The organism is Pseudogemmobacter sonorensis (assembly GCF_042762395.1).
Taxonomy (GTDB): domain Bacteria; phylum Pseudomonadota; class Alphaproteobacteria; order Rhodobacterales; family Rhodobacteraceae; genus Pseudogemmobacter; species Pseudogemmobacter sonorensis.
The window spans coordinates 1-113,141 of sequence record NZ_JBEFZE010000002.1 but is presented as its reverse complement, the minus strand read 5'-3'; the positions used below and the strand labels follow the sequence as shown (position 1 = coordinate 113,141).

Annotated in this window: 104 protein-coding genes, 1 tRNA gene and 1 pseudogene (1 of these 106 running past the window's edge); 44 read left to right on the top strand and 62 right to left on the bottom strand. The window is 67.1% G+C overall.

Features of this window, described 5'->3' with window-relative positions; all coding sequences use genetic code 11:
• The 8 genes in view from ABNX41_RS02120 to ABNX41_RS02085 are tightly spaced (at most 3 nt apart) and all read left to right on the top strand, a layout consistent with a single transcriptional unit that may run on beyond the window.
• Window positions 1-124, top strand: the final stretch of a protein-coding gene (locus ABNX41_RS02120) for an FAD-dependent oxidoreductase (RefSeq protein WP_438668066.1). It extends 854 nt beyond the left edge of the window; the window shows 124 of its 978 coding nt (coding positions 855-978); its start codon lies beyond the left edge, outside the window; it ends in the stop codon at window positions 122-124.
• Window positions 124-318, top strand: coding sequence for a sulfur carrier protein ThiS (thiS, locus tag ABNX41_RS02115; protein WP_438668065.1), 195 nt, complete (start codon window positions 124-126; stop codon window positions 316-318). Before ABNX41_RS02120 ends, thiS begins: the two co-directional genes overlap by 1 nt.
• A 3-nt stretch (window positions 319-321) precedes the next feature.
• Complete coding sequence (locus tag ABNX41_RS02110) at window positions 322-1,110, top strand: thiazole synthase (protein WP_438668064.1); 789 nt, start codon at window positions 322-324, stop codon at window positions 1,108-1,110.
• Window positions 1,107-1,703: a thiamine phosphate synthase gene (locus ABNX41_RS02105; protein ID WP_438668063.1), complete on the top strand. Its 597-nt coding sequence runs from the start codon at window positions 1,107-1,109 to the stop codon at window positions 1,701-1,703. Before ABNX41_RS02110 ends, ABNX41_RS02105 begins: the two co-directional genes overlap by 4 nt.
• A complete protein-coding gene (locus ABNX41_RS02100; protein ID WP_438668062.1) occupies window positions 1,682-2,689 on the top strand; it encodes a ThiF family adenylyltransferase in 1,008 nt (335 codons plus the stop codon). The genes ABNX41_RS02105 and ABNX41_RS02100 overlap by 22 nt, the downstream gene beginning before the upstream one ends.
• Window positions 2,686-3,636: an ABC transporter substrate-binding protein gene (locus tag ABNX41_RS02095; RefSeq protein ID WP_438668061.1), complete on the top strand. Its 951-nt coding sequence runs from the start codon at window positions 2,686-2,688 to the stop codon at window positions 3,634-3,636. Before ABNX41_RS02100 ends, ABNX41_RS02095 begins: the two co-directional genes overlap by 4 nt.
• Before the next feature lie 2 nt (window positions 3,637-3,638).
• On the top strand, window positions 3,639-4,346 hold the full coding sequence (locus ABNX41_RS02090; RefSeq protein ID WP_438668060.1) for an ABC transporter ATP-binding protein: 708 nt from the start codon (window positions 3,639-3,641) through the stop codon (window positions 4,344-4,346).
• A complete protein-coding gene (locus ABNX41_RS02085; protein WP_438668059.1) occupies window positions 4,343-5,092 on the top strand; it encodes an ABC transporter permease in 750 nt (249 codons plus the stop codon). The genes ABNX41_RS02090 and ABNX41_RS02085 overlap by 4 nt, the downstream gene beginning before the upstream one ends.
• 15 nt (window positions 5,093-5,107) lie before the next feature.
• Here the strand turns inward: ABNX41_RS02085 and ABNX41_RS02080 are convergent, their stop codons facing one another.
• The 4 genes from ABNX41_RS02080 to secA form a co-directional block, all read right to left on the bottom strand.
• Window positions 5,108-5,605 (bottom strand): L,D-transpeptidase family protein, encoded by a 498-nt coding sequence (locus ABNX41_RS02080; RefSeq protein ID WP_438668058.1) that lies wholly within the window; start codon window positions 5,603-5,605, stop codon window positions 5,108-5,110.
• Window positions 5,606-5,736: 131 nt separating this feature from the next.
• Entirely contained in the window at window positions 5,737-7,281 is a 1,545-nt protein-coding gene (locus tag ABNX41_RS02075; RefSeq protein ID WP_438668057.1) for an OmpA family protein, read from the bottom strand.
• A gap of 81 nt (window positions 7,282-7,362) precedes the next feature.
• Window positions 7,363-8,454 carry a hypothetical protein gene (locus ABNX41_RS02070; protein WP_438668056.1) on the bottom strand — a complete coding sequence of 364 codons (1,092 nt, stop codon included), beginning with the start codon at window positions 8,452-8,454 and terminating at the stop codon, window positions 7,363-7,365.
• A gap of 148 nt (window positions 8,455-8,602) precedes the next feature.
• Window positions 8,603-11,323: a preprotein translocase subunit SecA gene (gene secA / locus ABNX41_RS02065; RefSeq protein WP_438668055.1), complete on the bottom strand. Its 2,721-nt coding sequence runs from the start codon at window positions 11,321-11,323 to the stop codon at window positions 8,603-8,605.
• A 188-nt stretch (window positions 11,324-11,511) separates the two neighbouring features.
• Here secA and ABNX41_RS02060 point away from each other — a divergent pair, with 188 nt between their 5' ends.
• The 4 genes from ABNX41_RS02060 (at window position 11,512) to ABNX41_RS02045 (ending at window position 14,519) form a co-directional block, all read left to right on the top strand.
• Entirely contained in the window at window positions 11,512-12,375 is an 864-nt protein-coding gene (locus ABNX41_RS02060) for a peptidylprolyl isomerase (protein WP_438668054.1), read from the top strand.
• Window positions 12,376-12,384: 9 nt separating this feature from the next.
• A complete protein-coding gene (gene argJ / locus ABNX41_RS02055) occupies window positions 12,385-13,782 on the top strand; it encodes a bifunctional glutamate N-acetyltransferase/amino-acid acetyltransferase ArgJ (RefSeq protein ID WP_438668053.1) in 1,398 nt (465 codons plus the stop codon).
• 94 nt (window positions 13,783-13,876) lie between these two features.
• Window positions 13,877-14,275 carry a (deoxy)nucleoside triphosphate pyrophosphohydrolase gene (locus ABNX41_RS02050; protein WP_438668052.1) on the top strand — a complete coding sequence of 133 codons (399 nt, stop codon included), beginning with the start codon at window positions 13,877-13,879 and terminating at the stop codon, window positions 14,273-14,275.
• A gap of 103 nt (window positions 14,276-14,378) precedes the next feature.
• Window positions 14,379-14,519: a hypothetical protein gene (locus tag ABNX41_RS02045; protein ID WP_438668051.1), complete on the top strand. Its 141-nt coding sequence runs from the start codon at window positions 14,379-14,381 to the stop codon at window positions 14,517-14,519.
• Between the two features lie 145 nt (window positions 14,520-14,664).
• On the opposite strand, the gene infB is transcribed toward ABNX41_RS02045, so the two are convergent.
• Genes infB through rimP form a run of 4 tightly spaced genes read right to left on the bottom strand, consistent with a single transcriptional unit; the run spans window position 14,665 to window position 20,177 of the window.
• Window positions 14,665-17,259: a translation initiation factor IF-2 gene (gene infB / locus ABNX41_RS02040; protein ID WP_438668050.1), complete on the bottom strand. Its 2,595-nt coding sequence runs from the start codon at window positions 17,257-17,259 to the stop codon at window positions 14,665-14,667.
• Between the two features lie 5 nt (window positions 17,260-17,264).
• A complete protein-coding gene (locus ABNX41_RS02035; protein WP_438668049.1) occupies window positions 17,265-17,903 on the bottom strand; it encodes an RNA-binding protein in 639 nt (212 codons plus the stop codon).
• A gap of 24 nt (window positions 17,904-17,927) precedes the next feature.
• A complete protein-coding gene (gene nusA, locus ABNX41_RS02030; RefSeq protein ID WP_438668048.1) occupies window positions 17,928-19,544 on the bottom strand; it encodes a transcription termination factor NusA in 1,617 nt (538 codons plus the stop codon).
• A 15-nt stretch (window positions 19,545-19,559) separates the two neighbouring features.
• Complete coding sequence (gene rimP / locus ABNX41_RS02025; RefSeq protein ID WP_438668047.1) at window positions 19,560-20,177, bottom strand: ribosome maturation factor RimP; 618 nt, start codon at window positions 20,175-20,177, stop codon at window positions 19,560-19,562.
• A 412-nt stretch (window positions 20,178-20,589) separates the two neighbouring features.
• Between rimP and ABNX41_RS02020 the strand changes: the two genes are divergently transcribed.
• Both ABNX41_RS02020 and ABNX41_RS02015 read left to right on the top strand, forming a co-directional pair.
• On the top strand, window positions 20,590-22,383 hold the full coding sequence (locus ABNX41_RS02020) for an autotransporter assembly complex protein TamA (RefSeq protein WP_438668046.1): 1,794 nt from the start codon (window positions 20,590-20,592) through the stop codon (window positions 22,381-22,383).
• Entirely contained in the window at window positions 22,383-25,928 is a 3,546-nt protein-coding gene (locus ABNX41_RS02015; protein ID WP_438668045.1) for a translocation/assembly module TamB domain-containing protein, read from the top strand. Before ABNX41_RS02020 ends, ABNX41_RS02015 begins: the two co-directional genes overlap by 1 nt.
• A gap of 112 nt (window positions 25,929-26,040) precedes the next feature.
• Here ABNX41_RS02015 and ABNX41_RS02010 read toward each other — a convergent pair whose 3' ends face one another.
• From ABNX41_RS02010 to ABNX41_RS01985, 6 genes are all read right to left on the bottom strand, one after another.
• A complete protein-coding gene (locus ABNX41_RS02010) occupies window positions 26,041-26,292 on the bottom strand; it encodes a hypothetical protein (protein WP_438668044.1) in 252 nt (83 codons plus the stop codon).
• A 174-nt stretch (window positions 26,293-26,466) separates the two neighbouring features.
• Window positions 26,467-27,102, bottom strand: coding sequence for a YjbF family lipoprotein (locus tag ABNX41_RS02005; RefSeq protein WP_438668043.1), 636 nt, complete (start codon window positions 27,100-27,102; stop codon window positions 26,467-26,469).
• On the bottom strand, window positions 27,093-29,222 hold the full coding sequence (locus ABNX41_RS02000; RefSeq protein WP_438668042.1) for a YjbH domain-containing protein: 2,130 nt from the start codon (window positions 29,220-29,222) through the stop codon (window positions 27,093-27,095). The genes ABNX41_RS02005 and ABNX41_RS02000 overlap by 10 nt, the downstream gene beginning before the upstream one ends.
• Before the next feature lie 131 nt (window positions 29,223-29,353).
• On the bottom strand, window positions 29,354-31,279 hold the full coding sequence (locus ABNX41_RS01995) for a polysaccharide biosynthesis protein (protein WP_438668041.1): 1,926 nt from the start codon (window positions 31,277-31,279) through the stop codon (window positions 29,354-29,356).
• Window positions 31,280-31,382: 103 nt separating this feature from the next.
• Window positions 31,383-31,994, bottom strand: a complete 612-nt coding sequence (locus ABNX41_RS01990; protein ID WP_438668040.1) for a sugar transferase — start codon at window positions 31,992-31,994, stop codon at window positions 31,383-31,385.
• Entirely contained in the window at window positions 31,991-32,818 is an 828-nt protein-coding gene (locus tag ABNX41_RS01985) for an NAD-dependent epimerase/dehydratase family protein (protein ID WP_438668039.1), read from the bottom strand. Before ABNX41_RS01985 ends, ABNX41_RS01990 begins: the two co-directional genes overlap by 4 nt.
• Before the next feature lie 171 nt (window positions 32,819-32,989).
• Here ABNX41_RS01985 and ABNX41_RS01980 point away from each other — a divergent pair, with 171 nt between their 5' ends.
• The gene (locus ABNX41_RS01980) at window positions 32,990-34,099 is read left to right on the top strand and encodes a polysaccharide biosynthesis/export family protein (RefSeq protein WP_438668038.1); all 1,110 of its coding nucleotides are present in this window, start codon (window positions 32,990-32,992) and stop codon (window positions 34,097-34,099) included.
• 45 nt (window positions 34,100-34,144) lie between these two features.
• Here the strand turns inward: ABNX41_RS01980 and ABNX41_RS01975 are convergent, their stop codons facing one another.
• Window positions 34,145-36,400, bottom strand: coding sequence for an NADP-dependent malic enzyme (locus ABNX41_RS01975; RefSeq protein ID WP_438668037.1), 2,256 nt, complete (start codon window positions 36,398-36,400; stop codon window positions 34,145-34,147).
• A 131-nt stretch (window positions 36,401-36,531) separates the two neighbouring features.
• Between ABNX41_RS01975 and mutS the strand changes: the two genes are divergently transcribed.
• On the top strand, window positions 36,532-39,162 hold the full coding sequence (mutS, locus tag ABNX41_RS01970; RefSeq protein WP_438668036.1) for a DNA mismatch repair protein MutS: 2,631 nt from the start codon (window positions 36,532-36,534) through the stop codon (window positions 39,160-39,162).
• A 15-nt stretch (window positions 39,163-39,177) separates the two neighbouring features.
• Here mutS and ABNX41_RS01965 read toward each other — a convergent pair whose 3' ends face one another.
• Window positions 39,178-40,320, bottom strand: a complete 1,143-nt coding sequence (locus ABNX41_RS01965; RefSeq protein WP_438668035.1) for an alpha-D-ribose 1-methylphosphonate 5-triphosphate diphosphatase — start codon at window positions 40,318-40,320, stop codon at window positions 39,178-39,180.
• Between the two features lie 92 nt (window positions 40,321-40,412).
• Here ABNX41_RS01965 and ABNX41_RS01960 point away from each other — a divergent pair, with 92 nt between their 5' ends.
• Window positions 40,413-41,105, top strand: coding sequence for a DUF1045 domain-containing protein (locus ABNX41_RS01960; RefSeq protein WP_438668034.1), 693 nt, complete (start codon window positions 40,413-40,415; stop codon window positions 41,103-41,105).
• On the opposite strand, the gene ABNX41_RS01955 is transcribed toward ABNX41_RS01960, so the two are convergent.
• The 7 genes from ABNX41_RS01955 to phnG all read right to left on the bottom strand — a co-directional run bounded on the left by ABNX41_RS01955 (window position 41,096) and on the right by phnG (window position 46,161).
• Window positions 41,096-41,620 carry a ribose 1,5-bisphosphate phosphokinase PhnN gene (locus tag ABNX41_RS01955; protein ID WP_438668033.1) on the bottom strand — a complete coding sequence of 175 codons (525 nt, stop codon included), beginning with the start codon at window positions 41,618-41,620 and terminating at the stop codon, window positions 41,096-41,098. The two genes, ABNX41_RS01960 and ABNX41_RS01955, sit on opposite strands and share 10 nt — an antisense overlap.
• Window positions 41,617-42,312 carry a phosphonate C-P lyase system protein PhnL gene (gene phnL, locus ABNX41_RS01950; protein ID WP_438668239.1) on the bottom strand — a complete coding sequence of 232 codons (696 nt, stop codon included), beginning with the start codon at window positions 42,310-42,312 and terminating at the stop codon, window positions 41,617-41,619. Before phnL ends, ABNX41_RS01955 begins: the two co-directional genes overlap by 4 nt.
• Window positions 42,313-42,316: 4 nt before the next feature.
• Window positions 42,317-43,078, bottom strand: coding sequence for a phosphonate C-P lyase system protein PhnK (gene phnK / locus ABNX41_RS01945; protein WP_438668238.1), 762 nt, complete (start codon window positions 43,076-43,078; stop codon window positions 42,317-42,319).
• A 32-nt stretch (window positions 43,079-43,110) separates the two neighbouring features.
• The gene (locus ABNX41_RS01940; RefSeq protein ID WP_438668032.1) at window positions 43,111-43,980 is read right to left on the bottom strand and encodes an alpha-D-ribose 1-methylphosphonate 5-phosphate C-P-lyase PhnJ; all 870 of its coding nucleotides are present in this window, start codon (window positions 43,978-43,980) and stop codon (window positions 43,111-43,113) included.
• A 67-nt stretch (window positions 43,981-44,047) separates the two neighbouring features.
• Window positions 44,048-45,130, bottom strand: a complete 1,083-nt coding sequence (locus tag ABNX41_RS01935) for a carbon-phosphorus lyase complex subunit (protein ID WP_438668031.1) — start codon at window positions 45,128-45,130, stop codon at window positions 44,048-44,050.
• Complete coding sequence (gene phnH / locus ABNX41_RS01930; RefSeq protein WP_438668030.1) at window positions 45,131-45,697, bottom strand: phosphonate C-P lyase system protein PhnH; 567 nt, start codon at window positions 45,695-45,697, stop codon at window positions 45,131-45,133.
• Window positions 45,694-46,161: a phosphonate C-P lyase system protein PhnG gene (phnG, locus tag ABNX41_RS01925; protein WP_438668029.1), complete on the bottom strand. Its 468-nt coding sequence runs from the start codon at window positions 46,159-46,161 to the stop codon at window positions 45,694-45,696. Before phnG ends, phnH begins: the two co-directional genes overlap by 4 nt.
• A gap of 128 nt (window positions 46,162-46,289) precedes the next feature.
• On the opposite strand from phnG, the gene phnF reads away from it, so the two are divergent.
• Window positions 46,290-47,045: a phosphonate metabolism transcriptional regulator PhnF gene (phnF, locus tag ABNX41_RS01920; protein WP_438668028.1), complete on the top strand. Its 756-nt coding sequence runs from the start codon at window positions 46,290-46,292 to the stop codon at window positions 47,043-47,045.
• 3 nt (window positions 47,046-47,048) lie between these two features.
• Here phnF and ABNX41_RS01915 read toward each other — a convergent pair whose 3' ends face one another.
• From ABNX41_RS01915 to hrcA, 7 genes are all read right to left on the bottom strand, one after another.
• Entirely contained in the window at window positions 47,049-47,645 is a 597-nt protein-coding gene (locus ABNX41_RS01915; protein WP_438668237.1) for an LbetaH domain-containing protein, read from the bottom strand.
• A complete protein-coding gene (gene phnE, locus ABNX41_RS01910) occupies window positions 47,645-48,973 on the bottom strand; it encodes a phosphonate ABC transporter, permease protein PhnE (protein WP_438668027.1) in 1,329 nt (442 codons plus the stop codon). Before phnE (ABNX41_RS01910) ends, ABNX41_RS01915 begins: the two co-directional genes overlap by 1 nt.
• 4 nt (window positions 48,974-48,977) lie before the next feature.
• Window positions 48,978-49,853 carry a phosphonate ABC transporter, permease protein PhnE gene (gene phnE / locus ABNX41_RS01905; RefSeq protein WP_438668026.1) on the bottom strand — a complete coding sequence of 292 codons (876 nt, stop codon included), beginning with the start codon at window positions 49,851-49,853 and terminating at the stop codon, window positions 48,978-48,980.
• A gap of 84 nt (window positions 49,854-49,937) precedes the next feature.
• Window positions 49,938-50,837 carry a phosphonate ABC transporter substrate-binding protein gene (gene phnD / locus ABNX41_RS01900; RefSeq protein WP_438668025.1) on the bottom strand — a complete coding sequence of 300 codons (900 nt, stop codon included), beginning with the start codon at window positions 50,835-50,837 and terminating at the stop codon, window positions 49,938-49,940.
• An 81-nt stretch (window positions 50,838-50,918) separates the two neighbouring features.
• A complete protein-coding gene (gene phnC, locus ABNX41_RS01895; RefSeq protein ID WP_438668024.1) occupies window positions 50,919-51,737 on the bottom strand; it encodes a phosphonate ABC transporter ATP-binding protein in 819 nt (272 codons plus the stop codon).
• A 276-nt stretch (window positions 51,738-52,013) separates the two neighbouring features.
• Entirely contained in the window at window positions 52,014-52,556 is a 543-nt protein-coding gene (locus tag ABNX41_RS01890; RefSeq protein ID WP_438668023.1) for a nucleotide exchange factor GrpE, read from the bottom strand.
• Between the two features lie 23 nt (window positions 52,557-52,579).
• Complete coding sequence (gene hrcA, locus ABNX41_RS01885; RefSeq protein WP_438668022.1) at window positions 52,580-53,650, bottom strand: heat-inducible transcriptional repressor HrcA; 1,071 nt, start codon at window positions 53,648-53,650, stop codon at window positions 52,580-52,582.
• Between the two features lie 113 nt (window positions 53,651-53,763).
• Between hrcA and rph the strand changes: the two genes are divergently transcribed.
• From rph to hemW, 3 genes are read left to right on the top strand one after another with little or no spacing between them, the layout of a single operon-like run.
• Entirely contained in the window at window positions 53,764-54,480 is a 717-nt protein-coding gene (rph, locus tag ABNX41_RS01880) for a ribonuclease PH (protein WP_438668021.1), read from the top strand.
• Complete coding sequence (rdgB, locus tag ABNX41_RS01875; RefSeq protein WP_438668020.1) at window positions 54,477-55,088, top strand: RdgB/HAM1 family non-canonical purine NTP pyrophosphatase; 612 nt, start codon at window positions 54,477-54,479, stop codon at window positions 55,086-55,088. Before rph ends, rdgB begins: the two co-directional genes overlap by 4 nt.
• Window positions 55,076-56,254 (top strand): radical SAM family heme chaperone HemW, encoded by a 1,179-nt coding sequence (hemW, locus tag ABNX41_RS01870; protein WP_438668019.1) that lies wholly within the window; start codon window positions 55,076-55,078, stop codon window positions 56,252-56,254. The genes rdgB and hemW overlap by 13 nt, the downstream gene beginning before the upstream one ends.
• Here hemW and ABNX41_RS01865 read toward each other — a convergent pair.
• From ABNX41_RS01865 to ABNX41_RS01835, 7 genes are all read right to left on the bottom strand, one after another.
• Window positions 56,251-57,129, bottom strand: coding sequence for a ParB/RepB/Spo0J family partition protein (locus tag ABNX41_RS01865; RefSeq protein ID WP_438668018.1), 879 nt, complete (start codon window positions 57,127-57,129; stop codon window positions 56,251-56,253). The genes hemW and ABNX41_RS01865 overlap by 4 nt on opposite strands.
• An 18-nt stretch (window positions 57,130-57,147) precedes the next feature.
• Window positions 57,148-57,969: a ParA family protein gene (locus ABNX41_RS01860; protein ID WP_438668236.1), complete on the bottom strand. Its 822-nt coding sequence runs from the start codon at window positions 57,967-57,969 to the stop codon at window positions 57,148-57,150.
• Window positions 57,956-58,591, bottom strand: a complete 636-nt coding sequence (locus ABNX41_RS01855; protein WP_438668017.1) for a 16S rRNA (guanine(527)-N(7))-methyltransferase RsmG — start codon at window positions 58,589-58,591, stop codon at window positions 57,956-57,958. Before ABNX41_RS01855 ends, ABNX41_RS01860 begins: the two co-directional genes overlap by 14 nt.
• Before the next feature lie 2 nt (window positions 58,592-58,593).
• Entirely contained in the window at window positions 58,594-60,459 is a 1,866-nt protein-coding gene (gene mnmG / locus ABNX41_RS01850) for a tRNA uridine-5-carboxymethylaminomethyl(34) synthesis enzyme MnmG (protein WP_438668016.1), read from the bottom strand.
• Window positions 60,460-60,470: 11 nt separating this feature from the next.
• On the bottom strand, window positions 60,471-61,748 hold the full coding sequence (gene mnmE / locus ABNX41_RS01845) for a tRNA uridine-5-carboxymethylaminomethyl(34) synthesis GTPase MnmE (RefSeq protein ID WP_438668015.1): 1,278 nt from the start codon (window positions 61,746-61,748) through the stop codon (window positions 60,471-60,473).
• Window positions 61,749-61,767: 19 nt separating this feature from the next.
• A complete protein-coding gene (gene rho, locus ABNX41_RS01840) occupies window positions 61,768-63,036 on the bottom strand; it encodes a transcription termination factor Rho (RefSeq protein ID WP_438668014.1) in 1,269 nt (422 codons plus the stop codon).
• A gap of 121 nt (window positions 63,037-63,157) precedes the next feature.
• Complete coding sequence (locus ABNX41_RS01835) at window positions 63,158-63,385, bottom strand: hypothetical protein (RefSeq protein WP_438668013.1); 228 nt, start codon at window positions 63,383-63,385, stop codon at window positions 63,158-63,160.
• A 192-nt stretch (window positions 63,386-63,577) separates the two neighbouring features.
• Between ABNX41_RS01835 and ABNX41_RS01830 the strand changes: the two genes are divergently transcribed.
• The 5 genes from ABNX41_RS01830 (at window position 63,578) to ABNX41_RS01810 (ending at window position 67,257) form a co-directional block, all read left to right on the top strand.
• Window positions 63,578-64,180 carry a Maf family protein gene (locus ABNX41_RS01830; protein WP_438668012.1) on the top strand — a complete coding sequence of 201 codons (603 nt, stop codon included), beginning with the start codon at window positions 63,578-63,580 and terminating at the stop codon, window positions 64,178-64,180.
• Window positions 64,177-65,013 (top strand): shikimate dehydrogenase, encoded by an 837-nt coding sequence (locus tag ABNX41_RS01825; RefSeq protein WP_438668011.1) that lies wholly within the window; start codon window positions 64,177-64,179, stop codon window positions 65,011-65,013. Before ABNX41_RS01830 ends, ABNX41_RS01825 begins: the two co-directional genes overlap by 4 nt.
• Window positions 65,010-65,621 (top strand): dephospho-CoA kinase, encoded by a 612-nt coding sequence (gene coaE / locus ABNX41_RS01820; RefSeq protein WP_438668010.1) that lies wholly within the window; start codon window positions 65,010-65,012, stop codon window positions 65,619-65,621. The genes ABNX41_RS01825 and coaE overlap by 4 nt, the downstream gene beginning before the upstream one ends.
• A complete protein-coding gene (gene dnaQ / locus ABNX41_RS01815) occupies window positions 65,614-66,309 on the top strand; it encodes a DNA polymerase III subunit epsilon (RefSeq protein WP_438668009.1) in 696 nt (231 codons plus the stop codon). The genes coaE and dnaQ overlap by 8 nt, the downstream gene beginning before the upstream one ends.
• Before the next feature lie 207 nt (window positions 66,310-66,516).
• The gene (locus ABNX41_RS01810; RefSeq protein ID WP_438668008.1) at window positions 66,517-67,257 is read left to right on the top strand and encodes a flagellar motor protein MotB; all 741 of its coding nucleotides are present in this window, start codon (window positions 66,517-66,519) and stop codon (window positions 67,255-67,257) included.
• Window positions 67,258-67,524: 267 nt separating this feature from the next.
• On the opposite strand, the gene ABNX41_RS01805 is transcribed toward ABNX41_RS01810, so the two are convergent.
• Window positions 67,525-67,980, bottom strand: a complete 456-nt coding sequence (locus ABNX41_RS01805) for a DUF3788 domain-containing protein (RefSeq protein WP_438668007.1) — start codon at window positions 67,978-67,980, stop codon at window positions 67,525-67,527.
• Window positions 67,981-68,190: 210 nt separating this feature from the next.
• A tRNA-Arg gene (locus ABNX41_RS01800) sits at window positions 68,191-68,267 on the bottom strand.
• 300 nt (window positions 68,268-68,567) lie between these two features.
• Here ABNX41_RS01800 and ABNX41_RS01795 point away from each other — a divergent pair.
• On the top strand, window positions 68,568-69,539 hold the full coding sequence (locus tag ABNX41_RS01795) for a LacI family DNA-binding transcriptional regulator (protein WP_438668235.1): 972 nt from the start codon (window positions 68,568-68,570) through the stop codon (window positions 69,537-69,539).
• Between the two features lie 51 nt (window positions 69,540-69,590).
• On the opposite strand, the gene trxA is transcribed toward ABNX41_RS01795, so the two are convergent.
• The 11 genes and pseudogenes from trxA to ubiG form a co-directional block, all read right to left on the bottom strand.
• Window positions 69,591-69,917: a thioredoxin gene (trxA, locus tag ABNX41_RS01790; RefSeq protein ID WP_438668006.1), complete on the bottom strand. Its 327-nt coding sequence runs from the start codon at window positions 69,915-69,917 to the stop codon at window positions 69,591-69,593.
• Between the two features lie 94 nt (window positions 69,918-70,011).
• On the bottom strand, window positions 70,012-73,350 hold the full coding sequence (addA, locus tag ABNX41_RS01785; RefSeq protein WP_438668005.1) for a double-strand break repair helicase AddA: 3,339 nt from the start codon (window positions 73,348-73,350) through the stop codon (window positions 70,012-70,014).
• Complete coding sequence (addB, locus tag ABNX41_RS01780) at window positions 73,347-76,307, bottom strand: double-strand break repair protein AddB (protein WP_438668004.1); 2,961 nt, start codon at window positions 76,305-76,307, stop codon at window positions 73,347-73,349. The genes addA and addB overlap by 4 nt, the downstream gene beginning before the upstream one ends.
• Entirely contained in the window at window positions 76,300-76,983 is a 684-nt protein-coding gene (locus tag ABNX41_RS01775; RefSeq protein ID WP_438668234.1) for a nucleotidyltransferase family protein, read from the bottom strand. The genes addB and ABNX41_RS01775 overlap by 8 nt, the downstream gene beginning before the upstream one ends.
• Before the next feature lie 33 nt (window positions 76,984-77,016).
• A pseudogene (locus ABNX41_RS01770) lies at window positions 77,017-78,000 on the bottom strand (aminoglycoside phosphotransferase family protein); the annotation flags it as partial.
• Window positions 77,997-78,470, bottom strand: a complete 474-nt coding sequence (gene tsaE / locus ABNX41_RS01765) for a tRNA (adenosine(37)-N6)-threonylcarbamoyltransferase complex ATPase subunit type 1 TsaE (RefSeq protein ID WP_438668003.1) — start codon at window positions 78,468-78,470, stop codon at window positions 77,997-77,999. The pseudogene ABNX41_RS01770 and the gene tsaE, both read right to left, overlap by 4 nt.
• A gap of 170 nt (window positions 78,471-78,640) precedes the next feature.
• Entirely contained in the window at window positions 78,641-80,263 is a 1,623-nt protein-coding gene (locus ABNX41_RS01760) for a PAS-domain containing protein (protein WP_438668002.1), read from the bottom strand.
• 141 nt (window positions 80,264-80,404) lie between these two features.
• The gene (gene regB, locus ABNX41_RS01755; RefSeq protein WP_438668001.1) at window positions 80,405-81,847 is read right to left on the bottom strand and encodes a sensor histidine kinase RegB; all 1,443 of its coding nucleotides are present in this window, start codon (window positions 81,845-81,847) and stop codon (window positions 80,405-80,407) included.
• A gap of 50 nt (window positions 81,848-81,897) precedes the next feature.
• Complete coding sequence (locus tag ABNX41_RS01750; protein ID WP_438668000.1) at window positions 81,898-82,758, bottom strand: YihY/virulence factor BrkB family protein; 861 nt, start codon at window positions 82,756-82,758, stop codon at window positions 81,898-81,900.
• A gap of 62 nt (window positions 82,759-82,820) precedes the next feature.
• On the bottom strand, window positions 82,821-83,777 hold the full coding sequence (locus tag ABNX41_RS01745; protein ID WP_438667999.1) for an Lnb N-terminal periplasmic domain-containing protein: 957 nt from the start codon (window positions 83,775-83,777) through the stop codon (window positions 82,821-82,823).
• A gap of 5 nt (window positions 83,778-83,782) precedes the next feature.
• Complete coding sequence (gene ubiG / locus ABNX41_RS01740) at window positions 83,783-84,523, bottom strand: bifunctional 2-polyprenyl-6-hydroxyphenol methylase/3-demethylubiquinol 3-O-methyltransferase UbiG (protein WP_438667998.1); 741 nt, start codon at window positions 84,521-84,523, stop codon at window positions 83,783-83,785.
• Between the two features lie 51 nt (window positions 84,524-84,574).
• Here ubiG and pip point away from each other — a divergent pair, with 51 nt between their 5' ends.
• Together pip and ABNX41_RS01730 are read left to right on the top strand one after the other, a co-directional pair.
• Window positions 84,575-85,543 (top strand): prolyl aminopeptidase, encoded by a 969-nt coding sequence (gene pip / locus ABNX41_RS01735; RefSeq protein ID WP_438667997.1) that lies wholly within the window; start codon window positions 84,575-84,577, stop codon window positions 85,541-85,543.
• 534 nt (window positions 85,544-86,077) lie between these two features.
• On the top strand, window positions 86,078-86,896 hold the full coding sequence (locus ABNX41_RS01730) for an LLM class flavin-dependent oxidoreductase (RefSeq protein WP_438668233.1): 819 nt from the start codon (window positions 86,078-86,080) through the stop codon (window positions 86,894-86,896).
• 572 nt (window positions 86,897-87,468) lie between these two features.
• Here the strand turns inward: ABNX41_RS01730 and ABNX41_RS01725 are convergent.
• Genes ABNX41_RS01725 through ABNX41_RS01715 form a run of 3 tightly spaced genes read right to left on the bottom strand, consistent with a single transcriptional unit; the run spans window position 87,469 to window position 89,804 of the window.
• Entirely contained in the window at window positions 87,469-88,620 is a 1,152-nt protein-coding gene (locus tag ABNX41_RS01725; RefSeq protein WP_438667996.1) for a CaiB/BaiF CoA transferase family protein, read from the bottom strand.
• Window position 88,621: 1 nt separating this feature from the next.
• Entirely contained in the window at window positions 88,622-89,263 is a 642-nt protein-coding gene (locus ABNX41_RS01720; RefSeq protein WP_438667995.1) for a DsbA family protein, read from the bottom strand.
• Between the two features lie 10 nt (window positions 89,264-89,273).
• The gene (locus tag ABNX41_RS01715) at window positions 89,274-89,804 is read right to left on the bottom strand and encodes a DUF721 domain-containing protein (protein ID WP_438667994.1); all 531 of its coding nucleotides are present in this window, start codon (window positions 89,802-89,804) and stop codon (window positions 89,274-89,276) included.
• A gap of 122 nt (window positions 89,805-89,926) precedes the next feature.
• Here ABNX41_RS01715 and ABNX41_RS01710 point away from each other — a divergent pair, with 122 nt between their 5' ends.
• Both ABNX41_RS01710 and ABNX41_RS01705 read left to right on the top strand, forming a co-directional pair.
• On the top strand, window positions 89,927-90,982 hold the full coding sequence (locus tag ABNX41_RS01710; RefSeq protein WP_438667993.1) for an A/G-specific adenine glycosylase: 1,056 nt from the start codon (window positions 89,927-89,929) through the stop codon (window positions 90,980-90,982).
• Between the two features lie 47 nt (window positions 90,983-91,029).
• Window positions 91,030-92,175 carry an alkane 1-monooxygenase gene (locus ABNX41_RS01705; protein WP_438667992.1) on the top strand — a complete coding sequence of 382 codons (1,146 nt, stop codon included), beginning with the start codon at window positions 91,030-91,032 and terminating at the stop codon, window positions 92,173-92,175.
• Window positions 92,176-92,321: 146 nt separating this feature from the next.
• Here the strand turns inward: ABNX41_RS01705 and ABNX41_RS01700 are convergent, their stop codons facing one another.
• On the bottom strand, window positions 92,322-93,443 hold the full coding sequence (locus tag ABNX41_RS01700; protein ID WP_438667991.1) for a site-specific DNA-methyltransferase: 1,122 nt from the start codon (window positions 93,441-93,443) through the stop codon (window positions 92,322-92,324).
• Between the two features lie 87 nt (window positions 93,444-93,530).
• Complete coding sequence (rnhB, locus tag ABNX41_RS01695) at window positions 93,531-94,166, bottom strand: ribonuclease HII (RefSeq protein WP_438667990.1); 636 nt, start codon at window positions 94,164-94,166, stop codon at window positions 93,531-93,533.
• 159 nt (window positions 94,167-94,325) lie between these two features.
• Here rnhB and rpe point away from each other — a divergent pair, with 159 nt between their 5' ends.
• The 4 genes from rpe (at window position 94,326) to ABNX41_RS01675 (ending at window position 96,727) form a co-directional block, all read left to right on the top strand.
• The gene (rpe, locus tag ABNX41_RS01690; protein ID WP_438667989.1) at window positions 94,326-95,012 is read left to right on the top strand and encodes a ribulose-phosphate 3-epimerase; all 687 of its coding nucleotides are present in this window, start codon (window positions 94,326-94,328) and stop codon (window positions 95,010-95,012) included.
• On the top strand, window positions 95,009-95,662 hold the full coding sequence (gene gph, locus ABNX41_RS01685) for a phosphoglycolate phosphatase (protein ID WP_438667988.1): 654 nt from the start codon (window positions 95,009-95,011) through the stop codon (window positions 95,660-95,662). The genes rpe and gph overlap by 4 nt, the downstream gene beginning before the upstream one ends.
• Window positions 95,663-95,766: 104 nt before the next feature.
• A complete protein-coding gene (locus tag ABNX41_RS01680) occupies window positions 95,767-96,051 on the top strand; it encodes a hypothetical protein (RefSeq protein WP_438667987.1) in 285 nt (94 codons plus the stop codon).
• Window positions 96,023-96,727 (top strand): winged helix-turn-helix domain-containing protein, encoded by a 705-nt coding sequence (locus tag ABNX41_RS01675; protein ID WP_438667986.1) that lies wholly within the window; start codon window positions 96,023-96,025, stop codon window positions 96,725-96,727. The genes ABNX41_RS01680 and ABNX41_RS01675 overlap by 29 nt, the downstream gene beginning before the upstream one ends.
• Here the strand turns inward: ABNX41_RS01675 and ABNX41_RS01670 are convergent.
• Window positions 96,724-97,959, bottom strand: a complete 1,236-nt coding sequence (locus tag ABNX41_RS01670; RefSeq protein WP_438667985.1) for a flavin-containing monooxygenase — start codon at window positions 97,957-97,959, stop codon at window positions 96,724-96,726. The genes ABNX41_RS01675 and ABNX41_RS01670 overlap by 4 nt on opposite strands.
• Window positions 97,960-98,210: 251 nt before the next feature.
• Here ABNX41_RS01670 and ABNX41_RS01665 point away from each other — a divergent pair, with 251 nt between their 5' ends.
• On the top strand, window positions 98,211-99,305 hold the full coding sequence (locus ABNX41_RS01665) for a carboxynorspermidine decarboxylase (RefSeq protein WP_438667984.1): 1,095 nt from the start codon (window positions 98,211-98,213) through the stop codon (window positions 99,303-99,305).
• 42 nt (window positions 99,306-99,347) lie between these two features.
• Entirely contained in the window at window positions 99,348-100,592 is a 1,245-nt protein-coding gene (locus ABNX41_RS01660; RefSeq protein ID WP_438667983.1) for a saccharopine dehydrogenase family protein, read from the top strand.
• Between the two features lie 93 nt (window positions 100,593-100,685).
• Here ABNX41_RS01660 and ABNX41_RS01655 read toward each other — a convergent pair whose 3' ends face one another.
• The 4 genes from ABNX41_RS01655 to ABNX41_RS01640 are packed head-to-tail and all read right to left on the bottom strand — an operon-like array spanning window position 100,686 to window position 105,560.
• Complete coding sequence (locus tag ABNX41_RS01655) at window positions 100,686-101,792, bottom strand: flagellar basal body P-ring protein FlgI (RefSeq protein ID WP_438667982.1); 1,107 nt, start codon at window positions 101,790-101,792, stop codon at window positions 100,686-100,688.
• Window positions 101,789-102,787, bottom strand: a complete 999-nt coding sequence (locus ABNX41_RS01650) for a flagellin (RefSeq protein WP_438667981.1) — start codon at window positions 102,785-102,787, stop codon at window positions 101,789-101,791. Before ABNX41_RS01650 ends, ABNX41_RS01655 begins: the two co-directional genes overlap by 4 nt.
• A 1-nt stretch (window position 102,788) precedes the next feature.
• Complete coding sequence (flgK, locus tag ABNX41_RS01645) at window positions 102,789-104,246, bottom strand: flagellar hook-associated protein FlgK (protein ID WP_438667980.1); 1,458 nt, start codon at window positions 104,244-104,246, stop codon at window positions 102,789-102,791.
• 12 nt (window positions 104,247-104,258) lie between these two features.
• Window positions 104,259-105,560, bottom strand: coding sequence for a flagellar hook protein FlgE (locus ABNX41_RS01640; RefSeq protein ID WP_438667979.1), 1,302 nt, complete (start codon window positions 105,558-105,560; stop codon window positions 104,259-104,261).
• Window positions 105,561-105,887: 327 nt separating this feature from the next.
• Here ABNX41_RS01640 and ABNX41_RS01635 point away from each other — a divergent pair, with 327 nt between their 5' ends.
• From ABNX41_RS01635 to ABNX41_RS01620, 4 genes are all read left to right on the top strand, one after another.
• Entirely contained in the window at window positions 105,888-107,414 is a 1,527-nt protein-coding gene (locus tag ABNX41_RS01635) for a flagellin N-terminal helical domain-containing protein (RefSeq protein ID WP_438667978.1), read from the top strand.
• A gap of 71 nt (window positions 107,415-107,485) precedes the next feature.
• A complete protein-coding gene (flaF, locus tag ABNX41_RS01630) occupies window positions 107,486-107,854 on the top strand; it encodes a flagellar biosynthesis regulator FlaF (RefSeq protein ID WP_438667977.1) in 369 nt (122 codons plus the stop codon).
• Entirely contained in the window at window positions 107,851-108,255 is a 405-nt protein-coding gene (gene flbT, locus ABNX41_RS01625) for a flagellar biosynthesis repressor FlbT (RefSeq protein WP_438667976.1), read from the top strand. The genes flaF and flbT overlap by 4 nt, the downstream gene beginning before the upstream one ends.
• Window positions 108,252-109,043 (top strand): DUF1217 domain-containing protein, encoded by a 792-nt coding sequence (locus tag ABNX41_RS01620; protein WP_438667975.1) that lies wholly within the window; start codon window positions 108,252-108,254, stop codon window positions 109,041-109,043. The genes flbT and ABNX41_RS01620 overlap by 4 nt, the downstream gene beginning before the upstream one ends.
• 21 nt (window positions 109,044-109,064) lie before the next feature.
• On the opposite strand, the gene ABNX41_RS01615 is transcribed toward ABNX41_RS01620, so the two are convergent.
• Window positions 109,065-109,823 (bottom strand): SDR family NAD(P)-dependent oxidoreductase, encoded by a 759-nt coding sequence (locus ABNX41_RS01615; RefSeq protein ID WP_438667974.1) that lies wholly within the window; start codon window positions 109,821-109,823, stop codon window positions 109,065-109,067.
• A 205-nt stretch (window positions 109,824-110,028) separates the two neighbouring features.
• Between ABNX41_RS01615 and ABNX41_RS01610 the strand changes: the two genes are divergently transcribed.
• The 3 genes from ABNX41_RS01610 (at window position 110,029) to msrQ (ending at window position 112,812) form a co-directional block, all read left to right on the top strand.
• A complete protein-coding gene (locus tag ABNX41_RS01610) occupies window positions 110,029-111,156 on the top strand; it encodes an alpha/beta hydrolase (RefSeq protein ID WP_438667973.1) in 1,128 nt (375 codons plus the stop codon).
• 85 nt (window positions 111,157-111,241) lie between these two features.
• Window positions 111,242-112,204 carry a protein-methionine-sulfoxide reductase catalytic subunit MsrP gene (gene msrP, locus ABNX41_RS01605; RefSeq protein WP_438667972.1) on the top strand — a complete coding sequence of 321 codons (963 nt, stop codon included), beginning with the start codon at window positions 111,242-111,244 and terminating at the stop codon, window positions 112,202-112,204.
• A gap of 38 nt (window positions 112,205-112,242) precedes the next feature.
• Entirely contained in the window at window positions 112,243-112,812 is a 570-nt protein-coding gene (gene msrQ, locus ABNX41_RS01600; protein ID WP_438667971.1) for a protein-methionine-sulfoxide reductase heme-binding subunit MsrQ, read from the top strand.
• Between the two features lie 116 nt (window positions 112,813-112,928).
• Here the strand turns inward: msrQ and ABNX41_RS01595 are convergent.
• Window positions 112,929-113,141, bottom strand: a 213-nt coding sequence (locus tag ABNX41_RS01595) for a hypothetical protein (protein WP_438667970.1), incomplete at its 5' end; no start/stop codon positions are given.

The window sequence follows — 113,141 nt, the reverse complement described above, 5'->3', positions numbered from 1 at the left end:
CGGGCGGCTTCATGCCAACGGGCTTTACCGCCACGGCTTTCTGCTGTCGCCCGCCGTCGCACGCATGGCCGCCGACCATCTGGAATGCGGCACCATCCCCGAATTCATGGACGAGGTCACCTGATGGACATCACGCTGAACGGCGAAGCCTGCCGGACCCATGCCGCCACCCTGGCCGATCTTCTGGCCGAGCAGGGCTTCGGCGCCAAGGTCGCCACCGCCCGCAACGGCGCCTTCGTTCCCGCCGCGCGGCGCGCCGCGACCCCTGTCGCCCAGGGCGACCGGATCGAGGTCGTCGCGCCGATGCAGGGGGGCTGAGCCATGCCGCAACCACAAGAATCTCACGGGCCGGTCTTCTACGGCGTCGCGCTGGACAGCGCGCTGATGCTGGGCACGGCGCAATATCCCTCGCCCGATGTGCTGGCGGCGGCCTTCCGCGCCGCGACCCCCGCAGTCGCCACCGTCTCGCTTCGGCGCGAACAGGGCGGCGGGCAGGATTTCTGGCGGCTGGTGCAGGGGCTCGGCACCCGCATCCTGCCCAATACCGCCGGCTGCCACAGCGTCAAGGAGGCCGTCACCACCGCCCATATGGCGCGAGAGCTGTTCGACACCCGATGGATCAAGCTTGAGGTGATCGGCCATGCCGACACGCTGCAACCCGATGTGCTGGCGCTGGTCGAGGCGGCGCGGATCCTGTGCGAGGACGGGTTCGAGGTCTTTCCCTATTGCACCGAGGACCTGACCATCTGCGCGAGGCTTATCGAGGCCGGATGCCGCGTCCTTATGCCATGGGGTGCGCCGATCGGATCGGGGCTGGGGCTGAACAACGCCTATGGCCTGCGCACCTTGCGGGCGCATTTCCCCGATCTGCCGCTGGTGGTCGATGCCGGGATCGGCCTGCCCTCGCATGCCGCCCAGGCGATGGAGATGGGCTATGACGCCGTCTTGCTGAACACCGCCGTCGCGAAGGCTGGCGATCCCGCAGGGATGGCGCGCGCCATGGCGCTGGCGGTCCGGGCGGGCCGCGCCGCCTTCCTGGCCGATCCAATGGGGCCGCGCGACATGGCCGCCCCCTCGACCCCCGTGATCGGAAAGGCTTTCCTCGCATGAACCTGCCGCGCTTCTACCCGATCTTCGACCATTCCGACTGGCTGGCGCGGATGCTGCCCCTGGGCGTGAAACTGGTGCAACTGCGCGTGAAGGACCGCCCCGGGGCCGAGACCCGCGACCAGATCCGCCGCGCCCGCGCGCTTTGCACCGCCCATGGCGCCACGCTTGTCGTGAACGACCACTGGCGGATCGCGCTGGAAGAGGGCTGCGACTGGATCCACCTGGGGCAAGAGGATCTGGACACCGCCGATCTGGCGGCGATCCGGGCCGGGGGGCTGCGGCTCGGCCTTTCGACCCATGACGAAGGCGAGTTGGCGCGGGCCATGGCGCTCGGGCCAGATTACATCGCGCTCGGGCCGATCTGGCCGACGATCCTCAAGAAGATGAAATGGCACCGCCAGGGGGCCGGGAAGCTGACCGAATGGAAGGCGCGGATCGGCGCCACGCCGCTTGTCGCCATCGGCGGGCTGAGCACCGCCCGCGCGCCCGAGGCCTTCGCGGCAGGCGCGGATGTGGTTTCGATGGTGACCGACATCACCCTGAACACCGACCCCGAGGCGCGAGTGCGCGAATGGCTGCGGGTGACGGCATGAGCCGCTATGCCCGCCAGATCGTCCTTCCGCAGATCGGGCCCGGGGGCCAGGCGCGGATCCGCGCCGCCCATGCGCTGGTGGTGGGCGCGGGGGGGCTGGGCGTGCCGGTGGTGCAATATCTGGCCGGGGCGGGCCTTGGCCGCATCACCCTGGTCGATCCCGACCGGGTCGAGGAGACCAACCTGCACCGCCAGCCGATCTATGGCGCCGCGATCGGCCAGCCCAAGGCGCTGGCCGCCGCGGCCTTCGCAACCACGCTGAACCCCGAAGTGCGGGTCGATCCGGTGGTGGGTTGGCTGACGCCGGAAAACGCGCCCGGGCTGATCGCGGCGGCGGATCTGGTTCTGGACTGCGCCGACAGTTTCGCCGCCAGCTATACCCTGTCGGACCTGTGCCTTGCGGCGCGAAAGCCGCTGATCTCGGCCTCGGTCCTGGGGCTTTCGGGCCATGTCGGCGGGTTCTGCGGCGGCGCGCCCTCGCTGCGCGCGGTGTTTCCCGACCTGCCCGGGGATCTGGCGACCTGCGCCAGCGCGGGCGTCCTGGGCCCGGTGGTGGGGATGTTCGGCACGCTTCAGGCGCAGATGGCGCTGGCGGTGGTGACGGGGCAGCAGCCCTCGCCCCTGGGGCTTTTGCTTCGTCACGACATGGCCGGGTTCCGCAGCGCGGGCTTTCGCTTCGACGATGCGCCAGAGCCCGAGGCGCCACCGCATCGCTTCATCGCCAGATCCGCGCTGCGGGCCGGGGATTTCCTGGTCGATCTGCGCGATACGGCCGAGGCCCCCCGCCCCGCCGCCCCCCATGCCCAAAGGCTGCGGGTCGAGGATTTCGGCCCCGCGGGCCCCCGTCCCGCGCCGGGCCAGCGCGCCGTCCTCGCCTGCCGGTCGGGCCTGCGCGCCTGGCGCGCGGCGGACCGGCTGCGCCCGCACTGGCCGGGCGAAATCGTGCTTCTGGCCGATACCGACACCCCTCAAGGAGAGACCCGATGAAACCCACCCTCGCCGCGCTGGCAACCCTGCTGGCCCTGAGTTCGCCCCTGCGGGCCGAGCAGCCCGACAGGCTGACCCTGATCCTCGACTGGTATGTGAACCCCGATCACGCACCGATCATCCTCGCGCAGGAGCGCGGCTTCTTTGCCGATCAGGGCCTTGAGGTCGAGGTGATCGCCCCCGCCGATCCGACCGAGCCGCCGAAGCTGGTCGCGGCGGGCCGCGCCGATCTGGCGGTCAGCTACCAGCCGCAATTGCACCTCCAGGTGCATGAGGGGCTGCCGCTTCTGCGCGTCGGCACCCTGGTCGCCACGCCGCTGACCTGCCTGATGGTCGATGCCGACGGCCCGGTGCAAAGCATCGCCGATCTGCGCGGGCGCAAGGTGGGCTATTCCGTCTCGGGCATCCAGGAGGCGATGATGGCCGCCATGCTGCGCCCGGCCGGGCTGACCACGGCGGATGTCGAGATGATCAACGTCAACTGGTCGCTGACGCCCGCAGTGCTGACCGGCCAGGTCGATGCGGTGATCGGGGCGTTTCGCAATTTCGAACTGACCCAGATGCGGCTGGCGGGCGGTAACGGGCGCTGTTTCTACCCCGAAGAGGAAGGCATGCCGTCCTATGACGAACTGATCTTCGTCGCCCATGCCGAAACGCTGGACCCCGACCGCATCGCCCGCTTCTTGGCCGCCATCGAGCGCGGGACGGAATTCATGCTCAACCACCCCGACGAGGCGTTCGAGATCTTCGCCGCCACCTCGCCCGACCTGTCGGACGAATTGAACACCCGGGCCTGGGCCGAGACGCTGCCGCGCTTCGCGCTCAGCCCGGCGGCGCTGGACCATGGCCGCTATGCGCGGTTCGAGGCCTTCCTGCTCGAATCCGGGATGATCGAGAGCGTGCTGCCGGTCTCGTCGCTCGCGCTCGACCCCGGCGCGGAACGCTGAGCGTGACGCCGGGGCTTGAGGGACAGGTCCTGATGGGCGGCAAGGCGCTGTTCCCGCCCTTGCGGCTGGAACTGGCGCCAGGCGGCTGGACCTCGCTTCTCGGGCCCTCGGGCGTGGGGAAATCGACGCTCCTGCGCCTTTTGGCGGGCCTGCCGATCGGCGGCAGCTTCAGCGGCCGGATCCTGAACCCCGCGCCGGTGGCGCTGATGGCGCAGGATCCGTGCCTTCTGCCCTGGCTGACCGTGCGCCAGAACGCGGCGCTTGGCGCCCGGCTGCGGGGCGAAAGGACGGATCCCGGGCGGCTTGACACCATCCTGACGCGGGCGGGGCTGGCCGATCACGCCGCGAAATATCCGGCCGCGCTGTCGGGCGGCCAGCGCCAGCGGGTGGCGCTGGCGCGCACGCTGATGGAGGATCGCGCGCTGGTCCTGCTGGACGAGCCCTTCTCGGCGCTGGATGCCGGGATGCGGCTGGCGATGCAGGACCTGGCCTGCGCGCTGCTGACGGGCCGCACCGTGCTGATGGTGACCCATGATCCGGCCGAGGCCGCCCGCCTTTCCGACCGCATCCTGCTGCTGCAGGGCCCCGGCAAGGGGCTGAGCCGGATCGACGCGCCCGGAACGCCCGCGCCGCGCGCGCCCTCGGACCCCGGGGTGCTGGCCTGCCAGGCCCGGCTGCTGACCCTTCTGGTCGAGGGGGCCGGGCCATGACCGCAAGGCGGATCCTTTCGGCACTGGCGATTTTCGGCGGTTTCCTTCTGTTCTGGCAGGGGATCGTCTGGCTTACCGGCCTGCCGCCCTTCCTGCTGCCCGGGCCGCGCGCGGTGGCCGAGGCGCTGGTCACCCACCGCCTGCCGCTGTTCCGCGCGGGCCTGCGCACGCTGGCCGAGATCCTTGCCGGTTTCACCCTTGGCGCCGTGGCGGGCAGCGCGCTTGCCATCGCCATGGCGGCTTTCCCGGGGCTTGCCCGCGCGCTGCGCCCGGCGCTTCTGCTGTCGCAGGTGATCCCGATCTTCGCGCTGGCGCCGATCCTGACGCTGTGGCTGGGCTATGGCATGGCGCCGAAGATCGTGGTCGCGGCGCTGATCTGCTTCTTTCCCGTCGCCTCGGCCTTTCTCGACGGGCTGGAGCGGACGCCGCCCGCCTGCCTCGACCTGGCGCGGACCATGGGCGCGCCCGCCTGGCGGCAGATGGCGCGGATCCGCATCCCGATGGCGCTGCCGATGCTGGGCAGCGGGCTGCGGCTGGCCGCCGTCTATGCGCCCATCGGCGCGGTGATCGGCGAATGGGTCGGCGGATCGGAGGGGCTTGGCGCGGTGATGATCCATGCCAACGGGCGGATGCGGATCGACCTGACCTTCGCCGCGCTCGCGCTGGTCACCGCGATCGCGCTTGGCTTCCATGCCCTCGTGTCGTCGGTGCTGAGCCGCCTGCTGCGGCGCTGGAACCAGGGCTGACCCCGGAAACCGGGATCAGGGGAAAATGTGGATCGGGGTTCCGACATTCACCATGGAATAGATCTCTTCCATCTCCTTGTCGGTCACCGCGATGCAGCCCGCCGTCCAGTCGCGCCGGTAAACCTTCTTGTTCGGCGCGCCATGGATGAAGATGTCGCCCCCGGGCGACTTGCCCTTGGAGCTGGCATAGGCCCGGTCGGCATTGTTCGGATAGCTGACCATCAGCGACAGGTGATATTCGGAATTCGGATTCTTGTAATTCATGAAATAGGTGCCCTCGGGCGTCTTGCCGTCGCCCTCGAATTCCTTGTGGCCGACCGGAGCGAAGCCGAGCGCGACATCGTATTGCCGCAGCACCCGGCCGTCGCCGATCAGATACATCTTGCGATCGCCCTTGTGGATCTGGATCTCGGTGACCTTGGGGCCATGATATTTCTTGAATTTGGATTTCGGCCCGCAAGCCGCCAGCCCGAAAAGCAGGGCCAGGAAAAGAAGGATTCGAAATGCCCGCATGGTGATGTCCGCTCGTTTTCGCCCGTTTTCGCCGGTTCGTTTTTTTCAATCCGATAGCGGAAATACCCGCTTGAGGCCAGCACGGGCTTTGGCCGCTCACCTCACGGATGCGTTATCCCGGCGGACCTCATTCAGCGCGGCAGGACCGGCGCCTCGGAAACGGGCACGGGATTGAAATCGGGCACCACCCACAATTCCACCCGGCGGTTCAGGCGGCGGCCGGTGGCGGTTTCGTCGCAGGCCATGGGAAGCGCCTCGCCGAACGCCTCGACGCGGGGCAACTGGTCGGGGCGCAGATCGGGGGCGAGCGCGGCCAGATCCTGCCGCACCCGCTCGGCCCGGCCCTCGGACAGCGCCAGATTGGCCGCCGCATCGCCGGTGCCGTCCGAGAAACCGGCAAGGATCAGCGCCTCGGCCGGGAAATGCCCCGCCGCGATCAGCCGCGCAAGCTGCGCCAGGTTTTCCTGCGATCCGGCATCCAGCACCGCGCTGCCATCCTCGAAGCGGAAGGTCAGGGACAGCCGGTCCGCCCCGTCCATCACCGCCGCCAGCCGCTTGAGATCGAAAAGCGAGACATCCTCGCCCGCGCCCCGGATCGCGTTCAAAAGCCGCAGCCCGTCCTGCGTCATCGGCGCGCGCTCGACCGAGCGGTCGATGAACCCCGCCCCGGCCACGATCCGGTCGGCGGCGGGGGTGGCCAGGAACTCCAGGAATTCGCGCGCCAGAAGCGGCAGGCGGCGCGGCGGCACCAGCAGGTAAAGCGGCAGCGCCAGGGGGTAATCCTCGGCCTTGACCGAGATCGGGCGCGGCAGCAGCGGAAAGCCACAACTGTCGGCCAGGGGCAATTCGGCGGCGGGCGCGACCTCGGCCCGGCCGGTGATCGCCAGCGCCCAGGGGTCGCGCGCCACCGCAAGCGCCAGCGCGGCCATGTCGGGATGGGTCACATCGGCGCGGACCGGCGCGCCAAGCCGCGCCGCCAGCGCCCGGCCCATGTCGCTTTCGGGATCCAGCGCATGCAGCACCAGGGGCATGTCCGGCCCGCCCAGATCGGCCCAGTTCCGCGCCTCGCCCGCCAGCGCGCGCGCCAGATCCACGGTCGAGATCCGGGGCGTGGGATTTCCGGGCGCCATCACCGGCACCAGCGCATCCAGCGCCAGCGCCCGCGCGCCAGGGCCGTCGCGGAAGGACAGTTCAAGTTCCGCCGCGCCCGAGGCGCGCAACGCCCCGGCCTCGTCCGGGGGGACGGGGGTGAAGGAAAGCTCGGCCAGTATCTTGCGATCCTCGGGCTCCATCACCCGGGCGGCCCAGACCTGCGGCGCCTCGGGCGGGATTTCCTCGTAGATCAGGCCCCGCCCCTCGGCAAAGGCGCGGAACAGGCCGGGCAGCAGCCGCGTCCCGGCGTCCTCGGCCCCGGTCAGCCGGATCTCGGCCCGGGGGACGGTCAGGTCGGGGCAGGCCGGGCCCTCGCAGATCACGCCATGACCATCCACGGTCAGCGCGCCATAGGCGGTGTCGATACGGTAGAATTCACCGTCATAGCCCAGAAGCGTGCCGGGGATCACGATATTCCCCTCGCGCGAGATCAGGGTGACATCCTGCGCCCGGGCCGCCGATCCCCAGACCGCTTGTGCAAAGAGCAGCGCGGCGAGAACCGCCGCGCGCAAGGCCGTTACCATTGTTACCCGCCAACCCTGTCCGCTTCCCGCACCCGCTTTCGTGGCGCCTCACGTCTGGGGCGCCACGATCCGGGGCGCGCCTCAATTCGCGGCGGCGAGTGTCGTCCCGGAGGCGAGATTATTCAACACCAGAATATCGCCCACGGCACCGCAATCGGGCATGGCCAGCGTCAGGTCGGTCCGGGTGACGGCGCCCTTTTCCGACAGAAGCGTCTCGCCCAGAAGCTCGCGCCCGCAGGTGAGATCGGTCACCGCCGCCTCGACCACCGGCTCGGCGGTGACGCCCGCGGGCCAGGTATAGACCGCCGCCATCATCGGCAACGCCGACGAGGGGCTGCCCAGCGAAACGATATAGCCGCCATTGGCCGAGACCGGGTTTTCGGCCCAGACATGGCCGGGCTGGCCGTAATCCGCACCGGCCTCCATGGCATGGAGCTGGAAGGCATCGTCCGCCATCCATTGCACGGCGAAGCGGCGAAGCGTTTCCACGCCCGGGATCCCGACCGCATCGCGCAGGACGCTGGCATCGGCCAGAAGCGCCGAGACCTCGCCCGTCGCCTCCAGCGCGGGAAGGTCGATGACGACACGCCCGTCGGCGCCGATCTCTTCGGCAATGGCAAGGCCCGCATGGCGCAGCACCACCCGCTCGCCGATATTGCAGGGCGCGGTGATGGTGACCGACAGCATGGCCTGCGGCTGTGCGACCAGCGCCATCCGGGGCGTGCATTCCTGTTGTGCGGCAGGCACGACCGGCGGCGTCACGGGGGCCGGGGGCAGAGCCGGGGCATCGGTCAGCGCGGCAAGCTCAAGCACCCCGGCCGCGGGCGGAGCCGTCTCGACCACGGCAAGGCCGCCCGTCAAGTCCGCCTCGGGCAGAGCCGTGCCGGAAAGATCCGCCAGAGCGAGCGGCTCGGGATCCTGTTCCGCCATCGGAAGCGATTCGGCCACGCCGTCGGGCAGGGCCTCCGGGGTGGCGGCAAGAAGCGCGCCCTCGGGCAGCAGCGGGTCGGCGGCGGGAACGGCCCCGGAGGCGACCGTTTCGATATTCTGCGGCTTTTCGACCGCCTCGGCGATCTGGTCGCGGTCGCCATAGAGGGTCTGGACCAGATGACCCGCCGCAAGCGCGACCCCGATCACCGCCCCGGCACGCAGAAGGCTGCGCTTCCTGTTCATTTCACCACCCCAAAAGCCAATGCCCTTTGGCGCTTTCTGCCCGGCAAAGCGGGCGATCGCATGGCGATTCCGGGGAATGTTTACAGCCCGCGCGGCACCACTGCCGCGATCCCGCCGCAATCGGCGGGATCTCAGGCCGCAAGCCGCGTCAGACGATGCGGCCGTGGCAGTGCTTGAACTTCTCGCCCGAGCCGCAGGGGCAGGGATCGTTCCGGCCCGGATTGCCCCAGGTCGCGGGATCGGCCTCGTCGAAGCCCTCAAGCCGGGCCTGCACGCCGGGCGAATCCCCGGGCCGACGCTGCTCGGCCTCGGCGGTGACGCGGGCCCCCGCCGCCGCCTGCTGGGCGGCCAGCATCTGCGCCATCATCTGTTCCTGCTCTTCCTTCGACAGCGGGCGGATGCGCGACAATTGCTGCGTCACCTGCTGGCGCAGGCTGTTGAGCATGGATTCGAAAAGCTGGAAGGCCTCGGTCTTGTATTCGTTCAGGGGATCGCGCTGCGCGTAGGAGCGGAAACCCACGACCGAGCGCAGATGCTCCAGCCGCAGCAGATGTTCGCGCCATTTGCCGTCGATGGCCTGCAGCAGGACCTGCTTTTCGATCTGCTTCAGGGTATCGGGTCCGAAGGCCTCGGCCTTTTCGGCCATCATCCGGTCGGCATTCTGGATGATCCGCTCGGCCATGGCGGCCTGGTCCACGCCCTCTTCGGCGGCCCAGTCGGCGACCGGCATGTCCATCGACAGCCGCTCGCGCCCGGCCTCTTTCAGCCCCTCCAGATCCCAGGCGTCGGGATAGGTCTTCGGCGGCATGAATTCGTCGACCATTTCGTCGATGACCTGATGGCGCATGTCCTCGGCCACTTCCGAGACATGTTCGGCCTGCAAGATCTCAAGCCGCTGGCTGAAGATCACCTTGCGCTGGTCGTTCATCACGTCGTCGAACTTCAGCAACTGCTTGCGGATGTCGAAGTTGCGGCCCTCGACCTTGGCCTGGGCCTTTTCCAGCGACTTGTTCACCCAGGGGTGGACGATGGCCTCGCCCTCTTTCAGTCCCAGCGTGGTCAGCACCTTGTCGAGCCGTTCGGACCCGAAGATCCGCATCAGGTCGTCTTCCAGGCTGAGGAAGAACGACGAGCGCCCCGGATCGCCCTGCCGACCCGAGCGGCCGCGAAGCTGGTTGTCGATGCGGCGGCTTTCGTGACGCTCGGTCGCCAGGACGAACAGGCCCCCGGCCTCAAGCACCCTGGCCTTTTCCTCGGCATGTTCGGCCTCGATCCGCGCGCGCAGCGCCACCGGATCGGCATCGGGATTGGCGTCGAGCTCCTCGATCACCTTCATCTCGACATTGCCGCCAAGCTGGATGTCGGTGCCCCGGCCCGCCATGTTGGTGGCGATGGTGACGGCGCCCAGACGGCCCGCATCGGCGACGATCTTGGCCTCTTGCTCATGCTGGCGGGCGTTCAGCACGTTATGGGCGATGCCCTCGCGCTTGAGCAGGTCCGAGAGCATTTCGGATTTCTCGATCGAGGTGGTGCCGACAAGGATCGGCTGGCCCTTGGCATGGGCCTCGCGGATCTCGGCCACGATGCCTTCGAATTTCTCGCGCGCGGTGCGGTAGACCTGATCGTGTTCGTCCTTGCGCGCCACGGGGCGGTTCGTCGGAATCTCGACCACGCCCAGGCCGTAGATCGTCATGAATTCCTCGGCCTCGGTGGCGGCGGTGCCGGTCATGCCCGCCAGCTTGTCGTAAAGCCGGAAGTAGTTCTGGAAGGTCACGCTGGCCAGCGTCACGTTCTCGGGCTGGATCTTGACGCCCTCCTTGGCCTCGATGGCCTGGTGCAGACCGTCCGACAGGCGGCGGCCCTTCATCATCCGGCCGGTGAATTCGTCGATCAGCACGACCTCGTCGTCGCGCACGATGTAATTCTGGTCGCGGTGGAACAGCTTGTGCGCGCGCAGGCCCTGGTTGACGTGATGGACGATGGTGGTGCTTTCGGGATCGTAGAGGCTCTGGCCCTCGGGCAGGATGCCGTGCTCTTGCAAAAGCGCCTCGATCTGGTCGTTGCCTTCCTCGGTGAAGGTGACGCTGCGCTGCTTTTCGTCGATCACATAGCCGTCCTCGGCCAGGAGCGGGATCAGCTTGTCGATCTGGATGTAGAGATCCGAGCGGTCCTGCGACGGGCCCGAGATGATCAGGGGCGTCCGCGCCTCGTCGATCAGGATCGAATCCACCTCGTCGACGATGGCGAAGTTGTGCCCGCGCTGCATCATCTCCTCGACCGAGCCCTTCATGTTGTCGCGAAGGTAGTCGAAGCCCAGTTCGTTGTTGGTGGCATAGGTCACGTCGGCCAGATAGGCCGCGCGCTTCTCGGCATCGGGCTGGTAGGGATAGACGACGCCCGTCGTCAGCCCCAGCTTCTTGTGCACCTTGCCGATGGTGTCGGCGTCGCGCTTGGCAAGGTAGTCGTTCACCGTGACGACATGCACGCCCTTGCCGGTCAGCGCGTTCAGATAGGCCGGAAAGGCCGCGACAAGGGTCTTGCCCTCGCCCGTCCGCATCTCGGCGATATTGCCCTGGTGCAGGAAGATCCCGCCCTTGAGCTGCACGTCGAAGGCCCGCAGGCCAAGCGCGCGCTTCGCGGCCTCGCGGCAATTGGCGAAGGCCTCGGGCAGGATGGCGTCCAGCTTTTCGCCGCCCTCCTGCACGCGCTTCTGGAATTCGCGGGTCTTCTCGACCAGCCCCTCGTCGGAGAGCGCGGCGAATTCCGGCTCCAGCGCATTGATCTTGGCGACCAGCGGTCGGACCGCCTTGACCTTTCGGTCATTGGCATTGCCGAAGACCTTCTTAGCAAGCGTTCCAAGACCCAGCATGATATCTCCGTGCGGCGCTTCTTGCGATATCGTGTGAGGCTGTGACTTGCCCGCCCCCACCGCCTTCCATAGAAAAGCCTGAAGAAGGACCCGAACAGCCCCGTCCCACGCGACTGTCGCGATGTAAGGGCTTGACGGCGCATAGTCAACGTGGCGCAACCCCGCGCCGCAGATCAGGAGTGGGCCAAATGTCGAAACCGATGCGCCGCGGCGCTGCATTCGCGGCGGTTCTCGCCCTGGCGGCGCCCGCCTTCGCGCCCGCCGCGCTGGCGCAGGATGGTGGCGCGACGGGCGCCACCGTCATCGCCACCGTCAACGGGACCGAGATCACGCTGGCCCAGGTCATCGCGCTGCGCGAGAGCCTGCCGAGCGAGCTTCTCCTGCTGGAAGACGACATGCTTTTCAACGCCATCGTCGAGCAGTTGATCCAGCAGCAGGTGCTGGCCCAGACCCGCGAGACGCTTTCGCCGCGCGACGAGGCCAACCTGGCCATCACCCGGATGGATTACCTTTCCGGCGTCGCCATGGAGGCGATCATCGCCGAAGGCGTGAACGAGGCGGCCATCGAGGCCACCTATGAGGAATTGATGGCAGGCGTGCCCCCGGTCACCGAATACAGCGCCGCCCATATCCTTGTCGAAACCGAGGCCGAGGCGATCGAGATCAAGCAATCCATCGACGAAGGCGCCGATTTCGGCGAGGTGGCGCGGGGGGCCTCGCTCGATCCCGGCTCGGCCGCCGCCGGGGGCGAGATGGGCTTTTTCGACCCCGCCCGCATGGTCAAGCCATTTCAGGATGCGGTGATCGCCGCCGAAAAGGGCGTGGTCACCGATCCGGTGCAATCCGAATACGGCTGGCATGTGATCCTGGTCCATGAACAGCGCGAGATCCGCCGCCCGACCCTGGACGAGGCCCGCGCCGAAGTCGCCTCCGAGGTCGAGCGCCGCCTGATCGCCGCCGAGATCGAGCGGCTGTCGGCCGAGGCCGAGATCACCCGCCCCGGCGCGGATCTGGATCCCGCGCTGATGAAGAACACCGCTCTCATCGACTGAGAAAGCATCATGGCAAAGACCGATTGGAAGACCGAGGCGAAAGCCCTGAAGAAGAAGCTCAAGGCGCTGAAGGCCTCGCTGGGCGAGACACTCGGCCCGGTGGCCGAAAAGCTGCAAGACCGCGTGGCCGAGGCGGTTGAAGAGGTCGTCGCGGTGACCCGCAAGGCCTCCAAGCAGGTCTCGCCGCTGGCGCCCGCCGAATTTCCCGTCCTGCCGCTGATCAAGGGGGCGGAATTCGCCGCCATCGGCGCCGGGATCAAATACCAGGGCCGCAAGGATGTGATGCTGGTGCGGCTTGCGCCGGGCACCGCCATCGCCGGGGCCTTCACCCGCTCGACCACCCGCTCGGGCTGCGTGCGCGACTGCGAGGCGAAGCTGGCCACCAAGGTGCCCGCGGGTGCCGGTGCCGCCATCGTGGTGAACTCCGGCAATTCCAACGCCTTCACCGGCAAGGTCGGCGACAAGGCGGTGGCGGCAGTGACCGGGGCGGTGGCCTCGGCGCTCGGCCTGCCCGCAAGCCGGGTGTTCTCCTCCTCGACCGGCGTGATCGGCGAACCGCTGCCGCATGAGAAGATCACCGCCGTCGTTCCGGCGCTGGCCGCCGAACTGTCGGAAACCGGCATCGAGACCGCCGCCCAGGCGATCATGACCACCGACACTTTCCCCAAGGGCGCCAGCGCCGTGATCGAGGGCGAGGGCGGCCCGATCCATATCGCCGGGATCGCCAAGGGCTCGGGCATGATCGCGCCGGATATGGCGACGATGCTGGTCTATATCTTCACCGACGCCAGGATCGGCCCGGCGAACCTTCAGAAGATGGTCGGCCGGAACCTGGGCGCGACCTTCAACTCGATCACCGTGGACAGCGACACCTCGACCTCGGACACGCTGCTGGTGGCCGCAACCGGGCTTTCCCCCGCCGCGCCCCTGCGCGCGACGGGCCCCGTCGCCAAGGCCTTCGAGTCCGCGCTGGCCCGCGTCATGCACGACCTTGCGCTACAGGTGGTGCGCGACGGCGAGGGCGCGACGAAGCTGGTCGAGATCCGCGTCACCGGCGCCGCCAGCGACGAAGACGCCGCCAAAGTGGCCTTCGCCATCGCCAATTCGCCGCTGGTCAAGACCGCCGTGGCCGGAGAGGATCCCAACTGGGGCCGCATCGTCATGGCCGTCGGCAAATCCGGCGCCGAGGCCGAGCGCGACCGCCTGACCATCCGCTTCGGCGAGATCCTCGTCGCCGAAAAGGGCTGGAAGTCGCCCTCCTACCGCGAGGAGGACGCCGCCGCCTATATGAAGGGGCAGGAACTGACGATCTCGGTCGATCTGGGCCTTGGCCGGGCGAAGCGCACGGTCTGGACCTGCGACCTGACCGACCGCTATATCGAGATCAACGCCGATTACCGCTCCTGATCTTTCCTTGCCACGCGAGGCCGGGGCGTGAAATTCGCCCGGCCCCCGCCCCCGTCCCTGCCAGCGCCGGAACCCCCGCCATGAAACTTCTGCCATGAAACTTCTGCTTGTCGCCGCCGTGGCCCTGATCGACGCCGACGGCCGCGTGCTGCTTGCCCAACGCCCGGAGGGCAAGTCTCTGGCCGGATTGTGGGAATTCCCCGGCGGTAAGGTGGAGCCGGGCGAGTCGCCCGAAACCTGCCTGATCCGCGAATTGCGCGAAGAGCTTGGCATCGACACCTGGGCAAGCTGCCTGGCGCCGCTGACCTTCGCCAGCCACGGCTATGAGGATTTCCACCTGCTGATGCCGCTTTTCGCCTGCCGCCGCTGGGAAGGCATCCCCGCCTCGATGGAGGGCCAGGCGCTGGCCTGGGTCGCGCCCGACCGCTTGCGCGACTATCCGATGCCGCCAGCGGATTTGCCGCTGATCCCGATCCTGCGGGATTGGTTGTAGATTATTCGTGCATAATTCACCTTATTTGCACAATTAATACTGTTTCAAAAAATTACCACAATGCTATCTTGGGCGAATTGGCGGATCCGGGGGGACGAATCACATGCTCAGAACGATTTCGATCGGCAGTTGTATCTCGGTGCAGGGTATCCTTGTCGGCATGGCGAGCGACGGCAAGATGATGGTCAAGGTCGACGACAAGACCTTCGTCGGCCATCCCGTGGCCTCGACCCGTTCGAACTGAAGGCCTTCGGGGCCGCATTTCTCCGGGAAGGCCCGTTTCTTCCGAAAGCGGGGGAGGGCCCGGAGGAAACCCGGTCGGGACGGAAATGAAAAGGGCCGCAGCGGATGCTGCGGCCCTTTCGTTCATCCGTCGACCCGAAAGCGACTCAGTCCAGCGTGCGCTGGACCTCCTCGCGCTCGAAGATCTCGATCACGTCATTGGCGCGCACATCCTCGTAACGCTCGAAGGCCATGCCGCATTCCTGGCCGGACTGCACTTCCTTGACCTCGTCCTTGAAGCGCTTGAGCGTCTTGAGCGTGCCTTCGTGGATCACCACGTTGTCGCGTAGCAGACGCACGCCCGCCGAACGCCGTGCCACGCCCTCGGTGACAAGGCAGCCAGCGACATTGCCGATCCCGGTGATGCGGAAGACTTCAAGGATTTTGGCATAGCCGATGAAGTTCTCGCGCACTTCGGCCTTCAGCAGACCCGAGGCCGCCTTCTTGATGTCGTCGAGCAGATCGTAGATGATCGAGTAGTAACGCAGCTCCACGCCCTTTTGCTGCGCCGCGCCGCGCGCGGTCGCATTGGCGCGGACGTTGAAGCCGATGATCGGCGCGCCCGAAGCCTCGGCCAGGCCAACATCGGAATCGGTGATGGCGCCGACGCCGGAATGCAGGACCCGCACCCGGACCTCGTCGTTGCCCACCTTCTCCAGCGCCTGGATGATCGCCTCGGCCGAACCCTGAACGTCGGCCTTCACCAGAACCGGCAGTTCCGCCACATCCTGGTCGGCCTTGGCCTTGGCCATGAGCTGTTCCAGCGTGGTCGCGGCCCCGGCGGCGGCGCGCTTGTCCTTGGCGGCCTGTTCGCGGTAATCCGCGATCTCGCGCGCCTGCGCCTCCGAGGAAACCACGTCGAGCACGTCGCCCGCCTCGGGCGTGCCGTTCAGGCCCAGAACCTCGACCGGGACCGAGGGTCCGGCTTCGGTCACGGTCTCGCCCCGGTCGTTGACCAGCGCGCGGACCTTGCCCCATTTCTCGCCCACGACGAAGATGTCGCCCTTCTTCAGCGTGCCGTTCTGCACCAGAACCGTCGCGACCGGGCCGCGGCCCACGTCGAGCTTGGCCTCGATCACCGCACCGCGCGCGGCGCGGCCGGGATTGGCGGTCAGTTCCAGAACCTCGGCCTGGATGGCAATGGCCTCCAGAAGCTCGTCGATGCCCTGGCCGGTCTGGGCCGAGACCTCGATGTCCTGCACCTCGCCCGACATCGCCTCGACCACGACCTCGTGCTGAAGCAGGTCGGTGCGGACCTTCTGCGGATTGGCCGCAGGCTTGTCGATCTTGTTGATCGCGACGATCATCGGGACGCCCGCCGCCTTGGCATGGCTGATCGCCTCGACCGTCTGCGGCATCACCGCGTCGTCGGCGGCAACCACCAGGACGACGATGTCGGTGACCTGCGCGCCGCGCGCCCGCATCGAGGTGAAGGCGGCGTGGCCGGGCGTGTCGAGGAAGCTGATCAACTGCCCGTTCGGCGCCCGCACCTGATAGGCGCCGATATGCTGGGTGATGCCCCCAGCCTCGCCCGCGACGACATTGGCCTTGCGGATCCGGTCGAGAAGCGAGGTCTTGCCGTGGTCGACATGGCCCATGATCGTGACGACCGGCGGGCGGCCCACCAGATCCTCGGCCCGGTCCTCGACCGTGTCGATGGCCTGCTCCACATCGGCATCGGTGACGCGCACCGCCTTGTGGCCGAATTCCTCGATCACCAGCTCGGCGGTATCGGCGTCGATGGTCTGGTTCATCGTGACCATCATGCCCATCTTCATCAGCGACTTGACCACATCGGCGGCGCGTTCGGCCATCCGGTTCGCCAGTTCGCTGATCACGATGGTTTCGGGCAGTTGCACGTCGCGCACCTGCTTTTCGGCCTTCTGGCCGAAGCCCATGGCCTTCTGGCGCGCCTTTTCCTGCTTGCGCTTCATCGCGGCAAGGCTGCGCTGGCGCCCGCCCTCTTCGCCGGTGGCGGCGGAAAGGGTCAGCTTGCCCGCGCGGCGACCTTCGTCGCCACGGCGCGCGGCGCCGCGGTCGGTCTCGCGGTTCTCACGCTCGCGGTCGGTCTTGCGCGGGGCAAGGCCGGGCTTGGCATCGGTCGCGCCGGGAGCGGTGCCGGGACGCGGGCGGCTTTGGCCCGCGCCGCGATCCCCGGGAACGGCGGCCGCATCGGCGGGCGCCGCGGCGGCGGGCTCGGCCGGCTGGCGACGCTGGGTGCCAAGGATCTCGGCCTTGCGCGCGGCGGCCTTGGCGGCCGCTTCGGCCTCGGCCTCGCGCTTCTGGCGCTCTTCCTCTTCGGCACGGGCACGCAGGGCGGCCTCGCGCTGGCGATCCTCGCGCTCCTTGGCCTCGATCTCTTCGCGGCGGCGCTGGCGTTCCAGCTCGCGCTCTTTTTCCTCGGCGGCGCGGCGGGCGGCTTCCTCCTGCTCGCGCGCCTTGGCCTGACGCAGGGCGTCCAGCCTGCGCTGCATCTCGGCATCCGAAATGCCTGCGGGCCGCTTGGACGGATCGCCCAGATGGGCATTGCCCGCACCACCCGCCGGTGCGCCAGGCTTGGCCTGCGCAGGCACGACCACGCGCTTGCGCTTGGTCTCGACGACCACCGCATGGGTGCGGCCATGGGAGAAGCTTTGCTTCACCTGACCCGGGCGGTTGCCGCCCCCAAGCCCGAGGGGTTTCTTGCCGTCAGTATCGCTCATCCGTCCTACAGTCCTTCCCGGCGGTCCGTGCCGCCGACCTGCTTGCCCGCTTCGCGCCTGCGAAGCCCGGCAAGCCTTGCCGCTTCCTCTACAACACGGGCCGTGAGTCCACCAGCGCCAAGCGCGGCGTGTATCGCACGTTCCCGGCCAAATGCCAAACCGATTTCCCCCGCGTCCAGGCAGGAAATCAGGCTGTCTTCGCCATCCGGAGGGCGCAGCTTGGCCTTGCCGCGTTCCGATCCGTCCTCGGCCTGGACCAGCACCGCCGCGCGGCCCGAAACCAGCCAGTCCCTGACCTTTTCATAGCCGGTCACCGCCTCGCCCGCCTTGCGCGCCATGGCCAGAAGCTCGACCACCCGCCGCGCCAGAAGATCCTCGACCAGATCGGCAAGACCCTCGGGCGCCTGCACCGGCATCCGCGCCGCGCGCGAGAACAGACCCTTGGAGGCCGCCCGCCCGATCAGCGCCCGGTCCGCCGAGACATGGATCCCACGCCCCGGCAGGCGGCCCAGTATATCCGGCACCACCCGGCCATCGGGGCCGACGACAAAGCGCACCAGCCCCGATTTCGGCCCGCGATCCCCCGAGACGATGCATCTCCGCTCGGGCGCGTCATTCAGTTTTTCCCGGCCGCCGCGCGTCATCGCGGAATGCTCCGAGGCCTGGGATCAGGCCTCGGCCTCCTCGGTTTCGGCTTCGTCGCCTTCGGTCTCATTCGCGGCCATCTCGGTCGGATCGACCCAGCCCAGCATGACCCGCGCGGTCATGATCAGGGTCTGCGCCTCTTCAAGGCCCAGATCGAACTTCTCAAGCAGGCCCTCGTCCTTCTTGCGCTGACCGTTTTCGGTGGTCCATCCGCCGGCCAGCTCCCAATCGGCGCAGGTGGCGAAATCTTCCAGCGTCTTGATGCCGTCGGCGCCAAGCGCCTCAAGCATCTGGGGCGTCAGCCCCTCGAATTCAATGAGGCTTTCCTCCACACCCATGGCACGGGCGGCCTCAAGCGCCTTTTTCGCCTGTTCCTCCAGATAGTCGCGGGCGCGGGCCTGAAGCTCGTCCGCCGTGCCTTCGTCGAAACCGTCGATGGAGAGAAGCTCGTCCTGATCGACGTAGGCCACTTCCTCCAGATTGGTGAAGCCCTCGGCCACAAGAAGCTGCGCCATCATCTCGTCGACGTCGAGCGTATCCATGAACAGCTTGGTGCGCTCGGCGAATTCGGCCTGACGGCGGGCGGATTCCTCGGCCTCGGTCAGGATGTCGATGTCCAGCGCGGTAAGCTGGCTGGCCAGACGCACGTTCTGGCCACGGCGACCGATGGCGAGCGAGAGCTGCTCGTCGGGCACCACGACCTCGATCTTGCCCGCATCCTCATCCACCACGACCTTCGAGACCTGCGCCGGCTGCAGCGCGTTCACAAGGAAGGTGGCCTGGTCCTGGTTCCACGGGATGATGTCGATCTTCTCGCCCTGAAGCTCGTTCACCACCGCCTGCACGCGCGAGCCGCGCATGCCGACGCAGGCGCCGACCGGGTCGATCGAATTGTCATAGGAAATGACGGCGATCTTGGCACGCGAGCCGGGATCGCGGGCCACGGCCTTGATCTCGATGATGCCATCGTAGATTTCCGGCACTTCCATCTTGAAAAGCTCGGCCATGAATTGCGGATCGGTCCTGGACAGGAAGACCTGCGGGCCGCGGACCTCGCGGCGGACGTCCTTTATATAGCAGCGGATGCGGTCGCCGATGCGGTAGGGCTCGCGGCCGATCTTCTCGTTGCGGCGCAGGATGCCCTCGCCCCGGCCGATGTCGACGATGACGTTGCCGTATTCCTCGCGCTTGACCACGCCGTTGATGATCGAGCCCTTGCGGTCCTTGAATTCGTCGAACTGGCGGTCGCGCTCGGCCTCGCGGACCTTCTGCAAGATCACCTGCTTGGCCGATTGCGCGGCGATCCGGCCCAGATCGACCGGGGGCACATCGTCGACGATCTCGTCGCCCACTGCCGGATCGGCAAGGTATTGCTTGGCCTGCTTGACGGTCAGTTGGGCGTGGTAATTCTCGACCAGGTCGTCCTCGACCACGGTGCGCACGCGGGTAAAGCTGGCGCGGCCGGTCTTGCGGTCGATCTTGACGCGGATGTCCATATCGGCGCCGTAGCGGCTTTTGGCCGCCCGGGCGAGACTGTCCTCCATCGCCTGGATCACCAGATCCGGGTCGATCATCTTCTCGCGCGCGACCGCCTCGGCGGTCTGGAGAAGCTCAAGCTGGTTGGCCGAAGTAATCGCCATGGGTCTTTCTCCCGCTCAGTGCCTGGTTTCGGGGCTGTCGTCGTCCCCGTCCGTCTCGTCGTCGGTTTCCTCGATCTCGTCGAAGCCGCCATCCTCGGGCAGCGCCACCTTCTTCTGGCGCAGCATCTCGGCGATCAGCTCGTCGGTCAGGACCAGCTTGGCATCCGACAGCCAGTCGAATTTCAGCCCGATGGTGACATCCTGGCCCTGGTCCTCGATCTCGACCAGCACCTCGTCGCCCTCGACCCCCATCAGCCCGCCCTTGAAGCGGCGGCGGCCGTCGATCAGTTCGGTGGTCTCGACCCTCGCCTCCCAGCCCTTCCAGATCTCGAAATCCTTCAGCCGGGTCAGCGGGCGGTCGATGCCGGGGCTGGAGACCTCAAGGATGTAATTGTCCTCGATCGGGTCCTCGACGTCGAGCACCGCCGAGACGGCGGTCGAGATCTGCGAGCAATCCTCGACCCCGATGCCGCCTTCGGGGCGGTCGGCCATGATCTGAAGCGTCTTTTCGACCCTGCCCGCCGCCCCCATCAGGCGCAGCCGGATCAGCTCGAATCCAAGGCCCTCGATCACCGGGCCGACGATCTCGGCAAGGCGGCGGTCGATGGCGGTTTTCGCGATCAGATCGGACATTCGGCTTCCAGACGGCTTTCATGCAAGGCAGGTGGCAAAACGAAAAAGCGGACCCAGCGGCCCGCTTGCGCTTTCCGGTAGCTTCAGGTTTGGACCCTGAAACCGCTGTTGCAGGCCATATAGGCCGGAAAAACCGAATCTGCAAGCCCCGAAGCCCGCGAATGCCCCGTCGCAAGCAGCGGGTCCCGAACGGCTGGCTTCGGCAATCCGTCGCGAAGTCCTTCGGGAACCCTTTCGCGCCTTGTGCGTTCAGGGGAAACAATCCGCTGGAAGGCTTGAGGATCGATACCATGGGCTGTTGCTCTCGGACGGGTGCCTGCCATAAGTTGTAGGCGTCAGAGGAGTGACCGATTTGCTTGCGCGACGTGCCGACAGAACCGCCTCCTTCAGGAAAACGGCCCTTCGCGCGGGAATGATCGCCGTTCTGACGCTCGGGCTCTCGCTGCAACCGGCGCCTGCGCTCGACCGGCTGGATTTCACCGTGGCGGGTGGGGACGAACGGCTGGAGCGCGTGGTGCGCGCTGCCTCCTTGCTGCTTCAGCAGCAGGCCGACGGCCAGACCGATGCCGAGGATCTCTTCGCCGCCGCGCGTTCGGATTACGGCCGCATTCTGGGCGCGCTTTACGCCTCGGGGCATTATTCGGCGGTGATCCGCATCACCCTGGACGGGCGCGAGGCATCGGCCATCGCGCCCCTGGACGCGCCCGCCCGGGTGGGCACGATCCGGGTGCAGGTCGATCCCGGCCCGGTCTTCACCTTCTCGCGCACCAGCGTTTCGCCACTGGCCCCCGGCACCGATCCCGCGACCGACCTGCCCTCGGGCTTCCGCCCGGGCGAGACGGCGGCGGCCGGGCTGATCAAGGATGCGGCCGACGCCGCCGTCCTGGGCTGGCGCGAGGCCGGACACGCCAAGGCCCGCATCAGCCGCGAGGACATCCTGGCCGATCACCGCGCCCGCACCCTTTCCGCCGACCTCCGCCTTGCCCCCGGCCCCGCCCTGCGCTTCGGCCCCGTCAGCGTGACCGGCGCCGAGCGGATGGAGGTGCGCCGGATCCTCAAGATCGCGGGCCTGCGCGAGGGAGAGGCCTTCAGCCAGTCCGAGCTTGACCGCGCATTGACGCGCCTGCGCCGGACCGGGGTATTCTCGACCGTCACCCTGACCGAATCCGACCGGATCCTGCCCGGCGACCTGCTGCCCATCGAGATCGCCGTCGCCGAACAGCGCCCTCGCCGCTATTCGGTGGGTGCGGAGCTGGCCTCGGTTGACGGGCTTTCGCTTACGGGTTCGTGGATGCACCGCAACCTGAGGGGCGGGGCCGAGCGGCTGCGCGTCGATGGCGCGATCACCAATATCGGATCGGGTAACAGCGGCATCGACTACGAGCTGGGCATCACCATCGACCGCCCCGCCACACTGACCCCGGACACGACCGCGGGCTTCAACTTCACCATCGGCCATCTCGACGAGGTGGATTACAGCGCCAATTACGCCTCGACCGGGCTGAACCTGACGCATTACTTCTCGGATCAGCTTACCGGGCGGGCCGGGTTCGCCTATTCCTTCGTCGATGGCTCCGACCCCGATGGCGATTTCCGCTATCGCAGCCTTTCTCTGCCCCTGGGGGCGACATGGGACCGGCGCGATTCCACCACCGACGCCCGGCGCGGCTTCTATATCGACGCCGACGCCAAACCCTTCCTCGGCTTCGGTTCCACCGGGTCGGGCCTGCGGCTGACCTTCGACACAAGGGGCTACCGCAGCTTCGGCGAGGCGGACCGGCTGACCATCGCGGCCCGGATCCAGGGCGGCGCCATCCTTGGCAGCGACCTGTTCGAGACGCCCCGCGACGACCTGTTCTATTCCGGCGGCGGCGGCACGGTGCGCGGCCAGCCCTATCGCTCGCTGGGGGTGCAGATGTCGCGCGGCGGCAGCGATTTCCTGATCGGCGGCACCCATATGCTGGCGGCCTCGGTCGAATTGCGCGGCCGGATCACCGAATCCATCGGCTTCGTCGGCTTCGTCGACGCGGGCAGCATCGGCGCCGAGGGGTTCTTCGACGACCTGGGCGACTGGCACGCGGGCGCGGGCCTGGGCCTGCGCTATGAGACCGGCTTCGGCCCGATCCGCTTCGATGTCGCCGCCCCGGTCGGGGGCGATACCGGCGACGGGGTGCAGATCTACATCGGCCTCGGGCAGGCGTTCTGATGCGCGCGCCCCTGCCTCTGCGCCCCTTCGTCCTGGCCGCCGCCCTCACTCTGCCCGCGCCGGTCCTGGCGCAGGAGGACGACCGCAGTTGGCTGACCGCCTTCCTTGAGGACAACCTCTCGGGCGCGGGCCGCCAGGTCACCATCTCGGGTTTCACCGGCGCGCTGTCATCGCGCGCGACGATGACGCGGCTGACCATCGCCGACGACGACGGGATCTGGATCACGCTTGACGATGTCGTGCTGGACTGGAGCCGCAGCGCGCTCCTGTCGGGCGAGGTCATCATCAACGAACTCAGCGCCGCGCAGATCACGCTGGAGCGGATCCCCGCGGGCGAGGAAACCGCTGTCACGCCCGAGGCCACGCCCGTCGAGATCACCCTGCCGGAACTGCCGGTCTCGATCGACATCGGCGAGATCCGCGCCGACCGCATCGTGCTGGGCGAACCCGTCCTGGGCCAGCCGCTTGAGGGCACGCTGCTGGCCAAGCTGCATCTTTCCGGCGGCGATGGCCTGGCCTCTTTCCTGATCGAGCGCACCGATGACGGACCCGAGGGCCAGATCGCGCTTGAGGCGAGCTATTCCAACACCAGCCGCCAGCTCGTCCTCGATCTTGAGGCGCGTGAGGCCGAGGGCGGGATCGTCGCCTCGCTGATCGACCTGCCCGGCACCCCGGCGGCGGCGCTTTCCCTGAAGGGCAAGGGCCAGCTTGACGATTTCGCCGCCGAATTCCGGCTGGAGAGCGAGGGCGAAGAGCGTCTGGCCGGGCCGATCTCCACCTCGGTCGACGCCAATGGCACCCGCGCCTTCGAGGCCCGGTTCGCCGGCAATCCCGCGCCGCTGTTCCTGCCCGAATATGCCGAATTCCTGGGCGAGGATCTGCGCCTCGACGTGGCCGGGCAGATCTGGCCCAGTGGACGGCTGCGGCTGGACGAATTGCGGCTCGACGCCCGCGCGCTCGGGCTTGAGGGCAGCGTCGAGATCGCGGGCGACGGCCTGCCCGAGAAGCTGAACCTGACCGCCACCCTGGTCGCGCCGGACGGAACCCCGGTCCTGCTGCCGATCGCGGGCCCGGCCGAGACGCGGGTGGAACGCGCCGATCTCAGCCTGCGCTTCGATGCCACCCAGGACAGCGGCTGGTCCCTGCGCCTGATCGCACAGGGGCTCGACCGCCCGGATGTGAGCGCCGAACGGCTGGCCCTGACCGGATCGGGCCGGATCGACCGCATCGGCCAGCGGCGCGGCGTCGGCGGCACGCTGAACTTCGACCTGGACGGGCTGGGCGGGCTGGATCCCGCGATCCTGGCCGCCGCGGGCCGCGACCTGGGTGGTCGGCTGCTGTTCACCTGGCGCGAGGGCAACAGCGCGCTGAACCTGCCGCAGATCACCCTGACCGGCGCCGATTACGGGCTGCGCGGCGGATTGCAGATCCAGGGCCTGGGCGAGGCCCTGCGCACCTCGGGCCGGATCGAGGTCGAGGCCACGGATCTCTCCCGCTTCTCGGCCCTGGCCGGGCGGCCCCTGGGCGGAGCGGCGGAATTCCGGGTCTCGGGCGAGGCCAGCGCGCTGACCGGCGGCTTCGACCTCTCGCTCGACCTGCGCGGGCGCGGCATCAGCGCCGATATTCCCGAGGCGGACCGAATGCTTGCCGGGGAATCCGTCATTCTCGCCCATGTCCGGCGCGACGAGACCGGGACCGTTCTGGAAAGCCTGGACGCCAGCGCCGCCAGCCTGCGGCTGAGCGCCGAGGGGCGGCTTTCCTCTTCGCGCGGGAACAGCCTGACCGGCACGCTCGACTGGGCCAGCCTTGCCGATCTGGGCGGCAGCTATGCCGGCGCATTGACGGCGCGCGCAGGCTTCGAGGGCACGCCCGAAAACGCCCGCATCACGCTTGACGGCGATGCCACCGACCTGCGGGTCGGCCAGGCCGAGGCGGACCGGCTGCTGGCAGGCCGCTCGGAGGTCAGCGCCGAACTCGCGCTGGAAGAGGGCGTGGCGCGGCTGGTCCGGCTGGTGCTCGACGGCCGCCACCTGACCGCCGAGGTGATCGGCGAGGGCACCGACGGCAGCCTGCGCGTGGCGGGGCGCCTGGCGGATCTGGCGCTTCTGGTGCCGGAATTTCCCGGCGCGGTCAGCCTGAGCGGGCGGCTCTCGCCCCGGGGCGCGGCGGGCTATGACGCCGATCTGCGCGTGCAGGGCCCGGCCGCCATCGACATGAGCCTGCGCGGCCTGCTTGCCGCCCAGCCCGACCTGCGGATCCAGGGCAGCAGCAATGCCGCCATCATCAACCCGCTGACAGATCCGGTCACCCTGGCGGGCCAGATCGGCTATGACCTGGCCATTGCGGGCGGCTGGACCCCGGCCAATGCCAGCGGGCGGGTGACGCTGTCCTCGGGCCGCATCGGCGTTCCGGCGCGCGGGCTTTCGCTGGAGCAGGTGGCGGTCGCCGCCGATCTTTCCGGCGGCGCGATGCGGATCGCGGCCAGCGCCGAGCGGACGGGGGGCGGGCGGCTGCGGCTGGACGGGCCCTTGTCGCTGAACGCGCCCTACAGCGCCGATCTGACCCTTTCGGTGCAGGAATTGCGCCTGCGCGACCCCGAGCTTTACGAGACCGTCACCTCGGGCGAATTGCGCCTTGTCGGCCCGCTTCTGGGCAATGCGCGGCTTTCGGGACGCTTCTCGCTTGGCGATACCGAATTGCGCGTGCCCTCGACCGGGTTTTCCAGCTTTGCCGAGATGGAGAACATCCGCCACATCGGCGACAGCGCCGAGGTGCGGGCGACGCGGGGACGGGCGGGCGTCAACGCCTCGGCCACGGGCGGCGCCGGGTCAGGCGGATCCAGCCTGCCCGACTGGGCGCTGGATCTTGAGATCGTGGCACAATCGCGGGTCTTCGTCCGCGGGCGCGGGCTTGACGCCGAACTCGGCGGCGCGATCCGGGTCGGCGGCACGCTGCGCAACATCGTGCCCTCGGGCGGGCTGGATCTGGTGCGGGGGCGGCTGGACATCCTTGGCCGACGGTTGGTGCTTTCCACCGCGAGCCTGGTGCTGGAGGGCGATTTCATCCCCTATCTGACGGTTCTGGCCACCAATACCACCGATGACGTGACCACGACGGTCGCGATCGAGGGCCCGGCGAATGCGCCCGAGGTGACCTTCTCGGCCAATCCCGAAATGCCGCAGGAAGAGGTGCTGGCCTGGCTTTTGTTCGGGCGCGGGCTCGACACGATCTCGGCCTTCCAGGCGGCGCAGCTCGCCAATGCGGTGGCAACCTTGGCCGGGCGCGGCGGCGAGGGGATCATGGCGCGGCTGCGGCGCGGCTTCGGGTTCGACGATCTCGACCTTTCCACCTCGGACGAGGGCTCGACCTCGGTCACGGCGGGGAAATACATCTCGCGCAATGTCTATACCGAGATCGGCGTCGACCAGGACGGCAACAGCCGCGTCAATCTCAACCTTGACCTGCGCCCTGGCGTCACCGTCAAGGGCCGCGTCGATTCCAGCGGCGAAAGCGGGATCGGCATCTTCCTCGAACGCGATTACTGAACCCGGCGGCCCGCCCGGTTCCCGGGAGAGGCCGGGGTCGGAGAAAATCAAAAGGCCGATCCTGAAGGATCGGCCTTTTGTCTTTTTCAGATTTCGCCCGCAGGCGAAACGATCAGTTGGTGCCGCTGCCGCTGCCGCTGCCGCCGCTGGCGGCAACGCCGATGGCGAGCAGAGCCAGACCGGCCACGATGGCGCCGCTGTTGCCAACGCTCGAAGCCGGGCCCGAGCTGCTGGACGTTTCGGTGATGACGATCGGCGTCGGCTCTTCGACAACGATGACCGGGCCGCCGGCAAGGGCAGCGGTGCCAACGCTCGACAGAGCGAACGCGGCGAGAACAACCTTCTTCATTTCATAGACCTCCAAGAAAATCTCCTCCTACGGATAACACCGACGGGGCCGCAAAGAAAGTCCAACCCACAAAACAGCGGGTATTGTGTCCAAGAAACCACTAAGGATTTGAAGTTTTAGGCGGTTCCTGTGCCGAAACCGCCAACCGAAACGGCGGATCGCCGCCGATCTGCCCGTCGGCGCGCCGTTTCAATCGACGATCCGCTCGAACTCCAGATAGCCGAGCAGCGGGCTGCCCCATTCGCGGGATTTTCGAATCGTCTGGCCCTCGAACCAGTATTCGTTCGCGATATTCCCGCTCGCACCCTCGCATTCTTCGACGATGTGGCGGGTCAGGTGACGCTTGCCCTGCACGGTGATCTCGACCGTGCCGCGCGCCTGCGCCCGACAAGAGAAGTCATATCGAAGCATGCGGTCCTCCTCTCCGAAGGAGAAATAGCTGCGGCCATGGCTGCCGCCGCCCAGGATCTGGCCGGGAGAGGGTGCCGACGACGACATCAGATCGGCGCCAAGGCCCCGCGTCTCGATCAGGATCCCGTTGCGGAAAGTGTAGAGCGAGCCATCCCCCGCCGCCCAGGCTTTGACCGCGCCCTTGTCGTCGCGCACAACGATGAAACCGTCCCCGCCCCAGCCGGGCAGGAAGACCCGCATCACCGCGACGCCGAATTTCTCGATCTCGGCGCGTGGCACATGCACGGCGGTCGGGCTGGCCTGACCGCCATGCGAAAGCAGGCCCGAGAGCGCCGCCCCGACCGAGGTATCCCTGACCGCCGCGCAACCCGAAAGGCACATGGCAAGCGCCAGAAAAGCCGACCTTACCGCCATACCCTGCTCCATTGATCGTCCAGACGCTCGACATGCTGGTCGCGGATCACGTCGTAAAGCCGGTTCTCGACATCCAGCCGCGCGCCGCCGTCGCGCTGAAGCGGTCGGATCAGCGTCGAGAATTCCTGCCGTGTCGGCTGGCCCAGGAACCAGTTGAAAGGCACCGTGACGCGGATGCCCTTGTCAAAGGACCCTTCGCCGAACACATCCGCGCTGACATCGGTCAGCGTGGCGAAGGCCCCCACGCGCCAGCCATTGCCGAATTCGCGATCGATCGACACCGTGGCGCCAAGATCGCCCGCCAGATAGCGCCCAACATCGATCTGGCCCAGGAAGCCGTTGCCCAGATCGTAATAGGCCGAGACATGGCCCGTCGCGATGGCATAATCGTAGTCGTTGAAGCTGAACCCGCCGTCCCGGTCGCGCTGCTTGGTGTAGTTCAGCTCGGCGCCGAAGGCCAGGCGGCTGTCCACCGGCTTCCAAAGGACTTCGCCCGAGACGCCGGCATGCATCCGCTCGATATAGCCGAGGGTCAGGCGGGTATAGATATTCTCGACGGGATGGGCATACCAGGCCATGTTCAGCCGCTCGAAGGTCAGCCCGCTTTCAACGGTGTATTTCTCGACATCGCTGCGCACCGGCGGCAGGCCGGTGTAATGGGTCAGGTGGTCCAGCTTGTCGAAATTGTCCCCCAGCCGCTTGTAGACCGAACCCGAGAACACCAGCCCCGGGCGCATCTCGTAGGAGGCGGCCAGCCGCAGGCCGATATCGCCGCGCAGCGGATCGACGGTGCGGGCCGTGGGCAGCAGGCTCCAGGAGAATTTCGGATAAAGCCCCTCCTGCGGGCCACGCCCGATCGTGCCGGGCTCGGCCGCGGTGACCGTGACGCGGCCGCGCAGGGCGGAATCGCTGCCCGCCACATGTTCGAGCGCCTCAAGATCCGAGCGTCGCAGCGTCACTTTCGACGCGGCCATGCCGCTTTCGACCGGCACGATCTCGAACACCTCGACCGAGGCGGGCATCACATGCGACAGCGCGCGGGCGGTGCGGCCCACCGCCTGCGCCGCGGCGTCGAAAGTCGTGTTGCGGATGCGGATCTGCACCCGACCGGCGCTATAGGCGAAATCCTCGATGAAGATGCCGTCGCGCTCAAGATAACCGGCCAGGTTGCGCCGCAGGATGGCATCGGCATCGGCCTGCGCGACCCATCCGCCGTCCCAGGCCTCGGGGTCGGCACCGCGCGACGGCCGCTGGCCCACACCCACCGGCGCGGGCCCCATCACCCCCACCGTGACGCGGTTCTTCGGGTTCACCACCGCATGGAAGGAGATCCCGACCTCGGAGCCGTAAAGCGAGTAGAGCCCGAGCCGCGCGTAGCGGCCCAGTTGATATTCGACACCGAAGTTGAAAGGGCTCGCCCGATCGAAGGTCTGGCGCAGGGCCGCCTCGGTCTCATAGGCGTCCGAGGAATATTCTGCCTTGAAGGTCCATTTGTCGGAAGCCTTCCACTCCACCCCGCCGAACAGCGCCGCCGGGCCTTTGAACCAGGTGTCCGGGTTGGGCCGCCCACCCCGACCCACCTCTGGCGCGGGCCGCGCGCCGAAAGGGGAACCAATGGAATTGTAGCTGCCAAGCCGCCCCCAGCCCAGGCCCGCCGTCAGCTTCAGCCGGTCGTCGAATGTCTTGGTCGCGGCCAGATATTCGCCCGAGACAACCCCCGTGCCCGCGATGTCCTGAAGCCCCACCGTCACCGAGGGCTGCCATTCGCTTTCGCGCAGCAGGTGGAACCGCAGGTCGAAACTGCGGTCGTTGTAGGAAGAATGGATGTTCGACGGATCCGACGGGTCGTTGTAGACCGCATTCCAGTTGCGGGTGTTCTGAAGCCGGAAGCTGCCCGACATCCAGGGGGTGATCTGGAAGGTGAGCGTCGAGCGCGCGACCGGGCCGAAGGCCGCGCCGGAGAACGAGAAGGTGCCATCGGGCATCGCCTCGCCCGAGGGCATGTCGATCAGGCCGGAATTGCCCCAGAGCCCGGGCGTTGGCAGCATCTCGGCGCGCGCGGGCCCGACGCAAAGCGCCGCGACCGCGACCGCTGGCATATGACGGATGAAGCTTGGCAAGACCGACCCTCCACTTTGCCATCTATCGGTCGCGGGCCGGAAAGGGGCAAGGAGAATTCGGCGCCCAGCGGAAAAGGCCGAGCCGAGGATCCGCGCCATCGAACGATCCCCCGCCATCAGAACACGCGCCATCACAGCACCCGGGCCGAGCCCATGGCGACGGCGGGCGCGGTTCGGCACTCGCCAAGTGCGACCGAAAGCGCAAGCGCGCGGGCGGAGCCCGCATCGCCGATGGCGATGAGCCGACCGAGTTCCTGCACCGCGACCGATACCGAAAGATCGCCGGTCGCCTCTTCGGCGGCGCGCAGGATCTTGGGATGGGGGGTCTTTTCCATGCCGCCGCCGATCAGCAATTCCTCATGCAGCTTCTCGCCCGGGCGCAGGCCAGTGACCTTGATCTCGATATCGCCCGTGGGGTTCAGCGCGTCGCGCACCGTATAGCCCGCGGCATGGATCAACTGCTCGGCCAGTTGCCGGATCCGCACCGGCTTGCCCATGTCCAGCACGAAGACATCCGCCCGCCCGGGCCGGTCCTCATCGCGGAAGGAGCCCGCGAGCAGCACCAGCCGCGCCGCCTCGGAAATGGTCATGAAATAGCGCGTCACATCGTCATGGGTCAGCGTGACCGGCCCGCCGCGCGCGATCTGCTCCTTGAACAGTGGCACCACCGACCCCGACGAGCCCAGCACATTGCCGAAGCGCACGATCGAGAACTGGGTGCGGGCCGCGCGGGCCGCCAGATCCTGCACCACCATCTCGGCCAGCCGCTTCGAGGCGCCCATGACATTCACCGGCCGCACCGCCTTGTCGGTGGAAATCATGATGAAGCGCCGCACGCCCTGCTTCAGGCAGGCATCGGCCAGGGTGCGGGTGCCCAACACGTTGTTGGCCAGCCCGGCGATGGGGTTGTTCTCGACCAGCGGCACATGTTTGTAGGCGGCGGCATGCAGGACGACATCCACGGCATTGTCGTCCAGCGCCTGGCGTGTCAGCCGCGCATCCGCGACCGAGCCCAGAACCGGCACGATCTCGGTCAGGCCATCGGAACAAAGTTCGCGCAACTCCTTGTCGATGGTGTAGAGCGCATGTTCGCTGACTTCGAACAGCACCAGCCGACGCGGATGACAGGCCAGGATCTGGCGGCTCAGCTCGGATCCGACCGAGCCCCCCGCCCCGCTGACCATGACCGAACGGCCGCGATATTCCCCCCCGCCCGAGGGGATGCTCTTGTCCAGACGGTCACGGCCAAGGAAATAGCCCGCCGACAGCGGGGTCAGCTTGTCCACCAGCACCTCGGTCCCGACGAGCTGTGCGAAAGAGGGCAGCACCTGCACCTCAAGCCCGAGCGCCTGCAACTGCCGACCAAGCCGCGCCTGTTTCGGCGCCGAAAGCGAAGGCATGGCAAGGATCACCCGCGAAATCTCGTAATTGGCGACGACCTCCTCGATCCGGCCGCCCGGATGGATGCGCAGCCCGGCCAGCCGCTCGCGCCGAAGGGTCGGATCGTCGTCGACGAAGGCCACCACCGAGATCGTCTCATGCGAGCGCAAGGCCGAGGCCAGTTGCAGCCCGGTCGTGCCCGCGCCGTAGATCAGCACCCGCACCATCGGCTTGCGGAACCTGAGCGCCCAGAGGAACAGTTGCAACAGCGTGATCCGCAGCCCGAAGGCGGCCAGGAACAGGATCAGCGTGAAGGCCAGCGTCCCGACCACCGGAAAGTTCAGCGCCGGAAGCATGGTCGCCATGAGCACCGCGCCGCCGACCATGGCGGCATAGGGGATCAGCCCGCCGGGGCCGAAGCTTTCGTATGATTTCAGCTTGATCCAGGGCAGGCCCAGCCCGAGCGAGGCCATCCCCCCCGCCAGCGCAACGGTCGGAAACAGCGGCAAGAGGCGGAAGAGCTGCTCGGTCGGCCAGATCTGGCCATAGGTGAACAGACAGGCCAGCAGGAAGGCCGGCGGCGCGATGATCACATCGGCCAGCCAGATGACCATCTGCTTGTGGCGGCGGGTCAGAACCTGCGAGATCCGAAAAAAATGCTTTCTGATCAGATCCATTCCCAACGTTCCCTGCCCCTTTCACCATTCACACCGCGGACAGGACCCCATCCGGGCAAATCATTCCGTCGGCGACCCGTCCGACACGCCCGGATCCCCCGGATCAGCGGCGTCGGCAGACCCGCCTCGCAGTCTCAAGCAAGATCACGAAATCACCACATATATTGCGATTCCGTTGATAGATGCCATCTAGCTGTGCTTTGCGCGGCACACAACGGCTGGAATAGACCCGATCGGTCTCCTCGGCGGTCCGGCAGGCGGAAAGCAGCCGCTCTTCGTGGCGGTGATAGCGAAGGGTCGCCAGTCCGGTCAGCCCGGGGCGGCTTTGCAGCACCTGCGCATAGGTCTCGGGAAAACGCTCGACGTAAAGCCGCAGCGGCGGACGGGGGCCCACGAAGCTCATGTCGCCGCGCAGGATGTTCCACAATTGCGGGATCTCGTCCAGACGGAAGCGGCGCAGGATGCGGCCCTCGGGGGTGATGCGGGCGGCCTTGTCGCCGCCCGACACGCCGCTGTCGGCGGCCGAGACGGTCATGGTGCGGAATTTCCACAGATCGAACGGGACCTGGGCCGTCTTCATCCGCTCGGAGCGATAAAGCACGGGTCGGCCGCTTTTCACCAGGATCCACAGCGCCAGCGCCAGCCCCGGCAGCAAGAGCACCCCGCCCAGAACCAGCGCCAGCACCAGATCCATCAGCCGCTTGGCGGGCGTCATCCGCCGTCCTCCGCCAGTTCGGCCAGCAGCGCCCCGGGATCGGTCGGCGGCATCGGGCAAAGCGCGCGCAGCCTGCGCGTGGACATCACCGCGACCGGGACCGCCGCCGGGGTCGCGCTCCAGGACCAGTCCCGCCCCGCGGCCTCCAGCAGATCGGCCATGCCCAGGGGCGGATCGCAGGCAATGTTCAGGGCCGGGGGCAGCGCCGCACCGCGCCCCGCCAGGCGGGCGAGGCAACCGAAGGCGCGCGCCAGCCCGCGCGGCCCGATCCAGGACCGGAGCGGGCCCGCCGCGCTGCCCGGAACCGGATCGAGCCGGATCGGCTGCGCCGACGGACGCGGGCCGAACAGCGCATCGGCGCCAAGGACATTGCCGATCCGCAGCGCCGTCACCGGCAGCCCGCCCGCCGCTCGGGCCATCCGGCGCTCGGCCTCGGCCTTGGAGCGGCCATAGTCGTTCTGCGGATCAAGCGGCATGTCCTCATCAAAGGGCGTTCCCCGACCGGGGCCATAAACCGCGATGGTCGAGGCCGCAAGCAAGGCCCGCGCGCCGTTGCGGCGGCAGGCCTCGGCCAGTCTTTCCGCCATCTCGGGATTGCGCGCGAAGGCGTCGGCCGGCCCGCGCACCACCGCCGCCAGATGCAGGACCACCGCGCCCCGGGGCCAGTCCGGCACCGGGCCCGAAAGGATGTCCCAACCGATGTCCCAGCCCGGTCCCCGCCCGCACCACAGCACGCGCACTCCCTCGGGCGGCGCGGCCCGCCACGCCCGGGCGATCATGCCCCCCAGCCGTCCGCCCACGCCCGTCACCACAAGCTCGACCATGCGCGATCCTCCGCCGCCAATCAACTACCCCCAGAGTTACCCCCAGCTTTCTACGCCGGATCGGCGGGCGCCGATTGACCCCGACCCCCCGGCGATTATGGTCCGGCGGACCCCGTTGTCCACTGCCATGGCGACAGGGGCGGGGAGTATGCGATGCGATCGAGTTGTCTGGTGAGCCTTCTGACCGCGGCGTCGATGACGCTTGCAGGCTGCAACGCCCCGCGCGGCGCAGGCCAGGTCGGGCAGATCATCAAGGGCGCCGAGGCGGACGATTCCCATTTCGAAGTGCATCGCATCGACCGCGAGACCGTCGGACGGATCGCGAAATGGCCGACCCCGGCCGCGACGACACCGACCCATGGCTGGATTTCCCGCAAGCGCGGCCCGGCATCGACGATGATCCAGGCCGGGGACCAGCTCAGCGTGAGCATCTGGGAAAACGACGACACCTCGCTGCTGTCCAGCCCCGGAGAGAAGCATGTCGCCCTGAATGGCCTGACGGTCGGGCCCGATGGCAGCATCTTCCTGCCCTATGCCGAGAAGGTACTGGTCAGCAACATGACCCCGGACGAGGCGCGCCGGGCGATCCAGACCAAGATCGAAGGCATCATGCCCTCGGCCCAGGTGCTGGTCTCGCACGAGCCCGGGCGCAGGTCCGCCGTCGATCTGGTCAGCGGCGTCGCGAGCCCCGGCAGCTATCCCTTGCCCGACCGCGACTTTTCGATCCTCAGCCTGATCGCGCTTGGCGGCGGCATCCCCACCTCGATCAAGAATCCCAATGTGCGGCTGATCCGCGACGGCAAGCTTTACGGCATCTCGGCCGAAAGGCTGATGAAGGATCCCTCGCTCGACACCACCTTGCGCGGGGGCGACAAGGTCTATGTCGAATCCGACGACCGCTATTTCATCGCGCTCGGCGCCAGTTCGCGCGAGAACCAGGTGCCCTTCACCCAGGAAAAGATCACCGCGCTTGAGGCGCTTTCCCTGCTGGGCGGCCTGAACGACGGGCGCGCCAATGCCAAGGGCATCCTGATCCTGCGCGACTATCCGGCAAGCGCGCTGCGCGGCGACGGTTCGGGGCCGGGCAAGGAGCGGGTGGTCTTCGCCATCGACCTGACCACGGCGGACGGGCTGTTCAGCGCGGGCGAGCTGCTGATCCAGAACCGCGACGTGGTGGTGGTGACCGAAAGCGCCATCGGGACCACGGCCTCGATCCTGGGGCTGTTCAGCGGTTTCGTCGGCCTTGGACGCAACACCCAGGCCCTGGCCAACAACGACTGAGCCCCCGCCCCCGCGCCGTCGAAAGGCGGCGCGGGGGCGGCCGCCTCAGCCCATCTTGCAGGCCGCCATCACCGCCATGTTCAGCACGTCGTTCGCGGTCGCGGTGGTCGAGCAGATCTGGATCGGCTTCTTCACCCCGGTCAGGATCGGCCCGATCACGGTGGCGCCCGCCATTTCCTGCATCAGCTTGACCGAGATCGAGGCCGAATGCCGCGCGGGCACCACAAGGATATTGGCCGGTCCGGTCAGGCGACAGAACGGATAGGCCGCGCGCTGCGCCATGTTCAGCGCCACATCCACCGTCATCTCGCCATCATATTCGAAATCGGCGCCGCTGTGGTCCAGCACCTCGACCGCCCGGTGCATCTTGGTCGCGCGCTCCGACACCGGATAGCCGAAGGTCGAGAACGAGACGAAGGCCACGCGCGGCTCAAGCCCCAGATTGCGAGCGACCCCGGCGGCACGGGTGGCGATGGTGGCCAGATCCTCTTCCTCGGGCCATTCATGGACCAGGGTGTCGGCGATCAGCAGGATGCGGCCCTTGTGCAGAAGCGCGGTCACGCCGACGGCGCCGTCGGTGGCCTTGGCATCGAAGACATTGTTGATCAGGCTGAGAACATGGGCGGATTTGCGCGTGGCCCCGGTGACCAGCCCGTCGCCATGGCCATGCGCCAGCATCAGCGAGGCGAAGACATGGCGGTCGCGGGCGGCCAGGCGGTGAATGTCCTGCCGGTCATGGCCCTGGCGCTGAAGGCGGCGGTAAAGGAAGTCCTTGTAGGCGTCGAGATGCCGGGTATTGGCGGCATTCACCACCTCAAGCTCGCGCACCGCATCGCCGAGGCCTGCGGCCTCAAGCTTGTCCTTCACGTCGTTCTCGCGCCCGACCACCAGCGCGCGGCCAAGGCCGGAGCGCTGATAGGCCACCGCGGCGCGCAGGACGCGCGGATCGTCGCCCTCGGCGAAGATCATCCGGGCCTGGGCCTGGCGGGCACGGGCGTGGATCCCCTGCAGGATCGAGGCGGTCGGGTCCATCCGCGCCTTCAGCCCGTCCTCATAGGCCTTCATGTCGATGATCGGACGGCGCGCCACGCCGGTATCCATGCCCGCGCGCGCCACGGCGGGCGGCACGACATGGATCAGGCGCGGATCGAAGGGCGTCGGAATGATATAGTCACGCCCGAAACTGAGCTTGCGCCCATAGGCCATGGCGACCTCGTCCGGCACATCCTGCCGCGCGAGTTCGGCCAAAGCGCGCGCGCAGGCGATCTTCATCTCGTCGTTGATCGCCCGGGCATGGATGTCCAGCGCGCCGCGGAACAGATAGGGGAAGCCCAGGACGTTGTTGACCTGGTTGGGGTAATCCGACCGCCCCGTCGCCACGATGGCATCGGCGCGCACCGCATGGGCCTCTTCCGGGGTGATCTCGGGATCGGGATTCGCCATGGCGAAGATCACCGGATTGTCGGCCATCGAGGCCACCATCCCGGGCGTCACCGCGCCCTTGGCGGAAACGCCCAGGAACACATCGGCGCCCACCATCGCCTCTTCCAGCGTGCGGGCGGGGGTCACCACCGCATGGGCGGATTTCCACTGGTTCATGCCCTCGGTCCGGCCCTGCCAGATCACGCCCTTGGTGTCGCACATGATGCAGTTCTGATGCTGCGCGCCCATCGACTTCAGAAGCTCCAGACAGGCGATCCCGGCCGCGCCCGCGCCGTTCAGGACGATCTTCACATCCTCGATCTTCTTGCCCGAGATCTCCAGCGCGTTGATCAGGCCCGCGGCGCAGATCACCGCCGTGCCGTGCTGGTCGTCGTGGAAGACCGGAATGTCGCAGATTTCCTTCAACCTGCTCTCGATGATGAAGCATTCCGGCGCCTTGATGTCCTCAAGGTTGATGCCGCCGAAGGTCGGGCTCATCAGCTTGACCGCCTTGATGATCTCGTCGGCGTCCTCGGTGTCCAGCTCGATGTCGATCGCGTTCACATCGGCGAACCGCTTGAAGAGGACCGCCTTGCCCTCCATCACCGGCTTCGAAGCCAGCGCGCCCAGGTTCCCCATGCCCAGGATCGCCGTCCCGTTCGAGATCACGGCGACCATGTTTCCCTTGACGGTATAGTCATAGGCCGTCCCCGGCGCATCGGCGATGGCCTGGACCGGCACCGCCACGCCCGGGCTGTAGGCCAGGCTCAGGTCGCGCTGCGTCGCCATCGGCTTCGAGGCGGTGATTTCGTATTTCCCCGGGCGGGGTTCGAAATGATAGGCGAGCGCCTCTTCGGGCGTGGTCTTGGCGCGGGACATGGGAACTTCCTCCTCCGGGGCGCGGCCTTCGGCCGGTGGCCGGGGTCTTAGACCCGGGCCGCGCCGCTGAAAAGCCTGTTTGCGGCGATGCGCGGGCTTTTGTAGGGTCGGGCCCAGCCATTGGGGGACAGATGACCGACGACGCCGTGACGCCGATGATGGCGCAGTATCTGGAGATCCGCGACCGCAATCCGGGCGCGCTGCTGTTCTACCGGATGGGCGATTTCTACGAGATGTTCTTCGAGGATGCGCTGGCCGCCTCGGAGGCGCTGGACATCGCCCTGACCAAACGCGGCACCCACAAGGGCGAGCCGATCCCGATGTGCGGCGTCCCCGTCCATTCGGCCGAGGGCTACCTGCTGACCCTGATCCGCAAGGGGTTCCGCGTCGCCATCGCCGAACAGCTCGAAGACCCGGCCGAGGCGAAGAAGCGCGGCGCGAAATCGGTGGTGAAGCGCGATGTGGTGCGGCTCGTCACCCCCGGCACGCTGACCGAGGACAGCCTGCTCGAGGCGCGGCGCCACAATTACCTCGCCGCCTTCGCCGAGGTCAGGGACGAGGCCGCGCTGGCCTGGGCCGACATTTCCACCGGGGAATTGCGCGTCATGCCCTGCCCGCTTCCGCGCCTGGGGCCGGAGCTGGCCCGGCTGACCCCGCGCGAGCTTCTGGTCAGCGAGACGCGCGACCGCGACCTGGCCGGGATCGCGCGCGACGCGGGGGCGGCGGTCACCCCCCTCGCCCGCGCCAGTTTCGATTCCGCGGGCGCCGAAAAGCGGCTGTGCGACCTGTTCGGCACCGGCTCGCTGGAGGGTTTCGGCAGTTTCACCCGGGCCGAGCTTTCGGCCATGGGCGGGCTGGTCGACTATCTCGACCTGACCCAGCGCGGCCAATTGCCCCTCTTGCGCCCCCCGGTCAGGGAGGCGCCCGGCGGCGCGGTGCAGATCGACGCCTCGACCCGCCGCAACCTTGAGATCACCCAGGCGCTTTCCGGCGGGCGCGAGGGCTCGCTCCTGGCGGCGGTGGACCGCACGGTCACCGCCGGCGGCGCGCGGCTTCTGGAGCGGCGGCTGTCCTCGCCCTCGCGCAGCCTTGAGGTGATCCATGCGAGGCTGGCTGCGCTGCGCCATCTGCTCGACCACACCGCCCTGCGCGACGGGCTGCGCGATGCGCTTCGCCGGGTGCCGGACATGGACCGCGCCCTGTCGCGGCTGGCGCTGGACCGGGGCGGGCCGCGCGATCTGGCGGCGATCCGGGCCGGGCTGACCCAGGCGCTGGCGCTGTCGGACCGGCTGAACGCGGCGCCGCCCCTGCTTGCGCGCGCGGCGCAGGCGCTGACCGGGCATGACGACCTCGTCGATCTTCTGGACCGGGCGCTGGTGGCCGAGCCGCCGCTGCTGGCGCGCGACGGCGGCTTCATCGCGCCGGGTTTCGACGCCGCTCTGGACGAAACCCGACAGTTGCGCGACGAGGGCCGCGGCATCATCGGCCGGATGCAGGCGCAATATGCCGAAAGCGCGGGCGTGCCGGGGCTGAAGATCAAGCACAACAACGTGCTGGGCTATTTCATCGAGGTGACCCCCACCCATGAGGAAAAGCTGCGCGCCCGGCCCGATCTGTTCATCCATCGCCAGACCACGGCGGGCCAGGTGCGTTTCACCACGGTCGCGCTGTCGGATCTGGAGACCCGGATCCTGAACGCCGCCAATCTGGCGCTTGAGACCGAAAGGCGCCATTTCGACGCCTTGCGCGCGGCGGTCGTGCAACAGGCCGGGCCGATCGGCACGGCGGCGCGGGCGCTGGCGGAGATCGACCTGGGCGCCGCCTTCGCCGATCTGGCCGCCGAGCAGGACTGGGCCGAGCCGGTCGTGGACACCTCGCGCGCCTTCGTGGTGCGGGCCGGGCGCCATCCGGTGGTGGAGCGGGCGCTGCGCCGCCAGACCGGCGCCGGTTTCGTCGCCAACGACTGCGATCTGACCACCGGGGATTCGCCCGCGATCTGGCTCTTGACCGGGCCGAACATGGCGGGGAAATCGACATTCCTGCGCCAGAACGCGCTGATCGCGCTTCTGGCCCAGGCTGGCGGTTTCGTGCCCGCCGCCTCGGCCCATATCGGCCTGGTCAGCCAGTTGTTCAGCCGCGTCGGCGCCTCGGATGATCTGGCGCGCGGGCGCTCGACCTTCATGGTCGAGATGGTCGAGACGGCGGCGATCCTGAACCAGGCCGACGACCGCGCGCTGGTGATCCTGGACGAGATCGGGCGCGGCACGGCGACCTGGGACGGGCTTTCCATCGCCTGGGCCACCCTGGAACATCTGCATGAGACGAACCGCTGCCGCGCGCTTTTCGCCACCCATTACCATGAGATGACCCAGCTTGCGGGCAAACTCGAAGGGGTCGAGAACGCCACCGTCACCGTGAAGGAATGGGAAGGCGAGGTGATCTTCCTGCATGAGGTGCGGCGCGGCGCCGCCGACCGCAGCTATGGCGTGCAGGTGGCGCGGCTGGCGGGGCTGCCCGCCTCGGTGGTCGAACGCGCCCGCATCGTGCTGGAGGCGCTGGAGCAGGGCGACCGCCAGGGCGGCAAGCAGGCCGCGCTGATCGACGACCTGCCGCTGTTCCGCGCCGCGCCGCCCGCCCGTCCGGCAGCGGCGGCCCCGGCGCGCGAAAGCGCGGTCGAGGCGCGGCTGAAGACCGCCCATCCCGACGAGATGACGCCGAAAGAGGCGCTGTCGCTGATCTATGAGCTGCGCGGGCTGCTTTAGCCCACGCGGCGGCCCTCAGCCGACGCGGCGGCCCTGGACCCAGACGCCCCGGATCGCGCCCGCATTGCCGATCCGGGTGACGCGGATCACATCGGCCCGCCCGCCCTCGGCCAGATGGCCGCGGTCGGTAAGCCCGGTCGCCTCGGCCGGGGCGGCGGTCACGGTGGCAAGGCCGCGCGCCATGTCGCCCCACAGATCCCCCAGCATCAGCGCCGCCGAAAGCAGCGAGGAGGGGACGTAATCCGAAGACAGGATGTCCAGCAGATCCAGCTCCGCCAGCGCGCTGGCCGCGACATTGCCGGAATGCGAGCCCCCCCGGATCAGGTTCGGCGCCCCCATCATCACCTTGATGCCATGAACATGGCAGGCCCGCGCCGCCTCGACCGTGGTGGGAAACTCGGCAAAATGCACGCCGTGACCGGCCGAGACCGCCACCTGCGGCGCGGTGGTGTCGTCATGGCTGGCCAGCGTCGCGCCGTAGCGCCGGGCCTCGGCCACGGCGGTCGCCTCGTGCAGGGCGCCGAAGCGCTCGCGCAGGGTCTGCTGGTTCGCGACATGGGCGTCGAATTCGGCCTCGGACATGCCGCGCTTGCCCATGACGTAATCGCGCAGCTTGCCGATGTCGCGGAACTGGCGCTGGCCCGGGGTATGGTCCATCAGGCTGACGATGCCGATCCGGTCCTCGGGGCCGAATTTCGCCATTTCCTCGACCAGGGTTTCCGAACAGATCTCGGCGCGCAGATGCAGGAAATGGCTGATCCGCAGGGCATTGGCCGCCCGCAGGCCCAGGATCTCATGCGCCAGCGCGCGGGCATATTCGCCATATCCCGCATTGCTTGAGGTGAAGACCGACCCCACCCGCAGCGCGTCGAAGACCGTGGTGATCCCGACGCTGGCCAGTTCGGCGTCATGGGCGATGATCGCGGCCTGGTGCGGCCAGTCCACCTTGGGGCGGGGCTGAAGGTGGCGCTCGATATTGTCGGTGTGCAATTCGATCAGCCCGGGCATCACCAGATCGCCGCCGCAGTCCACCGCGCCGGGGGTCAGGCCGGTCCCGTGGTCGATCGCGGCGATCCGGCCGTCGCGCAGCACGACAGAGCCCCGGATCACCTCGCCGGGCAGGACAAGCGCGGCATTGGAAAGAATGGTCTCGGTCATGGTCGGTCCTGTATTGCGATCCCCTCGCCGGGGCGGTCCAATGACAGCGCACCGTCACAGCCATGTGACAATCGCCTGTCAGTCAGCCCGGCATGGATCAGATGAAACGTTTCGCCGTCTATTACGCGCCCGAAAAGGGCGCATTCGAAGCCCGCGCCAGCGCCTGGCTTGGCTGGGATACCGGGGCAGGCCGCCCTCTCGCGCAGCCCGATCTGGGCCTGCCCGGCGGGACGGGCGCCGCCGAGATCACCCGCGATCCCGGTCGCTACGGCTTTCACGGCACGATCCGCGCGCCCTTCCGCCTGGCCGAGGGTAGCACCCCCGCCGCGCTGAAGGCCGCGCTGGAGGATCTGGCCCGGCGCTTGCCCCCGGTCACCCTGCCGGGGCTGCGCCTGGTCGCGCTCGACGGGTTCCTCGCGCTGATCCCCGAGGGCGACCCCGCGGCGCTGCAAGCCCTCGCCGCCAGGGTGGTGGAGGAGACGAACCCGTTTCGCGCCGCCCTGACCGCCGATGAAACCGCCCGCCGCCGACCCGAGCGGCTGACGCCGCGCCAGCGCGCGCTGCTCGACCTCTGGGGCTATCCCTTCGTGATGGAGGAATTCCGCTTCCATCTGACGCTGACCGACCGGCTCGATCCCGCGCAAGCGGACGAAGTGGCAAGGATCCTTGCCGCCCATTTCGCGCCGGTGCTGCCGCGCCCCTTCACGATCGACTCGCTGTGCCTTTTCGGCGAGGCGGAGGACGGGCGCTTCCATCTTCTGCACCGCTTTTCCCTTCACGGCTGAAGCGCGGCCATGAACCGCGCGAGCCCCGCCTCGGGCGTGGCGTCGTTCATGACGGTCCGGGCCGCGATCCCCTCGGGCAGGGGATAATCCGCGCGGGCCAGGCGAAGCGCGCGGTCCTCGGCCCCCTCACGGCCCCGCCCGGCCAGCCGCACCGCCAGAACCTCGGGCGGCGCGGTGACCAGAAGAACCCGCAGGCCCGGCAGAAGCCGCGCCGCCTCGGGCAAGGCCGTGCGCGAGGCGTTGAAGAGCAGCACCCCCTCGCCCGCCATGGCAGCAGCCGGAATGCCATAGGCCAGGCCATGGGCGCGCCAATGCAAGAGGAACTCCCCCGCCGCCTGCCGCCGGGCGAATTCCGCCTCGGTCACGCCCTCGAAATCCTCGCCCCCGGCCTGCGAGGGCCGGGTGATCACCCGCCGCGCGGCGCGGATACCGGCGTCGCTGGCACAGGCCATCGCCATCAGCGTGTCCTTGCCCGCGCCCGAAGGCCCGACGACCGCGACCGGGACCGGGATCATGCCGCCGTCCCCCCGGCCAGGGCGGGCGTGAAGCCGGTCACATCGACCAGCCGGTTGCAGACGCGATCCCGCGCGGGCGCGTCATGGAAGATCCCCAGAACCGCCGCACCGCGTGCCTTGGCCTCTTCGATCAGCGTCAGCACCACCTCGCGGTTCAGCGCATCCAGGCTGGCCGTCGGCTCGTCCAGCAACAACGCCGGATAATCATGGGCGAAACCGCGCGCGATATTCACCCTTTGCTGCTCGCCGCCCGAGAATGTGGTGGGCGACAGCGACCACAGCGGCTGCGGAACATTCAGCCGTGCCAGCAGATCGGCCGCCCGCGCCCGCGCCGCCGCCCGCGCCACCCCCAGGGCCAGCAGCGGCTCGGCCACCACGTCCAGCGTGGGCACCCGCGGCACCACCCGCAGGAACTGGCTGACATAGCCAAGGGTCGCGCGGCGCAGCGCAAGGATGCGGCGGGGGGGCGCGCCGGTGACCTCGACGCCGCCCACGCGGATCTCGCCCCCGGCGGCCAGGTAATTGCCGTAGATCATCCGCATCAGCGTCGATTTCCCCGCGCCCGACCGGCCCACCAGCCCGACGCATTCGCCCGGCGCCACGGACAGCCCCGCCCCCGCCATCACCTCGATCACCGCCCCGCCCTGATTGTGCAGGGTGAATGCCTTCGACAGATTGGAAACCTCGATCATCATCCTAGACCTGCAATACCGAAGAGACGAGAAGCTGGGTATAGCCATGCTGCGGATCGTCCAGAACCTGGTCGGTCAGGCCGGTTTCCACCACGCGGCCCGATTTCATCACCATCAGCCGGTCGGCCAGAAGCCGCACCACCGCCAGGTCATGGGTCACGATCACCACCGAAAGCCCCATGTCCCGGACCAGCCCGCGCAAAAGATCCAGAAGCCGCGCCTGGACCGAGACATCAAGCCCCCCGGTCGGCTCGTCCATGAAGACCAGCCGCGGCCCGGTCACCAGATTGCGCGCGATCTGCAACCTTTGCTGCATCCCGCCCGAAAAGGCCGAGGGCCGGTCGTCGATCCGCTCCGCCGCGATCTCGACCCGGCCCAGCCAGTCGGTGGCGGTCTCGCGGATGGCGCCGTAATGGCGCGCGCCGACCGCCATCAGCCGCTCGCCCACATTGCCCCCCGCGCTGACCCCCATGCGCAGGCCGTCGCGCGGATTCTGGTGGACATAAGCCCAATCCCCGCGCAAAAGCCGCCGCCGCCCCGCTTCCGGCATCGCCAGCACATCGGCGCCTTCGTAGCGGATGGCGCCGCGATCTGGGCGCTGATGCCCGGCAAGGCAGGACAGCAGCGTCGATTTCCCCGATCCACTTTCGCCGACGATGCCCAGAACCTCGCCCGGATAAAGATCGAACGAGACATCGGTGCAGCCGATCCGTGCGCCGTAAAGCTTCTCAAGCCCCTGGACCGAAAGCAGGGGCTGCTCATTCATCTTGGCATAAATATCCAATTCCACGGCCGCCATCAGAACACCTCCTCCGGCGATGGCGCGGCACCATGGCCCGCCGCCTGGCGCGCGGCACAGAAATCGCTGTCCGAACAGACGAACATCCGCGCGCCGCGGTCGTCGGTGATCACCTCGTCGAGATAGCTGTCCCGCGCCCCGCACAGATCGCAGGCGTGATCGGCTTTCGAGGCCACGAAGGGATGGTCCTCGAAATCCAGGCTGACCACCTGCGTATAGGGCGGCAGCGCATAGATCCGCGCCTCGCGCCCCGCGCCGAAAAGCTGGATCGCGGCATTCCCCGAAAGCTTTGGATTGTCGAATTTCGGGATCGGCGAGGGATCCATCACATAGCGCCCCTCGACCCGGACCGGATAGGCATAGGCAGTGGCGATCTCGCCATGGCGGGCAATGTCTTCGTAAAGCTTCACATGCATCAGCCCGTATTCCTCATGCTCGTGCATCTTGCGCGTCTCGGTCTCGCGCGGCTCCAGAAAGCGCAGGGGCTCGGGGATCGGCACCTGATAGACTAGGATCTGGCCCTCGGTCAGCGGCGTCTCGGGGATGCGGTGGCGGGTCTGGATCACGCTTGCGGCGGCGGTCTCGCGGGTCACTTCCACCCCGGCGGTGCGCTGGAATAAGCGCCGGATCGAGACCGCATTGGTGGTGTCGTCGGCGCCTTGGTCGATCACCTTCAGCCGGTCCTCGGGAACAAGGCAGGCCGCGGTCACCTGCACGCCGCCGGTGCCCCAGCCATAGGGCATCGGCATCTCGCGGCTGGCGAAGGGCACCTGATAGCCCGGCACCGCCAGCGCCTTGAGCAGGGCGCGCCGGATCATCCTTTTGGTCTGTTCGTCCAGATAGGCGTAATTATAGGCCTCGGCGGTCATCTGGCCCTCTCCCTGCGGGGTCTTTCCCGCGCCATGGACAAAAGCGCCGATGCGGCGAAAAGCGGGATCATTCTGCGGCCTCCTTCAGGGCTTCCGCCTCGGCCCGAAGGCGGCGGATCAGTTCCAGCTCGGCCTGGAAATCGACGTAATGCGGCAGTTTGATATGTTCCAGAAAGCCCGAGGCCTGGATGTTGTCGCAATGCGAGATGACGAATTCCTCGTCCTGCGCCGGGGCCCCGGTGAAATCCTCGCCCAATTCGTTCCAGCGCAGGGCGCGGTCGACAAGGTTCATCGACAGCGCCTTGCGCTCGGACTGGCCGAAGACGAGGCCGTAGCCCCGGGTGAATTGCGGCGGCTTGGTTCTTGAGCCCTTGAACTGGTTCACCGTCTCGCATTCGGTCAGCTCGATCTCGCCGACCGCGACGGCGAAGCCCAGCTCGGGGATTTCGACCTCGACCTCGACGCGACCGATGCGCAATTCGCCCACGAAGGCATGGGTGCGCCCGTAGCCGCGCTGGGTGGAATAGGCCAGCGACAGAAGGAACCCCTCATCCCCCCGCGCCAGCGCCTGAAGCCGCAGCGCGCGCGAGGCGGGCAGTTCCAGCGGCTCGCGCGTCAGGTCCGGGGGTGTGCTGTCGTCGCAGGGCTCGGGTTCGATCAACCCGCCCGCGCCCAGAAGCGCGCAGACATGCGGCATGGCCTCGTCCCGGGAGGGCGCGGTGGGGGCGGGCGGCACCTCGCCCTCGGCGGCCAGCGCGAAATCCAAGAGCCGGTGGGTATAGTCGAAGGTCGGGCCCAGCACCTGCCCCCCCGGCAGGTCCTTGAACGTGGCCGAGATCCGCCGGTCCACCACCATGGCCGAGGTATCGACCGGATGCGACGCACCGAAACGCGGCAGGGTGGTGCGCCAGGCGCGGATCAGGAACACAGCCTCGACCAGATCGCCGCGCGCCTGTTTCAGGGCCAGAGCGGCTAGGTTCGGGTCGAAGAGCGACCCTTCGGCCATCACCCGGTTCACGGCAAGGCTCATCTGTTCGCGGATCTGCGCCACCGACAGTTCGGGCACCGCTGGATCGCCGCGACGCTCTTCGGCCAGCCAGGCATGGGCGGCGTCGATGGCGCGCTCGCCTCCTTTGACGGCGACATACATCTATCGATCCTCCACCCGGGTCGAGCGTGGCAGCGCCGCAAGGCGGTCGCCACAGGTCAGGAAAATGTCGAAACCCAGCGGAAAAAGGGCGCGATTGACCTGGAAGGCGGCGGTTTCGGGCAGGGACAGGAAGGCCTCGTCCCGGATCCCCGGCCCGGTCAGCCGCCCGCCCGCGGGCTCCAGCCTGTCGGTTTCCACGATCAGCGTGGCAGAGCGGTCGGGCCAGGCCGGATCGCCGATCGCAAAACGCGAGACCGGCGACAGGGCCTGCCAGTCGCCAAGGGCGAAACGGGCCTTTTCGGCGCCGACCAGCGGCGCGCCAGTGTGAAAGGCGATCCAGTCGCGCAGTTCCGGCCGGTCCGCGCCGCCCGCAAGATGCAGCGGCGTGGTCGGATCGGTCAGCACCAGCAGCGCCACCCCCGCCGCGACCGAGACCGGCACGGGCGGGGCCGCGCCTTCGACGCGCTGGATGCGGCCGGGCCGCGCCATCGCGTCGAGAAGCGCGCGAAAGGCACGGGCGGATTGCTGCGCGGGTTCGGCGAAACCGCCGGAAAGATGCAGACTCATTTGTCCTCTCCGCGAACGAGGGTGAAGAATTCGACCCGGGTCGCGGCGGCTTTCGCGGCGCGGCTTTCGCGCGCGGCCCGGGCCTCGGCCCGCAGCGGGGTCAGGATCGCGGCGCCGGTCCTGCCCGGATCGGTCTGCATCAAGGCATCCACCACGGCGGCGCGCAGCGCATGGGCGCGGTCGCGGCCCTGGACCATGGCATGGCCCACCGCCCCACCGTCGAGCCGAAGCGCGCAGCGGGTCACCGTCATCTCGCCCAGGTTGAAGGCCGCGCCCTGGCCGCCGATGCGCCCGCGCACCATCACCGCGCCAATCTCGGGCGCCCGGAGGATCTGGTGGCCCGGCAGTTCTGGCAGAAGCGCCGCCAGCCGCGCGGGCTGCGCCTTGGCCAGCACCGACATCCATTCGGCGCGGGCCTGCGTTGAGGCGTCGGTCTTCGGGGGGGTGTCGGAAATCTCGCCCATCTTCGGCCTCGACAGCTTGCGGATTTGTCTAGATTACTAGACAACTAGACAAGTGATAGCTTCGCCGAGGCCGTCGCGGCAAGCGGAGTCTTGTGAATTTTTGATGACGGGCGAAAAAAGAGGGCCGCATGGCACGCAGCGCGATCTGGAAATCCATCGCCGAGACGCTTGGCGCCGAAATCGCGGGGGGGCACTACAAACCCGGCGACCGCCTGCCCAGCGAATCCGCTTTGGCGGCGCGATTCGGCGTCAACCGCCATACCGTGCGCCATGCGTTGTCGGCGCTGGCCGAGGCGGGCACCCTTCACAGCCGCCGGGGCGCGGGGGTTTTCGTCACCGCCCGACCCACCGACTATGCGCTTGGCCGCCGGGTGCGGTTCCACCACAATGTCGCGGCTTCGGGGCGGACACCCTCGCGGCGGCTGACGCTTCTGGAGACGCGCGGCGCCGATGCGCGCGAGGCGGGCGCGCTGGTGCTGGCGCCGGGCGCGGCGGTGCATGTGGTCGAGGGGATCTCTCTGGTCGACAACCAGCCGCTGGCGATCTTCCGCTCGGTCTTCGACGCCGCGCGCTTTCCCGATTTCCTGCGCCGGATCGAGGAAAGCCATTCGATCACCGCCGCGCTGGTGGCGCTTGGGCTGACGGATTACACCCGCGCCTCGACCCGGCTGACCGCCAAGATCGCGCGCCCGGTGCAGGCGCTGGCGCTGCAACTGCCCGAGGGCGCGCCGATCCTGCGCGCGGTCGCGGTGAATGTGGACCCGGAGGGCCGCCCGGTCGAATACGGCACCACCTGGTTCGCGGGCGACCGGGTGACCCTGACGCTTGCGGCCGAATCCCTGGCACCCGAATCCCCGGCTGAATCCCCTGCGACCGAGCCCTGAGGCTCAGGCCGAAACGGCCAGGCTTTCGTATTTGTCCAGGAAGGCCTCGGCCTTCATGCGGCGGAAATCCGGCAAGGCCTGTCGCAGGCGCGCATGATCCCAGTCCCACCAGGCAAGCGCGAGCAGCCGCTCGCCCACCTCGGGCGCGAAACGGCCCCGCAAGGGCGCCGCCGGGCAACCGGCGACGATCACGAAAGGCGGCACGTCGCGCGTCACCACCGCACCGGCGGCCACGACCGCGCCGGGCCCGATCACGACCTCGGGTTTCACGATGGCGCCATGGCCGATCCAGCAATCATGGCCCAGCATCACCCGCCGCGCCGCGCGGGCGGCGAAGAATTCGGCGTCATCGGGCTCGTCCCAATAATAGGCGCTGCGATAGTGGAAATGGTGCAGCGCCGCCGCGCCCATCGGATGATCGGTCGGGCCGATCCGCGTCATCGCGGCGATATTGACGAATTTCCCCACCGCGGCATTGGCGATATCGGCCAGCCGGCCGCAATAGGCGTAATCCCCGAACGAGGAATTGCGGATCCGCGACCCCTCGCCCACCTCGCATCCCAGGTGAAGGAAGGGGGATGAGGGCGAAAGCTTCGGCATCATTCGCCCTTGATCAGCTTGCGGCGCAGCCAGCTCGACAGGCTGTCCATCGCCATGACCATCAAGACGATCAGCACCATGTAATAGGCGACATCCTCCCAATCCTTCTGGGTCTGGATCGCCTGCGTCAGCAAGAGCCCGATGCCCCCGCCGACGATGGCGCCAATCACAGTGGCGCTGCGGGTGTTCGATTCGAAGAAGTAGAGCACCTGGCTGAGCAGGATCGGCATCACCTGCGGCATCACCCCGAACCGCGCCCTCTGGACAGGGTTCGCCCCGGTGGAGCGGATGCCCTCGACCTGCTTTTCGTCGATGTTCTCAAGCGCCTCTGAGAAGGTCTTGCCGAAGCTGCCGGTGTCGGTCAGAAGCATCGCCAGGGCGCCGGTCATCGGCCCCGGCCCGAAGGCCCGCGCCAGGACGATGGTCCAGATCAACCCGTCCACCCCCCGGATGAAGTCGAAAACCCGACGGAAGGCAAAGCGGATGCCCGCGAAGGGCATCATGTTCTTGGCGGCAAGGAAGGACAGCGGCAATGCCACCATGGCCGCACCGAACGTGCCGATGAAGGCCATCAGGATCGTCTCGAACATGGCCCAGAACACGTCGCCATGGCGCCACATGCCGTTTGTCAGAAAATCGCGCGTCATGGCCGAGAGGTTAGAGCGGTCGGGCTCGATCCGCTCCTCCCACAGGAACGAGGCCAGGATCTCGCCCCAGGACATGAAGGCGAAGGCGCTGTCGGGGGTGAAGAAGAACAGGGGCCAGCCCGGCTCGTAATAGAAGGTCTCGACCTTGGAGCGGGTATAGTTGAACCGCCCGGCCTGGGTCGTGACGCTGACGCGGTTGTCCGAGGCGTTGATCCAGTCCGGCAGCGGCTGCGGCGCGGTCAAGGCCAGGGTGTTCTCTTCGGTCGGGCGGATGTCGATCACCCCGTAGCCCGGCACGTCATAGCGCGCGCCCTGCGCGTCATAGGTGACGACATGGCCGCGCCCGAGGTCGATCACCGTGGTCTCGCCCCGGGCGGTGACCCAATCGGGCAGGATGCCCTCGGGATAGGTGCCCTTGCCCTCGCCCTCGACCGCGACGGTCAGGCGGCCCGAGCGGTTGTCGCGGGTGACATGGGTCTTGTGGCTGACGAAATCGGCCAGCAGGATCTTGGCGTTGTCCCACCGCGCGCGTTGCGCCAGCCCCGCCAGATCGAAGGAGATCGCGGCGTAGACCAGATAGCCGAGGATCGCCAGCGGCACCGCGAAGGACAGAAGCTTCCGCCGGTCGAAGCCTGCCAGCACGTCGTCTTTCAGGGTCGGAGAGGTCAGGGCGATGGTCATGGGATCAGCCTTTCACCAGACGGTGCCGCGCATGGTCCGAGATGCGGTCGATCAGCACGATGGTCAGGAACAGCAAGAGGAAGATCGACACCACCAGATCGAACCGCCCCTGGCCCCATTGCATGGCGATCTTCAGCTCGTAACCGATGCCGCCCGCGCCGACGAAGCCCAGAATGGCCGAGGCGCGCACGTTGATCTCGAATCGCAAGAGCGCATAGGACAGCCAGTTCGGCGCCACCTGCGGCAGGACGCCCAGCCACATCCTCTGCCCCCAGGTTGCGCCGACCGAGGCCAGCCCCTCGACCGGCTTGAGGTCGGCATTCTCAGCCACTTCCGAGAAAAGTTTGCCAAGCGCGCCGGCGGTATGCAGCGCGATCGCCGCCACGGCCGGGACCGGCCCGCCGCCAAGGATATAGATCAAGACCAGGGCGATCACGATTTCCGGGATGGCGCGGCTTGCGTCCATCATTCGGCGGAACAGCCCGATCAGCCGCGGCCAGCGCGCCAGGCCCCGGGTGGACAAAAGCGCCAGAACCATGGCCAGAAGCCCGCCCAGCAGGGTCGAGACGGCGGCGATGTTGACCGTCTCGATCAGCGAGGGCACATGAGCCCAGATCAGCCGGGGCAGATTGGCGCGCTTTTCCCAGGCCTCGGAGATCACATCCGAGGGAAAGGCTAAGATATTGGGCAAGCCGTTCAGAAACCCGCCCGCATTGCGGCTTTCGGCCAGGTTGAAGCCCGAGATGAACAGAAGCGCGAACAGGATCAGGATGATGCCGCCGTAAAGGCGGCGGCGGCGGACAAGCTCCAGATAGGCGGCGGTATTGTCGGCCGGGCCGGGGCGCTGCCCCTTTTCCGGCCCGAAGGCGATATCGACCATGGAAAATCCTGCCCGCGTCGTCGGATGGATGCGAATTGCCCGCGCCCCCGGTCAGGAAGGCGCGGGCAGAAGGTGCTGAAAGTCTTACTGCGCCGATTCCTGCAGTTGACGGGCGGCGACGATGCCCAGATAGGCCTCATGTGTGATCGGTACGAAATCGAGCGCATCGCCCGCGGCCACGCCATAGGCGCAATCCTTGTCGGTTTCGTGCAGGTCGGCGGTAAGCTGGATCACGGTCTCTTTCACCGCATCCGGCAGCGCGTTGCGCACGACCATCGGGCCTTCCGGGATCAGCTTCGAGCGCCAGATCTCGACCAGATCGTTCATGTCGACCAGGCCCGCATCCGAGGCGCGGCGGAAGGCGCCCGAATTGAAGCCGTCTTCCCATTCGCCCAGACCGTCGGCCCAGGTCACGGCGGCATCGAAATCGCCGTTCGAGACGCCGACAAGCGACTGCTCATGGCCGCCCGAGAACTTCACTTCCGAGAAGAAATCGGCCAGCGGACCGACGGTTTCCTGCATCTCGGCGCCCGGGACTAGATAGCCCGAGGTCGAATTCGGCTCGGCGAAGGCGAAGACCTTGCCCTTGGCTTCTTCCAGCGTGGTGATGCCGCTGTCGGCGCGGGCGAAGCCGATCGAGTAATAGCCGGTCGAACCGTCGAGGTTCTGCTTGGTCAGCACCGGCGAAACCGCATCCGTGTCGGTCAGGTGGATCTTGGCATAGCCCGAGGCGCCCAGCCAGGCCATGTCCAGCGTGCCGCCCAGCAGGCCCTGGATCACGCCGTCATAATCGGCGGGGGTGAAGACCTTGACCGGAACGCCCAGGGCGGTCTCGATATAGGCGCGGTAGCATTCCTGGTTGGTCAGGCGGTCCTGGGCGTTTTCGCCGCCGAGGATACCGATGTTGAACTGGGTGATCTCTTGCGCCGAAGCCATCGAGGCAAGCGCGGTGGTAGCGGCAAGGGCCAGAGCGAGGGTTTTCATGATCTCTCCAGAGGTCGGTTTGGAATGGGTCGAACGCATCGGGGCCGCGCGGCCGGGCCGCGCGCCTCCCGGAAACTTGGATCAGGCCATCAGCTTGTCGGCATAGGCCGCATCGGCGGCGCCATCGGTGGGGATCGAGGTCGAGGTGGCGGCTTCGTTGAAGCTTTCATCCGCGCCGTAGATGTCGCGCGCGACCCCGGTCGAAAGCTGGTCGGGCGTGCCGTCAAACACGATGCGACCGTCGCGCATGCCGATCACCCGGTCGCAATAGCGCCGCGCCGTGTCGAGCGTATGAAGGTTCGCGATCACCATCCGCCCATCCTCGACATTGATGCGCTTGAGCGTGTCCATCACGATCTGGGCGTTCATCGGGTCAAGGCTGGCGATCGGCTCGTCGGCAAGGATGATCTTGGGATCCTGCATCAGCGCCCGGGCGATGGCGACGCGCTGCTGCTGGCCGCCCGACAGCGCCTCGGCCCGCTTGGGCGCCTGTTCGGCGATGCCCAGCCGGTCGAGGATCTCAAGCGCGCGCAGGATGTCGGTGCGCGACCACAGGTTGAACATGGTCGAAAGGGTCGAGCGGCGGTTCAGGATGCCGTGCAGCACATTCGACGCCACATCCATGCGCGGCACGAGATTGAACTGCTGGAAGATCATCGCGCATTGGCTTTGCCATTCGCGCCGCACCGCCCCTTGCAGCGAGAGCACGTCCCGCCCCTCGACCAGCGCCTGGCCCGCCGAGGCATCGGTCAGCCGGTTCATCATCCGCAGGAAGGTGGATTTCCCCGCCCCCGAACGGCCGATGATGCCGACGAAGGCCGGGCGGTCGATGGTGAAGCTGATATTGTCGACCGCGGCGCGATTGCCAAAGAGCCGGGTGACATTGCGAACTTCCAGCACCGTTTGCCCTCTCGCTTTCAAACGTTGCCGAGGGCTTAGAAGCCTTGTGTGACGGTCGCCCCACAGAAGTTTGAAAGTTTTGAATCGCCTGCGGATGCCCTTGGCCCGGGGCGGGCCAGGATGATTTCGCTGCCCGGAAAATGATCCGCCCCATGGGCCGGGGCATGAATTTCATGCGGCGGAACGCAAAAGGGCCGACCCTGCGCGGGGTCGGCCCTTTCCGAAAGATCACGTCGGATCCGCTCGAACCCGGGACATCGGCCCCGGATCCGGCCCTCAGGCCGGGGTCGAGGACACGCCCACCTGCGCCGGACGCAGCAGGCGGTCGTGCAGGATGAAACCTTCGGTCATCACCTGGATGATCTGGCCCGCCTTGGTGCCGGGGACGGGGGCCTCGAACATCGCCTCGTGGTTCTGCGGGTCGAACTGGTCGCCCACGGCGGGGGAAACCGCACGGACGCCGTGCTTCTCCATGACATTGGTCAGCTCGCGCAGGGTCAGCTCCACCCCTTCGATCAGCGCCTCCGAAGCGGCGCGGCTTTCGTCCGGGATCGCCGAAAGCGCGCGCTTGAGATTATCGTAGACCGGCAGCAGGTCGCGCGCCAGCCGCGTTCCGCCGTATTGCTCGGCCTCGCGGCGGTCGCGATCGGCACGCTTTCGCGAATTCTCGGCATCGGCCAGCGCGCGCATGAACTTGTCGCGGAATTCGTCGCGCTCGGCCTTCAGAGCCTCAAGCTCCGCCTCTTCGATGAATTCTTCCAGTTCCGGCAGATCGCCGCCCTCTTCCGCCTCGGGGACCGCGGTATTGTCCTGCACCATTTCGCTTCCTCGTCTCTCACGCCTCAGGGCCGCCCCCGGTCGGATACCAGCCGACCGACAAGCTGCGCCGTGTAATCCACGATCGGCACCACCCGTCCGTAATTCAGCCTTGTGGGGCCGATCACGCCGACGGCGCCGATAATCTTTCGTTCGGCGTTCATATAGGGAGAAACCACCAGACTTGAACCGGAAAGTGAGAAAAGCTTGTTTTCCGATCCGATGAAGATGCGCACCCCGTCGCCGTCTTCCGCCAGATCGAGGAATTCGGCGATGTCGCGCTTGCGTTCCAGATCGTCGAACAGGCTGCGGATCCGCTCGACATCCATCTCGGAGGCGCCGTCGAGCAGGTTGGCCCGGCCCCGCACGATCAGCCGCTCGGAGGCAAGTCCCGCATTCTCCCAGACCGCGATGCCGCTTTCGACCAGATCGCGGGCAAGGCTGTCGACCTCCTGGCGGCGCGCGTCGATCTCGGCGCGGATGGAGCGGCGCAGATCCTCAAGCGTGCGCCCCCCCGCCATGGCGTTGAGGAAATTCGCCGCCTCGCGCATGGAAGAGGGCGTCTGGCCCGGCGGCGGACGGAACAGGCGGTTCTCGACATGGCCATCGGCCAGAACCAGCACCACCAGCGCCCGGTCCTCGGCCAGCGAGACGAATTCGATATGCTTGATCGGGGCGGATTTGGTCTTCGGCGACAGCACGATGCTCGCCCCCCGCGTCAGCACCGACAAGGCCCCCGACACATGGTCGAGCAGCGCCCCCACATCCTGTTCGTCCTGTGACAATGTGGCGTCGATCTTTTCGCGGTCCTGTTCGGCGACGGTGCCGACCTCCATGAACCCGTCGACGAACAGGCGCAGCCCCTGCTGGGTCGGCACCCGGCCCGCCGAGACATGCGGACTGTCGAGCAGGCCCAGAAACTCAAGGTCCTGCATCACGTTGCGGATTGTCGCCGCCGAGACCTGTTCGGTCATGCTGCGGGTCAGCGTGCGCGAGCCCACCGGCTCGCCGGTCGAAAGATAGCCCTCGACCACGCGCCGGAACACCTCGCGCGAGCGCTCGCTCATCTCCGAGACCTGTTGCGCCCTGTTTGCCATGGCTTCCCTCATCACCTGTTCCGAATAAAGGATCAACCGCCGCCTACGTCAATCAGGCTTGCATCCACCTGGGCCCGGGGCCTATCTGGCCGAAAACCACGAAAGGACCAGCCATGCGCCCCTCTGGCCGTGCTTTGGATCAGCTCCGCACGATTTCGATCGAAACCGGCGTCTCGCGCCATGCCGAAGGCTCCTGCCTGATCAAGGTCGGGGATACCCATGTGCTTTGCACCGCCTCGATCGAGGACAAGCCGCCACCCTTCCTGCGCAATTCCGGCATGGGCTGGGTGACGGCGGAATACGGCATGTTGCCTCGCGCCACCCACACCCGCGGGCGGCGCGAAGCCGCGGCGGGCAAGCAATCGGGCCGGACCCAGGAAATCCAGCGCCTTATCGGCCGCTCGCTGCGCGCGGTCGTGGACCGGCAGGCGATGGGAGAGCGTCAGATCACCGTCGATTGCGATGTGATCCAGGCCGATGGCGGCACGCGCTGCGCCGCGATCACCGGCGGCTGGGTCGCGCTGCGGCTGGCGATGGATGTGCTGGTGAAGAAGGGCATCGTGACCTCGGACCCGCTGATGGACCATGTCGCCGCCGTCTCCTGCGGGATCTATGCCGGGCAGATGGTGCTGGACCTGGATTACGACGAGGATTCGTCCGCCGGAACCGACGGCAATTTCGTCATCACCGGCGCGGGCAAGCTGGTCGAGGTCCAGGCCTCGGCCGAGGGCGCGCCCTTCAGCACCGCCGATCTTGGCACCTTGCTGGAGCTTGCGGCGAAAGGCACCGCCGATCTTGTGGCGGCGCAGCGCGCGGCGATCGGCCGATGACCCGGCGTTTCACCGGCGACAGGCTTGTCGTCGCCACCCACAACAAGGGCAAGCTGGAAGAATTCTCCGCACTTCTGGCGCCCCTTGGGATCACCTGCGTCTCGGCGGGCGATCTGGGCCTGGGCGAGCCGGAAGAGACCGAGACGACCTTCCTCGGCAATGGCCGGATCAAGGCCCATGCGGCGGCAAAGGCCTCGGGCCTTCCGGCGCTGGCCGACGATTCCGGGCTGACCGTGGATGCGCTGGACGGCGCGCCCGGCGTCTATACCGCCGACTGGGCCTTCACCCCGCAGGGGCGCGATTTCGCCATGGCGATGGAAAAGACCCATAGGTTGCTGGAAGAGGCCGGGGCCCCCCTGCCCCGCCGCGCGCAATTCCGCTGCACCCTGGTCCTGGCCTGGCCCGACGGTCACGACGAACATGCCGAGGGCGCCTGCGAGGGTCAGCTCGTCTGGCCCCGGCGCGGCGCCGAGGGACATGGCTATGACCCGATGTTCCAGCCCGACGGGTTCGAACTGACCTTCGGCGAGATGGATGCCGCACAAAAGAACACCATCAGCCACCGCGCCCGGGCGGTGGAAAAGATGCTGGCGAAGTGCTTTCGCTGACCCCGGAGCCCGACGACTGGCAAGAGGGCGGCTTCGCCCTCTACCTGCACTGGCCCTTCTGCAAGGCCAAATGCCCTTATTGCGATTTCAACAGCCATGTCCGCCCCCGGATCGACCAGGCCGAATGGCGCGACGCCTATCTGGCCGAACTCGACCGCGCGGCCACCGAGACAGGGGGTCGCATCCTGCGCTCGGTGTTTTTCGGCGGCGGCACGCCCTCGTTGATGGCACCCGAGACCGTCGCCGCAATCCTTGATCGGGTGTCGCGGCACTGGCGGCTGGCGAACGATCTTGAGGTGACGCTGGAAGCCAATCCGACCTCGGTCGAGGCTTCGCGCTTTGCGGCCTATCGCGCGGGTGGGGTCAATCGGGTCTCGCTTGGCCTGCAGGCCCTGAACGACGCCGACCTGCGCCGTCTTGGCCGCCAGCACAGCGCGGCCGAGGGGTTGGCGGCGCTGGATCTGGCGCAATCCATCTTCGAGCGGACCTCCTGCGATCTGATCTACGCCCGCCAGGACCAGTCGCTCGACGCCTGGGCCGGTGAATTGCGCGATCTGCTGGCGCGGCGGCCCGATCACATCTCGCTCTACCAGTTGACCATCGAGGAGGGCACCGCCTTTGCCCGCCTGCACGACGCCGGAAAGCTGCGTGGCCTGCCGGATGAGGATCTGGCGGCGGACATGTATGACCTGACCCGCGATCTATGCGCCGAGGCCGGGCTTTTCGATTACGAAGTCTCGAACTACGCGGTCGAGGGCGCCGAATCCCGCCATAACCTGGTCTATTGGCGAATGGGCGATTATCTGGGCATCGGCCCCGGGGCGCATGGTCGATTGACCCTTGATAACACAAGATATGCGACAAATACTCATCGCAACCCCGAAATGTGGCTAAAGTCCCAGCGTGAACGGGGCCATGGCGAGGTTTCACGTGAAACAATCGACCGCCCGTCCCAGGCGCTTGAATATCTGATGATGTGCCTGCGACTGACCGAAGGGCTGTCGCTCTCGCGTTACGCGGCGCTGAACAGAAAGCCGCCGGCATCCGACAAGCTGAAGGAACTGGAAGCGGCAGGGCTGATCCTGCAGGAGGGCGACCGCCTTCGCGCGACGCAAGCCGGAAGACTTCTGCTCAACCGCCTTGTGCTTGATATTTCCGAGGCTTAACCCGCAGCCAACCCGCCATCGCCCGAGGAAAGCAAGCGGCAGATCGCATCCAGCTCTTCCAGATTGCGATAGCTGATGGTGACGCTGCCCTGCCCGCCCTGGTCCTCGATCGCGACAGGCAGGCCCAGATTGGCGGAAAGATCGGCCTCAAGCGCCCTGGTATCGGCATCCTTCGCGCCGCCCGACGATTTTCCACCGGTCCTGGGGGTTTTACCACTGCCTTCGCGCGCCAGACGCTCGGTCTCGCGCACCGAAAGGCCACGCACGGCGACCTGTTTCGCCATGGCGACCGGATCGGTCGAGCCGATCAGCGCCCGCGCATGGCCCGCCGAGATGACATCCTCGCGCACCATCTTCTGCACTTCGTCCGGCAGGTTCAGCAGGCGCAGAAGATTGGCGATGTGGCTGCGGCTTTTCGACAGTGCCTCGGCGACCTTTTCCTGGGTGTGGCCAAAACGGTCGATCAGCGCGCGCAGGCCCATGGCCTCTTCGATGGCGTTCAGATCCTCGCGCTGGATATTCTCGATGATCGCGACTTCAAGGACTTCGGTGTCGTCCAGATCGCGGACCACGACCGGAACATCGTGCAGCCGGGCGATCTGGGCCGCGCGCCAACGCCGCTCACCCGCGACGATCTCATAGAATTCGCCCTTGGGCCGGACGACCAGCGGCTGGATCACGCCCTTCTGGCGCAGCGAATCGGCCAGGGCCTCAAGCGCCGCCTCGTCGAAATCCTTGCGGGGCTGGTCCGGGTTCGGGCGCAGTTTCGACACCGGCAGCCTGGTATCGGCGCGGCGTGGGCCTTCGCTTTCAGGACGAAGGTTCACATCCGACATCAGCGCCGACAGGCCCCGGCCCAAGCCTTTGCGTTCCATGCTCATCTCCTGATCCCGTCACCGATGCCGCAGCCGCGCGGCGATCTCTTCCGCCAGCCCGCGATAAGCCTCGGCCCCTTTCGAGGCCGAGTCGTAAGTCGTCACCGGCAGCGCATGCGAAGGCGCCTCTGACAGCCGGACATTGCGCGGAATGACGGTCCGAAACACCAGATCACCCAGATTCTCGCGCGCGTCCAGCTCGACCTGCTGCGCCAGATTGTTGCGCCTGTCATACATGGTCAGCACCACGCCTTCGATCCGCAGCCCCGGATTGGCCGAGCGCCGCACATCCCGCACCGTCAGGAGAAGCTGCGACAGCCCCTCCAGCGCGAAGAATTCCGCCTGTAGCGGCACCAGAACCGCATGCGCCGCGATCAGCGCATTCACCGTCAACAGCGAAAGCGAGGGAGGGCAGTCGATCAGCACGACATCGAAGCCGCGCGCCTCGATCTCGGGGTGTCGCAGCGCGTCATGCAGCAGAAAGCTGCGCTTTTCGTTGGAGACCAGATCGATATCCGCTGAGGCGAGATCGGAATTTGCCGGTGAAATCCATAGGTTATCAACCTTGGTCGGCTGGATGATCTCATCGGGGTGACCATCGGTCAGGATCAGGTCATAGGTGGTCAGCTTGCGCTCGCCTGTTCCGATCCCAAGCCCGGTCGAGGCGTTGCCCTGCGGATCGAGATCGACCAGCAGCACCCGAAAACCCTTTTCGGCCAGCGCCGCCGCCAGATTGATCGCCGTGGTGGTCTTGCCCACGCCGCCCTTCTGATTGGCGATGGCGATGACATGCGCCGCAACCGGAGCTGCGTCATAAGCGGGGGTCTCAGGCAAGGGCATCGCGGCTGGCACGGCGAAGATTCCTCAATTCCAGGATTGCAGATCCGTTATGGCCCGGATCGGCATGCGCTTCCAGATCGAAGCACCAGTTTTTCCGCGCCGCGGCCACTTCTTCGCGCCAACTCTCGCCCTTCGGGAACAGCGCCAGGCTTTCGGCGGCGCCATGGCGGGCCACAATGCCGCACAGCCCGTCCAGAGCGGTCATGGCCCGTGCCGAAATCACATCCGCCGCCAACGGCTCCAACGATTCGGCACGCTCTGCGCGCACCTCGACCTTCAGATCCAGAAGGCGTGCCGCTTCACGCAGGAATGTCGCCTTGCGCTGATCGGATTCGACCAGAACGACCCGGGTCGGCTGGCCCCGGTCGGCAAGAATTACCGCCACGACAATACCTGGAAATCCGCCGCCCGAGCCGAAATCGACCCAGATCGCCGGGGAATCGGGCGCATGAAGCATGATTCGCGCCGAATCCTCGATATGTCGCGACCACAGGTCGGGCAATGTGGATTTCGCTATCAGATTGATTCGCGCCGTCCATTTCGCGGCCAGAGCGGCGAAATCCCTCAGCTTCGAAAGCCCGGCCTCACTGGTGCCAAGCGCAGTCCAGAGGTCGTGATCCAATTTCAGCCCGCCCGCTTGCCCGGGCGCGCCTTTTTCAGGCTGGCGATCAACAGCATCAACGCAGCCGGGGTCATCCCCTCGATCTGCTGCGCATGGTGAAGATTTTCGGGCCGGATCCGCTCAAGCTTGCCTGTCAGTTCGGAAGACAGGCCGGACAATCCGCGGTAGTCGAAATCGGATGGGATTTCAGTGGTTTCATGCCTACGCAACTCTTCGGCATCCGCCGCCTGCCGGTCGGTATATTGCGCATAAAGCGCCTCGATCTCGGCCTGGGCCCGCGCGTCCTGCGGGTGATCGCGCAGTTCCGGCACCAGGCGATCCATCACCACCGGATCGTAGTCGGCAAAGGCCATCAGATCATAAGCCGAACGACGCGAGCCATCCTGGCTGACCTGAATTCCCGCCGCACCAAGGTCTTTCGGGGTGAACCTCTGCGCCTTCAGAAGCGAGGTAACCTTCTCAAGCGCCTCGATCTTTTCGAAGAAAGCACGCCGACGCACCTCACGAACCGCGCCAAGCACGATTCCCTTCGGCGTCAGGCGCTGATCGGCATTGTCCGCCCGCAAGCTCAGCCGATATTCTGCGCGAGAGGTGAACATCCGGTAAGGCTCGGTCACGCCGCGCGTCACCAGATCGTCAATCATCACCCCGATATAGCTGTCGCTACGGCTGAAACCGGCCGGATCCCGACCCTGGACCGAAAGCGCGGCATTCAGCCCCGCGACCATGCCCTGGGCCGCCGCCTCCTCATATCCTGTGGTTCCGTTGATCTGACCCGCAAGATAAAGCCCGGGCATCGCCTTCGATTCAAGCGTATGGCGCAAGCCGCGCGGATCGAGATAGTCATATTCGATGGCATAGCCCGGCTGGGTGATCACCGCCCGCTCCAGCCCGGTAATGGTTCGGACATAGGCCTCTTGCACCTCAGCCGGAAGACTTGTCGAAATGCCATTGGGATAGACGGTATCGTCGTCCAGCCCCTCGGGCTCCAGAAACACCTGATGGCTGTCCTTGTCGGCGAAACGGACCACCTTGTCCTCGATCGAGGGGCAATAACGCGGGCCGATGCCGTCGATATGCCCGCCATACATCGCCGAACGGCCAAGATTCTCGCGGATGATGTCATGCGTGGCGGCCGAAGTATGGGTGATCCCGCAAGCGATTTGCCGCGCGATGGGTCTGCGATTCAGGAAGGACAGCATCACCGGATCTTCATCCGCAGGCTGCGTTTCAAGCCGCGCCCAGTCAATCGTCCTGCCGTCAAGCCTGGGCGGGGTTCCGGTTTTCAGCCGCCCGGTGGTCAGGCCGAGATCGCGGATCTGCTGGCCCAAACGAATCGAGGCGGCATCGCCAACCCGCCCGCCTGAGCGATTCTGATCGCCTATATGTATGATTCCATTCAGAAACGTGCCAGTCGTCAGCACCAGGGCACCGGCGCGGATCTCTGACCCATCGGCGAGTATCAGCCCCTGGCAGCGCCCGACTTCGACGATCAGCGCCGCCGCCTCGCCCTCGATCACCGTCAGATCGGATTCCTGCGCAAGAAGCCTCTGGACCGCCTCTCGATACAGCCTGCGGTCCGCCTGGGTCCTGGGCCCCCGAACCGCGGGGCCTTTCCGACGGTTCAGCAAGCGATACTGGATCCCCGCCATATCACCGGCGCGGCCCATGATCCCGTCCATCGCGTCGATCTCCCGCACAAGATGGCCTTTACCAAGGCCGCCAATGGCCGGATTGCACGACATGACCCCGATGGAGCCCGCCCGCATCGTGACGAGCGCGGTATTGGCGCCCAGCCGGGAGGCCGCCGCCGCCGCATCCGCGCCGGCATGTCCGCCACCCACAACCACCACGTCAAAATGTTTCACGTGAAACACCCTCATTTCCCGATGCAGAAGCTGGAGAAGATCTCCCCCAGCAGTTCATCAACATCCACCCGTCCCACCAAGGCATCCAGGGACCGGATCGCGCCACGCAATTCCTCGGCCACCAGCTCGGCCAGATGCGGGCCCGAGATCATCCCGACCACCCGCCCGATCACCGTCAAACCCGATTGCAGCGCGATTCGATGCCGCTCGCGCACCATGATACCAGCTCCCGCGGTTTTTTCCGAAAGCCGCGACGAGATCATCCGCAACAGAGTATCGACCCCCTCCCCGGTCAGACCCGAAACCGCGAGCCCTTCACCGCGCAGAAGATCCGCCTTGCCTTGCACGAGAAGATCGCCCTCTCGCAGCGCAAGATGGCCGTCGAGATCGCCAAGAAAAATCCGAAGATCCGCGGCTTCGGCCCGCGAAACCGCGCGGCGAATCCCCTCGCGTTCGACAAGATCCTCGCTATCGCGAAGTCCCGCCGTATCCAGGAAGGTAACCGAAAGTCCGTCGAGATCCATCCGAACCTCGATCACGTCGCGGGTGGTCCCGGCGATTTCCGAGGTGATCGCCGCCTCTCGCCCGGCAAGCCGGTTCAAAAGCGTCGATTTTCCAGCATTCGGCGCACCGACGATCGCCACCTCGAACCCTTCGCGGATCATTTCGGATTTGCGACCGGCCTCGATCTCGCGCCGCAGCTCACCTTCAACCGAGGAAAGCAGGTCCCGCACTTCCGGCAGCACATCGACCGGCACGTCTTCCTCGGCGAAATCAATCGTAGCCTCGACCAACGCCGCCGCCCGGATCAATTGCGCCCGCCAGCCTTCGACCCGTCTGCCGATTTCACCGGAAAGCGTGCGGAGCGCCTGTTTGCGCTGCGCCTCGGTCTCGGCGTCGATCAGATCGGCGAGACCCTCGACCTGGGTCAGGTCCAGCACACCGTTTTCCATCGCACGACGGGTGAACTCGCCAGCCTCCGCCATTCTCGCAAGCCCGGTCTCAGACAAAGCGCGCAACACCGCAGCGGAAACGGCAAGGCTGCCGTGGATCTGGAACTCCACCACCTTCTCGCCAGTGAAACTGGCGTTATGATCGAAGACAACCACCAACGCTTGATCCAGAACCTCCCCCCGCCACGATATGTAGCGAAGTGAGGCCTGGCGCGCCTTCGGCACCGAACCGCAAAGCAAACCGCAGATCCGATGCGCCTCGGGCCCGGAAACCCGGATCACCGCGACTCCGGCCCGGCCACGGGCGGTTGCGCTGGCATAGATCGTATCCGCCATCGCCCCGGCCCAGCCCGCCTCAGGTGTTCATCGATTCGAAGAATTCGGAATTCGACTTGGTCTGCTTCAGCTTGCCGATCAGGAATTCGATGGCATCGGTGGTGCCCATCGGATTGAGGATCCGGCGCAGGACATAGGTCTTCTGAAGGTCGGATTTCTCGACCAGAAGGTCTTCCTTGCGGGTGCCGGACTTCAGGATATCCATCGCCGGGAAGACGCGCTTGTCGGCAACCTTGCGGTCCAGAACGATCTCGGAGTTACCGGTGCCCTTGAATTCTTCGAAGATCACCTCGTCCATGCGCGATCCGGTGTCGATCAGCGCGGTGGCGATGATGGTGAGCGAGCCGCCCTCCTCGATGTTGCGCGCCGCGCCGAAGAAGCGTTTCGGGCGTTGCAGCGCATTGGCATCGACGCCCCCGGTCAGAACCTTGCCCGAGCTGGGAACCACTGTGTTGAAAGCCCGGCCCAGGCGGGTGATCGAATCGAGCAAGATCACCACATCCCGCTTGTGCTCGACCAGGCGCTTGGCCTTTTCGATCACCATTTCCGAAACCGCCACGTGCCGCGTCGCCGGTTCGTCGAAGGTCGAGGAAATCACCTCGCCCTTCACCGAACGCTGCATGTCGGTGACTTCCTCGGGCCGTTCGTCGATCAGAAGCACGATCAGATAACATTCCGGGTGGTTCGCCGCCACCGAGCGCGCGATATTCTGCAGCAGCACCGTCTTGCCGGTGCGCGGCGGCGCCACGATCAGCGCGCGCTGACCCTTGCCGATCGGCGCCACCAGATCGATGATCCGGGCCGAGCGGTCCTTGATCGTCGGATCCTCGACTTCCATCTTCAGCCGCTCATCGGGATAAAGCGGTGTCAGATTGTCGAAATGGACCTTGTGGCGGGCTTTCTCGGGATCGTCGAAATTGATCCGCGTGGCCTTCACCAGGCTGAAATAACGCTCGTTTTCGGAGGGAGCCTTGATCACGCCTTCGATGGAATCGCCGGTGCGCAGGCTGAACTGTCGGATCATCTCGGGGCTGACATAGATGTCATCGGGACCGGGCAGATAGTTCGCCTCGGGGCTGCGCAGGAAACCGAACCCGTCCTGCAGCACCTCAAGCACACCGTCGCCGCCGATCTCGAATCCTTCCTCGGCATGTTCTTTGAGGATCTGGAACATCATCTCGCCCTTGCGCATCGAAGGGGCGTTATCGATCTCCCATTCCTCGGCCATGGCCAGAAGATCGGCCGGGGTCTTGGCCTTGAGGTCAGAGAGATTCAGACGTTCGGTCATGGAAATACCTTGGAGAGAGACCACATCCTGGCGGATGCGGGCAGCGAGCATGTTTTCTAAGGGAGGCGCCTGGATCGGACGATCCTGCTGGCGGCGCAGATAGTCGTCGCCTTCACGAAAGTCAAGCTTTGCCGTAGAGGTCTTTCTTTACTTCTTCTATAATAAAGAAAAAAGAAAAGATGATGATGATGTTGGGCCTTGGGATAACGGGATGTCCGAGGTTGGTCACAGGATATCCCATGTCGGGACAGGCTGTTGACGACAGGGGGATAACCTCGTCCGGCGTGGAGAAACTGTCATGAATCTTATATATTTCAATATATTGCATGGAAATCGTTGAGAATTTCATCCACAGGTCATTTGTACGTCCCCGCGTCGGAGATCGCTCTTCCACAGGGACCGGAAAACCTCATGCCCAGTGGGATAACTCTGGCACGGCTTGACAGCAAAGCGGGCTCGGACCCATTTCTGCCCGGAAGAGCCGGGTTGTTCACTTCGGCTGCGCAGGAACGAAACAGGTTTTCCCCCAGGTTTTTCCCCGATGATATCTCTCGCCTCAGCCTCCCAAACCCGGCTTTCCCTGCTTCTGGCGGCGGGGATCGAGGTCGAGGCCCGCCCCGCCCGGATCGATGAGGAATCGGTTCGCCGCGCGCTGGAGGAAGAGGGCGCCTCTCCCCGCGATGTCGCCGATACCCTGGCCGAGATGAAGGCGAGAAAGCTTGCCGAGCGGTTGAGCGAGGGGGACGGAAATGCCCTGGTCCTGGGCTGCGATCAGGTGCTGGAATTCGACGGCCGGATCTTCGCCAAACCCGAAACCCGCGACGAGGCCCGCGCCCAGCTTCGCGATCTTCGCGGAAAGACGCACCGGCTTCTGTCGGCGGCGGTGCTTTACGAAGGCCCGCGCCCGGTCTGGCGCCATGTCGGGCAGGCGCGGTTGACCATGCGCAACTTCTCGGACGATTATCTTGACGATTATGTCACCCGGAACTGGTCCGAAATCCGCTATTCTGTCGGCGGATACCGACTGGAGGAAGAAGGTGTGCGGCTCTTCGCCTCGGTCACGGGCGATCATTTCACCATATTGGGCCTGCCGCTGATGCCTCTTCTGAACTACCTGAGCGACCGAAGGATCATACCGGCATGAGCGATCACCGAATTCCTCTGGCGGCCGTGCTGGGCCATCCGGTGGCGCACAGCCGCAGCCCGGCTTTGCATGGCTACTGGCTGCGCCGCTATGGACTGCAGGGCCATTATATCCCGATGGATGTGGCGCCGCAGGATCTGAACCAGGTGATTGCGATGATGCCGCGCATGGGTTTTGTCGGCGCCAATGTCACCATTCCGCATAAGGAGGCGATCCTTTCCATCGCCGATATCGTCACCGACCGGGCGGCGCTGATCGGGGCCGCCAATACGCTGATTTTCCGCAAGGACGGCAAGATCCATGCCGACAATACCGATGGTGCGGGTTTCATCGCCAATCTGCGCCAGCAGGCGCCGGGCTGGAATCCGGCGGCCGGGCCCGCGGTGGTTCTGGGGGCCGGGGGGGCCTCGCGCGCTGTGGTGGCCGCGCTGATCGAGGTGGGCGCGCCCGAGATCTGGCTCGCCAACCGTTCGCGCCCCAGGGCCGAGGCCCTGCGGTCGGATTTCGGGGCCAAGATCGTCGTCCATGAATGGAGCACCGTCTGGCAGGTGCTGGACGATTGCGCGACACTGGTGAACACGACCTCGCTGGGTATGGTGGGCAAGCCGCCGCTTCAGATCAATATGGAGCGGCTCGGGCCCCAGACCCTGGTGACCGATCTGGTCTATACGCCGCTTCAGACCCAGTTCCTGGCCGAGGCGCGGGTGTGTGGCTGCCCGACCGTCGATGGCCTCGGCATGCTCTTGCATCAGGCCGCGCCGGGGTTCGAACGCTGGTTCGGCCAGAAGCCCGAGGTCGATGAGGCCACGCGGCAGGCGGTGCTGACGGCATGAAAGCCTTCCGTCTCGGCTTGACCGGATCCATCGGCATGGGAAAATCCACGACGGCCGCGATGTTTGCCGAGGCCGGGCTTGCGGTCTGGGACGCAGATGCGGCCGTTCATCGGCTTTACGCCCGGGGCGGGGCTGGCGCGGCGGCAATCGCGCCGCATTTTCCCGATGCGGTCGAGGATGGCGCGGTGTCGCGCGCGACGCTGAAGGCCGTATTGGCCCGGGATCCGGCACGGCTCGCGCTGCTGGAAAGCCTGATCCATCCGCTTGTGGCCAAGGATCGCGCGGCTTTCCTGCAGGATCCGGGCTCGGACATCGCGGTGCTCGACATCCCGCTTCTGTTCGAGAAAGGCACCCAGACCGAATGCGACGCGGTGCTTTTGGTCACCGCGCCCCCTGCCCTGCAACGCGCCCGGGTTCTGGCTCGCCCCGGTATGACCGGGGCGCAATTCGCCCTGATCCTGTCGCGGCAGATGCCGGATGCTGAGAAACGCGCCCTGGCCGATCATCTGGTCGAGACGCTTTCGATCGCCAGCACCCGTGCCTATGTTTGGGCGCTGATCGACCATATCCGGGCCCGCCGCGCGGCAGCAGGAGGAAACCATGCGTGAGATCGTCCTCGACACCGAAACCACGGGTTTCGACCCGAACGAAGGCGACCGCATCGTCGAGATCGGCGGTGTCGAGCTGATGAACCACCTGCCCACCGGCCGGACCTATCACCAATATATCAACCCCGAGCGCGACATGCCCACCGCCGCGTTCGAGGTTCACGGGCTGAGCGCGGAATTCCTTGCCGACAAGCCGATATTCGCCCGCATCGGCCAGGAATTCGCCGATTTCGTGGGGGATGCCAAGCTGGTGATCCATAATGCCGCCTTCGACATGAAATTCCTGAATTTCGAGTTGAAGCGGATGGGCCTGCCCGGCCTGCCGATGAGCCAGGCCATCGACACGCTGACCATCGCACGGCAGAAATTCCCGGGCTCCCCGGCTTCGCTCGATGCCCTTTGTCGTCGCTTCGGCGTCGACAATTCCAGGCGCGAGAAGCACGGTGCGCTTCTCGACAGCGAAATCCTGGCCGAGGTCTATCTGGAACTGATCGGCGGGCGGCAGCCCGATCTCGTCCTGGCCTCGGCGGGTACAAGCCGAACGGGTCCGCGGGGGCCCTCGGGCGACTGGCGCCCCCGGCCCCGTCCGGTGCCGCTCGGGCCGCTTCTGACGGCGGAAGAAATCGCGGCGCATGAGGTTTTCGTTGAAAAGCTGGGGGCCGGAGCGATCTGGCGCAGGCGCTCCTGACCGCCGGGGCGGTGTGCAGGAATATGGCAAAGCGGTGACCTTTTACTCGATTACAAGGGGTTAACCCGGGTTTCATCCTGACATGGCATCCTTCCTGCGGGTGTGGTGAAAGGTGATGGGATGGCCGGGCAACGGAATGCACCGCCAGTCATCATCAAAAGGAAGAAGATCGTTGCTGGTGGCGGCCATCATGGCGGCGCCTGGAAAGTGGCTTATGCCGATTTCGTGACGGCGATGATGGCCTTCTTCCTTTTGATGTGGCTATTGAACGCAACGACGGAAACACAGCGCAAGGGGCTGTCGGATTATTTCAATCCATCGATCCCGATCACGCGGATTTCTGGCGGTGGCGAGGACATGTTCTCCGGTGATTCCATGTTCGCCCAGGACAGGAAGCCCCGCCATGACACCGGCGGCACGTCGAGCGAGACCGGGGACGGCAGCGCCACCGCCGAGGACAGCCAGGCTGATCAGCGCATGGCCGAATTCCGGGCCAGGGTCGAGCAAATGCTGTTCGACCGCGGCGGCGAAAGCCGGACCATGCAGCAGCTCCTGCGCCACGTCATCACCCGCATCACCGACGAGGGCCTGGTGATCGAGCTTTACGATCTCGAAAACGCTCAGATTTTCATCGGCGATAGCGCCGAGCCCGCCCCGGTGACGATCGCCCTTGCCGCGCTTCTTGCCGAGGTGCTGAACCTGACCGCGAACCGGATCGCGGTGAACGCCCATGTTCACAGCTATCCGGTGACGCTGAATGTCGATCCGTCCTGGGATTTGACCTCGGACCGCGCGCAGGCGATGCGGGGCCTGCTGGAGCGTTCGGGCCTGGCGCCGAACCGGGTCGCGCGGGTCACCGGGCACGCCGACCGCAGCCCTGCCGTCGCCGATCCCGCGGCCCTGCGCAACAACCGGATCGAAATCGTGCTGCTGCGCCGCGATCGCTGATCGGTTGATTGCGCGGATCGTCGTGGCCTGGACGGGCCCATGTCATATGGCCGACCGGCAAACTGATGGGGACAGCCGCTGATACGGCACAAGTATGCACATCCGAATCGAATGCCTAAACTTTATGCGAAATATAATGTTTTTATTCAATGGCTTGTCGGTGGTTTCTGAGGCTGGAAACCAAAAGCTTGCACATCCACGGCATATGCATGCACACGTTGAGCGAGAACGACCGCTATGCGGGACAGAACGGAAGTTGGCCGCCTGTCAAACGCCCGCCCTGCGCGGACGTTTCAGCGTCAGAAGTTCGGTTACGTCCTTTAGTTCGTCGGCGGTCGAAATTCCGATCTTCAGCCATCTGCCATCGTGATCGGTTTCCGCTGCATCATACAGCTCCATCAGTCGAGGACTGAGCTGGTTGCGTCGAGCTTCCACTTTCTCGCGCTCTGCCCCACCCAACACGACCACCGCAGCAAAGGCGCGGTATTCGGGCAGCAGTGTGCAGAAAGCCTTGGATTTCTTGTAGCGCAGGGACCAACCGTGTTTCTTGCCGCCGTATATCCAGTCCGGTGTGAAAACCTCGGGGTATCCGACCGCGATCCAGTCCCGCAGGGCGGACCATTGCACAAAGGCATCCGTCCCGATCCAGTCACGGATTGTCACATCGTCCGGCTCTGTAGACTTGTCGGTGAGCCGGTCCCCGATCTGTGGTGAATGATCCATGCCGCAGCTTCCCGTATCATCGAGCCAGCATCGCAAATGCGCGATAGGCAGGAAAGGGCTCGAAGCTACCTTTGGCCATCAGGAAAAGGGCAGCTCGTGCCTGCTTGCCTAGGTCTCCATCTCGACCGAGAAGATATCACTTGACGGAGGGTGTGCATGAAAACGCCAAAACGTGGATGCTTATGCCTCGTTGGCAACAGCGGCGAGTTCTGGTGACCCCGACAGGACTCGAACCTGTAACCTGCCCCTTAGGAGGGGGCTGCTCTATCCAGTTGAGCCACGGGGCCATTCGCTTCTCAATGCACAAAGCCGGTCGCAAAGGCAACCTTCGCCGCGCGGCAAGGGGACAGGAAATCCGCGGCGACGGGGGTTTGCGCCGCAAGAAACCGGCTTGGACAAGCCCGGGCTTTGGCGCTAACACTCGTTGCGGGTGCCGGGGCGGGTGCCGGAAAATCCGTTAGGATCCGTGAAAGCTCCGGCGCCGATCCGAAAGCGACAGGCTGGACCCCGTGACGAGACAGACCCCCCCAGATCCGCGTCGGCCCCTGACCTTGCGCGACGTGTCCGAGGCTTCGGGCGTCAGCGAGATGACGGTCAGCCGGGTGCTGCGCAACCGTGGCGATGTGTCGGATACCACGCGCGAGCGGGTTCTGGAGGCCGCGCGCCGCCTTGGCTATGTACCGAACAAGATCGCGGGCGCCCTGGCCAGCCAACGGGTCAATCTGGTCGGCGTGATCATCCCCTCGCTTTCGAACATGGTTTTCCCCGAGGTTCTGGGTGGGATCTCGGACGTGCTTGAGGACACCGGGCTGCAACCCGTCGTCGGCGTCTCGAACTATCAGCCCGACCGCGAAGAGCAGGTGATCTATGAAATGCTGTCCTGGCGGCCCTCGGGGCTGATCCTTGCCGGGCTGGAACACTCCGAGGCGGCGCGCGCCATGCTCGCACAGGCCGGGGTGCCGGTGGTCGAGATCATGGACATCGATGGAACCCCGGTCGACAATGCGGTCGGGATCTCGCATCGTCGCGCGGGGCGCAAGATGGCCGAGGCGATCATCGCCGCCGGATATCGCCGCATCGCCTTTCTGGGCACCCATATGCCCACGAACGACCATCGGGCGCGAAAGCGGCTGGAAGGTTTCGAAGAGGCGCTGGCGAAAGCCGGTCTCTCCATCGTGGACCGCGAATATTATTCCGGCGGCTCGGCCTTGGCCAAGGGGCGCGAGATGACCGAGGCGCTTCTCAAACGCTCTCCCGACGTGGATTTTCTTTATTATTCCAATGATATGATCGGGGCGGGCGGGCTTTTGTGGTGCCTGGAGCAGGGGCTGGAAGTGCCGGGCCGGATCGGGCTTGCCGGGTTCAACGGGGTCGAGCTGCTGGAGGGGTTGCCGCGCAGGCTTGCCACGATGGACGCCTGTCGGCGCGAGATCGGTCAGCGCGCGGCCGAAATCATCGCGGGCAAACGGCCGCCCGAGGTGACGGCGGGCGTGATCGGCGGCGAGGTGATCGAATTGCAGCCGAAGCTTCAGCCCGGCGATACGATCCGCAAGGCCTGATCCCGCTGGATGCGAAGACAGGCCCCGCAGGGCCTGTCCGCAGCGTCGCGATCAGATCGCCGACTGGATCCAGTTCGCCAGCGCGGCCTTGGGCGCGGCGCCGACCTTGTTCGACACCACCTCGCCATCCTTGAACAGGAACAAAGCGGGGATGCCGCGAACGCCAAGCTGGGCCGGGCTTTCGGGATTTTCGTCGACATTGACCTTCACGATCTTGACCTTGCCCTGGTATTCGGCGGCAAGCTCTTCCAGAGCGGGGCCGATCTGGCGGCAGGGCCCGCACCATTCGGCCCAGAAATCGACGACCACGGGAATGTCCGACTTGCGGACTTCCTCGTCGAAAGTGGCGTCGCTGACGGCGACCGTGTTCTCGCCCATGATGCTTTCTCCTGAAAGGAATGTCTTGTCATGGAAGGTAGGTTCGCACGATAGGCCCGTCAAGACGCGGGGCCCGTCAAGATGCGGGTCGGCATCACGCGCCTTCGGCGCGGGCGAGGGCGGCGCGGACGGCTTCGGTCTCCAGCCTCATCAGATGCGGCAGGCGGGTCCAGAGGATGGCGGTCTCGATCCGGCGGCCGGGATAGAGCGCGGCCATCGCCAAGGCGTAGGCGCCCAACTGGCGCAGATAGGCCTCGGGCACCTCGCCCGGGTCCAGGGGCACGGCGCGGTTCGACTTGAAATCGACGATGGTGATGCGATCCGGGGCGATCACCAGCCGGTCGATGGCGCCCGCAAGCCAGCCGCCGTTCCAGGGCACCGCCACCTCGACCTCGGCCAGGCTGCCGGGGGCGAAAAGCCAGGCCAGCTCCGGCGCGGTCAGGATCGCGCGGGCCTCCTGCGCAAGGTTTTCGTCGAGGCCGAGCGCGGAAAGCGCCTCCTCGCGCGCGCTCGGGTCAAGATCGCCCAGATGCTGAAGCGCCAGATGCAGCGCGGTGCCGCGCTCCAGCGGATCACCGTCGCCGGAGGGCTCGGTCGGGTCGAAGGGGGCGCCGGGGTCGAGCACGACCTTCTCGCCGCCAAGGCCCGAGGGCGACCAGATCCGCAGCGGCTCGGGCGGGGCCGAGGCGGGGCGAAGCGCGAAATCCGGCGCCAGCACCCGGCTTTGCGTCCCGGCGGGGGCGGGGGCTTCGGGCGGCCAGTCGCCGAAGCCAAGATGCAGCGCCCCCGCGGGATCGGCCTCGGCCCCCAGCCGCAGCGCGCCCCGCCGGATGATCCCGTGCCATGAGGTCTCGCCGCATTCGCCCGCCCCCGCCACGATCAGCCAGTGCTTCGCCCGCGTCATCGCGACATAAAGCAGGCGCAGGTTTTCGGCCTCGCGCGCGGCGGCGCGGGCGGCCTTGCGTGCGGCGACCGCGCCAGCATCCTCGGCCTTGCGACCGGCCCAGGTCACCACCGACTCGGCCAGGGGCAGGATCATGTCGCGGTCGCGCAACTGGCGGTCGGCGGTGTCGGGCAGGATCACCACCGGCGCCTCAAGCCCTTTCGAGCCATGCACAGTCATCACCCGGATCTGGCTGCCCTCGCCCTCGGGCTGGCGCTTCACCTCGATCTCGCCCGCCGCCATCCAGACCAGAAAGCCGGTCAGGCTGGGCACTTCGGCGCGCTCATAGGCCAGCGCCTGCTGGCTGAGTTCGTCGATGGCGTCGGCGGCCTCCTCGCCCAGCCGGGCCAGAAGCCGCGACCGGCCACGATGGCGGTTCAGGAGGCGGTCGATCAGGTCGTAGGGGCGCAGGAATTCGGCGCTGTCGCGCAGGTCCCTGAGGATGGCGAGCGCCTCGGCCTCTTCCGCCCTGTCGGATTGGCGCAGCGCCTCCCACAGATAGCCCTTGCGGCCATGGGCCAGGCGGTAGAGCTGCGCCTCGCTCCAGCCGAACAGGGGTGAGCGCAGCGCGGTCGCCAGCGAAAGATCGTCCTCGGGCGTGACCAGAAAGGCCAGAGCCGCAAGGATGTCGCGCACGGCCAGCTCTTCGGAAAGCGTCAGCCGGTCGGGCCCCGCGATGGCGAGACCCGCCGATTTGCAGGCGCGGATGACGGATTCGAAGATCTCGCCCCGGCGCTGGACCAGGATCAGGAAATCCCCCGCCCGGACCGGCCTTGCGCCCCCGGGCGCCAGATGGTCGGGGATCTGCACACCCGCGTGGATCATTTCGGCGATCCGCCCGGCGATCCGTTCGGCCAGGACCACGGCGGCATCGGTCTGGCCGACCAGATCGACCGGATCATACCATTCCTTCGGCTCGGGCTTTTCGGGGGCGGGCACCGGGGGCCAGATCTCCACCCTGCCGGGCAGGGCCTGGTGGAAGGGACGGTGTTCGAACGCGCCGCCAAGCGCCGGTTCCAGATCGCCCCGAAAACAGGCATCGACCAGATCCAGCACCGCGCGGGACGAGCGGAAGGAATGCACCAGCGGCAGTTCCAGGACCGGCGCCCCCGCCGCCCTGAAAGCGTCCGAGAAGCGGGATTTCCAGCCGTCGAAAGCCACCACATCAGCGCCCTGGAAGGAATAGATCGACTGTTTCTTGTCGCCCACGACGAAAAGCGAACGCGCAATGTCGCGCGCGCCGCGGCCCGCGGTGAATTCCTCGGTCAGCGCGGCGATGATGCGCCATTGCGCCGGGCTGGTGTCCTGCGCCTCGTCCACCAGCACATGGTCGATGGCGCCGTCCAGCCGGAACAGCACCCAGGGCGCGATGGCGGGATCGGTCAAGAGCCGGGTGGCGCGGGTGATGAAATCGTCGAAATCCAGCCAGCCGCGCCGGGCCTTGGCCGCCTCGTAGCGCCGCAGGAAGGCCTGCGCGAAATCATGCAGTGCCAGCGCCTTGCGCAGGGCGACCAGCGCAAGGCGCACCGGGCGCGCCGCCTCGACGCGCGCCATCAGCCCTTCGACCTGGTCCATCACATCGCCCAGGCCCGCCCGGGTCTCCTTGGTCGGAAAGCTGCCGATCTTGGCCGAGAATGGCGCCTTGGCCGAGGCGCCGGTCAGGAAAACCCCCTCCATCACCGCCAGATCGTCAAGCCCGAAGGGCGGCGACAGCGTCGCCAGCAGCGCGCCCGCCCGGTTGTCGGTGGATTTGCCCGAGGCCAGCAGCGCGGGCACCAGCGCCGCCAGCGCGGGCCCGTCGCCCGGCGCGAAACAGCGCCCGAGCAGCGCGGCCTCGTCCTCCTGCGGGTCCAGTTCGAAAGCGGTGCGCAGCGCGGCCGGATCCGCGCCCCCGATCAGATCGGCGCGCTGCCCGACGATCTGGCGCAGAAGGTTGTCGATCTGCTCGCCCGCCTCGGGAAGGATTGCCTCGAACAGCGCGGCCTCCGGCCCCTCGGCCATCTCTTCCAGGATCTCGGCGCGCAAAAGCGCGGCCGAGCGGTCGTCGAGTTCGGTGAAGGACGGGCTCACCCCGGCCTCAAGCGGGAAGCGGCGCAAGAGGCCCGCGCAGAAGGAATGGATGGTCTGGATACGGATCCCGCCGGGCGTCTCGATCGCGCGGGCGAACAGCCGCCGCGCCTGGGCCAGGGCGGGGCCGGTCAGTTCGCCGCCCTGGCCAAGCCGCGCCAGATCGGCGCGCAGCCGGTCCTCGGCCGCCATGGCCCATTCGCCCAGGCGGCGGAACAGGCGGTTCTGCATCTCGGCGGCGGCGGCCTTGGTATAGGTCAGGCAAAGGATGTTCTGCGGATCCACCCCTTGCAGCAAGAGCCGCGCGACCCGGTCGGTCAGCACCTTGGTCTTGCCCGAGCCGGCATTGGCCACCAGCCAGACATTGGCCAGCGGATCGGATGCGGCGATCTGGGCCGCGCTGGCGGGATCGGGGACCTTCATCCCACATCCTCCGGCCTGGGATCCGCGGTCACGTCCCATTCTCCGTAGCGGGCCAGATCGTCGTAATCGCCGAAATCGCGGGTCTCGACCATCGCGCGGCGGGCGGTATAGCCGCGCGACGGCTGGCGATAGGCCAGGATCAGGCGGCGGAATTCCTCAAGCACGCGCAGGACATCCTCTTCGCCCAGTTCTGACGCGACCTCCTTCATGTCGCGGCGCAGCGCGACATAGGCAAGCCTTGCCGAGGGCTGCGGCCCGACTTCGGGGAAGGCGCCAAGCGCGGCCATCACCGCGGCCAGATGCAATTGCTTGGCAAAGGCCTGCTGCTGCTTTTCCGAAGGCGGCGTGCCGGTCTTGTAATCGACGATGCGCAGGCTGCCGTCATCAAGCAGGTCAAGCCGGTCGGGCTTGCCCACCAGACGGAAATCCAGCCCCGGGATCTCCACCTCGTATTTCCGCTCAAGCGAGACCGGGGTGCCGCCCGCCGCGCGCAGCCCCTCGACGAAGGGCCGGGCGATCTCGGCCATCCGGGTGCGCCAGACCGCCCGCATCGCGGGCCAGGCCACGGCCTCGGCCAGAACCTCGTCGGTGATCCGCATCAGCAGGTCGGCGGCTTCCCGCGGATCGGGGGGCGGGGCCTGTTTCAGGAACCGCTCGGGCACGCGATGCAGCACCTCGCCGCGCAGCCTCGCATCGGCCAGCGGGCGCAAGGGCGGCAGCGGGCGCAGGTGCAGGACATGGCTGGCGTAGATGGCATAGGGGTCGCGGATCAGCCGCTCCACCTCGGTCAGCGACAGCCGCGCGGGCCGCGCGGCAAGCGGCGGCCGGGGCGAGGGGCGAGGGGCGGCCGGAACCGGCACGGGCCGCTCGACCGCCGCCGCCTCGGCCAGCAGCCGCTGCCCGCGCGCGCGCATCGCCGACAGGGCCTCGGCCCCGCCGTTCGAACTCAGCCCGCCCATCAGATTGGTCAGCCGGTTGAGCCAGCGCGCGGGCACCGTCTCGGCCTCGGCATCGCGAAGCGCGCGGCTCAGCACCACATCCGGCGCGCCGATGGCCATCTGGAAATCATGCGCCGAAAGCCCGATCCGGCGCTCGGGCAGCAAAAGCCCGGCCTCGATCCGCATCCGGCGGTTCAGCCAGGGATCGGGCGGGATCTGGGCCGGCCAGACGCCCTCGTTCAGCCCCGCCATCACCAGAAGATCGCCCCCCGCCAGCCGCGCCTCCTGCGGGCCCAGGATCTCGATCCTGGGATCGAGCGAGACCACCTCGCGCACCTGGCGGCGGGAGAACACCCCATCCAGCAGGGCGGCGTAATCCTTCAGCGACAGGGCAAAGCCCTCGGGCGCCTCACGCGCCAGTTCGTCCATCGCCGCCAGCGCCTCGGCCCCCGCCGCGCGCTCCCACAAGGCGCCGCTGCCGCCCGGATCGGTGCCGCGCGCCAGCGCCTCGGCCAGGTTGCGGTGGCGGGCGATCCGCTCGGGCAGCGTGGCGGCGGCGGTATCGGCCAGTCCCACCAGGATCGCGCCCATCCGCTCGGCCCAGTGCGGGGCGAGCGGCTCCTTGCGCGCTTCGGCCCAATGGCGCAGGGCGGCCGGATCGGGGAAGGCCGGGCCGCGCTGGCGCAGCGAAAGCTCCAGCTCGCGCGTCAGCAGCAGATGCAACCCGCGATCCGCGCCGGAAAAGGCCAGCGGATGTTTCATCAGTGCCAGGCATTCGTCCACCGCAAGCCGCCGCCCCATCGCGCGGGCGATCATCCGCAGCAGCCGCCCCGGCGGGCTGTGGGTCAGCGGCTGGCCCGCGGAATCGTCGGGACGCAAGCCCCAGCGGTCCAGCGCCGCCGTCACCCGCCGGGTCAGGTCGCGGTCGGGTGTCAGCAGCACGGCCTTCTCGCCGCGCTCGACCGCGCCGCGCAGCAAAAGCGCGATGGCCTGCGCCTCGGCGCGCGGATCGGGGGCCTCAAGCAGGGTCAGCCGTTGCGAAAGCGGGCGCAGATCGGGCAGGCCGGGCCCTTCGGCGATCCATTGGTCGGTGACCGGCGCGGGCCGCAGCGCCAGAGAGACCAGCGCGTTGCGCAAGGGATCGGGGGCGGCCCGGTCGTCCGCCCGGTCATCCCAGGGGCGAACGCTTTCGGGACCGATGCCGATCCGGCCCATCAGCCGGTGAAAGCGGTATTGCGGGTGATCCTCCTGCCCGGTCGTGCCCGCCGCCCCGGAATCCAGCGCCTGCCAGACCGCGGCGGGCTGGCCGAAATCGAAGCCGGGCACCACCAGCGCGCCCTGCGGCAGCCGCGCCACCGCCGCCATCAGCAGCGCGGTCGTGCCCCGGGAGCCGGTCGAACCGGCGACGATCACCGGATCGTTTGGCGGATGGGCCTGCCAGCGGGCGATCAGCGTTTCGGTCGCGCGGCGCAGCCGGGCCTCGGCATCGGGTGGACTGTCGGGGCCGAAGAATCGTTCGACCAGCGAGACGAAGCTGCGCGCGCGGGCCCAATGTGCGGCATGGCCCTCCATGTCCAGCGCGGCAAGGCGGGCGGGGGGAACGCTCTCTGCACGCAATTCATCCATCAGCGCGGCAAGGCTGTCGGCCAGATCGTAAAGCGCGCTTCGCGGTGCAAGATCGGGTTGGGCCGTCAGCAGGCGATCCACCAGCACCGCGAGTTCCAGCCGTCGCCCCAGGCGCGAGACCGGCGGACCGGCCTCGCCCGGCAGCGGCTCGGCGCCGATTTCGGTCACCAGCCGCATCCGGGGCAGGAAGGTCGCGCCGCCGGTCAGGAAGGCCTCGCGCAGCCGTCGCCGCAGCCGCTGGGTGTTCAGATAAAGCGTGACGCGCGCCATCGCCTCGGGCGGGCGGCCCGCCATGCGCCGGATCAGCCCCGCCGCCAGTCGGGCGGGAAAATCGGCGCCGGGCGGCAGGCCGAAAAGCCGCGGGCCGGGCCGGTCGAACAGCGCCTCAACCATCGGCGGGTTCCGCCAGCAGGGCCTCGGCCTCGGCCAGCCCCTCGGGCGTGCCGACATCGCACCACTCGCCCGGATAGGTCAGCGCGAAGGCGCGCCCCTCGGCGATCATCCGGTCCCAGACCCGGTTCAATGAGAACGCTTGTTCGGAAACTTCGCGCAGCGCCCCTGTTTGCAGGATCTGGGCGCCGAGATAGACGAAGCCCTCCTCGCCCCCGGCGCGGCGGATGCGGTCCTCGGGCGATAGGGTGAAATCCGCCCGCCCCTTGCGCCCGGGCAGGCCTGCCCGCGCCTTGACCAGCAAAAGCGCCGCCATCCGCGCCGGATCCCAATGCGCGGCCAGCAGGGAAAGCGGGTTCGGCCCGCGCCAGACCACATCGGGGTTCAGCGTCATCACCGCAATGCCTTCGGGGCCGAGCAGGGGCAGCGCGGCGCGCAGGCCGCCGCCGGTCTCAAGGATTTCCTCTTCATGGCTGATTGCGACGGGCCGACCCTTCAGATGCTCGCGGATCTGCCCGCCAAGGTAATGGCTGTTCACCACGACCGGCGCCGCCCCGGCCGCGTCGCCCAGATCCAGCGCCCGGTCCAGCAGTGTGCGACCGGCGACCTTTATCAGCGGCTTGGGCCGGTCCCTGGTCAGCGCGCCCATCCTTGTCCCGAAGCCGGCGGCGAAGATCATCAGCGGCATTGCGCCCGTCTTCCTCCCCGTCCGGCGCAGGTGGGCGATCACCTCCGGCGTCGGCTCCGGCAGCACGGCCAGGCATTCGCGCCGCAGTTCCGCCAGCGCGGGATGCGAGAGGTTGCGCATCAACTGGCCCCAGACCCGGGGCATGTGCCCCAGATAGCCGTCCTTGCCGTCGCGCAGGCAGAGCCGGGCGAAAACCCCAAGGATGCGCAGCGCGCGCAACGCGCCCAGTGTCGCATAGGCGGGCCGGAGGCTCTCGACGCTCCGCCCTCTGCCCCGGGCGAAGGCGGCAAGGGCTACGGCCTCGGTTTCCGGCGCGACATCGCGGCGGGCGTCCTGTAGAAGCGAGACCAGATCATATTCCGGCTGGCCCATCTGGCCGGACTGGAAATCCAGAAGCCCGACCCGGGCAAGACCGGCGCGTTCCGGCAGCCAGAGCAGGTTTCCGGCGTGATAGTCGCGCAGGATCAGGACGCGCGGCCCGTCGGCATGGGCCGCCAGCGCCCGGGCCAGTGCGGTTTCGATCCCCTCGGCCGGAACATCGGCGCCCCGGACGCCCCGGGCATAGATCTCGACCGCGATGCGGACCGATTGCGCCCATTCGGCCGCGCTCGGATCGGGCAGGCCCGTCGGCGCGGGCGCGGCCTGCAGCCGGGTCAGGACCCCGGTGGCCTCAAGATAGAGCGGAAGTTCCATTTCGGGCCGCGCGGCGCTGACCAGAGCGAAAAGATCGTCCCCCAGATCCTCGATCAGCAGGAGGCCCGCCTCCAGATCCCGGGCGAGGATCCGGGGTGGCGACAGGCCCAGCCCGGCCAGATGCGCGCCGATGCGGATGAAATCGGCCGGATCGTCGGCGCAGCCGGGGGGGGCGTCCATCAGGACCGCCGCCTCGCCGTCCCGGGCCAGACGCTCGTAGCTGCGGGACGAGGCATCGCCCGCCAGGTGCGCGCGCCTTGCCCCGGCCCATCCCGCCCGCGACAGGAACGCGGCTTTCCTATCCTCGCGGCTCATGTCGAAAGCCCTTCGGCCAGGGCGCGCAGCGTGGCGGAATCGGCGCCGGAAATCGTCAGGCCGCGCCCTTCGTCACGATGGGACAACGTCAGGGTGATCGCCGATCCGGGCCGGTCGGCGCCAAGGCGGTCGGGCCATTCGACCAGCACGATCGCGGTCTCCATCGCGTCGAGCAGCCCAAGCTCCTCGGCCTCGGCGGGATGGGTGAGGCGGTAGAGATCGGCGTGCCAGATCTCGCCCCCCGGCGTGTCATAGGTCTGGACCAGGGTGAAGCTGGGCGAGGGCACTTCGGTCGCCTCGCCCGCCAGCGCGCGGATTGCGGCACGGGCGATATGGGACTTGCCCGCGCCGACCGGCCCCTCCAGAAGGACGGTCCGTCCGGGGCGCAGCAGCGCGCCAAGGCGGGCGCCGAAGCGGCGGGCCTCTTTCTCGGTCTGAAGCACGAATTGCGGGGCGGGATCTGCGGACATGACGCAAGTCTATCCGTTGGCGCAGGGCCCCGAAAGGCCCTCTGAACGCCCCTTCGACGCCCCCCGGGGACGGCTTTCGGGAGGCTGGCGAAAGAGCCTGCGAAAGGCCTTCGGCAAGGCCGTCCCCGGGGGCGTTTCTAAAGATCACCGCTGCGATTTCGGCCCCGGCGTCAAAGCCGCATCACCGCCTTGTCCGGCCCGCCCTTGCCGTCGGATGCCGCCTTGCCCGGCCCGTCGCCGGTGCGATCCTCCGCCATGGGCGATGGGTTGCGCCCCCCGCTCAGCCGGAAGCTCACCAGGGTCGAGCCATGCGGCATGGGCGAGACCCGGCATTCCAGCGCCCGCCCGTCGGTCATCCGCGCCTCGCCCTCCCAGGGTTCGCGCGGGCCGAAACTGCCGATATAGGCGGAAAGGTCGCCCCACAGCAGCGTCGGCGCCGTCATCCGCCGCCAATGGCCGATCACCTGCGATTCTCCGCGCGCGGGCATCAGGCCCGAGGCCCCCTCCGGTCCCCATAGCCGCGTGGCGGCCAGATTCGACATCGCCACCGCCCCGTCCTGGGCGAAGACGACGACGGCGTCGCTTATCGCGTCAATCACCGCCTGGCCAAGCTCCAGATCCGCGCGGTAGCGGCGGGTGCGGGTCATCTCGGTCGAGATGTCTTCGATCATGAAGGCAAGCGCGCCATTGGGATGTGGACGGCCCGAGACCCGCCAGGTCTGGCCCGAGGGCAGGGTCCAGGTGTCTTCGTAAAGCCCCGAGGCGGCGGCCTCCTCCATTTCCACGATCTGGCGGCGCCAGCTTCGGTAGTCGCGCTGTTCGGGCAGCATGTTGCGCTCGCGCATCGCATCGAGCAGCATCGGCAGCGTCGGGCGCGAGATCAGGAATTCGGTGCCCAGGCCGGAAAGGTCGATCAATGCGGGGTTGAACATCTGCAACACCCGCCGTCCGTCGAAGATGGCCAGGCCGATCGGAAGCTGGGCGAAGGTCTTGGTCAGGGTCTGCATGAAATCGTGCAGGCTGGTCTCGGCCCGCACCAGCGGGTCGGCGGGCTGGGCGTAGAAGATCAGCCCGGGGGCCGAGGCGATGCCGGTCACCTCATACCAATGGGTGCCGACCCTTCGCCGCAACGGGGCGGTCTCCCCGGCGATCTGGCCGAAGACATCGGGCAGGGGCCAGGTCAGGTCCTGCCCCGGTTCCAGCCGTTCCAGCGCCAGACGCAGATAGGGGCTGTTGGCCCAGATCACCTCTCCCTCGGCGTTTTCGCGCCAGATCGGCATCGGCGCCTCGGCCAGGGTCTGGCGCAGCGCGCAAAGCTCGTCGCGCGCCGCGACCTCGGCGGCGCCGTCCGGCCCGCCGAGGATCTGCTCGCTGTCGCTGTCGATCAGCGTCAGCCGCGTCAGCCCGCCCAGCCATTCGGCCCGCAGAATCAGGGGCGGCGACAGATCCTCGCGCGAGCACAGCACGAACCGGCCTTCGCTCGGAAGCCCCTCAAGCCTTGCGGCCAGGCCGGGGAAGATCGGCTCCAGCCGCGAAAGCGCGCGCAGCCGGGGCCCTCCGATCTCGACCCCGCTATCGATCGTGCCGTCGATCAGGGCATGGGCCGGAGGGGTGGCGTCAAGCAGCCGGTCGCCGTCGAAGATCAGAACGGTCGCGGGAGTTTCGGTTCCGAAGACTGACGACAGCCGCGTCGGCGCCCGCAGCGACAGCGCCGAAATCGCCAGAAGCGCCGCACCGGCGACCAGGGTGGCCGTCACCACCAGCCCAAGGCCGAGTGTCCAGTCGATGGCCATTCCGCGCTCCAGTTCCCCAGTCTTGTCACGCCGCGTTTCCCCGGCAGGTTGGGGCAGGAGTCTTAATTCGAGGTTAATGAAGCTTGACGCTGCGCCGCCGTTCATGAAGCGCCGCCCTGGCGCAACCCCGGGGCGCCGCGATCAGATCGGGATCTGTTCGTTGGGCGATCCGGTAAAGCCGGGCGGGGCTTCGAAATCCTGGCGCGCCCAGACCGCGCTGACCACCGCGCCCGAACGCGCGGGGCGCTCGTCCGGGCTGAGGAACGGGTCGGATCCGTTGGAGAAGTCCAGCTCCGCCCCGGTGCGCTCCAGCAGCGTCTTGGCGATGAAGAGGCCAAGCCCCATGCCTTCGTATTCCGGGCGGCGTCCGCGGTCCTGATCCTCGCGCCGCGCGCGGATGAAGGGATCGCCGATGCGGCCGATGACATTGGGCGAATAGCCCTCGCCGTCGTCCGAGATGCGGATGAGGATCTGCCTTTCGGTCCATTCGCCGTCGATCCAGACGGTGGTGCGGGCGAAATCCACCGCATTCTGCACGAGGTTGCGCAGGCCGTGGATGATCTCGGGGCGGCGCAGCACATTGGGCTGGCGTTCGCCATCGACCGCGCCGCCCGGCCCGGGGCGCAGTGCGAAGACCAGTTCCTTGCCACGGGCGAGATGCGGCTCGGCCGCCTCGCGCAGCAACACGCCAAGCGGGGCCTGGCGCAGTTGCAGGTCGTCCTTCCCGGCCCGGCCCATGCCGCGCAGGATGTCGCGGCAGCGGTCGGTCTGGGCGCGGATCAGCCGCACGTCGTCCAGCAGCTCGGGCCGGTCTTCAAGCTCGCCGATCAGCTCGCCGGAGACGAGCTTGATCGTGGCCAGCGGCGTTCCCAGCTCATGCGCGGCGGCGGCGACCACACCGCCCAGATCGGTCAGCTTCTGCTCGCGCGCCAGCGCCATCTGGGTGGCCAGAAGCGCGTCGGACATCGCCCGAGTCTCAAGCGCGACACGGCGCGAATAGATGCCCAGGAAGACCAGCCCCACCACGATCGCCACCCAATAGCCGAAGGCGAACAGCGGCGGCAGCTCCAGCTTTGAGCCGTCGGGCATCAGGATCGGGATGCTGACATGCGCGATAAGGGTGATCAGCACGATGGCGGTCGCCCCCAGGATCAAGGTCGAACGCAGGCCGAGCGCGCTGGCCGAGATCGTCGCCGGAACCAGCACCAGAAGCGCGAAGGGATTGCTGAGCCCGCCGCTGAGAAAGATCAGGAATACAAGCTGGGCCAGATCGAATTGCAGCATCGCCAGCGCGCCCAGTTCCGACAGCCGCCGGTTACGCGGAAACAGGAAGACCGAGACTAGATTGGCCCCGACCGAGACCCCCACCGCCAGATAGCACAGAAGCAGCGGAAGGCGCAGGCCGAACCACAGATCGGCCAGGGTGATCGTGGCCAACTGCCCGCAGATCGCCAGCCAGCGCAGGAAGATCAGCGTGCGCAGGCGAAGGCGGTTTTCCTCGCCCCCACCCAGGCTCTTTCCGGGACCGCCGCCGGACTGGAACAGCGATGGTGTCGCGGGGCGGGGCGGGGATTTCGTCCTCATCTTTGCCACCTGTCCGTGGAAAAAGGGCTGTGTCCCGGATCGCTCCGGCCTCAGATCCGGCGCCCCATCTGGCGGCGGATCTGACGGCGGGTTTCCAGTTCGGCATTGATGGCGCCGCCGGTCAGGATCGCCAGCACCGAAAGGTAAAGCCACATCATCAGGATCACCACCGCCCCGATCGAGCCGTAGATCCGGTTGTAGCTGTTGAAATTCTCGAGATAGAGCGAGAAGCCGAAGGAAACCCCGGCCCAGGCGAAGGCGGCGAAGATCACGCCGCCGGTGATCCAGCCCGAATGCGAACCGCGCGGCAGGTTCGGCCCGAAACGGTAAAGGATGGCCAGACAGCTCAGCACAAGCGCGAACATCGCCACCCAGGGCAGCATGCGGGTCAGGCGCTGGGCGAGGCCGCCGAACTGCACATAGCCCAGAAGCACCGGCACGATGACGATGGTGGCCAGGGCGACGATCAGCGCCCCGATCAGCGCGAAGGTCAGCAGGAATTCGCGCGCCATGCCATGCAGCCAGTTTCGCCGCTCGACCCGGTGGACGACGTCAAGCCCCGCGACCAGCGCCGAAACCCCGTTGCGTGCCGAATAAAGCGCCACCGCCATCGACAGAAGCGTGGTCCAGCCCAAGGTCAGGCCCGGCGCATTCACCAGCGCCATCACCTGGTCATGCACCAGCGCCGCGGCATCGTCGGGCAGGAAGCGTTCGACCACCTCCAGATAGCCCGCGATCACGATCGGATCGGCCATCAGCCCCCAGATCGCCACCACCGCGCCCAGGCCGGGGAAAACGGCGAACATGGCGTAGAAGGCCACCCCGGCGGCGATCAGGCCGAAATGGCCGTCGCTGGTCCGGGTCCAGACGGCAAGAAGAAAGCGCCAGAGCGAACGGAGGATCCTGAGCATGGCCGTTTATCCTACGACTTCGCCGCAGGTGCAACCTGACCGGGCCGGGGGGCGCTCGCGGCTCAGCCGCCACGGATCCAGGTCGGGAAATCCGCCCCCTCGGGCATTGCGCGGGCGCGGTCCGAGATCAGGGCGCGGTCGCGCTTTTCCTCCAGCGTGCCGCCGCCCGCCAGGGCGTCGAAGCGGTCGAGATATTCCGGCAGGCGCCCCGAAAGCAGCAGGCCGGGGTCCAAGGGCAGGTCCGGGGTCAGCACCTTGGACAATTGCCAGACCACGGTCGTGCAGTTCGAGGTCAGGGTGTTATACCAGCGCGGCGCGGTATTCAGCGCATTTCCCAGCTCGACATAGCGCAGGAAGACCTGCCGCAACTGGCGCGGCGTCAGCTTCAGCGGGTAGAGCCGCACCTCTTCCGCGCGCTGCACGGCGCGCCATTGCACGATGTCTGCCTCTTCGGCGGCGATCAGCGACAATTCGAACTGGCGGAAAAAGCCTCCGATGGGCGAGAAACTCTCGCCCTTTTCGCGCCGGATCTCGACCGAGAAGGTCAGGGGGGGCGCGTCGCGGAAGCGGAAGCTGACCAGAAGATGCGCGATGTCGGGATTGTCCCAGACCGATGTGATCATGTCGGCGCCGGTCAGTTTCGACAGGTCGACGCTGCGCGAGATCCATGCCTCATGGCTGGTTTCATGCGCGCCGGACCAGCGAAAGGCGCGGACATTCTGCAGATGGACGATATTGCCCGCCACCTCGCCCCGCACGATATGGGCGACATCGGGCGCCCAGTCGCGGTCCTGCCGGGGGGTGAGCGACAGATACCAGCCCGCCACCGCCAGAGCCAGCAGGCCCAGCCCAGCCCAGCCCCAATCGGTGGCCAGCCGCGCCCAGACCACCGCCGCCAGCGCCAGCGCGAAACCCGCCAGCACCGGCACCCTGGCCTGGGGAAACTGCACCCAGAGCGCGGTCGCCGCCCAGGCGCCGCCCAGCGCCAGCAGGGCCCAGAACGGCACGGCCGCCATCATAGCCTTCACCGCTTCACGCTCGACGTGACATAGTTCACCGAAAGGTCGCGCGACGACAGGCTCCAGCGCCAGGAGACCGGGTTGAACACCATGCCCTTGCGGTCCACCGGATCAAGCCCCGCGCCCCGGATCAGGTCGAACAATTCCTCGGGCGTGATGAATTTCCGCCAGTCATGCGTGCCGACCGGCAGCCAGCGCATCACGCGCTCGGCGCCGACGATCGCCATCAGCCAGCTTTTCGGATTGCGGTTGAGGGTCGAGCAGATCATCAGCCCGCCGGGTTTCAGCAGCGCCTCGCAGGCGCGCAGATAGGCCGGGGGATCGGCGACATGTTCGATCACCTCCATGTTCAGCACGATGTCGAACCGCTCGCCCGCCGCGGCCAGCGCCTCGGCGGTGGTGTGGCGGTAGTCGATCGCCAGCCCGCTTTCCTCGGCATGCAGCCGGGCTATGGGGATGTTGCGCTCGGCCGCATCGGCGCCCACCACCTCGGCCCCCAGCCGGGCCATCGGCTCGGACAAAAGCCCGCCGCCGCAGCCGATGTCCAGGATCCGCAGCCCGGCGAAGGGCAGGGGGGTCGCCAGGTCCCGGCCGAATTCGGCGGCGATCTGGCGGGTGATGTAATCCAGCCGACAGGGATTCATCAGATGCAGCGGGCGGAACTTGCCGTTCGGATCCCACCATTCCGAGGCCATGGCCTGGAACTTCGCCACCTCGGCGGGATCAATCGTCGCGCTGGCCTGCATGGCACGCTCCTTCGTTCGACTTCGGTCTTCCGCCGCGTTATACATGATCTCATGGATCAAAGATCAGGCCAAAAACGCGCAGCCGACTATCTTTATCCGCCCCTCGAACCCTTCGAGCGGCGGGTGATGGAGACCGGCGACGGCCATTCGATCCATGTCGAGCAATGCGGCAACCCCGCGGGCGTGCCGGTGATCGTCTTCCATGGCGGGCCCGGCGGCGGATGCAGCCCGGCGATGCGGCGCTATTTCGATCCGGCGCATTACCGGGTGGTGCTGTTCGACCAGAGGGGATGCGGACGCTCGCGCCCCCATGCCTCGGTCGAGCGGAACACCACCTGGGACCTGGTGGCGGATGCCGAAAGGATCCGCGAATTGCTGGGGATCGAGCGGTTCATCGTCTTCGGCGGCAGTTGGGGCGCCACGCTGGCCCTTGTCTATGCGCTGACCCATCCCCAGCGGGTGCGCCATCTGGTCTTGCGCGGCGTCTTCCTGATGACCCGGGCCGAGCTTGACTGGTTCTACGGCGGCGGCGCGGGGGCGTTCTTCCCCGATCTCTGGGCGCGTTTCATAGCACCCATCCCCGAGGCCGAGCGCGGCGACCTGATCCGCGCCTATCATCGTCGACTGTTTTCCGGAAATACCGGCGAAGAGATCCGCTTCGGCCGGATCTGGGCGCAATGGGAAAACGCCCTGGCCTCGATCGGCAATGACGGCATGTTCGGCGAAAGCCCCGGCGAATACGCCCGCGCCTTTTCGCGGATCGAGAACCATTATTTCATCAACGACGGCTTTCTGGACGAAGACGGCTGGATCCTTAAGCACCGCCGCCGGATCGAGCATATCCCCGCCGATATCGTGCAGGGGCGCTACGATATGGTCTGCCCGCCGGTCTCGGCCTGGAAACTGGCGCAGGGCTGGGACCGGGCGCGGGTCGATCTGGTGCCCCTGGCGGGCCATGCCCTTTCCGAGCCGGGGATCAGCGAGGCGCTGGTGCGGGTGATGGACCGCCTGCGCGGCTGAGGGGTTTTCCCTTCGGGCTGTGTATCGACGGCGAGAAGGAACCCGGTGGTCGTCACGCCCATCACAACGGGCATTTCCGTAATCTGCACGCGTCGGACGAAACGCGAGGCGTGGCCTAAGGGGGCGGGCAAGGAAGAGTTCTGCTGCGAAAATGGGCAGAACGAGAAAAATCCGTCCTCGGCGATCCGGATAAAGAACGACTTGTCTCATAGATATTTATCCGGCCCGATCCTAGTGTCCAGATCCAGCCTTCCTCGGGCTGTCTCTCGACCTTCGAGGGCGCCGATGCCGATGCCGGAGGCAAGATCGCCACGCTGACCTACGAACAGCTTGAGCGGAGCAAGTTCTACCGTATCGGCAACGACAAGCTGAAGGACAGGCTCTTCGCCGAGGCCGAGGCCCGGATCAACGCCGCTTGACCGCACAGGGCCCGCACCGAACGGCGGCGGGGGTCGCATTCACGGGAGACCAGACCATGACCCGATTGATCGACCTGAATGCCTGGATCAACTTGTCCGGGGCCGGGGATGATTCCTGGCCGCGAAAGGGCTACAGGCGGATGCGTTCTTCGCGTTTGACCACTACGTCAATGCGGCGCGCATCGCGCATAGGGGCGTGTTCTCGAATGTCTTCATGTCCGACCGGCCGCAGCCTCTGATCGGCGAGGGGCCGCGCCCCGAACAGACCCTGGATCCTTTCGTGCTGTTCCCGGCGATCCTGTCGCAGATGCCCGATACCGGCGCGATCATCACCGCCACCACGCAATGCAACCAGCCCTATCAGCTTGCACGCGCGGTCCAGAGCCTGAACCTGCTGTTCCCCGGTCGCATCGGCTGGAACATCGTGTCCTCGTGGCACCCCGAGATCGCGGCGAATTTCGGCGGCGAGGAATTGCCCGACCGCGCCACCCGCTATGCGAGGGCCGAGGAATTCGTCGAAGTGGTGTTGAAACTTTGGAACAGTTGGTCCTACCCTTGGGGCGAGGGCGAGCTGAAATCCTTCGGGACGTCGACGCCGATCGATCACGAGGGCGCGCATTTCCGCGTGAAGGGGCCCCTGAACCTGCCCGCCGCGCCCTGGGGGCGGCCCAGGATCGTCCAGGCCCGGGGGGGCGGTCGCGGGGGTCGGGCTGGGCGCGCGCCATGTCGATTTCGTCTATGCGCCGCTGTCCTCGGTGGAAGGCGGCCGCGCCTTCCGCGCCGAATTGCATGCCGCCGCCCTCACCGCCGGTCGGGGGAGGCGCTGCCGGGCGGAAACCGGCTGTGGCCGCCCGCGCCCGATCTGGGGCGGCGGATATGGCAGGCAAGCTTTTCGGTCGACGGCGCGATCCGTGCGGGGCGGGCGACGGATTGATGCCGTCGCGCATCCGGCCCCGGCCCCCGGGGCGCGAGGGCATGTCTTTGGCCGATCTGCAACGCCCGCTGGTCGAGGCCTATCTGACCCATCTGCCGCCGGGTGTGGCGCCGCGGATCCTTGCCTCGCGCTTGGTCTATGTCGCGGAAGACCACGAAAAGGCGCCGGAATTCGGCGGCCTGGGGTTGCGAAGAGCCGCGACCCGGATCGGCGGGGAAAAGTTTGCCGGGCTTTCCGGCTTGACCACCCGGGATCTGATCCGGCGCTTCGACCAGCATATCGGAACGCCTGAGGAGGTCGTCCGCTCCCTGGCCGGGGATGCGGTTCTGGAACAGGCGATGGATGTGGCGGTGCAGCTTCACTCGGTCGATCCGCCCCATGCCGAAATCCTGAATTCGATCACGCTCTTCGCGCGCGAGGTGGCGCCCGCCCTCGGCTGGCGCGCCCGTGCGGCGGCGGCGGAAGTCGGGGGCGACTTGGCCAAGGGGCGGGCTGACCGGCGATCGGGCCGCAGGACATGGTGCGGTGGCCGGAGGCGATACCCAACGTCGCGAAAGGCGCCGAGCCGGAGGTTACGCCCCGGAGGGCGGGATTTCGTCCTGATGTTCGCCAAGGCGGGGCGAAGCGCGGTCGAGCGAAAGCTCGGCGCCCGAGAAGGTGACGGGCGTCCGCACGCCGGGCACGCCTTCGGGCGCGATCTTCAGCCCGCGCGCGATCACCTGCGGATCGGCGAAGACCTCGGCCAGGTCGTTGATCGGGCCCGCGGGCACGCCCTCGGCCTCGCAGGCGGCCAGAAGATCGGCCTTGGCGAAGCGCCGCGTCGCCTCGGTCAGTTTCGCGGTCAACTCGTCGCGGCGGGCGATGCGGTCGGCATTGCTCCGGTATTCGGGCGCCTCGGCCAGGGCATGCAGGCCGAGGATCGCGCAAAGCCTGCGATACTGGCCGTCGTTGCCGGTGGCGAAGATGATCCAGCCGTCGCGGCAGTCGAAGACGGCATAGGGCATCAGATTGGGATGGGCATTGCCCATCCGGCGGGGCGCATCCCCGGTGGCCAGATAGTTCATCGCCTGATTGGCGAGGATCGCCGTCCCCACATCCATCAGCGCCATGTCGATATGCTGGCCCTCGCCGGTGCGGGCGCGCTGCAAGATCGCGGCAAGGATCGCGGTCGTGGCATAGATGCCGGTGTAGATGTCGGTCACCGCAAGGCCGACCTTCTGCGGCTGGCCGCCGGGGTCTCCGGTCAGGCTCATCAGCCCGGCCATGCCCTGAATGATGAAATCATAGCCCGCGCGCGGCGCATAGGGGCCGGTCTGGCCGAATCCGGTGATCGAGCAATAGACGAGGCGGGGGTTCACCTGCCGCAGGCTTTGGTAGTCCAGCCCGTATTTCGCCAAGCCCCCCAGCTTGAAATTCTCGATCACCACATCGGCCCCGGCGACAAGGCGGCGGACGGTTTCCTGGCCCTCTTTGGTGCGGAAATCGGCGATGACGCTTTTCTTCCCCCGGTTGGTGCCGTGGAAATAGGCCGCCGTGCGGTCGGTCCCGCCGTCGGGGGTCGGCCGTTCGATGAAGGGCGGGCCCCAGCGGCGGGTGTCGTCGCCTTCGGGCGCCTCGACCTTGATCACCTCGGCCCCCAGATCGGCAAGCGTCTGGCCCGCCCATGGACCGGCCAGGATCCGCGCCAGTTCGATGACGCGGATCCCTTCCAGTGGCGCGGGCATTTCAGCCCCCCAGCTTGCTGTCGATGATCTTCTTCAACTCGGCATAGGTCATGTTGCCGTGAAGCTCGCCGTCGATCAGCAGGGCGGGCGTGCCCTGGATCGGGGTTTCCTGCATCGAGGTCTCGAACTGCGCGACAAGCGTATCGACCAGCGCAGTGTCCGACAGGCAGGCGTCGAGCTGTTCGTTGGTCAGCCCCGCCGTCAGGCCGATGGTGCGCAGCTTCTGCACGACCAGCGTGGGATCGCCCGCCGTGGCCCAGTCGTTCTGCTGTTCGAACAGTATGTCCGAAATGCCGAAATAGCGCATTTCGCCGCCGCAGCGCGCGACCAGAGCGGCCCAGAGGCCGTATCGGTCGAAATAGACCTCGGAGACCGAAAAGCGGACCTTGCCGCTGTCGATATATTCGGTCTTCAGCGGCTTGAAGGCGGTGGCGTGGAAATTCGCGCAATGCGAGCAGGTGTAGGAGGCGAATTCGACGATATGGATCGGGGCATCGGCCGCGCCGATCGAGGGCATGCCGGTGAAATGCTGCGTGGCCGGGGCCTCGGCGCCCTCTTCGGCGGGGGCCTCCTGTGCCCAGGCCGGGGCGCTTGCAAGGGTGGCGGCAAGGGCCATCAGGCTCCGGCGGGTGAGTGTGGTCATCGGGGCGTCCTCATTTCTTTTCGGCGCGAGTTAGGATGTTGCGGGCCAGCAGTTCAAGGGCGGCCCGCAGGCCGGGATCGGCGATGGCCTCGGCCGTCTGCGCGGCGCGGGCCCGGGTTTCGGGGCTTGGCCCGCCGGGCCCGGCGGCGGGGCCCGGGGTGAACCGGGCCTGGCCTTCGGCAAAGCCGGTGGCGGCGGTCTGGGTCAGGATCACCCGGGAGATGGCGTTGTAGCCGTAGACCGCGTTCACCTTCTCGCGGATGCGGGCCTTCTGCATCTCGACCACCGGCGCCATCGCGCCCTGGACCAGAAGCGTCAGCGTGCCCCCCATGCCGCCCTGGCCGTAGCCGACCTTCACCGGGCGGGTGATGCGGGCGATCTCGGGGCCGACGACCTCGGCCCAATGGGTGACGAGGCGGGCCACCGCGAAGCCCCGGCTTTCGCCCGCCCGGCGCACCTGGCCCGAGACCAGCGAGAACGCGGGTTCGAAACCGCGCATGCGGTGTTGGGCCGATGGGGAAGGGGCGGGTCTGCGGGCCATCCGGTGCCGTCATGTTCCGGCCCGATGTTGCCCGGGCCCTTCAGTGCGCTATGTTGTCTGTGCGCTATCTTAACCGAAGCCCGTTTCCCCGCCAGCCCGGCACGCGCCAGAAAGCCTAAAGATTGCGTGATAGAGTTGAAACAGCCGATCGGGCCGGAACGCCCGGCGATCTTCTGCTGGCCTGGTATGACCGCCATGCCCGCGAGATGCCCTGGCGCGTCGGCCCGGCCGAGCGGCGCGCGGGCATCCGGCCCGATCCCTATCGGGTCTGGCTGTCCGAGGTGATGCTGCAGCAGACCACCGTCGCGGCGGTGCGGGGCTATTTCCAGCGCTTCACCGCGCGCTGGCCGGATGTCGCCGCGCTGGCGGCGGCGCGGGACGAGGATGTCATGGCCGAATGGGCGGGTCTTGGCTATTACGCCCGCGCCCGCAACCTTCTGCGCTGCGCGCGCGAGGTGGCGGCGCGGGGCGGCTTTCCCGCGACGCGCGACGCGCTTCTGACCCTGCCCGGCATCGGCCCCTATACGGCGGCGGCCATCGCCTCGATCGCATGGGACGAGGCGGCGGTGGTGGTCGACGGCAATGTGGAGCGGGTGATGGCGCGGCTTTTCGCCGTCGAGACCCCGCTTCCCGACGCCAGGCCCGAACTGACCGCGCTGGCGGCGCGGCTGACGCCCCGGCAGCGCCCGGGCGATCATGCCCAGGCGGTGATGGATCTGGGCGCGACGATCTGCACGCCGAAATCGCCCGCCTGCGGCATCTGCCCGCTGAGGACGCCCTGCGCCGCCCGCGCCCGCGGCCTTGCGGCAGAACTGCCGCGCAAGCGCGCCAAACCGGCAAAGCCGGTGCGCGCGGGCGTGGTCTGGGCGCTGCTGACCCCGCGCGGCTGGCTGATGGAGCGGCGGCCCGCGCGCGGCCTTCTGGGCGGCATGCCGGGCTTTCCCGGCGACGGCTGGGACGGCGCGGGCGGCCCCGCCCCGGCCGAGGCCGACTGGCGCGAGGCCGGGGCCTTTCGCCACACCTTCACCCATTTCCACCTGGACCTGCGGGTCCTGGCCGCTTTCGGCGAGGCAAATCCCCTGCGCGGCGAGATCATGCCCGGGCTGGACCCGCAAAGCCTGCCCACATTGATGCGAAAGGCGCATGATCTGGCGGCTGCGGCGCTTTCGTCGCGTTGATCTTTCCGCGCGGGAATGCGTTAATCCGCGGGAAAATGGAGGCCCAAATGTCCCTTCTCTCTCCCGAAAAGGTGGCCAGCCCCGCGCAAGCCCTTCCATTCTGGCTGTCATTCGGAACCGTCCCCGTCGCCCTTCTGGGCATGGCCTGGGGCGGGTTCTGGGTGCTTTTGCTGCCGATCTATTGTTGGGGGCTGTTCTCGGCCCTCGATGCGGCCCTTGGCCTGAATACCGAAAACGCCAGCCTCGACACCTCGGACGAGGATCTGTGGCTCTACCGCTGGCTGACCATGCTGTGGTTCCCGGTGCAGTTCGTGCTGCTGTGCATCTTCCTGTGGTATCTGCCGCGCAGCGGGCTGGGAGTCTGGGAAAAGATCGGCATGACCTTCGGCATGGGTGTGATGACCGGCACCATCGGCATCAACTACAGCCATGAGCTGATGCACCAGAAGCCCAAGGTGGAACGCTGGCTGGCGGATCTGATGCTTGCCACCGTGCTTTATTCGCATTTCCGCACCGAGCATCTGAAGGTCCATCACCTTTATGTCGGCACGCCCCGCGACGCGGTGACCGCGCGCTACAACGAGGGTTTCCACCGCTTCTTCCCGCGCGTGGTGGTCGAGACCCGGCGCTCGGCCTTCCGGGCGGAAAAGGCCTGGCTCGCGCGCAAGGGGCTGCCGTGGTGGCATCGCTCGAACCCCTATTGGCGCTACTGGCTCTTGCAGGGCGGTATGATGTTCTTGGCGCTGGCGCTTGGCGGCTGGCAGGGGATCTTGCTGTTCGCCGGCCAGGCGGCGGTGGCGACCTGGCAGCTTGAACTGGTGAACTACGTCGAGCATTACGGCCTGACCCGGCGCCATCTGGGCGAGGGCCGCTACGAACATGCCCTGCCCCGCCATAGCTGGAACGCGGCGCACAAGGCGACGAACTGGCTTTTGATCAACCTGCAGCGCCATTCGGACCATCACTACAAGCCCGACCGCCGCTTCCCTCTGCTTCAGAACTACGAAGAGGACGAGGCGCCGCAGCTTCCGCGTGGCTATCCGGCGATGACCTTCGTGGCGATGATCCCGCCGCTGTGGCGGCGGATGATGAACCCGCGCGTGCGGGCCTGGCGCAAGCAGTTCTATCCCGACATCACCGACTGGAAACCCTACAACAAGGGGCTGAACCCGATCCCCAGGGGCGCACCCTGATGACTGTCGCGCCCGCAAGATGACCCCCGCAAGATGACCGGGCTCGCAATGTAAAATGCCCCGCCATGGCATGCCATGGCGGGGCGAGTCGCACCCCGGGCGGTCCAGGGCGCAGGCGTTCCTGGTCCCGTCTGTGAACCCCCCGGTCAGTTGGGTCGAGTGGCCTCTGCTTCCATCTCGGCCCGGATCTGCTGGCGCAAGATGTCGATCGGGATCATCTTGCCGTCGCGCTTGTAATGCCAATAGGTCCATCCGTTGCAGGACGGCGCGCCCTCATAGGCGGCGCCGACCTGGTGGATCGAGCCCTTGACGTCATTGCCGATCAGCGTGCCGTCGGCGCGCACCTTGGCCTTGTAGCGGCTGCCGATCGAGAACAGCTCCTCGCCCGGGCGCAGCATGCCGCGCTCGACCACCTGGCCGAAAGGCACGCGCGGTTCCGCGCGTTTCGAGCCGGTCACCTCAAGCGCCGAGGCGTCGAATTTGCGCACCCTTGCGATCCGGGCCTCGGCGGCGCGGCGATAGGCCTCTTCGCGCTCGATCCCGATGAAGTCGCGGCCCAGCATCTTGGCGACCGCGCCCGTGGTGCCGGTGCCGAAGAACGGATCGAGCACCACGTCGCCGGGATTGGTGGTGGCGACCAGGATGCGGTGCAGCAGCGCCTCGGGCTTCTGGGTCGGATGGGCCTTGTCGCCATGTTCGTCCTTCAGCCGCTCATGCCCGGTGCAGATCGGAATGACCCAGTCCGACCGCATCTGGATCCCTTCGTTGAGCGATTTCAGCGCCTCGTAGTTGAAGGTGTATTTCGAAGCCTCCCCGCGCGAGGCCCAGATCAGCGTCTCATGCGCGTTGGTCAGCCGCCGACCCTTGAAGTTCGGCATTGGGTTGGACTTGCGCCAGACCACGTCGTTCAACAGCCAATAGCCCTGGTTCTGCAACTCGGCGCCCAGGCGGAAGACATTGTGGTAGGAGCCGATGACCCAGATCGCGCCGTTGGGCTTCAAAAGCCGCTTCGCCGCGCGCAGCCAGGCTCGGGTGAACTCGTCGTAGGCGGCAAAGGAATCGAACTGGTCCCAATGGTCGTCCACCGCATCGACGCGGGAATTGTCGGGCCGGTGCAAATCGCCCTTCAACTGAAGATTGTATGGCGGATCGGCGAAGATCAGGTCGACCGAGCCCGCAGGCAGGCTCTCCATCACCTCGATACAATCACCCGCAAGGATATTGTTCAGCGGAAGCGCCCCGGCGCCCGCAGCATTTCTGCTCGTCATGTTCTGCCTCTGCCCGCGGCATCTTTGTGCCGTTCTTGTGGGATCAGTGTGAGTCAGAGACGATTCGCAGTCAAATTCTTTTTTGAATCAAGGGGTTATAGATTTATCTTGATACAAGATGTTGTGGACGGGACGGAAGGAACGTCTATGAACGGGGGTGACCCCGAAATCTAGAAGCGCCCTCAGATGGGTCTTGGTGGGGTATCCGGCGTTCCTCTCCCAGCCGTAGCCGGGGTATTGTTGCGCCAAATCCACCATGATGCGGTCGCGCGCAACCTTGGCGACAATCGAGGCGGCGGCGATCGACAGGCAGCGCGCATCGCCCTTGACCAGGGCCTCGGCCGGACAGCCAAGCCCCTTCGGGATCAGATTGCCGTCGATCAGCGCGTGATCGGCGCCCGCCAGTCCGGCCACCGCCCGCTCCATCGCCAGATGGCTGGCGCGCAGGATGTTCAGCCGGTCGATCTCTTCGATGCTGGCATGGGCCAGCGAGACTTCGGCATGGGCCCAAAGCCAGTCCGACAGCCGCTCGCGCGCGGCCTGCGGCAATGTCTTGCTGTCGGCCAGCCCCTCGGGGATGCGCGCCGGATCCAGCCGCACCGCCGCCGCCGTCACCGGCCCGGCCAGGGGCCCGCGCCCCACCTCGTCCACGCCGACGACGAAACGGGCGCCCCGTGCCGTCGCCAGCACCTCGAAACTGTAATCGGGGATCATCCGCACCATGCCCCCTTTGACCGCCCGGGGCGGGCCCGCACAAGACCCCGCCCCCGCCTTGCGACGAAAATATCGCCGCCGGAGGCGCAGCTTTCCGGCCTGCGCTCTGGCGGCGCGCCCCGATCGCCGTTATCTCGACGCCATCCCATGCCGCAATCAGGACAAGCCATGACCTTCTCCCGCGCCATCAAGATCGCCCCTTCGATCCTCGCCGCCGATTTCGCGGATTTCGGCGCCGAATGCGCGGCGGTCGAGGCGCAGGGGGCCGACTGGATCCATGTCGATGTGATGGACGGCCATTTCGTGCCCAATATCAGCTTCGGCGCCACGACCTGCGCCGCGATCCGGCCGCATATCAAGGGGGTGATGGACGTCCATCTGATGATCGCCCCGGTCGATCCCTATATCGAGGCCTTCGCCGGTGCCGGTGCCGATATCATCACCGCCCATCTTGAGGCCGGACCGCATATCCACCGCACGCTTCAGGCGATCCGGGGCGCGGGGGCGAAGGCGGGGCTGGCGCTGAACCCGGGAACCGGGCTCGACGGGGTGGAGAACCTGCTCGACCTGGTCGATCTGGTCTGCGTCATGACGGTGAACCCCGGTTTCGGCGGGCAGAAATTCATCGACATGACCGCGAAGATCCGCCGCCTGCGCAGCATGATCGGCGACCGCCCGGTGCATATCGAGATCGACGGCGGGGTGACGGCCGAGACCGCGCCGCTGGTCGCGGCGGCGGGGGCCGATGTGCTGGTGGCGGGCTCGGCGGTGTTCAAGGGCGGCTCGGCCCGCGATCCCGCGCCTTACGGCAAGAATATCCGCGCCATCCGCGCCGCGGCCGAGGCGGCGCTTTGAAACCCGTCCTCTTCGATCTCGACGGCACGCTGATCGACTCCGTCCCGGATATCGCCGCCGCGCTGAACCGCGTTCTGGCGGCAGAGGCGCAGGCGCCCTTCGATCTGGCCGAGGTGACATCCTTCGTCGGCAAGGGCATCGCCGATCTGGTCGCCCGCGCCATGGCGGCGCGCGGCCTGGCGACGACGGAACACCCCCGGCTGACCGCCGCCGTCCTGGCGGCCTATCAGGCCGATGGCGCGTCCAGGACGCGGATCTATCCCGGCGTCGTCCCGGCGCTGGAGGCTTTGCGCGCCCGTGGCCACCGGCTGGGGATCTGCACCAACAAGCCCGAACCGGCGGCGCGACAGATCCTCGACCAGCTTGGCCTTTCGCCCCTCTTCGACGTGGTTCTCGGCGGCGGGCGGCTTGCGGTGCTGAAACCAGATCCGGCGCCGCTTCTGACCGCGATGGCGGAAATCGGCGGCGCCTCGATCTTCGTCGGCGACAGCGAGGTCGATGCCGAGACCGCGCGGCGGGCGGACGCGCCCTTCCTGCTTTACACCGAGGGCTACCGCAAATCGCCGGTCGAGGCGCTGCCGCATCTTGCGGCCTTCGAGCATTTCGACGCCCTGCCCGATCTGGTCGCCGCCGCCGCGAAAGACGGCTGATATCGGATAACCTGGCCGTCGGGCCGCTGCGATATTGAATATCCGGGCCCGGAGGCGCAGATTGCCGCTGTCGAGCAACCCCCGCCAGACGAGGGAACCGGGCCATGACCAAGACGATGATCGCCGCCGCCCTGCTTCTGGTCCTTGCCGGACCGGCCGCGGCGGAATGCTATGCCGATTACAAGGCCAAGAAGGACGATCCGCTGCAACTCCATTACGGGGTGGCTCGGGTCTCGGACGCCAATTGCAGCCCGGGTGCCGCCGCCGGTGAGATCGCCGCGCGGCTGCGGGCGCAGGGCTGGACGCTGCTCAATGTTCTCGGCACCTTCGGGCCCGAGGGTCTTGCCGAAAGGAAGGGAAGTGCCGGGGCCTATTTCCTCCGTTACTGACAGCCTGAAACAGGGAAACCGCGTGGTCACCGGCGGCATCGCCGCCATCGTGCTGATCCTGCTGGCCGCCGCGCTGTTCCTGTTCCTGAGCCTGCCCGACGCCAATGCATTCAACGCCCGGGTGGAGCGCCTGTTCGTCGAGAACGACGAATTGCGCTCGGGCGCCGAGATCCGGCTGCTTGAGATCCTCGCCCAGTCCGGCACCACCTTTTCCGAGGTGCTGGTCAGCTATCGCATGGTGATCTTCGTTCTGCTGGTGTTTTCCACCGCGCTTCTGATCGCCGCGCTGGTCTTTCTGGTCACGATCATCGTCCTGAACCGCCGGATTTCGGCGATCCAGCGCTCGGGGATCCAGGTCGCCAGCCTGATGATCTCGCGCGAGGCGCGGGCGGTCTATATCAACGACCTGGAATTCTCGCTGACCGAGGCCGCGCTTGAGACGCTGAGCGTTCTGGCCGAGGCGCGGCTGGACGACGACGTCCTGACCGGCGCCCAGATCGAGGCGGTGATCTCGGGCCGCAACGAGGCCGATTGCGACGAGGCCGCCGGCGCCACGCGGATCAAGCGGCTGCGCGACAGCCTGGGGAACCAGCTTGTGAGCGAGTTGCTGGTCAAGACCATCGCCCGGCGCGGCTATATGCTGGCGGTCGGCAAAGAGACGATACGGATGATCTAGGGCGCGGGCGGCTGCGTCGCGATATGCGCGGCCAGCCCCTCGGCATCGTGCCAGACCCCCCAGATGAAGGGCGAGGCCCGCCGCGTCAGCCAGGGCAGGCCAAGGAAATACAGCCCCGGCACTTTCCGGGACACGCCGCCCAGATGATCGGGGCGGCCCTTTTCGTCGAAGGCGTCCAGCGCGATCCAGCCATGGTCCAGCGCATAGCCGGTGGCCCAGATCACCGACCCGATCCCCTCGGACCGCAGGTCGAGCGACAGGACCGGGTCCGTCACGCAGGCCGGGTTCTGGGGGATCTGCCGCGCCCCGGGCTCGGGCGGCAGGTCGAGCCCGTTCGCCTCGGCGAAGGCATCGGCCTCGTCCAGGATGGAAAGATAGCTGGCATCGCCCCTTGCGATATTCTCGGCCAGGTCCGGCGCGATGGCCAGGATGCCGTCAGCAAAGCCGCCCGTCCGGCCAAGCAGAACCATGCCCCGCGCGGCCAGTTCGCGGAAATCCACCGTCCTTCCGCCATGGGCGCCGGAAACCGCGATGGTGACATGTTCGGTCCCCGGCCCGGGCGTCTTCATGTTCCATTTGCCCAACTGGCCCAGCCACCAGCAGAAATCCTTGCCGCGATAGCGGATCGGCGGGCGGTCGTGTGGTCCGATGGCCAGAAACACCTTGCGGCCCGCGCGCAGGATCTCATCCGCGATCTGGGTGCCGGACGATCCCGCGCCGACGACCAGCACCGCGCCTTCCGGCAGTTGGCCGGGGTTGCGATAGTCGCTGGAATGGATCTGGTGCAGACCGGCCGCCGCGGGGATCACCCCGGGCAAGAGCGGGCGCTGGAACGGGCCGGTGGCGACGACCACGTTCCGCGCTTCGATCGTGCCGCCCTGTCTGGTCTCGGCCAGAAAACCCGCGTCGGCGGGGCCCAGCCGCACCACCTCGACCCCGGTTCGGACCGGCGCCTCGATCTGCCGGGCGAAGGTCTCGAAATAGCGCACGATCCGGTCCTTGTGGGCAAAGCTGCCGGGCGGGATGTCGTCGAATTCCAGATCGGGGAAGCGGTCATGCCAGGCCGGGCCATTGGCCACCAGCGAATCCCAGCGTGCGGTCCGCCAGCGTTCCGCGATGCGGTCGCGTTCGAGCACCAGATGCGGGCGACCCCGCTTGCGCAGATGCGCGCTCATCGCAAGGCCGGCCTGGCCGCCGCCGATGATCAGGGTCTTGACCTTTTCCAATGGCATGGCGACCTCCTTCGTTTCTGGCCTGGGCGCTTCTGGCGCGGGTTCCGCCCGGGGGCCGTGGCCTTCGGTCTAGGGCCTGCGCAACTTCGGAGAAATGTATTTCTCTTTTCCATCAGGATAGGAGTTAGCTAATCAACACGGATGTTTCACACCGCTGTAACACGGTCGCGTCATTCCCGCTTGCACAGGGGGGGGGGCGGCCATACATGGACCGCTTCCGGTCCCTTTCGCCGCCCTTGGGGATGATCCTGATGATCCAGACGCCGTTCTACCTGATCGACCGCGCGAAACTGGCGCGCAACATGGCCATCATGGAGGAACTGCGCGCGACCTCGGGCGCCAAGACCCTGCTTGCGCTGAAATGTTTCGCCACCTGGCCGGTGTTCGACCAGATGCGACAGCATATGGACGGCACCACCTCATCCTCGCTTTACGAGCTTCGCCTCGGGCGCGAGAAATTCGGTGGCGAGACCCATGCCTATTCGGTCGGCTGGGCCGATCACGAGATCGAAGAGGCGGTGGGCTACGCCGACAAGATGATCTTCAACTCGATCAGCCAGTTGGAGCGGTTCGACAACCAGTCGGCCGGGATCGCGCGCGGCTTGCGGCTGAACCCGCGGTTCTCGACCAGCGGCTTCGACCTGGCCGATCCGGCGCGGCCGTTCTCGCGGCTGGGGGAATGGGATGCGGCGAAGATCGCCCGGGTGATGGAGCGGATCTCGGGCTTCATGATCCATTACAATTGCGAGAATGACGATTTCTCGCTGTTCGACCGGCAGCTTGCCCGGATCGAAGAGGAATTCGGCCCGCTTCTGCGCCGCCTCGACTGGGTGTCGCTGGGCGGCGGCATCCATTTCACCGGCGAGGGCTATCCGCTGGCCGATCTGGCGCAAAGGCTGCGCATCTTCCAGGATCGGTTCGAGGTGCAGGTCTATCTGGAGCCGGGCGAGGCCTCGATCACCAACACCACCAGCCTTGAGGTCACGGTGCTGGATGTCCTGTCGAACGGCAGGGACCTGGCCATCGTCGACAGTTCGGTCGAGGCGCATATGCTCGACCTGCTGATCTATCGCGAAAGCGCCCGCCTGGAAGACACCGGCCCGCACCGCTTCATGATCTGCGGCAAATCCTGCCTTGCCGGCGATATTTTCGGCGAATTCGGCTTCGACGCCCCGCTGCGCATCGGCGACCGCATCTCGATCCCCGATGCGGCGGGCTATACGATGGTCAAGAAGAACTGGTTCAACGGCGTGAAGATGCCCTCGATCGTCGTCAAGGAACTGGACGGTTCGATGACCGTCGCGCGCGAATTCGGCTATGCCGATTACCGGGACAGCCTCGGCTGAGGCAGTCCCCCCTTCCCCGCAAGCCAGAGGAGGCGGTTTCCCATGAGTTTCCCCAAGAAGAATGTCCTGATCATCGGCGCCGGAGGCGTGGCGCAGGTGGTGGCGCATAAATGCGCGCAAGCCAACGACAGGCTGGGGGATCTGCATATCGCCAGCCGCACCCGCGCCAAATGCGAGGCGATCATCGCCAGCGTGCATGAAAAATCCGCGATGAAGCAGCCCGGCGTCTTCGAGGCCCATGCCGTGGATGCCACCGACACCGCGGCGGTGGCGGCCCTGATCCGCAAGACCGGCGCCGGGATCGTGATCAATGTCGGCTCGGCCTTCGTGAACATCTATGTGCTGGAGGCCTGTATCGAGACCGGCGCCGCCTATATGGACACCGCGATCCACGAAGACCCCGCCAAGATCTGCGAAACGCCGCCCTGGTATGGAAACTACGAATGGAAGCGGCGCGAGGCCTGCGAGAAGGCGGGCGTGACCGCGATCCTCGGCATCGGCTTCGATCCCGGCGTGGTGAATGTCTGGGCGCGGGTGGCGGAAGAAATGCTCGACCGGGTGACCTCGATCGATATCGTCGATATCAATGCGGGCTCGCATGGCAAATATTTCGCCACCAATTTCGACCCCGAGATCAATTTCCGCGAATTCACCGGCACGGTCTATTCCTGGCAGCAAGGCGCCTGGCAGTCGAACCGGATGTTCGAGGTGGGCAAGACCTGGACGCTTCCCGTGGTGGGCGCGCAGAAGGCCTATCTGACCGGCCATGACGAGGTGCATTCGCTTTCCGCCCGCTACCCCGAGGCCGATGTGCGGTTCTGGATGGGCTTCGGCGATCACTATATCAATGTCTTCACGGTGTTGAAGAACCTCGGGCTGCTGTCCGAACAGCCGGTCAAGACCGCCGAGGGGCAGGAGGTCGTCCCGCTCAAGGTGGTGAAGGCGGTCCTGCCCGATCCGGCGAGCCTGGCGCCCGGCTATACCGGCAAGACCTGCATCGCCGATGTGGTGCGCGGCGAGAAGGACGGCAAGCCGGTCGAACTGACCATCTACAATGTCGCCGATCACAAGGAAGCCTTCGAAGAGGTCGGCAGCCAGGGCATCTCCTACACCGCCGGCGTGCCGCCGGTCGCGGCGGCGATCCTGATCGCGGAGGGTACCTGGGATGTCGGCCGGATGGTCAATGCCGAAGAGCTTGATCCGAAGCCCTTCATCAATCTGCTGAACACGATGGGCCTGCCGTCGCGGATTATCGATGAAAACGGCGATCGTGAACTTGCGTTCTGAAATGGCATGGGCCGAGCGGCCTTGAGCCCCTGCCTGCCGCGCCCGATCCTTGGCGCGGCAGGATTTGCCGGGGCCCTGCCCCGGCGAATCCGGCTACTGGATGACGAATTCGGCATGAAGCGCACCCGCCGCATTGATGCTTTTCAGGATGTCGATCATGTCATGCGGCCCGACGCCGAGCGCGTTCAGCCCCGCGACGACTTCCGAGAGATTGGCGCCGCCCGGCACTTCGGCCAGCCCGGTGCCCTCGGTGATGATTTCGGCGTTCGAGCGCGGGACGACGACGGTTTCCCCCGGCGAGAACGGGTTGGGCTGGGCGACCAGGGGCGCTTCTTCGATGCGCAGGGTCAGGTTGCCCTGGGCGACGGCGACCCGGCTGATCCGCACATCCGCGCCCATGACGATGGTGCCCGACCTTTGATCCACCACCACGCGGGCGCGGGTTTCGGGCTGGACGCTCAGCCCCTCGATCCGGGCGAGGACATGGGCCGGCGAGGACATGCCGCTGCGGCCGAGGTCCAGCGAGACCGTTCCCGCATCCAGCATGACGGCGCTGCGGGCGCCCAGCTCGGCGTTGATCACGCGTTCGATCCGGGCGGCGGTGGTGAAATCGGGAACCTTCAGCGCGAGGCGAAGCGACGAGACCTGCGAGAAATCGAAAGGCACCTCACGTTCCACCCGTGCGCCCGAAGGGATCGTGCCCGCGGTCGGCACGCCCTGCACCACCCGCGCGGCATCCGCTTCGGCAAGGATGCCGCCCGCGATCACCGTGCCCTGGGCCACGGCGTAGATCTGCCCGTCGGCCCCGTTGAGCGGCGTCATCACCAGCGTCCCGCCCAGAAGGCTTTTGGCATCGCCGATGGCCGAGACGGTCACGTCGATCCTTGCCCCGGCGCGCGAAAACGGCGGCAGCGTGGCGGTGACGAAGACCGCCGCGACGTTTCGGGGCCGGTAATCCTCACCCGCGACATTGACGCCCAGGCGTTCCAGCAGATTGGCCATGATCTCTTCGGTGAAGGGCGAATTGCGGATGCCGTCGCCGGTGCCGTTCAGCCCGACCACGAGGCCGTAGCCCACCAGGTCGTTGCCCCGCACGCCGTCGACCTCGACCAGATCCTTCAGCCGCACGGGCTCGGCCCGGCCCGGTCCGGCGATCAGGGCCAGGGCCAGCGACAGGATGGTCAAAATCCGCCCGATCATCTGAGGAATCCGGTCAGCGAAAGCTGCGAGATCCGCGAGATGACGGTGTAGAACGCCTCCAGCCGCGCTTCGAAATCCTTGAGCCGGGCCGCGACTTCATAAGGGTCGGCCTCGGTCAGTTCGACGCGCGCCCGTTGCAGGCTGTGATCCTCGGCGCTGTTGCGGCTTTGCGCCACCGCGATCCGTTCCTGCGCGATGCCGAGGCGGGAGGATATCAGCGACCGTGCCTCGGCCCCGGCGAAGATGCTCTCCCCGGCCTTGAGGACAAGGCTGCTGCGCGCCGCGTCATTGCCGCCCAGAAGGCCCCTGTCGAGAAGGGCGACCCCGGCCAGCGCGCTCAGCGTGTCGCGCAATGCGGGATCGAGCGCGGTCAGCCCCAGATCCACCGATTCCCCTTCGGCAATCGAGATCGGCGCGCGCGACGCCCCGCCGCCGTAGAGCGCGGCATAGCCGGTGGGCGCGGCGAACCAGTCCTCGATCGCCTGCATCGCATCCTCGGCGGTGGTCGCGCCGGAAGTGGCGGCTTCCAGCGCGGTCAACAGCACATCCGCATCCGGCAGCGGCGCGTTTGAAGAGATGACCCCGCCGAACAGCGCCCGTTCTGCGACGCTGGTGTTGAGCGTGTTCACCACGGTCTCGAAAGACTGCCGCCCCTGACCCGCCATCATGTTCACCTGCAAAGGATCATGTGTCACCGCGGTCGTGGTGATATTGGCGGCGAGCGATTCCGCCGCCTCGGCGATCACGCCCAAAGCGGCCTGCATGCCGTCGGAAAGCAACCTCGCTTCGGTCATGGCGGTGGTATGGCCCCGGATCCTGGCCCGGGCGGCGTCGATCCCGGCGAGCGCGGTGAAATCCCCCGAAAGCGCCGCGCCGGTGTCGTTGTGCCTTGCGCTGGCCAGTTCAGAAGTTGCCTGTTCCAGCCCGCTGCGCAGCGCAGCGCCCTGCCGCAGCAGCGCGGGCGTCAGAAAGGGCGAAATGCCGATGGTGCTCATGTTATATTCCGATCAATGTGGCCAGCATCTCATCCAGGGCCGAAAGCACGCGGGCATTGGCGGCATAGGTCTTTTCCAGGACGAGAAGCGATTGCAGTTCGGCGTCGAGGTCGACGCCCCGCTTCGATTCAAGATCGGTGAGCGCGGTCAGGCGCGCCATGGTGAACGATTGTTTGCTTTCTGAGGACAGGCGCTGCACCGAGGTCAGCGACAGCAGATCGGCCGCCAGACCGGACAGGCTGCGCCCGACCGGGCCGAGCCCCGGAGCGGTCGTGGCCAGCGGGCTGTCCATTGCGGCGACAAGCGCGTTGAGCCTTGTCGCGTCGCCCTCGGGCCCGACGAGCGTCGCCCCGAGACCGTCGCGCAGCCGCAGGACCGATCCGCCCGCCGCCGGGTCCACGGCGGCATTGATCCGGATCCGCGCGGCGAGCCCGGTTGCCAGCAGGGGGTCGAAGGATCCGCCCTGATCGGTGAAGAGACCCGGCGCGCCCGCAGGCAAGGTCGGATCGACCCCGGCGGCCGAGAACCGCTCCACCAGGTCCTGGCCGAGCGCGTCGAGCCGGGCCTGGCCCTCGACGGCCAGGCTGTCGCGGATCGAGAACAGCGCCGCCAGCTCGCCGCCCGCGAGAAGCGCGCCGGGCCCCGAAGTCGCCGCCGGGCGTCCGTTCAGGGTCAGGCCGGAGAGGCCGCCGCTCGCGACCGTCATCTCGGGCGTGATCGTCGGGGTGCTGGTGAAGTCGAACTGCGCCGCCTTGCCATCCAGCAGCACCGCCCCCCCGGCCGAGATCAGCGCGATCCGGCCCTGGCCCCGATCGACTTCGCGCAGCGGGATCAGATCCGCGATGGTGTCGACGATCCGCGCGCGCTCATCCATCAGCGCCGAGGCATCGCGGCCGGAGGCCTGGGTGGCCATGATCCGGCTGTTGAGATCCTCGACCTGGAGGAGCGAGGCGTTCAGCCGCTCCACCGCGAAACCTATGGAACGGTCCGCCACCTGGCGCTCGACCTGGATCGCCCGGCTGGCGGCGTTCAGCGCATCGGCAAGTTCGGAGGCCGCGGTGACGGCGGCGGTCAGCCGCGCCTCGGATTCCGGGCGCGAGGCGGCCGAGACCAGCGCCTCGTCCAGCGCATTGATGCGATTGACCAGCGCGGCGGGATCCTCGGTGTCGCCCAGGACTGATTCGAGCCGCGAGAGAAACCCGGCCTCGGCCCCGCTTGCGGCGGCTTCGGCCAGGGCGGTGCGGCGGTCGTTCAGAAGAAACAGGTCGAGATTGCGGGTGATTCCGCTGACGAGAACCCCCTGCCCGCCATTGCCGAGATGGTTCGCGGTCAGGATCACCTCGCGCCGGACATAGCCCGGCGTGGTCGCATTGGCCACGTTCGACGAAAGCGTCTCGGCCTGGCGCGCCGAGGCGGAAAGCCCGCTCAGGGCGCTGGCGAAGGCAGAGGAAATGCTCATTCAACCATCCTCCTAACGTTTGATATTGGTGGTTTCCTGAAGCATCTCGTCCACGGTCTGGATCACCTTGGCGTTCGAGGAATAGGCCCGCTGGGTCTGGATCAGCGCAGTGAGTTCCGCCGCGACATCGGTGGTGGAGGCCTCTCGGGCGAAGCCCTCAAGCGTGCCGGTCGGCCCTTCCCCGGCATTCCAAAGATAGAAGGCGCCGGATTTGTTCGAGACCGAGAAGGCCTGGTCGTTGACCGCCGTCAGCCCGTTGGGGTTGGGCACGTCGACGATGGGGATCTGGAACAGCCTTCGCGTGAAGCCGCTGTCATAGGTGGCGATCAGATTGCCCTTCCGGTCGAATTCCAGCGCGCTCAGCACCCCGACCGGGGCGCCGTCCTTCGTTACATCGTTGGGGGCGAAGGGGGCGGACAACTGGCTGATCCCGCCCGTCTCGCCCGGGCGGCCGATCGTCATGGCGAGCGGGCCGCCGGCCACGGTCAGGGCGATCGATCCGGTCGCCGGATCATAGGCCCCGCCGGAAACCTCCGTCACCGAAAGCAGCGTGCCGCCCGCGCCACGGGTGTCGTCGAAGGTCAGGACATATTCCCCGATCACCGCGCCACCGGAGGCCGAATCGCGGATCTCCATCGTCCATTGGTTCGAGGATCCGGTCCCGGGCACCGTGGGTGTGAGGCTCAGGTCCAATGTCTCGGAAGTGCCGAGATTGCCGAAATATTCGACCGCCAGCGGCAGGATGTCGCCCGCGGCGCCCGCGGCGGTGGCATCGGCGGGCAGGTTCAGGCCCAGCCCGACCCGGGTGGACGGGTTGCCGATGGGCTGGTTGGCGTTGATGACCACCGGCACCAGCCCGTCCGCAGCGTCGCGCGGCATGACCGGGATCGAGCCGTCCGCCGCCGCGGGCCATCCCATGAGGACCAGCCCGGTCTCGGTCCTGACCACGCCGTCGGCATCCATGCGGAAGGCGCCCGAGCGCGTGAGCATCATCGAGGTCGAGCCGCCGTCCAGCCCGGCCGCGGAAGTGACCGGCAACATCCCCCGCCCCGATATCGCCAGATCCAGCGGATTCGAGGTGCCGATCAGCCCCCCCCGCTCTTCGACAAGGCGCAGCGAGGTGGCGCGCACGCCGCCGGCCGAATAGAAGGCCGCCCCGCTTTCGCCGGTGACGACCAGGCTGGCGAATTCGGTCACCGCGCGCTTGTAGCCATAGGTGCCGGAATTCGCGATATTGTCGGAGATCGTTCCCAGTCGGGTCGCATTGGCGGTCAGGCCGGATACGCCGGCATTCATCGCGGAGGTAATGGACATCGAAGGCACCTTTCTGCTGCGTCGGCCGTGGCACCAGATTCCGCGACGGATGCTAAGATTCCTCTAATCCATAGAATTCGAAACATTTCGGCCGGGTGGCGTGGTCCGGGGCCGATCCTTCAAATGCCCGGCATTACGGGCGGCCCGGTCATCGGGGCGTTCACGCTTTGGTAAGTCTGGCGCCGCATTCTTTCCGGGCATCCCAATCACGGGGTGGCGCCGCGGATCGCAAGGCCCGGCATTGGCAGAAAGGCCGGAACAGCCGTCCCCCCTCCGGGGCGGTGTCCTCCCCGCGCAAAGCGACGGGGCCGAACAAGGAACCGATCCATGACGTCCATTCTGACGAATACCTCCTCGCTCGTCGCGCTTCAGACCTTGAAGAACATCAACTCCAGCCTGAACACGGTGCAGAGCGAGATTTCGACCGGAAAGACCATCGCCACCGCGCGCGACAATGCCGCCGTCTGGGCCATCTCGAAGGTGATGGAATCCGATGTGAAGGGCTTCAAGGGCATCTCGGACAGCCTTTCGCTGGGCTCCTCGACCCTGACCGTCGCCCGCGAGGCGACCGAGACCATCACCGATCTTCTGACCCAGATGAAGGGCAAGATCGTCGCCGCCCAGGGCGAGAACATCGACCGCGGAAAGCTGCAGACCGACGTGCAGGTTCTGCGCGACCAGATCGCGGGCATCGTCAGCGCGGCGCAGTTCAGCGGGCTGAACATGGTCTCGGGCACCGAAGACGTGAACTTCCTCGCCTCGCTCGATCGTTCGGGCGCGGGGGTTTCGGTTTCCGAGATCACGATCGCGCGCCAGGACATGACCACGGGCGCGGGTGTCTTCGGCACCGGAACTTCCCTCGATCCCAACCTGACCGTGCTCAATGCCGCGACGGCGGTTTCCGAGACGGGGAAGAGCGCGGCCCTGACCTTCACCGGCGTCTGGGACGAGAATGAAACCGCCTCGATCACCATCGCGGGGACGGAGCTGACCTATATGGCCGCCGCCGACGCGACCGCGAACACCGCGGTTGCGGATTATTTCTCGGGCGCGATCAATGCGCTCGGGCTTGAAGGCGTGACGGCTTCGGTCGCCGCCGGTGTCCTGACCGTCACTTCGACCCGCGCCTTCGAGGGGCTGGCGGTCCAGGTGGTCGAAGGGGCCGCAGCGGGCGGCCTGACCATCACCAACGTGAACGGCGCGGCCCCGGCCTCGCCGACCTCGGCCACCATCAGCCAGCGCGCCGAACAGATCGCATTCTCGACCGTTGCGGCGGTGAATGACGGCGACAGCTACCGGGTCACCGTCGGCACCAATTCCTACAGCTATGTCGCCGGCAAGGGCGAGACGATGAAGGACGTTGCCAACGGGTTGAAGATCGCAATCGATTCGACCGCGCCGGAAGGCATCACCACCAAGGTGAGCCAGGATGCCACGACCGGCGCCTGGACGCTGAGCATCGACAACGACGGCACCTCGGCCGCCAGCTTTGCGCTTTCCCGCTCGGGCAACGCAGGCGGGACGGCTTCGGGCGGTCTGTTCGGGCTCGATTCGATCGATGTGACCACGGATCAGGGTGCACGCGCCGCGCTCGACAATATCGAGACGATGATCAACACCGCCATCGATTCGGCGGCCGAATTCGGTTCGGCGCAGAACCGGATCGATACGCAGCGCGGCTTCGTCTCGGCGCTCAGCGATGCGATGACGGCGGGGATCGGCACCCTGGTCGACGCAGATATGGAAGAGGCTTCGGCCCGTCTTCAGGCGCTTCAGGTGCAACAGCAGTTGGGCATCCAGGCGCTGTCCATCGCCAACCAGCAACCGCAGAACCTGCTGGCGCTGTTCCGATAAGGCAAGGCGGCCGGGGCCTTCGGGCCCCGGTCATTCCGAATTGATCCCCCCTTGCACCGGAACCCTAACAGATGACACCCCAGACCGCTTCTGCCTATGCCCGGCCCGCCGCCCCCTTCCGCTCTGCCCGCGATACCGAATACGAGGTGATCGCCCGGGTCACGCAACGGCTCGCCGCCGCGATTCCCCGCCGCGAGATCGACCATCCCGCCTTTCTGGAGGCGCTGTTCAACAACGAAAGGCTCTGGTCCACCCTGGCCTCCGATGTGGCCGAGCCGGGCAACGGCCTGCCCCAGGCGCTGCGGGCGCGGCTTTTCTATCTCTATCGTTTCACGGTCGCGCATTCCGAGAAGCTGCGTGCAGGCAGCGGGGCGGCCGATGTCCTGATCGACATCAACAAGGCGGTTCTGCGCGGCCTGCGTGGCGAGGCGGCGCCATGAGCGGGCTGGTTCTGAAGCTGGGCCCGCATGAGCGGGTTCTGATCAATGGCGCCGTGATCGAGAATGGCGACCGGCGCTCGAAACTGGCGGTGATGACGCCGGGGGCGAATATCCTGCGCCTGCGTGATGCGATCCATCCCGAAACGGCCAATACGCCGGTGCGGCGCCTGTGTTATATTGCCCAGCTCGTGCTGTCGGGCGATGCGGGGGCGGCGGACACCCGGCATCAGCTTCTGCGCGGAATCGAGCAGCTCAGCCAGGCCTTGACCGATCCCGACAGTCGCCGCCTTCTGGCCGGGGCCAGCGCCTCGGTGCTGGAGGGGCAGTATTACCAGGCGCTGAAAGCCCTGCGTTTGCTTCTGCCACGGGAGGACCGCCTGTTCTCGGCGGGCCGGGGATGAGCTTTCAGCCGGTGATCCCCTTCGGCGGCTATGCCGGCTGGACCTTCCTGCAACGCACGATAGCGCAGCAGCAGACCGCGTTTCAGGCCAGCGCCGCCAGCAATCGCGAAGAGGCCTATTTCCGCGACAATATTGCCAAGGTGACCAGTGCCGAGGATCTGGTCTCGGACCGTCGCCTGCTGCGGGTGGCGCTGACCGCCTTCGGGCTTGAGGGTGACGTCAACTCTGGCGCCTTCGTGCGCAAACTGCTCGAAGGCGGCACGGAGGATGGGAAGGCCCTGGCCAACCGCCTGGCCGACAAGCGCTATCTGGCTTTCGTCAAGGCGTTCGACTTTTCCGGCGCCGTGCCCGCCAGTGCCGAGAAGGGGTTTGCCGACGGGATCCTGTCGCTTCACGCGACCAGGCGGTTCGAAACCGCCGTGGGGGCGCAAAGCGAGACAATGCGGCTGGCGCTGAATGCGCAGCGCGAGCTGGAGGATCTGACCACATCGGACAGCAGCGAGAATGCGAAATGGTTCGGCATTCTGGGCAACAAGCCGTTGCGGATCGTGTTCGAAACCGCTTTCGGCCTGCCCACCGGCTTTGGCCAGATGGATATCGACCGTCAGTTGCAGGTGATGAAGACCAGGGCGAACAGCGTCCTGGGCAGCGACAGCGTCAGCCAGCTCTCCGATCCCGAGCGGATGGAAAAGCTGCTGCGCAGCTATGTCATCCGCGCCGATATGCAGAGTTCGGGTGCCTCTTATTCTTCCGCGAATACCGCGCTGATGCTGTTGCAAAGGCGCTGAACCGGGTCTTGCGGCCCGCCCTCAGGCCAGTGGCGGCAGGCCGACGGCCTCGCGCAGATCCGGCGCGCGAATGTCCAGCTCCTGCCCGAGCAGCGCATCGGCGGCGGGAGTGCACAGCCAGGCCACCGCCTGCCCCGGCTGCTCGGCGGGGGCGAGCGCGCTGCGCGGCAGTTGCGAGACCGGATTGATGCCCGAGGCACGGATGACCCCCTGCATTCCGGTATCCACGACCCCCGGCGCGATGCCGAAGACCCGGATCCCGTCCGCGCCATATTCCAGATGGACCGACCGGGTCAGCATGGCCAGCCCGGCCTTCCCGGCGCAATAGGCCGACCAGCCCTCTTGCGGGCGATGCCCGGCGCCCGAGGAGATATTGATGATCGTGCCCCGCCCCCTCGACAGCATCGCAGGCAGCGCCAGCCGGATCGCGTCGAACTGCGCGATCAGATTGGTTTCGATGGCCTGGGCGAAAGCCTCGGTCGACAGATCGGTGATCCGGCCGATGGGGGTCACGACGGCGGCATTGTTGACCAGGACGTCGAAGCCGGGGGCGATCGCTTCGGCCAGCCGGGCGCGGTCGGTGATGTCGCAGATCACGCCCGAGACCCGGTCCGCCGCCTCGGCCCCGATCTCGCGCAGCGCGGCATCGCGGCTTTCGGGGGTGCGGGCGGTGAAGGTCACCTCGGCCCCGAGGGCGGCCAGCGCCCGGACCGCCGCAAGGCCGATCCCCCTTGCGCCGCCGGTGACCAGGGCGCGCTGGCCGAGAAGAGGGGATGGCATCGCGATTCTCCAGCATGATCCGATCATGCCCCGGGATAGGCGCTGGTTTACGCAAGGTCACGCGGAAATGTCGCCTTGCCGATGCCGCCGCGACACGGATCCGACATCACGATCAGATGTTATTCGGGCACGAAACCTGCCGATCCCCCGTTGCAGGGCCTCGACCGGGCTTGACCGGAGCGAAAAGGGACGCGAAGCAATCCCCATGCGGTTTCTGGTTGCCCTTCTTCTGACATTGTCGCTGATCGCCTGCGCGCCCCGGGGCGAGTTCATGCGGCTGGACGAATTGTCGGAAGAGAAGGCCGCGCTTGCCCCGCAACTCGGCATCCGCGAGACGATCTTCGTCGGAACCTCGCGCCAGAAGGATGAGGACGGCGATTACGGCTTCCTGCGCGCTGGTGCGCCAAGCTTTCTGCGCTATGACGTCTTCGTGCCCTTCGATCGCGAGCCGGGCCAGTTGAAATGGCCCAAGACCCCGGCCCGGGCCAATCCGCAGACCGATTTCCTGACCCTCGCCGACCGCGAATTCGAGGATCCCGCCGAATTCCGCAAGGATCTTCGCAGCGCGATGGACCGGCGTGATCAGCGCGACATCGTGATCTATGTCCATGGCTACAACAACACCCTGGCCGAAAGCGTCTATCGGGTGGCCCAGATGCATTCCGACCTGAAGGTGCCCGGCGTGGCGGTGCATTACGCCTGGCCTTCGCGGGGATCGGCGCTGGGATATGTCTATGACCGGGATTCCGCCCTGTTCGGACGCGACGGGCTGGAGGATCTGATGCAGCAGGTCGCCGATGCCGGCGCGCAGCGGATCCTGATCGTCGCGCATTCCATGGGCAGCGTCGTCGCGATGGAGACCCTGCGCCAGACGGCGATTCGCGGCCGCCGCGGCGTGATGGAGCGGATCGGCGGCGTGGTCCTGATCTCGCCCGATCTGGACGTGGATCTGTTCCACTCGCAGGCGGCCGCGATCGGTCGGCTACCGCAGCCCTTCCTGATCTTCGGCTCCAGCCGCGATTCCGTCCTGGGCCTGTCGTCGCGCCTTGCCGGGCGGCTGGACCGGCTGGGCAACCTGAAGGATCTCGCGCCGCTGGCCGATCTGGAGGTCGTCTATCTGGATACGGCGGCCTACAATCAGGGAAGCGGGCATTTCAACCTGGGAACCTCTCCGGCGCTGCTGCAACTGCTTGGCGGGATTGCCAATATCGACGCGGCCTTCCGGGCCGAGGGCGACGCGCGGGTCGGGCTGCTGCCTGGCGTGGTCCTGACCATGCGCCGCGCCACCGAAATCGTGCTGACGCCGGTCGAGGTCTTGGCCGAGGGCGATTGACCGGGCTGCGGCACTTGGCCCCTTCCGTGCCGGGGCAAGCTGTGCAAGCATTTCCGCAGATGCTGCCACCCGTGATGAGGTCGCAATGCCACGCCGCCCCGGCCCAGGAACGACTCGCGCCCCGGATCCGACCTCGGATCTGAAATGGTCCGATGTCACGCCGGAACGGCTCTGGCTCGGCCGCCGCGATGTGATGGCGGGCGCCGCGGCGCTTCTGGCCGCGCCCGCGCTGACGCGGCCCGCCTTCGCCCGGATCGAGGCGGCGCCAAGTGCCCTTTCGACCGACGAGGCGCCGAACACATTCGAAGAGATCACGAATTATAACAATTTCTACGAATTTGGCTGGGAGAAGACCGACCCCGCCCGCAATGCGCATCTGATGACCACCGACCCGTGGTCGATTACCATCGATGGGCTGGTCGAGCGGCCCGGCGTCTACGATCTGGCCGATGTGATGAAGGGCCAGCCGCTTGAGGAAAGGATCTACCGCTTCCGCTGCGTCGAGGCCTGGAGCATGGTCATCCCCTGGATCGGCTTTCAGCTTTCGGGCCTGTTGGAGCGGGTGGGCGTCCAGCCCGGTGCGAAATATGTCGCCTTCGAGACATTGCACCGCCCGAACGAGATGCCAGGCCAGTATCGCACCGCGATCCGCTGGCCCTACCGCGAGGGCTTGCGGATTGACGAGGCGATGAACCCGCTGACGATCCTTGCCACCGGGCTTTACGGCAAGGAGATGCCCAAGCAGAACGGTGCGCCGATCCGCCTTGTCGTGCCCTGGAAATACGGTTTCAAGTCGATCAAGAGCATCGTGAAGATCAGGCTGGTCGAAGAGCAGCCGCCCACGACATGGCAGCAGCTTCAGGCCGGGGAATACGGCTTTTACGCCAATGTGAACCCCGAGGTGGACCATCCCCGCTGGTCGCAGGCGACCGAGCGGCGCATCGGCGCCGGGCTTCTGGCCGGTCGACAAGAGACGCTGATGTTCAACGGCTACGCGGATCATGTGGCCGGGCTTTACGACGGGATGGACCTGCGGGCCCTCTATTGAGGGGGCCTCGGGTCGCGGTGGCGCGGATCGCCGGGGCAATGAACCAACTGCTGCGCGCGCTGCCCGGCTGGTCGGTCTGGCTTCTGGGTCTGATGCCGCTGGCCTGGCTGGTCTGGCTTGTGTTCTTCGGCGGGCTCGGCGTCGATCCGGTGAAGGAGATCGAGCATCGCCTGGGCAAGATCGGGTTGTGGTTTCTGGTCGGGGGGCTGGCGATCTCGCCCTTGCGGCGGCTGGGGGTGAATGCGCTTCGTCATCGCCGCGCGATCGGGCTGCTGGCCTTCCTTTATGTGGCGCTGCATTTTCTGGCCTGGCTGATCCTCGATATGGGGATGCTCTGGGGCCAGGCCGGGCGGGACCTGCTGCGGCGACCCTATCTGTTCCTGGGAATCCTGGGCCTTGCGCTGATGCTGCCCCTGGCGCTGACCTCGAACGATGCCTCGATCCGTCGGCTGGGCCGGGCCTGGCGGCGCCTGCACTGGCTGACCTATCCTGCTGTGCTTCTGGGGGTGGCGCATTACCTGTGGCAGATGCGGATCGTGTCGACCGAGGGCTGGCTGTGGCTGGCGGCGGTGCTCGGGCTGATCCTGCTGCGATTCCGGCCCAGGTGAATCACCCCGAGGCGCCGATTCCCGGACGATTCCTGCAAGTGCTTGAATTTGCTTGCCAGATCTGGGGTGATTTGCGCAACATTCTTGCGCGGCACGGTTTTGGTCCCGGTGCAGCGTCAGACGGGCGCGAAAAAATCGGCGCGAAAAACCGTTGTTTTGTTGAGTATTGAGGCAGTCTGCGAAGAATTTGTGAAATCGGGCGATTTTTTCACTTGCGGGATTTGATTGTGGGGCCTAGATACCGGCTCACCGAAACGGAACGGACGGTTGAGCGCGGCGGAAGCGGCGCGGTGCTGGCGGGAAGTGACGGGCGCTTCGGCCTTGAGGTT

Coding starts and splice junctions, on each gene's coding strand:
- addB (WP_438668004.1), bottom strand. CDS start 76,307: ATGGTTGAGGCGCTGTTCGACCGGCCCGGCCCGCGGCTTTTCGGCCTG.
- ABNX41_RS01655 (WP_438667982.1), bottom strand. CDS start 101,792: ATGATCGGGCGGATTTTGACCATCCTGTCGCTGGCCCTGGCCCTGATC.
- ABNX41_RS01680 (WP_438667987.1), top strand. CDS start 95,767: ATGACCAAGACGATGATCGCCGCCGCCCTGCTTCTGGTCCTTGCCGGA.
- ABNX41_RS01720 (WP_438667995.1), bottom strand. CDS start 89,263: ATGACCACACTCACCCGCCGGAGCCTGATGGCCCTTGCCGCCACCCTT.
- ABNX41_RS02035 (WP_438668049.1), bottom strand. CDS start 17,903: ATGACGCGCGGCGGCCGGGAAAAACTGAATGACGCGCCCGAGCGGAGA.
- flgK (WP_438667980.1), bottom strand. CDS start 104,246: ATGAGCATTTCCTCTGCCTTCGCCAGCGCCCTGAGCGGGCTTTCCGCC.
- ABNX41_RS02045 (WP_438668051.1), top strand. CDS start 14,379: ATGCTCAGAACGATTTCGATCGGCAGTTGTATCTCGGTGCAGGGTATC.
- ABNX41_RS01620 (WP_438667975.1), top strand. CDS start 108,252: ATGAGCTTTCAGCCGGTGATCCCCTTCGGCGGCTATGCCGGCTGGACC.
- ABNX41_RS01750 (WP_438668000.1), bottom strand. CDS start 82,758: ATGCTCAGGATCCTCCGTTCGCTCTGGCGCTTTCTTCTTGCCGTCTGG.
- ABNX41_RS01990 (WP_438668040.1), bottom strand. CDS start 31,994: ATGACGCCCGCCAAGCGGCTGATGGATCTGGTGCTGGCGCTGGTTCTG.
- ABNX41_RS02095 (WP_438668061.1), top strand. CDS start 2,686: ATGAAACCCACCCTCGCCGCGCTGGCAACCCTGCTGGCCCTGAGTTCG.
- ABNX41_RS01960 (WP_438668034.1), top strand. CDS start 40,413: ATGGATCAGATGAAACGTTTCGCCGTCTATTACGCGCCCGAAAAGGGC.
- flaF (WP_438667977.1), top strand. CDS start 107,486: ATGACACCCCAGACCGCTTCTGCCTATGCCCGGCCCGCCGCCCCCTTC.
- mnmE (WP_438668015.1), bottom strand. CDS start 61,748: ATGGCGGATACGATCTATGCCAGCGCAACCGCCCGTGGCCGGGCCGGA.
- phnL (WP_438668239.1), bottom strand. CDS start 42,312: ATGATCGAGGTTTCCAATCTGTCGAAGGCATTCACCCTGCACAATCAG.
- msrP (WP_438667972.1), top strand. CDS start 111,242: ATGCCACGCCGCCCCGGCCCAGGAACGACTCGCGCCCCGGATCCGACC.
- ABNX41_RS01805 (WP_438668007.1), bottom strand. CDS start 67,980: ATGGATCATTCACCACAGATCGGGGACCGGCTCACCGACAAGTCTACA.
- hrcA (WP_438668022.1), bottom strand. CDS start 53,650: ATGGCAAACAGGGCGCAACAGGTCTCGGAGATGAGCGAGCGCTCGCGC.
- ABNX41_RS01615 (WP_438667974.1), bottom strand. CDS start 109,823: ATGCCATCCCCTCTTCTCGGCCAGCGCGCCCTGGTCACCGGCGGCGCA.
- thiS (WP_438668065.1), top strand. CDS start 124: ATGGACATCACGCTGAACGGCGAAGCCTGCCGGACCCATGCCGCCACC.
- ABNX41_RS02050 (WP_438668052.1), top strand. CDS start 13,877: ATGAAACTTCTGCTTGTCGCCGCCGTGGCCCTGATCGACGCCGACGGC.
- ABNX41_RS01715 (WP_438667994.1), bottom strand. CDS start 89,804: ATGGCCCGCAGACCCGCCCCTTCCCCATCGGCCCAACACCGCATGCGC.
- phnE (WP_438668026.1), bottom strand. CDS start 49,853: ATGGTCGATATCGCCTTCGGGCCGGAAAAGGGGCAGCGCCCCGGCCCG.
- ABNX41_RS02070 (WP_438668056.1), bottom strand. CDS start 8,454: ATGAACAGGAAGCGCAGCCTTCTGCGTGCCGGGGCGGTGATCGGGGTC.
- argJ (WP_438668053.1), top strand. CDS start 12,385: ATGGCAAAGACCGATTGGAAGACCGAGGCGAAAGCCCTGAAGAAGAAG.
- ABNX41_RS02085 (WP_438668059.1), top strand. CDS start 4,343: ATGACCGCAAGGCGGATCCTTTCGGCACTGGCGATTTTCGGCGGTTTC.
- phnE (WP_438668027.1), bottom strand. CDS start 48,973: ATGACCATCGCCCTGACCTCTCCGACCCTGAAAGACGACGTGCTGGCA.
- ABNX41_RS01635 (WP_438667978.1), top strand. CDS start 105,888: ATGACGTCCATTCTGACGAATACCTCCTCGCTCGTCGCGCTTCAGACC.
- phnF (WP_438668028.1), top strand. CDS start 46,290: ATGGCACGCAGCGCGATCTGGAAATCCATCGCCGAGACGCTTGGCGCC.
- ABNX41_RS02020 (WP_438668046.1), top strand. CDS start 20,590: ATGATCGCCGTTCTGACGCTCGGGCTCTCGCTGCAACCGGCGCCTGCG.
- ABNX41_RS01955 (WP_438668033.1), bottom strand. CDS start 41,620: ATGATCCCGGTCCCGGTCGCGGTCGTCGGGCCTTCGGGCGCGGGCAAG.
- dnaQ (WP_438668009.1), top strand. CDS start 65,614: ATGCGTGAGATCGTCCTCGACACCGAAACCACGGGTTTCGACCCGAAC.
- ABNX41_RS01705 (WP_438667992.1), top strand. CDS start 91,030: ATGTCCCTTCTCTCTCCCGAAAAGGTGGCCAGCCCCGCGCAAGCCCTT.
- ubiG (WP_438667998.1), bottom strand. CDS start 84,523: ATGCAGGCCAGCGCGACGATTGATCCCGCCGAGGTGGCGAAGTTCCAG.
- ABNX41_RS01725 (WP_438667996.1), bottom strand. CDS start 88,620: ATGCCCGCGCCACTGGAAGGGATCCGCGTCATCGAACTGGCGCGGATC.
- regB (WP_438668001.1), bottom strand. CDS start 81,847: ATGAGGACGAAATCCCCGCCCCGCCCCGCGACACCATCGCTGTTCCAG.
- ABNX41_RS01665 (WP_438667984.1), top strand. CDS start 98,211: ATGATCCAGACGCCGTTCTACCTGATCGACCGCGCGAAACTGGCGCGC.
- ABNX41_RS02100 (WP_438668062.1), top strand. CDS start 1,682: ATGGCTGCGGGTGACGGCATGAGCCGCTATGCCCGCCAGATCGTCCTT.
- ABNX41_RS01915 (WP_438668237.1), bottom strand. CDS start 47,645: ATGCCGAAGCTTTCGCCCTCATCCCCCTTCCTTCACCTGGGATGCGAG.
- addA (WP_438668005.1), bottom strand. CDS start 73,350: ATGAAGGTCCCCGATCCCGCCAGCGCGGCCCAGATCGCCGCATCCGAT.
- ABNX41_RS01795 (WP_438668235.1), top strand. CDS start 68,568: ATGACGGTCAGCCGGGTGCTGCGCAACCGTGGCGATGTGTCGGATACC.
- rpe (WP_438667989.1), top strand. CDS start 94,326: ATGACCTTCTCCCGCGCCATCAAGATCGCCCCTTCGATCCTCGCCGCC.
- ABNX41_RS01670 (WP_438667985.1), bottom strand. CDS start 97,959: ATGCCATTGGAAAAGGTCAAGACCCTGATCATCGGCGGCGGCCAGGCC.
- ABNX41_RS02015 (WP_438668045.1), top strand. CDS start 22,383: ATGCGCGCGCCCCTGCCTCTGCGCCCCTTCGTCCTGGCCGCCGCCCTC.
- ABNX41_RS01935 (WP_438668031.1), bottom strand. CDS start 45,130: ATGTATGTCGCCGTCAAAGGAGGCGAGCGCGCCATCGACGCCGCCCAT.
- ABNX41_RS02105 (WP_438668063.1), top strand. CDS start 1,107: ATGAACCTGCCGCGCTTCTACCCGATCTTCGACCATTCCGACTGGCTG.
- ABNX41_RS01700 (WP_438667991.1), bottom strand. CDS start 93,443: ATGACGAGCAGAAATGCTGCGGGCGCCGGGGCGCTTCCGCTGAACAAT.
- phnD (WP_438668025.1), bottom strand. CDS start 50,837: ATGAAAACCCTCGCTCTGGCCCTTGCCGCTACCACCGCGCTTGCCTCG.
- infB (WP_438668050.1), bottom strand. CDS start 17,259: ATGAGCGATACTGACGGCAAGAAACCCCTCGGGCTTGGGGGCGGCAAC.
- phnG (WP_438668029.1), bottom strand. CDS start 46,161: ATGGGCGAGATTTCCGACACCCCCCCGAAGACCGACGCCTCAACGCAG.
- coaE (WP_438668010.1), top strand. CDS start 65,010: ATGAAAGCCTTCCGTCTCGGCTTGACCGGATCCATCGGCATGGGAAAA.
- ABNX41_RS01825 (WP_438668011.1), top strand. CDS start 64,177: ATGAGCGATCACCGAATTCCTCTGGCGGCCGTGCTGGGCCATCCGGTG.
- ABNX41_RS02110 (WP_438668064.1), top strand. CDS start 322: ATGCCGCAACCACAAGAATCTCACGGGCCGGTCTTCTACGGCGTCGCG.
- rimP (WP_438668047.1), bottom strand. CDS start 20,177: ATGTCCGATCTGATCGCGAAAACCGCCATCGACCGCCGCCTTGCCGAG.
- msrQ (WP_438667971.1), top strand. CDS start 112,243: ATGAACCAACTGCTGCGCGCGCTGCCCGGCTGGTCGGTCTGGCTTCTG.
- pip (WP_438667997.1), top strand. CDS start 84,575: ATGGATCAAAGATCAGGCCAAAAACGCGCAGCCGACTATCTTTATCCG.
- rdgB (WP_438668020.1), top strand. CDS start 54,477: ATGACCCGGCGTTTCACCGGCGACAGGCTTGTCGTCGCCACCCACAAC.
- nusA (WP_438668048.1), bottom strand. CDS start 19,544: ATGGCGATTACTTCGGCCAACCAGCTTGAGCTTCTCCAGACCGCCGAG.
- ABNX41_RS01835 (WP_438668013.1), bottom strand. CDS start 63,385: ATGAAATTCTCAACGATTTCCATGCAATATATTGAAATATATAAGATT.
- ABNX41_RS01890 (WP_438668023.1), bottom strand. CDS start 52,556: ATGGTGCAGGACAATACCGCGGTCCCCGAGGCGGAAGAGGGCGGCGAT.
- ABNX41_RS01830 (WP_438668012.1), top strand. CDS start 63,578: ATGATATCTCTCGCCTCAGCCTCCCAAACCCGGCTTTCCCTGCTTCTG.
- ABNX41_RS02080 (WP_438668058.1), bottom strand. CDS start 5,605: ATGCGGGCATTTCGAATCCTTCTTTTCCTGGCCCTGCTTTTCGGGCTG.
- ABNX41_RS01975 (WP_438668037.1), bottom strand. CDS start 36,400: ATGTCCCGCGCCAAGACCACGCCCGAAGAGGCGCTCGCCTATCATTTC.
- tsaE (WP_438668003.1), bottom strand. CDS start 78,470: ATGTCCGCAGATCCCGCCCCGCAATTCGTGCTTCAGACCGAGAAAGAG.
- phnH (WP_438668030.1), bottom strand. CDS start 45,697: ATGAGTCTGCATCTTTCCGGCGGTTTCGCCGAACCCGCGCAGCAATCC.
- ABNX41_RS01745 (WP_438667999.1), bottom strand. CDS start 83,777: ATGATGGCGGCCGTGCCGTTCTGGGCCCTGCTGGCGCTGGGCGGCGCC.
- ABNX41_RS01660 (WP_438667983.1), top strand. CDS start 99,348: ATGAGTTTCCCCAAGAAGAATGTCCTGATCATCGGCGCCGGAGGCGTG.
- ABNX41_RS01775 (WP_438668234.1), bottom strand. CDS start 76,983: ATGATCTTCGCCGCCGGCTTCGGGACAAGGATGGGCGCGCTGACCAGG.
- ABNX41_RS02005 (WP_438668043.1), bottom strand. CDS start 27,102: ATGGCGGTAAGGTCGGCTTTTCTGGCGCTTGCCATGTGCCTTTCGGGT.
- ABNX41_RS02075 (WP_438668057.1), bottom strand. CDS start 7,281: ATGGTAACGGCCTTGCGCGCGGCGGTTCTCGCCGCGCTGCTCTTTGCA.
- ABNX41_RS01610 (WP_438667973.1), top strand. CDS start 110,029: ATGCGGTTTCTGGTTGCCCTTCTTCTGACATTGTCGCTGATCGCCTGC.
- phnK (WP_438668238.1), bottom strand. CDS start 43,078: ATGAATGAGCAGCCCCTGCTTTCGGTCCAGGGGCTTGAGAAGCTTTAC.
- ABNX41_RS01965 (WP_438668035.1), bottom strand. CDS start 40,320: ATGACCGAGACCATTCTTTCCAATGCCGCGCTTGTCCTGCCCGGCGAG.
- flbT (WP_438667976.1), top strand. CDS start 107,851: ATGAGCGGGCTGGTTCTGAAGCTGGGCCCGCATGAGCGGGTTCTGATC.
- ABNX41_RS01985 (WP_438668039.1), bottom strand. CDS start 32,818: ATGGTCGAGCTTGTGGTGACGGGCGTGGGCGGACGGCTGGGGGGCATG.
- rph (WP_438668021.1), top strand. CDS start 53,764: ATGCGCCCCTCTGGCCGTGCTTTGGATCAGCTCCGCACGATTTCGATC.
- mutS (WP_438668036.1), top strand. CDS start 36,532: ATGACCGACGACGCCGTGACGCCGATGATGGCGCAGTATCTGGAGATC.
- secA (WP_438668055.1), bottom strand. CDS start 11,323: ATGCTGGGTCTTGGAACGCTTGCTAAGAAGGTCTTCGGCAATGCCAAT.
- ABNX41_RS01650 (WP_438667981.1), bottom strand. CDS start 102,787: ATGAGCACCATCGGCATTTCGCCCTTTCTGACGCCCGCGCTGCTGCGG.
- ABNX41_RS01995 (WP_438668041.1), bottom strand. CDS start 31,279: ATGGATCTGATCAGAAAGCATTTTTTTCGGATCTCGCAGGTTCTGACC.
- ABNX41_RS01760 (WP_438668002.1), bottom strand. CDS start 80,263: ATGGCCATCGACTGGACACTCGGCCTTGGGCTGGTGGTGACGGCCACC.
- ABNX41_RS01940 (WP_438668032.1), bottom strand. CDS start 43,980: ATGACCGCCGAGGCCTATAATTACGCCTATCTGGACGAACAGACCAAA.
- rnhB (WP_438667990.1), bottom strand. CDS start 94,166: ATGGTGCGGATGATCCCCGATTACAGTTTCGAGGTGCTGGCGACGGCA.
- ABNX41_RS02060 (WP_438668054.1), top strand. CDS start 11,512: ATGTCGAAACCGATGCGCCGCGGCGCTGCATTCGCGGCGGTTCTCGCC.
- ABNX41_RS01640 (WP_438667979.1), bottom strand. CDS start 105,560: ATGTCCATTACCTCCGCGATGAATGCCGGCGTATCCGGCCTGACCGCC.
- trxA (WP_438668006.1), bottom strand. CDS start 69,917: ATGGGCGAGAACACGGTCGCCGTCAGCGACGCCACTTTCGACGAGGAA.
- ABNX41_RS01865 (WP_438668018.1), bottom strand. CDS start 57,129: ATGGAACGCAAAGGCTTGGGCCGGGGCCTGTCGGCGCTGATGTCGGAT.
- ABNX41_RS01860 (WP_438668236.1), bottom strand. CDS start 57,969: ATGCCCTTGCCTGAGACCCCCGCTTATGACGCAGCTCCGGTTGCGGCG.
- rho (WP_438668014.1), bottom strand. CDS start 63,036: ATGACCGAACGTCTGAATCTCTCTGACCTCAAGGCCAAGACCCCGGCC.